We start from the raw sequence: 105208 nt of genomic DNA on the forward strand, positions 1-105208 counted from the left end.
TGATCTGTCCCTTGGCCAGCAGCAGCAGCAGGACGGCGATCAGTACAGCGCCGCCGAACACCGCCAGCGTTGCCCAGAGCGGCCCGATCATCGCGGACAGCGCAATCACCAACCCGATCAACAGGGTCACGATCGCGGCGAACAGCAGCATCAGGGCCACGATCCCCAGGATCGCGGCATTGCGGATGCCGGCGCCAGCAATGCCGGCGCGCAGCTTCTGGCGCTCGACCTCCGCCTGCGCATAGGCGCGGCCATCGGTGTAGAGGCGGGCGAATGTCGCGCGGACAGACCCCTCATTCCCCTCGGTCTGCGGCGTTGCCACCGTATCCGCTGGTTCCTGCGTCAATTGCCCCTCCGCCCCGTCAGCCGGGGCCTGCGGTTAGCCGTCACGATAATCCTGTCTTGCGTTCGTCAGGCGTCGCTGTCGGACGATCCCTTGGCAAGGCGCATCAGCACGAAACCGACCACGGCCGCGGCGCTGATGGCAACGGCCGGGCTCTTGCGCACGAAATCACGCGCCTCGGTCATCAGTTGGTCGACATCCTTGCTGTCCAGCGTATCTGCAGCACTGGCCACCGATTCCGCTGCCTGGCGGGCATAGTCGCCATATTGCGGGCCGAGCTTCGCATCGACCGTGCCGGCGGTGTCCGCAATCAGCTTCGACAGGCTCTGCATCGCCGAACCGGTCTTGTCCTTGGCACTGCTCGCCGCAGACTTTGCGGTCTTGCCGGCCTGTTCCTTGATCGGGTCGATATGCGCCTTCCAGTCGACCGAATTGATCTTGTCGGTTGCGGCCTTGGCGGCCTTTTCGGCCTGCGCCTTGATCGGCGCAATCTGTGCGGACCAGCCATGGGCTGCCCCGTTTCCGGGTTTTGCGGGCGCCTTGCGGGTGGCGGCCTTCTTCACCGGCGCGGCCTTGACGGCCGGGGTGGAGGCCTTGGTCGACGCCGGCTTCGCCTTGGCGGCAACCGCCTTCTTCGCGCGCTTGACGGGCGGGGTTTCCGGGGTGTCGGCCATCGTCCAAAGTCTCCCTAAAGCTCAACCTCATGGTCCCGCGCGAGGCGGGCTGTCATGATCCTAATGCTTGGCGGCGGCCTACAGTTCCGGCGCCGTTACTATTTTGAGCATCGGCATTTTTTGTCCGATGGCAAGTCCCCCGGATTGCCAAGTTTGGGGCTGCTGGCTAAGCGGGGCCGCGAAAAGGCCGCCCGGCGCGTGTCCGGGCCCAGATCAGGGAGCGATCATGACCGCCATTCTCGATATCCACGCCCGCCAGATTCTCGACAGCCGCGGCAATCCGACCGTCGAAGTCGACGTGATGCTGGAAGATGGCAGCTTCGGCCGCGCCGCCGTGCCCTCGGGCGCGTCGACCGGTGCCTATGAGGCGGTCGAAAAGCGCGACGGCGACAAGAGCAAATATCTGGGCAAGGGCGTGCTGGCCGCTGTCGCCGCCGTCAATGACGAAATTGCCGAGCAGCTCATCGGCCTCGATGCCGAGGACCAGGGCGAAGTTGATGCCGCGATGATCGCGCTCGACGGCACCGAGAACAAGTCGCGTCTGGGCGCCAACGCGATCCTGGGCGTGTCGCTGGCCACTGCCAAGGCGGCCGCCGACGCGCGCGGCCTGCCGCTCTATCGCTATGTCGGCGGCGTGTCCTCGCATGTTCTGCCGGTGCCGATGATGAACATCATCAACGGCGGCGAGCATGCCGACAACCCGATCGATTTCCAGGAATTCATGATCATGCCGGTCGGTGCGGAGAGCATCGCCGACGCCGTGCGCATCGGTTCGGAAATCTTCCACACGCTCAAGAAGGGCCTGCACGACAAGGGTTTGGCCACCTCGGTCGGTGACGAGGGCGGCTTTGCCCCCAACATCGCCTCGACCCGCGATGCGCTCGACTTCATCATGCTGTCGGTCGAAAAGGCCGGCTACAAGCCTGGTGACGATGTTGTGCTGGCGCTGGACTGTGCCGCGACCGAATTTTTCAAGAACGGCAAATACGAGATTTCGGGCGAAGGCCTGTCGCTTTCGCCGGTCGAAATGGCCGACTATCTCGCTGCGCTAGCCGCCGACTACCCGATCAAGTCGATCGAGGACGGCATGAGCGAGGATGATTTCGAGGGCTGGAAGGCGCTGACCGACAAGATCGGTGACAAGGTCCAACTGGTCGGCGACGATCTGTTCGTCACCAACCCGGCCCGCCTGTCGATGGGCATTGGCAAGGGGCTGGCCAATTCGCTGCTGGTGAAGGTCAACCAGATCGGCACGCTGTCGGAAACGCTCGCCGCCGTCGATATGGCACACCGTGCCCGCTACACGGCGGTCATGTCGCACCGTTCGGGCGAGACCGAGGATTCGACCATCGCCGACCTCGCCGTCGCCACCAATTGCGGTCAGATCAAGACCGGCTCGCTCGCCCGTTCGGACCGGCTTGCCAAGTATAATCAGCTGATCCGCATCGAAGAGGAACTGGGCGACATGGCGGTCTATGCCGGTCGTTCGATCTTCCGCTGATCTACTGCTGATTTCAGGTTAGGGATTCGGCTGGTCGCATCGGGCATATTTTTGCTTGCGACCGGTCGAATCCTGTGATTCAAGCAGTTCATGGCGCATATCGCGAAGCTCCGCATGCTATTGATGTCGGCCCTCGGGCCGGCAATCGCGGTGCTGTTGCTGCTGTTTTTTGCTGGCTATGTGGTGCTCGGCTCCAATGGCGTGCTCGCCTGGGGCGATTATTCGCGCCAGCTGCGCGATGCGAAGGCTGAACTCAAGATCGTCCAGCTGCATCGCCAGGAGCTGCGCAACCGGGTCGATCTGCTCAATCCGCGCCGCGTCGATCCCGATCTGTCTGACGAACTGATCCGTCGCCAGCTCGGCGTGATTCACCATGACGAAGTGATCGTTCCGCTGAACTGATCCGCACCCCCGACGGCGTGCGCTTTCCATTTATTTGGTAAAATCCTGTCGCGGCAACATTTTGTTGCCAGCCGTTCGCGGCCCGTTTTCGACAGCGTTGTCATGGATTGTCGTTTTTGCACTCGGGACATTCATTATGCCGGGATTCCGTGGGGTCCGCCGTTGCAATCTATGCAACTCTGACGCATATCGGGCTTCCTTCCATCCTACCCACGCAAAAGGATAATAGCCTTGGCGAAACCAACCACGCCGCGCGCCGACAGCGCAAAGGCAAAGGCCGCAGTGCCGGCCGGTGCGGACCATAATCGTCCGCGCCCCGAAACGCCCACCGACTACAAGGCCAGCAAGGAAGAACTGCTGGAATTCTATCGGCAGATGGTTCTGATCCGCCGCTTCGAGGAAAAGGCCGGCCAGCTCTATGGTCTGGGTTTCATCGGCGGCTTCTGTCACCTCTATATCGGCCAGGAAGCGGTTGCGGTCGGCATCCAGTCGGCGCTCAAGCCCGGCAAGGACAGCGTGATCACCGGCTATCGCGACCATGGTCACATGCTCGCCTATGGCATCGATCCCAAGGTCATCATGGCCGAACTGACCGGCCGCGAAGCCGGCATTTCGCGCGGCAAGGGCGGTTCGATGCACATGTTCAGCGTCGAGCATAAATTCTATGGCGGCCACGGCATCGTCGGCGCCCAGGTGTCGCTTGGCGCGGGGCTGGCCTTCGCCCACAAATATAATGACGATGGCGGCGTGTGCGTTGCCTATTTCGGCGACGGCGCGGCCAACCAGGGCCAGGTCTACGAATCGTTCAACATGGCCGAACTGTGGAAGCTCCCGATCATCTTCGTGATCGAGAACAACCAATATGCCATGGGCACCAGCGTCAACCGCGCCTCATCGGAAGACCAGCTTTATCGCCGCGGCGAGAGCTTCCGTATCCCCGGCATCCAGGTCGACGGCATGGACGTTCTGGCGGTGCGCGGCGCGACCGAGGAAGCGCTCAAGTGGGTCCAGGGCGGCAATGGTCCTATCCTGCTCGAAATGAAGACCTACCGCTATCGCGGCCACTCCATGTCCGACCCGGCCAAATATCGTTCGCGTGACGAGGTTCAGGCCGTGCGCGACAACAGCGACCCGATCGAGGGCGTGAAGAAATATCTGATCGATGCCGGCGTCAGCGAGGACGAGATCAAGGTTATCGACCAGGATATCCGCAAGATCGTCGCCGAAGCGGCCGATTTCGCCGAAACCTCGCCCGAACCTGAGATGCATGAACTCTATACCGACGTGCTGGTGGAGCAATATTAATGGGTATCGAAATCAAGATGCCGGCGCTCTCGCCGACGATGGAAGAGGGCACGCTGGCCAAGTGGCTGGTGAAGGAAGGCGATGAAGTGAAGTCCGGCGACATCCTCGCCGAGATCGAGACCGACAAGGCGACGATGGAATTCGAAGCCGTCGACGAAGGCAAGATCGGCCAGATCGTGATTGCCGAAGGCACCGAAGGCGTGAAGGTCGGCACCGTCATCGCGACGATGGCGGGCGAGGGCGGCGAGGCTGCTCCGGCACCTGCGCCCAAGGCCGAAGCCCCCAAGGCCGAGGACGCTCCCAAGAAGGCGGAAAGCGGTACCTCCAAGCTGGCGTCGGAAGCTAAGGCGACCGTGCAGGATCCGGACCTTCCGGCCGGCACCGAGTTCGTCAAGACCACCGTGCGCGAAGCGCTGCGTGACGCCATGGCCGAGGAAATGCGGTCGGACCCGCGCGTCTTCGTGATGGGCGAGGAAGTCGCCGAATATCAGGGCGCCTACAAGGTGACCCAGGGCCTGCTCGACGAATTCGGTCCCAAGCGCGTCATCGACACGCCGATCACCGAATATGGCTTTGCCGGCATCGGTTCGGGCGCGGCCATGGGTGGCCTGCGTCCGGTGATCGAGTTCATGACGTTCAACTTCGCCATGCAGGCGATCGACCACATCATCAACTCGGCGGCCAAGACCAACTATATGTCCGGTGGCCAGATGCGCTGCCCGATCGTGTTCCGTGGTCCCAACGGCGCGGCGAGCCGCGTCGGCGCGCAGCACTCGCAGAACTACGGCCCATGGTACGCCGCGGTTCCCGGCCTGATCGTGATCGCGCCCTATGATGCGGCCGATGCCAAGGGCCTGCTGAAGGCCGCGATCCGCTCGACCGACCCGGTCGTGTTCCTGGAGAATGAACTTCTCTACGGCCGCAGCTTCGACGTGCCCAAGGTTGATGACTATGTCCTGCCGATCGGCAAGGCCCGCATCATGCGTCCGGGCAAGGACGTGACCCTGGTCAGCTACTCGATCGGCGTGGGCCTGGCGCTCGACGCGGCCGAGCAGCTTGCTGCCGAAGGCATCGATGCCGAGGTGATCGACCTGCGCACGCTGCGCCCGCTCGACACCGCGACGGTTCTGGAGAGCCTCAAGAAGACCAACCGCCTGGTGGTGGTGGAAGAAGGCTGGCCGACCTGCTCGATCGCGTCGGAAATCGCCGCCGTCGTGATGGAAAAGGGCTTCGACGATCTCGATGCCCCGGTCCTGCGCGTCACCAACGAGGATGTGCCGCTGCCTTATGCCGCCAACCTCGAAAAGCTGGCACTGATCGACGCGGCCCGCGTGGTCGAAGCGGCCAAGAAGGTCTGCTACAAGTAAGAATGAAAAAGGGGCGGTCCGATCGGATCGCCCCTTTTTCTACTCGCCATCAGGTGGGACAGGCGGCTGTCTGAGCGGTCGTCAGCTTGCCCGCATTCTTCATCGCCTGATCGGTCCGCTCGCGCACGTTGAAGGCGCTGGTGTAGCGGATGACTTTCGTGCCGAAGATGCTGTTGGAGACCAGCGGCTGATAGGTATAGGCCACTTCCACGAACATCACGGCCGTGCCGCTGCCCGATTTGATCTTGGTGCCGGTGGGGCCAAGCCCATCCGCCAATGTGGCGTCGCTGGTACCGTCGCCGGCCTTGCCGTAAGTGGAGGTAAAGGTACCGCCACCCCAGCAGCGCTGCCAGCGAATATATTGCCCTGCCTTGGTGCCGGTCTGGGTATTGGGCTCTAGGTCGGACAGGAAGATGCGGGTATTCGCCTTGAAATCCTTGAGGTTGGCGCCGGCCAGTTCTGCGCCGGTGAAAATCTCGTTGATGTCGGCCTCATCGATCGAGGTTCGCTCGCGCGAGGCATTGTCGGCGACCAGCATCGCAATCTGGCTGACGCGCATATGAGCGGTCGCGAGATTGGCGATTTCCAGCCCGCCCATCGACAGCACCATCAGCACCGGCAACGAATAGGCAAATTCGATCAGGGCCAGGCCCGACTGATCGTCGCACAAACGGCGCGCCCAGCGCACAAGGGGGGGATGGATCGAAGTCATGTGCAGACAATCGGCAGAGTGGCCTGGTTGGACCAGGGCTGGTTGCGGATGGTGGCGTTGGCCGTGGCGGTCTGGGTTGCGCTCCAGCCCAGCAGCTTGGCCATCGGGAACAAGCGGGGCATGGATACAGTCACCTGATAAAAGACGATGTCGTCTGCGCCGCCCAGGCCCGTGGAGCCCGATTCGCTGTCGTAGCTGCCATTGCCGTTGGAATCCTCGAAACAGTCACCGGTATTATATGTACCGAGCGGTGCGGTATCGCTAGTAATCTTCTCCGGCTTGCCGATGCGCGAGAAATTATAATAGCTTTTCTTGGTGACCGACGTTGTGCCGTTCTTGCTGTTGATTGCCTGCATCTGGCTATCGATATAGGCATCGACCTGTGTGCTGTTGAGCGTGCCGACCGATGCTGCGCGGGCTGCACGGTCCAGCACCCCTTGCGCCACTGACCTCAGATAGGATTGATAGCCCAGATCGCCCACGCCCATTATGAACAGGCAGAGTGGCGTCACGATCAGGCCGAATTCCATCAGCGTAGCACCGCGTTGATCGCGCTGCAGATTACGGGAGATGCAAAAAGAACGGGGCATCAGTTCGACAACCTCAAACCGCCGATATTCTTGGCGATATCTTTGAACTTCTGCGTCAGCGTTGCGGCGTCGTAGGCCATCATCCAATGGTTGGAACTGGTAGCGCAGTTTTGTAGCGGCGTCTGGATATTGCCTTCGGACGCATTGCGGAACCCGACTACCCAGATGGTTATGCCGCGCGACTTGATGGCGTTGCACATCATCTCCAGGCGATTATTGTGGATATCGGTCAGACCCTTATTGTCGGTGCCTGACGGTCCATCTCGTCGATCCAAGGACTGATAGCCCCAAGCGCCATAGACATCGGTATAGGCGCTCATGTCGCCATCCGTCATGAACACGATGTGGCGGGAAATGTTGAAGCCGTTGGGAGCGGATGCGTTGTTGGCCGAGAAAATGCCTGTGGGCGACAAGAAACGGGCGCCCCACATCATGCCGATGGTGTGATAGGTGCCACCGATTGCCACCAGATTATCGACATAATTGTCAAAGCTGCTGGGCTGGCCGCTCGGGGTGGCGGTGCGGTTGGCATAGGAGGTTAGCAGCCGGGCTTGGCTGGGGCATGCGCTATAGCCGTTGCTCACCATGTCAGGGCTGTTATACCATGTACCGTTGCGCTGAAACTCCACGTCAGGCCAATGCGGGCGCCATCGTGTAGCCTCGCTGTCCGGAAGCGTGTCGATCTGCAAGTCGAAGGCGTTGGCCGGAACGCTGGCGGTAGACGTGTCCTTGGTGATCGTGCTGTCGGTCGATCGTTCCTCTATGCAACCATTCCAGGTGGTGGTCGCAGGCACGGGATTGCCGGCATCATCGTTGGGCGAGTCGGCGGTATAAGCGGGGTTGGCGACGGAGCCACCATTGATAAGGGCGTTTACCGGCAAGGCGTAAGTGCCATATTCATATTGAAAAAATGCCCATCCGGTCGGCTTGGTATAGCCGGATTGGTGGGTCGTCGTCGTTTCCTTGCGAATGCACGCCGCCGTCGATGTTCCCGAAGATGGGATAGTGGTGGAATTGTTCCAGCTATAGGGTGCGTAGGTCACTCGCGTGACGGTGTACGGTACGGTTCCACTGTTCGCTACGGCCGTATTGCCCCAGGTTGAGCAGGCGCCAGGCCTGATATTCGTGCCAGAGTCGGTTCCCGCGTTTGAAGCGGATGTGCGACAGTTATTGCTCCCATATTTTCGATAGCAAATGCTCGATGAAATTATCGTGCCGTTATAATAGGTCGCTCGACGCGAATTATAGTTCCAAGTGTCGCCGTTGTTCGTGCCCACCAGAAACTGCGTGGGCAGCAGGCGTCCGACATTGACGGTGCTGCTGTAGGGCATGAAGCCATAGCGGACGCGGCCGGTCGTGTCGGAACCGGGGCCGAGCGTATCGTAAAAGTCCTTCACGGCTTGCTGTAGAGCGGCCAGACGGGTCGTCGTGCCGCCCTTGCCGTCAGAAATGGAATAAGCCATCGACCCGGTCGTATCGAGCACCATCATCACGTCGGTATTGCCGATGTCGAAGCGGGAGTCGCAATTGACCGATAGCGACAGTGTCTGGATGCCGAAGATGCGCATGATAGTGGTTGGAATGGTTGTGTCGGCTGAGACCTGTACCGTCGTCGTCTCGCCGGGTTTGCTCTGGATTACCGGGGTGAAGCTGGCGGCACCGAACGTTTGCTGCGGGAAGTTGAAGTCGAAGAATTTCTTCGCTTCCTTGATGTCATTTGCAGACATCGACGCAGTCGTCATTGCACGCCGTCCCGCTAGTGCGGCGGCGTCGCAGGCTTGCTGCATGCGCGCGCGGACCATATAGGCGCGGCTCATGTCGACGCCGCCCCCGATCAGACCGGCAAGGGGAATGACCGCCGCGGCCACCATGGCGAGCGTGTTGCCCGCCTGGTTGCGCCGAAGCCGGCCGAGGAATGTCATCGCGCGCTTGATCTGCTTGCCCATGTTCCGCATTCACCCATGTCGCCCGTTTCCCCCCCAGAAATCTGGACAGGGCCATCGTCGGCCATGCAACGGGACTGGTTAGGGTCTCTATGCGAAGTCTGGTTAAAGGATTGATAAGCCATTTTTAGATCGGGATCGAAATGATGGATCGCACGGACGATCTGGCGCCGCTGGCGCGCCTGCTTTCCGGGCATGCGGGGCGCTTTGCCGAGCGGCATCGGGCGCTCTGGGCGCTGGACCAGCGCTTTGCGCAAATTGCGCGAACCACCAGCGATGCGGCGATCGGGCAGATGCGCCTCGCCTGGTGGCTGGGTGTCGTCACCGATGAGGCGGGCGTCAAGGGACAGGGCGAACCGGTGGTCGACTGGCTGCGCGCGATCGGCGCGCTGGACGCGCCCGGTATCCCGGCGATGCTCGACGGTTGGGAAGTGCTGGTGGTGGAGCCGGAGATCGACCTCACCGGCCTGCGCGACTATGCCGCCGGGCGCGGCGGCGGGCTGTTCCAGGCGCTGGCCGATGTGGCCGATGCACCCGACTGGCTGATCGCAGCGGGCAAGGTCTGGGCCTTGTGGGATCTGTCCGCCCATAGCGGCGACGAGGCACTGGCCGATGCCGCCATCGGCCTGGCCCGCGACCTGTTGCCGCAGGTTGGTGATCCGGCGTGGCCCAGGGCGTGGAAGCCGCTGCGCATCGCCTATCTGCTGGCACGGTATGATGTCGAGCGGGGACAGCGGGCGCCGGTTGGGCTGACGCGGAGCATGGCCTGGCGGTTGATGCGGATCGCGCTTGTCGGGCGCTAGGTGATCGCGATAGGTTCGCTGCCGTCACGAAGGGGGGAGCGGGCGATGGGACGGTTGCTGGCAGGTGGCATGGGGGCGTTGCTGCTGGTCGCGGCCGGCCTGTTCTGGTGGCAGGGGCGGGCGACCAACGAGCCGCCGCCCAAGGCTTTGCTCGCGCCGCCGCCGCCGCCAGCCAATGAGGCTCTGCCCGAAGGCGACCCCGATGCCGTTGGCGAGGCGCCGCCGATGCCCGGCGAGGCCAGTCCGCAGAGCCGCGAGGAAAAGCGCTTCGCCCGTTATGACCGCAATCGCGACGGCATCATCAGCCGGATCGAGATGCTGGGCAGCCGCACTGCCGCGTTCAAACAACTCGACGCGAACAAGGATAATCTCCTGTCGTTCGAGGAATGGGCGGTGGCGACGGCCGATCGCTTTGGCGGGGCCGATGCCGACAAGGACGGCAAGCTGACCCCGGCCGAATTCGCCACCACCGCGCCGAAGCGGGCGGCGAAACCGCGCTGCAAATGCTGAGCCTGTCCCGGAAGGGTCAGGCCGGTTCCACCACCTCACCCAGCCAGCGACCGAAAGAGGCGCGAGCGCGGGCGGTATAGGCTTCCTTGCGCTGCTTCTTCTTGACGTCGTCGAGCGTCGGGAACAGGCCGAAATTGACGTTCATCGGCTGATAGTCTGCGGTCTCGACATTGCCGGTGACATGGCCGAGCAGCGCGCCCAGTGCCGTGTCGGCGGGCGGCGGCGCCAATTCCTGGCCCAATATCTCGGCCGCAGCGAAACGCCCGGCGATGAGGCCGATGGCAGCGCTCTCGACATAGCCCTCGCACCCGGTCATCTGCCCGGCGAAACGGATATGCGGCGCGCTTTTCAGGCGCAGCGTCGGATCGAGCAGCTTGGGGCTCTGGATGAAGGTGTTGCGGTGCAGCCCGCCCAGCCGCGCGAACTCCGCCTTTTCCAGGCCCGGAATGGTGCGGAACAGTTCGACCTGCGCGCCATGCTTCAGCTTGGTCTGGAAACCGACCATGTTCCACAGCGTACCCGACGCATTGTCCTGGCGCAGCTGGACCACGGCATAGGGCCAGCGGCCGGTCTTGGGATTGTCGAGCCCCATCGGCTTCATCGGGCCGTGGCGCAGCGTTTCCGGCCCGCGCGAGGCCATCACCTCGATCGGCATGCAGCCCTCGAAATAGGGGGTGCTCGACTCCCATTCCTTGAACTCGGTCTTCTCGCCGTCGAGCAGCCCCTGGACGAAGGCCTGATACTGCTCCTTGTTCATCGGGCAGTTGATATAGTCCTTGCCCTCGCCACCGCCGGGGCCGATCTTGTCCCAGCGATTGGCCATCCAGCATTCTTCCATGTCGATGCTGTCGAAATGGATGACCGGCGCGATCGCGTCGAAAAAGGCGAGATGCTCCATGCCGGCGGCTTCGCCGATGCTGCTGGCCAGCGCGGCGGCGGTCAGCGGCCCGGTGGCGACGATGGTCATGCCCTCCGTCGGCAGCGTGTCGATCCGCTCGCGCACGATCTCGACATTGGGATGTTCGGCGAGCGCGCGGGTAACGCCCTCGGAAAAGACATGACGATCGACCGCCAGGGCAGAGCCGGCCGGCACCTTGGCCGGTTCGGCGCGGTCCATGATCAGCGAGCCGAGGCGGCGCATTTCCTGATGCAGCAGGCCGACGGCATTCTTGTCCGCATCATCGGAGCGAAAACTGTTGGAGCAGACCAGTTCTGCCAGCCCGTCGGTCTGGTGCGCCGGGGTCATCTCTCCGGTGCCGCGCATTTCCGACAGGCGGACCTTGATACCGGCCTGGGCGAGCTGCCAGGCGGCTTCCGAACCGGCGAGACCGCCGCCGATGACATGGATCTGGTGATTGGACATATTTCGCTTAACTTCGCACTTTTCCCGCACATTCGGCAATTTCCGAACGCCAGTGGGACATATTGTTATGAGATGCAATCAGTATAGCGGGGCATGGTTCAATAGGACAGGGGCGTGGAAATACTATTCCGGCGTGTAGGCCAGCCAGCCGCTGAGGCCGCTGGTGGCGATCAGGGCAAAGCTCAAATCGGGGACTTCCCCCAGTAGGTCGCAGCCATAAGCCACGCCGAAGCCGATGGCGGCACCGGCGAGCAACCAGAAGGCGCGGGGGGCAAAAAGGGGACAATGATATGCCAGGACGCGCATCGACGTCGTCCCGATGATGATCGGGATGGCGGCAACCAAGGGGCCGAAGATCAACGCGAAGAGCAATATGAGGGGCAGGATGACGAAAATGCGCCAATCCACCGTGATCGCATCGGGTATGCGGCGATAGAGATCGGCGGCCAGATAGAGTGTCATGAACAACGGGCCGGCGGTCAGGATCGCGCGGGCGGCGCCGCGAAGATGGGCAGGATCGGCATGGGACATCGGAACCTCCCGGAAAGGGGGAAGGGTGGGGCGCACCCTTCCGGCTGGCGATCAGGCGGCCTGGGGATGGCCGTCGTGCAGCCAGCCATTCACCTTGCGACCGAAATGGGCGATCGCGCCCATGTTGAAGAAATGCATGCCGCCCAGCACCAGCACGGCGAGGCCGATCTTGGCGCTGAGGAAGCGGATCGTTTCGGCATAGCTGGTCGGTTCCTTCCCCAGGCTGAGGGTCAGGGTGATGAAACCGATGTTGACGAGATAGAAGCCGACGACGAGCAGATGGTTGGTCGAGCGGGCCAGTTGCGCATCATGGCCGAAACATTGGGTCAGGAAGACCTCGCCATTTTTAGACAGGGTCCGCGCGACCCAGATGGTGATGGCGAGCGTGATGACCAGATAGAGGGCATAGGCGGTTTCAACCATGGTTCATCTCCTTTTGGCAGTCAGAGGATGGCGGGCGTGATCGGCCTTTCGGCGCGCTGCTTGACGAGGGCGAGCAGGTTCTTTTCGATGTCGCCCAGGAAGATTTCGCCCCACAGCCGGGAATAGCCATTGACCGGGGTCTGCATCCAATAATGGGTGTCGATGATGACGCGGGTGTGGCCGGGGCCGGCCGGTTCCATGCGATAGCCGCCGGTCGTCACCTTGAAATAGGCGCTGTCGGGCATCAGGTGCCGGTCGGTGAACTGCCAGGCGTCGAGTCCGCGAAAATCGAAGCGCCAGCCGATGCTGCGGCCCGGTTGCCAGTCGATGATATGTTCGCGAAACCGCACCTGCCGGCCCCAGTCGGCCATGCGGACTGCGCCGATCCCTTCGCCCAGCATATGGGCGCCGAGCGGACGGGGTATGCCCAGCACATCCTGGGTGAAGGTCCATGTGCCGTCGCCCGGCCGGACATCGGGAATGCCGCGGAGCAGCGGCCAGATCCGGTCCGGACTGGCCTCGACGATGATCGAGCGACTGACCGTGGCGGTGGCGTCGGGCAGTGGGATCATCGGTTCGACCTGCATCGCGATCAGCGGCATGGCGAGCACCGCCATGCAATAGCTGGTGCCGCGATCGCCCGCGCGGCCGCGCAACCGGTAGGTGGCATAGGCGCCGGCCAGGCCGCTGGCGATCCAGAGCGGGGCGAGCATGACGATGCAGATCACCCCTTCCTTCAGCACCGGGACGGACAGGAGGATGGTCGCGCCCAGCAGCCAGAGCGGCATCGTCATATAATAGCGGCGCGACCGCTCTGCCCATGGATCGCCGACATAGGCAACGAAAGCGGTGAGCGCAGCCGGCAGGAGCAGCAGGAAGGTGAAGCTGACAAGGCCGTTCACGCGGGTAGCGTCGAGCAGCAGATAGACGGTGATCGCAAAGGCCATGGCCAGCGCGACGGCCGAGGCGATGCGCAGCGGCGCCGACCCGGTGCGGACGGGCGGGTCAATGGGATCGGGCTTTTCGTCGTTTGTGTCAGACATTTCTGTAAACTCCGAAATAGCTGGGCGCGATCGGGTGTCAGGGCGCATCAATCAGCAGCGACTAGTCCTTGCTCTTGCCGGTGGGAATGAAGCGGGCAATTTTGTTGCCGAGCTTCATGAGGGCGATCAGGGTCGACTTGGGCAGCTTGTTGACCTGCTCATACCAGTTGCCGAGCGTCGACATGAATTCATGCATGCGGGTGATGCGCTCGCGTACATGGGGCGGGCAGCTTTCATCCCTGGCGAGCCGCTGGGCGAGGTCGTTCAGCAGGGCGATGGTTGGGTCGATCTCGCGCCGCTTGCGCTCGGCAGCGATGCGGGTGAGCATTTCCCACAGATCGGTTTCCGCGACGAAATGGTCGCGCCGGTCGCCCTCTACATGGACCCGGCGGACGATCGCATAGGATTGCAGTTCCTTGAGCGCGGTCGAGACATTGGAGCGGGCAAGGCCGAGCTGGTCGACAATCTCGTCAGCGGGCAGGGGATGGTCCGACAGATAGAGGAGTGCATGGACCTGGCTGACCGACCGGTTGACGCCCCATTGCGTGCCCATCTCACCCCAGTGGAGCAGGAACGCCTTGGCATCGGGATGGTCGAGAAGTGGCATGACATTCCTTTCTGTAAAAACAGAAATAACGGAATGAAAAGAGTCGGGCAAGGGGGCGGTGACGGCGGAGGAAAAATCGCTGAAATCCGTCGAGCCCGTTGAAAAGCCGCGGTATCTCGGCAATCTGCGGATCAGCAACGGAGCCCCTTATGTCAGCCCTTTCCAACGATCCCTCTTCTCTCGATAGTTTGCCGACACCCTGCCTGGTGCTGGATGCGGACCGGATGGATCGCAACATTACGCGGCTGCGCGCGCATCTGGACGGGCTGGGCGTGGGGATGCGGCCGCATCTCAAGACCGCCAAGTCGGTGGAGGTCGCGCAGCGGCTGATGCCGACGGCGCAGGGGCCGGCGACGGTATCGACCCTGCAGGAGGCGCGCCGCTTTGCGGCGGCCGGGGTGCGCGACATTCTCTATGCGGTCGGCATCAGCCCGGCCAAATTGCCCGAGATACTGGCGCTGCGGGCGCAGGGCGTGGACCTGGCGATCGTGCTGGATTCGGTCGAGCAGGCTGAGGCGGTCGCGGCCGCATCGCGCGCGGCCGGTACCGCCATTCCGGCGCTGATCGAGATTGATTGCGACGGCCATCGGTCGGGCGTGCAGCCCGGCGATGCGGCGCGGTTGCGCGCGATCGGCTCGGCGCTGGCGCAGGGCGGCGCATTGCGCGGCGTGATGACCCATGCCGGCGGCAGCTATGGCGCGCGCGGCGCGGCGGAACTGCGCCCCTGCGCCGATGCCGAGCGGGATGCCGTGCTGGCGGCGGCGCGGACCTTGAAAGAGGCGGGACATGACTGCCCGGTGATCAGCGTCGGATCGACCCCGACCGCGCATCATGCCACGGACCTGAGCGGCGTGACCGAGGTGCGCGCCGGCGTCTTCGTCTTCTTCGATCTGGTGATGGCCGGGATCGGCATCTGTTCGGTGGACGACATCGCCCTGTCGGTGCTGGCGACGGTGATCGGGCATCAGCGGGACAAGGGCTGGATCTTGGTCGATGCCGGCTGGATGGCGATGTCGCGCGATCGCGGCACGGCGAAACAGGACGTCGATCAGGGCTATGGCCTAGTCTGCGACCGGGACGGGCGGCCCTATGGCGATCTGGTCCTGGTCGATGCCAATCAGGAACATGGCATCATCGCGCTGCGGCCGGGGGCATCCGGCGCTCTGCCGGACCTGGCGGTGGGTGATCGGGTGCGGATATTGCCCAATCATGCCTGTGCCACCGGGGCGCAGCATGATCGCTATCATGTGGTGCGGACCGGCAGCGATGCGGTGGAAGCGGTCTGGCCGCGATTTGGAGGATGGTGATGGACGTGCAGCGGATCGAGACCGACAAGGCGCCGGCGCCCGCCGGCCATTATGCGCAGGCGACGATTGCCAATGGCTTCGTCCTCGTATCGGGGCAATTGCCGGTGGTGGCAGGGCAGGGGCCACGCAGCGACCTGTCGTTCGAGGATCAGGCGCGGCTGGCGATCGGCAACATGCTGGCGATCCTGGCAGAGGCAGGATGCGGGCCGGAACGGATCGCGCGCGTCACCGCCTATATCGTGGGCGTCGAGAATTGGCCGCGTTTCAACGGCATCTATGCCGAGATGATGGGGGATGCCCGGCCGGCGCGCACGGTAGTGCCGGCGCCCGAACTTCATCATGACTGCCTGGTCGAAGTGGACGCGATCGGCCTGCTGCCGGGCTGACTACGACCATGGGAGCGCTATCTTTCCGTCGCCGCCTGTCCTAGCGATAGGCGAACGAAGGAGACAGGCGGATGAGAAACAAGGCCGGGGCGCTCATCGCCCTGCTGGCGCTGTCGGTGCCCGCAGCGGTGCAGGCGGAGGACCAGTATAAGCTGCTCGTCCTCGCCATCCCGAACAAATATCATTATGAATATATACCGATCGCGCGCGACAGCCTGGAGCATCTGGGCAAACTGCATGATTTCAGCTTCACCTGGGCCAACAATACGTCGGTCTTCGACGGCGATCTCAGCCAATATGCGGCGGTGATGTTCCTCAACACGCCGGGCGAGGAACTGACCCCAGCCCAGCGCGCGAGGTTCGAGGAATATATGCGCGCGGGTGGCAATGCCATCGTCGTGCATCGCGCGCTCATCACGCCGCCGGGCGAATGGGCCTGGTACGAGAAGATGGTCGGGCGCAGTTTCGTCATCCATCCGATGGTGCAGACTGCGGTGGTGACGCCGACCGACAAGGGATTTCCCGCCACCTATGGCCTGCCCGATCGCTGGGTCTGGACCGACGAATATTATGTCGCCGCCAACCCCTATAAGGTGACGATCCATCCGGTGCTGAATGTCGAGGAAAGCAGCTACGACCCGACCAAGATCTGGCCGGGACAGGTGGCGAAACCGATGGGGCGGGAGCATCCCGTCGCCTGGTATCATGCTTATGAGAAGGGGCGGGTGTTCGTCACCACGCTCGGCCATAATGGCGAGATGTATCGCGATCCGCGCTATCTCGACCATCTGATGGGCGGCATCTACTGGACGGCGACCGGGCGCGGCCAACTGCCCTGACGGCGGCGCGGAACGCCCGCGCCGCCCGGTTTTCGATCAGGCGGCGACCAGTTCGCCTTCGCCATAATAGGCGCTCTCGTCGAGAATGCCCTCGCGCTTGGCGACGATCACGCCGACCAGCACCTGGCCCGCGACATTGACGGCGGTGCGGCCCATGTCGAGGATCGGGTCGATCGCCAGCAGCAGGCCGGCGCCTTCGAGCGGCAGGCCGAGCGTCGAGAGGGTGAGGGTCAGCATCACGATCGCGCCGGTCAGGCCGGCGGTCGCGGCCGAGCCGATGACCGAGACGAAGACGATCAGCACATAGTCGATGAAATGCAGCGGGATGCCATAGAAGCCCGCAACGAAGATCGCTGCCAGTGCCGGATAGATGGAGGCGCAGCCATCCATCTTGGTGGTCGAGGCGAGCGGGATCGCGAAGGCGGCATAGCCCTTGTCGACACCCAGCCGCTCGGTCACGGTCTCGGTCACTGGCAGGGTGCCGACCGACGAGCGCGAGACGAAGGCGAGCTGGATCGCCGGCCAGGCCTTGGCGAAGAAGGGGCCGGGCTTCAGGCCATTGGCGATCAGCAGCAGCGGATAGACCGCCAGCAGGACGAGGCCGAGGCCGAGATAGATGGCGGCGGTGAAGGTGCCGAGCTGCGCCAGCGCGCTCCAGCCATAGGTGGCGATCGCGGTGCCGATCAGCGCGGCCGAGCCGATCGGCGTCAGGCGGATGACCCAGCCCAGGATCGCACGGACGACGGCGAGCAGCGAGCGGACGAAGGAGAGGAAGGGCTCCGCCTTGTCGCCGACCTTGAGCGTGGCGAGGCCGACTGCGATCGAGATGACCAGCAATTGCAGGATGTTGAACGAGATGCTGGTGCTGGCGCTGCCGTCGCTGATCTTGGTGCTGCCCGACAGGGCCAGGCTGTTGCCGGGGACCAGGCCTTTCAGGAAATCGAGCCAGCCGCCGACCGAATCCGCCTTGCCCATGGCGAGCGCGGTGCCGTGCAGGCCCGCGCCCGGCTGCACGATCAGGCCGATGGCGAGACCGATGCTGACCGCGATCAGCGCGGTGATCGCGAACCAGAGCAGGGTCTGGCCGGCGAGACGGGCGGCATTGTCGAGCGCGCGCAGATTGGCGATCGACGCGACGATCGCGGCGAAGACCAGAGGCGGCACGATCGCCTTCAGGAGCGAGACGAAGATCGACCCGACCGTCTTGAGCGTGGTCGCGAGCCAGTTGAGGTCGCCATCGGGGCCTGCGCCGATCTGGCGCGCGACGAGACCGAGGGCAAGGCCCACGACCATGCCGAGCAGAACCTGGAAGCCGAAGCTGCGATAATTGAGGGCCATGATGGCATTTTTCCTTTGGACGACCGGCGCGCTATATCGGATGGCATCTATCCGATTGCGCGCAAGCAATTCTTTCAAGGGGTTCAGTGCGGATAAGGTGGCCCTCTTTCCGCGCGCCGTTCGATCAAACGCATGGAACGGCGCGATCCGCTATGCCACAATCGCCGCTCGGGTCCATCAGGGAGTATAAATATATGCAATTGCGGGGGATATTGCTGGCAGGGGCGATGCTGGCAATGCCAGTCGGGGCGCAGGCGGCAGCAGATGCCGGCGTGGCCAAGGAGATATTGAAGCGATCGGTCGCCTTCAAAACGGTCGAGGGCGCGGGGCAGGTGCCGGCGCTCGCGGCCTATTATGCGTCGGTGCTCAAGCAGGCGGGCTTTGCCGATGCCGATATCGTCATCACCCCGATGGGCGAGACCGCGACCCTGGCGGCAACGATCAAGGGGCGCGATCCCAGCCTGAAGCCGATGCTGATGATCGGCCATATGGACGTGGTGGCGGCCAACCGCGCCGACTGGACGCGCGATCCCTTCGTCCCGGTCGAGGAGGATGGCTATATTTTCGGGCGCGGATCGGAAGATAATAAATATGACGTGGCGATGATGGTCGCGACGCTGGCGCAGCTCAAGAAGGAGGGCTGGACCCCGCGCCGCACCGTCATCCTACTCTTGTCGGGCGACGAGGAGACCAACATGGTCACCACCAAGGCGCTGGCGGCCAAGTACAAGGATGCCGAGCTGCTGCTGAACGGCGATGGCGGCGGCGGCCTGCTCGACGAGAGTGGCAAGCCCGTCCTCTACCAATTGCAGGCGGGCGAGAAGACCTATGCCGATTTCGAGATCGGCTTCACCGATCCGGGCGGCCATTCTAGCGCGCCCACGCCGGGCAATCCGATCTATCGGCTGGCCAAGGCGATCGACCGGATCGCGGCCTATCAGTTTCCGCCGATGATCAACGAGTTGACCAAGGCGTCGCTCAGCCTATCGGCGCAGCGGATCGGCGGCGATGTGGGGGAAGCGATGCGCCTCTATGCCGCGACCCAGGATCCGGCCTCCGCGGAACTATTGTCGAGCCGACCGGAATTTGTGGGGCAGGTGCGCACCACCTGCGTCGCGACCATGCTGTCGGGCGGCCATGCGCTCAACGCTCTGCCGCAAAGTGCCAAGGTCAGCGTCAATTGTCGCATCTTCCCCGGCGTGAAGATCGACGATGTGAAGGCGCAACTGGTCAAGGTGGTGGATGATCAAAGCGCGACCTTCACCACGCTGAACGACCCGACCGGCAGCGATGCGTCGCCGTTGCGCGACGATGTGGTGAAGGCCGTGGCCGCCGCGATCAAGGCGCGATCGCCGGCGATCACGGTGATGCCGGGCATGTCGGCCGGCGCGACCGACAGCCTTTATTTCCGCGCGCTGGGGGTGCCCAGCTATGGCGTCTCCAGCCTGTTCATGAAGGCCGAGGACGGCTTTGCCCATGGCCTCAATGAACGGGTGCCGGTGGCGGGCATCGCCGCATCACTGGCCCAGTGGGACAGTGTGGTCCGGGCGCTGGCCAAGTAACGGCTATCTTTAATCCGTTCGGGCTGAGCGAAGTCGAAGCCCGACACTGAGCGAAGCGAAGTGGCCTCCCGATGGTCGGCCGTGCCCTTCGACTTCGCTCAGGGCGAACGGATGGATATCAGCCCCGCACGGCCACCGCATTGGCGGCCGAGAGGACGGCCTTGACCGATGCGGTCGCCACGTCGCTGTCGGTGCCGATGCCGAAGACGGTGCGGCCATCGGCGGTACGGCATTCGACATAGGCGGCGGCGTTCACGTCGGTGCCGGCGCCGATGGCGTGTTCATTATAGTCGGCGACCTCCAGCACCACGCCCAGTTCGTCGCGCAGCGCGGCCAGCACCGACGAGATGAGGCCGTTGCCACGCCCCGAGATCGAGCGCTCGCCGCCTTCATGGACGATCTTGCCGGTGAATATGCGGTCGCCAGCGCTGCCGCTCTCATGATAGTCGATCAGGCTATAGGCCTGGTCGCCGGTCTGATGATAATAGTCGTCGAACGCGGCCGAGATGTCGGCGGCATTGAGTTCGCGGCTCGACTGGTCGGCCAGCGCCTGCACCACCTTCGAGAAGTCGGCCTGCATCCGCTTGGGCAGCTTATAGCCCTTGTCCTGCTGCAGCACCCAGGCGACGCCGCCCTTGCCCGACTGCGAATTGACGCGGATCACGGCTTCATAGTCGCGGCCCAGATCCTTGGGGTCGATTGGCAGATAGGGGACGTTCCAGAACAGGTCGTTGCGCGCTTCCTGCGCGGCAAAGCCCTTCTTGATCGCGTCCTGATGCGACCCCGAGAAGGCGGTGAACACCAGTTCGCCGGCATAGGGATGGCGCGGGTGGACGGGCAGCTGGTTGCAATATTCAACGGTCTGGATGACTTCGTCGATGTCGCTGAAATCCAGTTCGGGGTCGATGCCCTGCGTGTACATGTTGAGCGCGACGGTCACCAGGTCGCAATTGCCGGTGCGTTCGCCATTGCCGAACAGGCAGCCTTCGACGCGGTCGGCGCCCGCCATGATGCCCAGTTCCGCGGCGGCGACGCCGGTGCCCCGGTCATTATGGGTGTGCAGCGAGATCACCACGCTGTCGCGGCGCGAGATGTTGCGGCAGATCCATTCGATCTGGTCGGCATAGATGTTGGGGGTCGCGCACTCAACGGTGGCAGGCAGGTTCAGGATCAGCGGCCGTTCCGGCGTCGGCTGCAGGATGTCCATCACCGCCTCGCAGCATTCCAGGCTGAAATCCAGCTCGGCGGTCGAGAAGGTTTCGGGGCTATATTCGAAATGCCAGTCGGTGTCGGGCATCCGCGCCGCATTGTCGCGCAGCAGCTTGGCGGCGTTGATCGCGATCTGCTTGATTTCCGGGCGTTCCATCTGGAACACGATGTTGCGCCAGGCCGGCGAGATCGCGTTATAGACATGGACGATCGCCTGCTTCGCGCCACGCAGGCTTTCGAAGGTGGTGGCGATCAGATCCTCGCGCGCCTGGGTCAGCACCTGGGGCATGACATCGTCGGGGATGGCGCCTTCCTTGACCAGGCCCGAGATGAAGTCGAACTCGGTCGCGCCGGCGGCGGGGAAGCCGACCTCGATCTCCTTGACGCCGACCTTGACCAGCAGGTCGAAGAAGCGGCGCTTCTTTTCCGCATTCATCGGGTCGATCAGCGACTGGTTGCCGTCGCGCATGTCGGTCGACAGCCAGCGGGGCGCCTTGGTGATGACCTTGGACGGCCATTGGCGATTGGGCAGGTCCACCTGGGGGAAGGGGCGGTATTTCTGCGAAGGATCTGTCAGCATCATGGGATCAAACTACTTCCTGGCTCGGGACGCTATGGCGCGCTCCGGGGTACGACTTGACTGTGATGAATGCCCTTAGGCGGATCGACGCTGCCCTTAGCCGGAAGGCAGCACAAAAGCCACGCCTAAGGGCGTGTAAGTCGTAGCAGGGTAAGAAGCGCGACGCTCTGCATGATGCTGTCCCCATAAACGCGGACGGGAGGAGCGTAAAGCCGTTTCTTGCGAAAGGGGCGTCAGGTGCGACGGAAAATTGCGTCGATGGTCAGGTCGACCTTGTCCGACACGAAGGGGCGGCCAAAGCCCATGCCATAATCGCTGCGCTCGACGGTCATGCTGCCGGTGAAGTGAAGGGTGGCGATGCCGGGCGCTTCGTCGGGCGTGACGCCGGTCAGCTGGACGGACAGGGCGACCGCGCGGGTCTGGCCATGCATGGTGAGTTCGCCGGGAATGATCGTCGCGCCGTCGCTGCCGGCCAGCGGCGCGTCCCTGGCGGTAAAGCGAACGGTCGGAAAATGGGCCATGTCGAAAAAGCTGTCGCCTTTCAGCATGGCGTCGGTCGAAGCATCGCCCGTGGTCATCTTCTCGACCGGGAAGCTGATATCGACGTTGGCCCGTTCAGGCCGGGTGGGGTCGATCATCACCATGCCCTCGGGCTGGGCGAAATCGCCTTCATAGCCGCCAACCAGGGCCTTTACATGGAAGTGGACCCTGGTCGCTGCGCCATCCACCAGATAGTGGCCCGGCGCATAGAGCGCAGGGCCGCCATCCGGACTTGCCGCCGCCGGCCCACACGCGATCACGCTCAGAAGCAGGATCGCGCGGGTCGGGCGGGGGATCATCGCATCACTTCTGGAAGGCGACGATGATCTTCAGTTCGACATTGTCGCCGACGACGGGGACGAAGCCGCCCATGCCGAAATCGCTGCGCTTGATCGTGCCGGTCGCGACGAAGCCGACATTTTCCTTCTTGTTCATCGGGTTTGCACCGGCGCCGTAGAATTCGGCATCCAGCGTCACCGGCTTGGTGATGCCCTTGATGGTCAGGTTGCCGGTGATGTCCGCGCCGGTCGCGCCGTCGGGCTTCACGCCGGTCGACACGAAGGTCGCGGTCGGGAACTTGGCTGCGTCGAAAAATTCGGGCTTGGCGAGATGCTCGTTCAGCGCCGGGATGCCGGTGGTGAGGTTGGCGATCGGCAGGGTGATCGACACCTTCGAAGCCGAGAGGTTGGCCTTGTCCAGCGTCAGCGTGCCGGTCGGCTGGGTGATGACGCCCATATTGTTGGTGAAGCCCATATGGTCATAGGCGAAGACGATCTGGGTGTGGCTGGGTTCGACGCTATAGGTGCCGCCGGTGACCTTGGCGACATCCTTGCTGCCGGGGACGGCCATCGGGGCCTGGGCGATGACAACAGTGCCGCCGGCGACCGCGATCAGGGCAGCGGCAGAGATCAGATATTTGCGCATGGGAAACGCTCTCCAAAAGCATTCAAGGGACGCAGCACAGAATATGCCACGTCCCTCGATTGTTCCAGAGGCGTAACCGGAAACGGATCGTTCCGGTTTGCCGCTATTTCTCCCCTCCCTTTTTAGGGAGGGGTTGCTATCCGCTTAGTTCTTGTCCTTGTTGACCAGCTTGTTGGCGCCGATCCAGGGCATCATGGCGCGCAGCTGCGAACCGGTCTTCTCGATCTGGTGGGCGGCAGCCTGCTTGCGGCTGGCCTTGAGTTCGGGCTGACCGGCGCGGTTGTCGAGGATGAAGTCCTTGACGAAGCGGCCCGACTGGATGTCGGCCAGAACGCGCTTCATTTCCTTCTTGGTTTCCTCGGTGATGATGCGCGGGCCGGTCTTGATGTCGCCATATTCGGCGGTGTTCGAGATCGAGTAGCGCATGTCGGCGATGCCGCCTTCATACATCAGGTCGACGATCAGCTTCAGCTCGTGCAGGCACTCGAAATAGGCCATTTCCGGGGCATAGCCGGCTTCGACCAGGGTTTCGAAACCGGCCTGGACCAGCGCGGTGGCGCCGCCGCACAGAACGGCCTGCTCGCCGAACAGGTCGGTTTCGCATTCCTCGCGGAAGTTGGTTTCGATGATGCCGCTGCGGCCGCCGCCGACGCCCGAAGCGTAGGACAGGGCGATGTCATGGGCGTTGCCGGTCGCGTCCTGATGGACGGCGATCAGGCAGGGGACGCCGCCGCCGCGCTGATATTCGCCGCGCACGGTGTGGCCGGGGCCCTTGGGCGCGATCATGATGACGTCGATGTCGGCGGGGACTTCGATCAGGCCGAAATGGATGTTCAGGCCATGGGCGAAGGCGAGCGCGGCGCCGGGGCGCAGATTGCCCTTGATGTCGGCTTCATAGATGGCGGCCTGATGCTCGTCGGGCGCCAGGATCATCAGCACGTCGGCCCACTGGGCGGCTTCCTTGTTCGGCAGCACCTTGAAGCCGGCGCCTTCGGCCTTCTTGGCGCTGGGCGAACCGGGGCGCAGCGCGATGGCGACTTCGGCAACGCCGGAGTCGCGCAGGTTCTGCGCATGGGCGTGGCCCTGCGAGCCATAGCCCAGAATGGCGACCTTCTTGCCCTTGATCAGGCCGATGTCTGCGTCGCGATCGTAATAAACCTTCATTGGAAAACCCCTTCTCGTCCCCCCATGCAGGGGGCGTTAGACAATAGTGGTGGAAAGAAACGCCGCCTGTGACGGCGCGGAATGGAATATCAGGCCGGCTCCTTGCCGCGGATCAGGCCGGCAACGCCGGTGCGACCGACCTCGACCAGGCCGATCTGGCGCATCAGGCCGACGAAATTGTCGATCTTCTCGGTCGTGCCGGTGATCTCGAAGATGAAGCTCTCGATCGTGGTGTCGACCACCTTGGCACGGAACACGTCGGCCAGGCGCAGCGCCTCGATCCGGTCCTCGCCGGTGCCGGCGACCTTGACCAGCGCCAGTTCGCGCTCGACGAACGGACCGGCGTCGGTCAGGTCGGTGACCTTGTGGACCGGCACCAGCCGGTCGAGCTGGGCGATGATCTGGTCGATCACCTTGGGCGGGCCGTTGGTGACGATGGTGATGCGGCTGATCGCATGATCGTCGGTAATGTCGGCCACGGTCAGGCTGTCGATATTATAGCCGCGCGCGGTGAACAGGCCGGCGATGCGGGCCAATATGCCCGCCTCGTTCGACACCGTCAGCGACAGGACGTGCCGCTCGCTCTGTTCTTCGTGGATATGCATCAGATGCTGTTCCCGTCTTCCATTTCTTCGCGCTCGGGGCGCGGCGAGATCATGCCGATAAAGGCATAGTGCCAATCATCGTCCTGCGGGTGGGCGAGGCGGACGGGGAAGGCCGTCACCGCGTCGAACATCCGCAGGAGATGTTCGCCCACATAGCGTGGGCCGGCCAGCAGCCGATCGACCTGCAGGCCATGATATTCGAACCCGCTATCCAGGTGCACTTCCCATTCCTCATTGTCGGGGTCAGCATGGTCGCTGGTCCAGCCGGTGAGTTCGGTCGTGCCTGTGATCCGTTCGAAATCCCAGGGTTCGGTCACGAAAATGCGGACCTTCGCGGGGGTGGTCACACCAGTGCCTTTGCCTCGTCCGACATGACGCCTTCGATCTGGTTGGGATCGAGCAGCATTTCGGTATGGGCTGCGCCCGATGGGATCATCGGGAAGCAGTTGGACAGCTTCGCCACGCGGCAGTCGACGATCACGGGACCGTCGGTTTCCAGCATCTGGCGGATGCCGGCCTCCAGTTCCTGCGGCCCTTCGATGCGGATGCCGGTCCAGCCATAGGCTTCGCCCAGCTTCACGAAGTCGGGCAGGCTGTCCGAATAGCTGTTGGAATAGCGGCTTTCATAGGTCAGTTCCTGCCACTGGCGGACCATGCCCATATATTCATTGTTCAGGATGAAGATCTTCACCGGTAGCCGATACTGGCTGGCCGTCCCCATTTCCTGGATGTTCATCTGGATCGAGGCGTCGCCGGCGATGCAGATGCTGATGCTGTCGGGATTGCCCATCTGCGCGCCGATGGCGGCGGGGAAGCCATAGCCCATCGTGCCCAGGCCGCCCGAGGTCAGCCACTTGTTCGGTTCTTCAAAACCGAAATGCTGGGCCGCCCACATCTGGTGCTGGCCGACTTCGGTGGTGATGATGATGTCCTTGCCGGTCGCGCGGGTCGCCTTGTAGAGGTCCGCGATCGCCTTTTGCGGCATGATCTCGCTGCCGCTTTCCGGGTAGGACAGGCTCTTCTTGGCACGCCATTCGGCGATCCGTGCCCACCAGGCCGACAGGTCCGCCTTTTCATGGCCGCGCTGCTTCCACAGGGCGATCATGTCCTCCAGCGCGCTGCCGACATCGGCAACGACCGCGACATCGACGTCGACGATCTTGTTGATCGAACTGCGGTCGATATCGATATGCACCTTGCGGCTGTTGGGCGCGAAGGCGTCCAGCCGGCCAGTGACGCGATCGTCGAAACGCGCGCCGATGCACAAGATCAGGTCCGCCTGGTTCATCGCCCAATTGGCTTCATAGGTGCCGTGCATGCCCAGCATGCCGACCCACTGGTCGGACGAAGCGGGGAAGGCACCCAGACCCATCAGGGTCGAGGTGACGGGCGCGCCGGTCATCGCCGCCAGTTCGCGCAGCAGCGCGCTGGCCTGCGGACCCGAATTGATGACGCCGCCGCCGGTGTAGAAGATCGGCCGTTCCGCCGCGGCCAGCATCTCGACCGCCGTATCGATCGCGGCGGCATCCGCCTTGGTCTGCGGATGATAGCTGGCATGGACCTTCAGTTCCGGCCGGGCATAGGGCGCGGTCGCGATCTGGACATTCTTGGGAATGTCGACGACGACCGGGCCGGGGCGGCCGGTGGTGGCGATATGGAAGGCCTCATGGACGACGCCGGCCAGCTTGGCCGGATCCTTCACCAGATAATTATGCTTGGTACAGTGGCGCGTGATGCCGACCGTGTCCGCTTCCTGGAAGGCGTCGGTGCCGATCAGTTGCGTGGGCACCTGACCCGTGATGACGATCATCGGGATCGAATCCAGCAGCGCGTCGGTGATACCGGTGACGGCATTGGTCGCGCCCGGACCGGAGGTGACCAGGACGACGCCCGGCTTGCCGGTCGAGCGGGCATAGCCCTCTGCCATGTGGGTCGCGCCCTGCTCGTGGCGCACTAGGACATGCTTGATCGTGGGGTGATTATAGAGCGCGTCATAGATGGGCAGCACGGCGCCGCCCGGATAGCCGAACACAACTTCGACGCCCAGATCAACCAGGCACTCGACCAAAATGTCCGCGCCGCTCTTTTCGGCCACGATGAAACTCCTCTTTTTTAAGATGCTGGCTCGCGGGTCTGCGCCGTCGCGCCCGCATTGGCAAGGCGCCAGCGTCTAGAGGACATAAAATGCGTGGTCAACCCCTATTGTTGTAATTTAATTGCTAATTCATTGGCAATTTCAGCATCAATCGATCTCTTTTCGCGGTGCCAGTCCTGCGGTGGCTGGTTGGAGAACCAGGTATATTGGCGTTTGGCATATTGGCGCGTGGCGAGCTGGCCACGGGCCATCATCGTGTCACGATCGATGTCAGCTTTGAGCCAGGCGGCGATTTCCGGCACACCGATCGCCCGCATCACCGGCAGGTCGGGGTTGAGGTTGCGGGGCAGCAGCGCCTCCACTTCGGCAACGGCGCCCTGATCGATCATCAACTCGAACCGCCGGTCGCACCGTTCGATCAACCAGTCGCGCGGCGGAAGCAGGATCATCGGGGACAGGCTGATGCTGTCGGCGATGCCGCCCTGCTTGTGCTGCTGCCATTGCTTGAGCGGCTTGCCGGTCGATCGCACTACCTCCAGCGCGCGGGCAACGCGGGTGGTGTCGGCTGGGGCGAGGCGGGCGGCGGCCTCCGGGTCTTCGCTGCGCAGCGCTTCATGCGCCTGCGCCACCGGCATGGCTCGCACGGCGGCACGGATATCGGCGTCTATCTCCGGCACCGGCGCGATGCCGTCGAGCAAGGTCCGTATATAAAGGCCGGTGCCGCCGACCAGCACGGGCAGCTTGCCGGCCGCATGGGCGGCGTCGATCTCCGCCCTGGCCTCGGCGGCCCAGCGCGCGGCGGAGCAGGCTTCCGCTCCGTCGATATGGCCGAACAGGCGATGGGGCACGCCGCCCATTTCCTCTTGCGACGGGCGGGCGGACAGGATCGCCAAGTCGGCATAGACCTGGCTAGCATCGGCGTTGATGACGACGCCGTCGGCGATCTGGGCTAGGCGGACGGCGAGCGCGCTCTTGCCGCTGGCGGTCGGCCCGGCAATAAGCGCGACCGGTGGGCGGGATTCGCCCGGCATATGTGCGGGAGTGTTCATGTTCGTCGCGACCTTAGTGGCAGTTGAGACCCTGAAACAGGCGGATATTGCCGAAGCGGCCGGACGGCTGGCCTCTGCCGGCTGCGCTCCGGTCGATAGCGTCTGGCTGGACGAGGGCAAGGCGGCCGATATTTTCTTCGGGAGCGATCCCGTCACCGCCCGCGCAGCGCTGATTGACATTGGCGACCGGGTCGACGTGATCGTGCAGATGGCGGCGGGCCGCGAGAAGATGCTGCTGATCGCCGACATGGATTCGACCATGATCACGGTCGAGTGCATCGACGAACTGGCCGACTATGCCGGGATCAAGCCGCAGATCGCCGAGATCACCGAACGGGCGATGCGCGGCGAGCTGGATTTCGAAGGCGCGCTGCATGGTCGCGTCGCCCTGCTGAAAGGGCTGCCCGACAGCGCGATCGACCAGTGCCGCGAGGAGCGGGTGGTGATCATGGGCGGTGCGCGCGAACTGGTGCGCACGATGAAGGCGCGCGGTGCGCGCACCCTGCTGGTTTCTGGTGGCTTCACCCGCTTCACCGGGCCGGTGGCGGCGGAAATCGGCTTCGACGTCCATGTCGCCAATGTGCTGGAAATCGCCGACGGCGCGCTGCTTGGCACCGTCACCGTGCCGATCGTCGATGCCGCGCGCAAGCGCACCGAGCTGGAGGCTGCGATCGACGGCGGGGTCGACCGTGCGCTGACGCTGGCGGTGGGTGACGGCGCCAATGACATTCCGATGATCGAGGGGGCGGGGCTGGGCGTTGCCTATCATGCCAAGCCCAAGACCCGCGCGGCGGCAGCGGCCGAGATCGTCCATGGCGACCTGTCGGTGCTGCTCTATGCGCAGGGTATTGCTTCGGCCGACTGGGTCCGCGACTGATCCCATATGCTCAACGGCTGGGCGCGCTTGAGGCACGTCCTGCCGTCATTGCACAAGGGTAATGGATTCCATTTCGCCCCTGAACCGTTGTCGTCGCACTGCATCCCGGCAGTGGGTCCAATTGGCGTCGCGACAGGATCGTGGCGCACAGGGAGATGGTATGAAAATCCAGACAATGGCGCTGGTCGCCGGTAGTTTGCTGGCGCTGAGCGCCTGCTCGAAAAATGATGCGCCGGTGACCAGCGCGCCGCCGCTCGGGCCGGGCGCGATTGCCGGCACGGTGGCCGCAGACCGCAACGGCGATGGCTATGTCGACGGCTATTATACGTCGGATGGCATCTATCACCCGGTCCAGGGACCGCCCTGTCCGCCGCCCCCGCCGCCGCCGGCGCCGCCCCGTTCCGGAGAACGCGGCTGAGCAATCTTCCTTTCCGGGCGCGGCATTTCCGCCGCGCCCCCCGACATCCTGTTTCCCTGATCCTCGCCATGTTGATCGCCGGTTCCGTGCCGGGGATGGCGGCTGCGCAGCCACCTGCCAGCGACACCGCGGCGCGGTCGAGCGTGGCCGCTGAAATCCGGTCGGCAGCCAGCGGCAAACTGCGCGATTTCTATGGCACCCGTGGCTATTGGCCGCTGTGGAGCGACAAGGGCAAGGTCCGCGCCGAACCGGCGCAAGCGCTGCTGGCGCTGCTCGACAGTGCCGATCAGGATGGGCTGCGATCGCGCGACTATGATGCCAGGGGGTTGTTGCGGGCGATCAAGGAGGCCGATGCCTCGGGGGATGCCAAGGCGCTGGCACGGGTCGATGTTGCCCTGTCGAAGGCGCTGGCCACTTATGTTGCCGATGTCCGCCGCCCGTCCAAGGCGGTGAAGATGCGCTATCTCGACCCCGAGGTGGAGCCGCAGGCGCCCGATGCCGCCGAAGTGCTGCGCGCGGCGGCGGTGGCGCCGTCGCTGGCCACCTATGTCGAGAAGGCGGGCTGGATGAGCCCGCTCTATATGAAGCTGCGCGCTGCGAGCGGCGCTTATGCAACGCGCTGGGGCGGCCTGCCGGCGGTGAACGTGCCGACCGACGTCAAGCTGCGGCCGGGCGGATCGAGCGGTGAGATCGCGATCCTGCGCCATCGGCTGGGGCTGCCCGACGGGGTCGATTATGACAGGGCGCTGGCGGCCAAGGTCAAGCTGTTCCAGGCCGATCATGGGTTGGATGCGGACGGCATTGCCGGCGCGCAGACGATCGAGGCGCTCAATCGTGGTCCGGGCTATTTTGCCCGGATATTGACCCTCAATCTGGAGCGTGCGCGGCTGCTGCCCGGCCCATGGGTGCGGCATGTCGAGGTCGATGCGGCATCAGCGCGGCTCTATTATTATAGCGGCGGCGAATTGGACGGATCGATGAAGGTCGTGGCCGGCGCCAAGGAAAGCCAGACGCCGATGATGGCGGGCATGATCCGCTATGCGACGCTCAATCCCTATTGGAATGTCCCGCCCGACCTGGTCGAGCGCAAGATCGCACCCAAGATACTGGACGGGGCGACGCTCAGGAAGATGCGCTATGAGGCGCTGAGCGACTGGACCTCCGACGCGCAGACGCTGAACCAGAGCGAGATCGACTGGCAGGCGGTGGCAGCGGGGCAGCGCGAATTGCGCGTGCGCCAGTTGCCCGGCGGCAATAATGCCATGGGGAAGATCAAGTTCATGTTCCCCAATGACCTGGGCATCTATCTGCACGACACGCCCGACCGGGCGCTGTTCGCCAAGCCGGTGCGCCATTTCAGCAATGGCTGCGTCCGGCTGGAGGATGCGCAGCGTCTGGGGCGCTGGTTCTTCGGCAAGACGCCGACGGCGGAGAGCGACGCGCCCGAACAATATGTGCCTCTGCCCCGGCCGGTGCCGGTCTATCTCACCTATCTGACGGTGGTGCCGACGGCGGACGGGGTGCAGTTCCTGCCGGACGATTATGGACGGGACGGGGAGTAATCTCCCCGTCCTGCCAGCTCAATGGATGCCGGCAACCATCCAAAGCGCCATGGCGACCATCATGACATTCTCGGTCAGCGAGACGAAGCCGAGCGGCACGTTGCTGCTGCCGCCGACGCAGGCGCATTTGAGCTCGCGCTTCTCGATATAGACCGCCTTGAACACCGATATTGCGCCGATGCCGCCGATGAACAGGGCGACCGGGATCGACAGCCAGGGGGCGAGGCCGGTCAGCATCAGCGCGCCCGCGCCCAGTTCCAGGAAGGGATAGATGCGGCCATAGGGAATGACGCGGCGGGCGAGCAGGTCATAGTTGAGGAACATGGTCGCGAACCGCTCCACATCCTGCAGCTTCAGCATGGCAAGCAGCATCATGGCGATGGCGATGAACCGTTCGAGCGTCAGCAGGCCGACCAGCGGCGCCAAGGTCAGCCAGTTGATCGCCAGCGCCAGCAGTGCGGCGACGGCGAAGACGGCCAGCACCGGCACATAGCTGGTCGCGCCGGGCACCGGCACCTTGAGGCCCAGGAAGCGGCGCAGATCGTCATGGCCGCCGATCCGGCGGCCGTCGATGAAGATTTGCGGCGTCGTCTTCACGTCATGCTGCGCCTTGAAGGCATCGGTATCGGCCCGGCTGGTAAGGGCATGATCCTCGACCCGATAGCCATGGCGGCGCAGCAGCCAGCGCGCCTTGAGGCCATAGGGACAGACATGGCCGGGCATCACCATACGGTAGAGCTGGGCCGTCTTTTCCGGGGCCGGATTTCCCGAGGCTGGGGACATTGCATCATCCTTGTTTACGCTGCGATGCCCCTCATATAGGGTCTGTACCATGGTACGGAGTCAAGGCGTGAGCATGACAATTTCCGCGCTGGCCCGCGCGGGCGATGTCGGGGTGGAGACGGTGCGCTTCTACCAGCGGCGCGGCCTGCTGGATGCGCCCGATCGGCCGGAGGGCAGCGTGCGGCGCTATGGCGAGGGCGATGTGCGCCGGCTGCGCTTCATCCGGTCGGCGCAGGCGGCGGGCTTCACGCTGGAGCAGATCGGCGAGCTGCTGCAACTCGATGCCGGGCAGGATCGCAAGCGGGCGCGCGAGCTGGCGGCCGATCGGATCGCGGCGCTGGATGTGAAGATCGCGGAACTGGAGGCGGCGCGGGCGGCGCTGACGCGACTGGCCCGGCAATGCCATGCCTCCGATGAAGGGCCGTGCCCGATCATCGCGGCGTTCGAGGACGGTGTTCAGACGTCCTGCGTCTGATCGTCCTGCTTCTGCGCCATCTGCCGGCGCGACATTTCCCGACGCACCGAGTAGCTGGTGGGATCACGGCGAAAATGGTCGCGCATCATGCGCCGCTGTTCGCTGATGATGTGCCAGATATCTTCCGGACTCTTGCCTTCGGTCATTGATCCGTCCGCCCTTTTCCGTTCGACTGCAGGGCAGGGAATATCGCTTTCGCACCGATCAATCCGTGAGCGCGATCACGTAAACGGCGCTTTAACGCTGTTACTTCAGATATATGCAACTTGGGCGGCGCGTGCGTGACAGCGTAAATGTTGGAAATCGCGCGCTTAACTTCGCATATTTCCCGCACATTCTGACATAATGTTACGTTCCGCTGATCCTATCGGAAAGCGGCGTGAGATAAGGATGGGAAAGAGCCGCCGGGAATATAGCCGGGCGGGACGCTGTAGGACAGGCGTGCCTATTCCAGCCCGGCGACGAGGCCGTCGATCGCGCCCTGGAGGATGTAGCTGGCGGCGAGTTTGTCGACCAGTTCGTCGCGGCGGGCGCGGCTGGCGTCGGCTTCCAGTAGGGTGCGGGTGACGGCCTGGGTCGACCAGCGCTCGTCCCAAAGCAGCACCGGCAGGCCGATGTCCGCGACATTATGGGCGAAGGCGCGGCTCGCCTGGCTGCGCGGGCTGTTGGTGCCGTCGAGATTGAGCGGCAGGCCGATGACGATGCCCTTGACCTGCTGCTGCGCCATGAAGGCTTCGAGCGCCGGCTTGTCCTTGCTGAACTTGCCGCGATTGACGGTATAGGCGGGGCTGGCGATCGACCATTGCGCGTCGCACAGGGCCAGGCCGATCGTCTTCGTGCCCACATCCATGCCGATCAGGCGGCCACCCTCGGGCAGGGCTGCGCGAAATTGTGCGCGGTCAGTCGTGACAAGTTTCATTACGTCTCAGTGTGTCTTGGTGAAAGCGGCCAGTCGCTGGCGGGCGTCGTCGCGCACATTGCCCCAGAACAGGCTATAATCATAGACGTGATAATTATTGCCGGGCAGCGTGTAGGGGCCCATGTCGACCGGCTCGCCGATCATCAGCACGCCGCTGGTGTCACAGCGAGCAGGGACGATGCCGGCCACCAGATGAGCCGGCTTGTCGGCGGCGCGGGCGTCGAGCGTGCCGATATTGGCGCTGGCGGGCGCATTGCCGTTGAAGGTGCCGGTGATCGGATTGGTGCAGAGCATGTGCGTGCCCTTGCGCGGCTGGCCATTGAGGCCCTGCTTGCGCTCGAAGCTTTCGACCACGGCGGACGGATCGGCCGGTTCGGCATAGCTTTGCCAGCTGACGATGCAGTGCGATTGATCCCGCTTGGCGCAGGCAGGGAAGCCCAATGCAGGCAGGTCCGCCTCGACCGAGATCGGCCAGCCCACGGCATAGATGGCGGCGATCCGGTCGGCGACCGGCTTGCCTGCCACCTGTTCGCGCACCAGTTGCAGCAGGTGGCGTGACCCCTGGCTGTGGCCGGCGAGGATCAGCGGGCCGGTGGGATTGGCCTTGAGGAAGGCGGCGAAGGCCTGGGTCACGTCGCGATAGGCGGCGGCGAGTGCCTGGTCGCCCTCCGCTCCGGTGGTGAGGAAGGCGCCATAATTGGCCTGGCGATAGCGGGGTGCCCAGACATTGCCGGCGGCGCTGAAGGCGCTGGCCTGACTCAGCACGAAGCGGCGCGCGGTCGCATTGCTTTCCGCGTCGTCCAGCGGCGCGTTCCAATGGGCATTGCCAAGAGGCGTCACATAGCTGGTCGGGTGGATGAAGAAGACGGCGGCCTTCTGCGCGGGCGGCGCAAGCTTGGCCGCGCCTTGGGGCGTCCAGAGGGCGGGGTTGTCCTTGGTCTGGTCGGGGCGGGCGATCCACATTTTCGGATCGCCATAGGCGTTGGCGGGCAGGGGCTGGAGCGGCTGGAACACTTCGCGCGGGACCATCGCCGCCCGCATGATCTGCATCCCCCAGATGCGATAGGCGAGCAGCATCGCAAGCACCAGCACGACCAGGCCGGCGACGATATAGAGGAATTTGCGGGCCACTTGCTCTCGTCTCCATCCCTGTGCGGGGATCGCCCCGCCTTCGTGCGGCCTGTCTGGCCCATGCGCGGCAGTCATGCAAGATGGGGGCATGCAAGATGGCAGATGGTGCAGCAGGACACTTGAAGCGGACTGGTGCGGGTGCTAGCGGCTTGGCCCATGTCGATAGACCTTCAGACCGTGAAAAAGATCGCCAGCCTTTCGCGCATTTCGGTGACGGATGCGGAAGCGGAAGCCATGGTGCCCGAACTCAACAATATCCTTGGCTGGGTGGAGCAGCTGGGCGAGGTGGACGTGACCGGCGTGCAGCCGATGACGGCCGTCATCCCCAACCATCAACGCCTGCGCGACGATGTCGTCACGGACGGCAATGTGCGTGACAAGGTGCTGGCCAATGCGCCGCAGGCCGAACATGGCTTCTTCGCGGTGCCCAAGGTGATCGAATAATGACCAATCTGACTGATCTGACGGTCGCGGAAATCCGCGACGGCTTCCGCGCGGGCGATTTTTCGGCGCGTGAAGTGGCCGAGGGCTTCAACGCCAATGTCGCCGCTGCCAAGGCGCTGAACGCCTTCATCGTCGAGACGCCCGAAAAGGCGCTGGCAGCGGCCGACGCCGCCGACAAGGCCAAGGCCGCCGGCGAGACGCTGGGCGCGCTTGCCGGCGTGCCGATCGGCATGAAGGACCTGTTCTGCACCGAAGGCACCCAGACCACCGCCGCGTCGCACATGCTGGAAGGCTTCGTGCCGACCTATGAATCGACCGTGTCGGGCAAGCTGTGGGCGGCTGGCGCGGGCATGCTGGGCAAGCTCAACCTCGACCAGTTCGCCATGGGTTCGTCCAACGAGACCAGTTACTATGGCAATGTGATCTCGCCCTGGCGGCGCGGCGGCGGCGATAATGCCGCACTGGCGCCCGGTGGCTCGTCGGGTGGTTCCTCCTCGGCCATTTCCGCGCGGCTCTGCCCGGCGGCGACCGGCACCGACACTGGTGGCTCGATCCGCCAGCCCGCGGCCTTCACCGGCATCAGCGGCATCAAGCCGACCTATGGCCGCTGCTCGCGCTTCGGCATCGTCGCTTTCGCTTCGTCGCTCGACCAGGCCGGGCCGATGGCGCGTACCGTGCGCGACAATGCGATCCTGCTGGAAGTCATGTCGGGCTTCGACCCTAAGGATTCGACCAGCCTCGATCTGGCGGTTCCGCAGTGGGAAGCCAATTTGTCGAGCGATCTTAAGGGTAAGAAGGTCGGTATTCCCAAGGAATATCGCCCCGATGGCCTGAATGCCGAAATCTCCGCCATGTGGGATCGCGGCATCGAATGGCTCAAGGACGCCGGCGCCGAAGTGGTCGAAGTGTCGCTGCCGCATACCCAATATGCGCTGCCGACCTATTATATCATCGCGCCGGCCGAAGCCTCATCGAACCTCGCCCGTTATGACGGCGTGCGTTATGGCCAGCGCGACCTGCCCGATGGCGCAGGTTTGCAGGACATGTATGCCGCGACCCGCGCTGCCGGCTTCGGCCCGGAAGTGAAGCGCCGCATCATGATCGGCACTTACGTGCTGTCGGCCGGCTTCTATGACGCCTATTATACCCAGGCGCAGAAGGTGCGGGCGCTGATCGCGCGTGATTTCGAGCTGGCGTTCGAAAAGTGCGACCTGCTGCTGACGCCGACCGCGCCGAGCGCGTCCTTCGCGCTGGGCGAGAAGCAGGCCGATCCGCTGGCCATGTATCTGAACGACGTCTTCACCGTGCCGGCCTCGCTGGCCGGGTTGCCGGCGATGGCGATTCCGGGCGGGCTGGATTCGGCCGGTCTTCCGATCGGCCTGCAGGTCATCGGCAAGGCGCTGGACGAACAGACCGTGCTGAACGCCAGCCTCGCAATTGAAGAACGCGCTGGCTTCAGCGCACGCCCTGACAAGTGGTGGTAATATGACTGAATCAACCTATCGCATCCAGGGCGCAACCGGCGAGTGGGAGGTCGTGATCGGCCTGGAAGTCCATGCGCAGGTGACGTCGAACGCGAAGCTCTTTTCCGGCGCCGCGACGGCGTTTGGCGCGGAGCCCAATACGCAGGTCAGCCTGATCGATGCGGCCATGCCCGGCATGCTGCCCGTGCCCAATCGCGAGTGCATCCGCCAGGCGGTGCGCACCGGCATGGCGATCGACGCGCAGATCAACAAATGGTCGCGCTTCGACCGCAAGAATTATTTCTATGCGGATCTGCCGCAGGGCTATCAGATCAGCCAGCTCTATCACCCGATCGTGGGCGAGGGGCAGATCGAGATCGTCCTGGACGAGAAGAACCCCGAAGCCAGCACCAAGGTGATCGGCGTCGAGCGCATCCATGTCGAGCAGGACGCCGGCAAGCTGATGCACGACCAGCATCCCACCAACTCCTATGTCGACCTCAACCGGTCGGGCGTGGCGCTGATGGAAATCGTGTCGAAGCCGGACATGCGTTCGCCTGCCGAAGCAGGGGCTTATCTCTCGAAGCTGCGAACCATTCTTCGCTATGTCGGGTCGTGCGACGGCAATATGGACCAGGGGTCGATGCGCGCCGACGTCAACGTCTCCGTGCGTCGTCCCGGTGAAGAGTTCGGCACCCGCACAGAGACCAAGAATGTGAACTCGGTCCGCTTCGTCATGGCCGTGGTCGAGCATGAGGCGAACCGCCAGGTCGACGTGCTGGAGGCCGGCGGCAAGATCGTGCAGGAAACGCGCCTCTATGACCCGGATCGCAACGAGACCCGTTCGATGCGGTCGAAGGAAGATGCGCACGACTATCGCTACTTCCCCGATCCCGACCTGCTGCCGCTGGAACTGGACGATGAATTCCTGGAGGAATGCCGCCAGTCGCTGCCGGAACTGCCGGACGCGAAGCTGCGCCGCTATGCACAGGATCTGGGCCTGTCCGCCTATAATGCCGCGACCCTGACCGCTGACGCGGACACGGCGCGCTGGTTCGAGGCGCTGCTGGCCGAAGGCGCGCGGATCCAGAAGAAGAGCGAGGGCGAGGTCGCCAAGGCATCGGCCAACTGGCTGCTGTCGGAGCTGTATGGTGCGCTCAACCGCATTGGCAAGAGCCTTGAAGAAAGCCCGGTAAGCCCCGAGGAAGGCGCCGAATTGCTGGCGCTGGTAGCCGATGGCACGATCAGCGGCACGATCGCCAAGCAGGTGTTCGAGATCATGCTGGAGACGGGCGACAAGCCCGGCAAGATCGTCGAGGAAAAGGGCCTGAAGCAGACCAGCGACACTGGCGCGATCGAGGCGGCGGTGGCCGATGTCCTCGCCAAGAATGGCGACAAGGTCGAGCAGTATCGCGGCGGCAAGGAAGCCTTGTTCGGCTTCTTCGTCGGCCAGACGATGAAGGCGATGCAGGGCAAGGCCAATCCCCAGGTCGTCAACGAACTGGTCAAGAAGGCGCTCGCCGGCTGACGGCAGGACGTCAATCGATAGGCAAGGAAGAGGTGATGGCAATGCCATCGCCCCTTCCTTGCATTTTTCCGGGCAACAAGTTTCACCGCCTTCTTGGCGGTCCCTTAGTTGCGGATCGTTATATTTTGGCGTGTGGCGTCACTTGATGATGGCTAGGGCGATTGTAATTGCTCGGGCTTGTATTGTGGTCGATTTTCTTAAAATCCCGGAAGAGTGGATTGAGGGGGTAAGGGGGCGGGAAAGTCCTTCTTAAGTATCCTGTAAACCAGTCGAGAGAAAAGTGCTGTGTCGAGGAAGTAATTCGGATAGGCTCGCTTTAGGGCGTTGATATCTGCAACTGACACAAGGACGACTTGTTGCCGAGAATGGTCCGGTATCTGGCTTTCTAGCTCAGTGTAAACTCTATTTGCTTCTGATGATTCTTTTGCTTTGTATCGTCGTAGGTTTGCTTTTACTTCGTCTGGATCTAGGTGGATTATAAAATACTTGGCATCTTTGGCTGCGCCTAAAGTATTTAAAGTAATGTTGTAGGCCGAAAGCATGTCTCTCGCTCTCAGCTTCTGAGATAATTTGGATAACTCGCTAACCAATTCATCTTTGTTGTGAGGTGTTTCGGGGACGCATGGCGTTTTCTCAATGGCTGCAAGTGCAGAACTCATCAGTGCAAAAAAACGAAGCCAGTCCTCATCGCCTTGATTTGATTTGAGGGCTTGTCGAGTGAAAATTCCAACGGCTTCTACAGCAGTGGCCCAAGCATGCTGATACTGAGTGCGGATTTGTATTTCTACACGAAGGCCGTTGTAGGATTTTGTTTTTTCTGTTCCAACATACTCGTAAACCAGATGAAAAGATCTGTATCCATCGGGTTTTGGATGCTGAATGTAGTCTTTCTCATTACGGAATTTGTGCTCAAATTGTCCGGTTTTTTATAATTGAGCAAGTTTTTAGACTTGTGGTATTCGACTGAATACCGCTCGGCATCCGGCAATGTCTTGCATCTGCGTCATGCGCATAGTCGTTTTCGAAACTAGTTTTCGATGGATTGAATCAAGTCGTTTAGCTCGCTGTGCGATAATGACTTTGCGTTCGATTTTGCGCGCTCGGTGCCTCAGTGTGATTTGAAATGTGTTGAGCGGGTAGGCATGTGCCGCGCGCCAATTGTTGATGACCGAGAGCGCTTCCAATCCATCAACAGTGTTAACCGGGAATACCATCGAACTGAGAGCTTTACCCGCCTTATTGACGTCTTCTGCCTTATATTCCGGGTTTGCCCATTCCATGATTTGCTCCTGTTAACGGAAAGCCTAGCAAAAAAGGGTGGCTTGGCAAATATTCCAATAGCCCATGAAAAAAGGGGCGCCGCTCGGGTGAAACCCATGCGACGCCCCTCTTTTTTGCCTTGGCGTCCCTTGGGGAGGAACATCATGCCGTGGCGCAACTGGCGGACCGGGAGGGTCTGTGGGGTGTGGCCCGCCAATTCCTTATTCAGACGTCACAGGACGAAGTTAACCGTCGCCCGGAATGAGATTGCGACGTGATTTTGTTGTTCTTCCGCACCGAACTCACCGCCGACGCGGAACGTGTCGGTGCCGCCATAGAGGCGAGCCCGGCCGGTCCAGCCGCTGGTGCGCTTGTCGGCGACCAGGACGAAGTCATCGCCATCCTTGAAATGGGCGACCGTGTCGCCGAGCGACCCGCCGATCAGCTGGCGGCGACCGCCTTCCAGTTCGAACCGCGCCCAGCCATCCTCGCGATTGAGGCTGCCGAAATCATAGCCGGCGGCGATCGTGCCGTTGGCGGTCATTTCGTCGCTGGTACGACCATCGACGGTCAGGTTGAACGCGTCGCCACCGCCGCTTTCGCTATAGCCGCCTTCCTTCAGGCGATAATAGTCGATGCCCACGCCCGGACGCAGGCTGAAGCGGTTGAACTGGAGCTGGTAAGAGGCCCCGGCCGTGGCCGAATAGAGCTTGCCCGACCAGTCGCCGGTCGCCTTGCGCACGACATCGTCCAGGGTGAAGTTGCGGGTGCCGTCAAAGTCGATATGCGCCGCCGACACGCGCGCGAAGGCCTGGAGCGGACCCCAGCTGCCGCGCCAGTGCGCCGCCAGTTCGAACTGGTCGGAATCCGCCGAGCTGTTGGAGCTGTCGCTGGTGTCCCGGCCATGAATATAGGCGAAGGAACCACCGAAGGCGCCAAGATCGGTCAGATATTCGACGCCGCCGCCCGCGCCCCAGCCATTAATGTCGTAGGAAGCGGTGTCGCCGATGCTCTTGGAACTGCCGAACGCCACCTGCTGCAGCCAGAAGCCGAGCTTGCCGTCCTTGGTGCGGTAGATGCCGTTGGGATCCGACAGGATGCGCGCGGTCGCCCGCGAGCCGGCGGTGACGGCTTCTAAGGTGCTGCCGGAATGTTCGGGCAGCATCTGGCGCAGCGCACCGTTCAGCGTCTGGCCGTCCGTCACGTCCAGATAGGCGTTGGCCAACGTGCTGTCATTATCGAGCGCATTGAAGATCGCCGAATAGGCCCTTGAAAGCGAGCCGGTCAGGCCCAGTTCCGACGTGGTCTTGGCGGCGATCGACAGGGTCACGTCACCGGTCGTCGTGTCGCTGCTGACACTGCCCTTGAACATATAGGGCAGCAGGGTCGCGCTATCGAGCGCCGGGGTGCCCGACAGCGATGCGGCGCGGACGATGACATAGTCGCCTTCCGATCCGCCGACCTGGGTCAGCGCTACCTTCACCTTGGAACCGCTGGCGAAGCTGGCGGCGCCGGCGACGTCATAGACGGTGTTGGTGCCATCGGCGCCGTTGATGGTGACGCCCAGCGCCGAGCCCGAGGAAGCGCTGAGCGAGGCGAGCGCGATTGAACCGGTGTTGCTGGCAGCCAGCGTGCCGCCGTTCAGCACCAGCGCCATATTGCCGCTGTTGCTGATCGCGCCGGTATAGCTGGAGGTGCCGTTCAGCGTCATCGTGCCGCTGGCGCCGCCAAAGTCGAGCGCGCCGGTGACGCTGGCGGTATCGGCCAGGGTCAGGGTGGCGCCGGTGCCGGCATAGCTGAGATCGCCGGTCAGGGTCGAACTGCCCGAGAGCGACAGGCTGTTATTGCCGGCGCCCAGGGCGACATCACCGACGATCCGGCCAGCCGAGACCGTCATGACGTCATCGCCCGAGCCGAGCTTGACGTCGCCGATGATGCTGGGCGCGGTCGCGGTCGAGGAGGCGAGCGCCTGGGTCAGCGTCACGCCGCTGCTGTTGGCGCTGAGGTCGATGGCGGTGTTGGTGAGGCCGCCGGTCGCCGAGATGGTGCCGGTGTTGCTGAGGCTGGAGACGGTGCCCGAGGAATCGAGGATCGCGATCGCGCGACCCTTTTCATCATCGGCGGCGACGGCCGCGACGGTACCGCTGACCTTGACCGAATTCACCTGTGCCCCGGCGTCGATCACCAGGCCGCGCGCGCTGGTATTTTCCAGCGCCGCGCCCGATGCGGCGACGGTGCCCGAAATCTCGATCGCGTCGCTGGTCGCGCCCGAACCCAGGCGCAGGGCGGTGGCGTTGCTGTCATAGGAGATGGCGGTGATCGATCCGGCGACCAGGACGCCCTTGGCAATGTCGACATCGCCGCCCAGGCCGCCGATCACCATCGCGTTGGCATCGACGCCGTCATAGATGCCATAGCCCGCGATCGCGCCGCGCACGACCACGCCATAGCCCGAACTGTCGCCCTGGACCACGCCGATGCTGGTATCGGCCGTGGCCGAGCCGATCTGCACCGCAGCCGCCGAACCATAGTTGATGACCGTGGCGGTGGTTTCGGTGCTGTCGGTCAGGCCGTCATCATCGATGTCGGTGTCATCTTCGTCGTCATCGTCGCTGGCGGTCGGCGCGACGTCGAACACGATGCCGCCGCTGACATTGCCGGCGATGACGAGGGCGGGGCCGCCCTGCAGCAGGTCGTCGGCGTCCAGATCGTCGACATCGGTCGGGCGGGTGGTGGAGCGATAGCCGGTGCTGATCAGCGTGCCCTGGATTTTCACTGCGCCATCGACATCGCCCAGCAGGGCGACGGCGGTGCTGTTCGCGCCCTTGGTGCTGATCGAGCCGCGGATCGTGGCGTTGCCGTCGATGTCGTTGGCGACCACGCCATAGCTGTTGTCGCCGGTAACGCTGATCGAGCCATAGGTCGACAGATTGCCGATCAGCGTCGAGTTGACGCGGATGCCGGCGCTGTTGTTGCCTTCGATCGTGATCGTGCCGGTGGTGTCGATATTGCCGGTGTGGGCCGCGCCGGATTCGACCAGGATGCCGTTGCGGTTCGTCCCTTTGGCGAACGTCCCGTCGACATCACCGTCGCTGTCGCTATCGGTGCCGGTATAATCTTCCGTCAGGGTGATCGTGCCGCTGTTGGTGATGTTGCCGCTGGTGCCGGCCTTGACCAGGATGCCGGTCGCATTGTCGGCATCGTTGATGGTCAGTGAACCGGCGTTGCTGACATTGTTGTTGCTGTCCATCGTGATCGCGGTGCCGCTGGTCAGCGTGATGCTGCCCGCGGAGCTGACCGTGATCGCATCGGCCGCGCCAGAGGCGGCGGTGGAGGTCTTGACGGCGGTAGTGGTGGATGAACCGATCGTGGTTTCCGCCGCGGCGTTGGTTGCGGTCAGCGCAACCAGAACCGGGGCGATGGCCGTGCAGGCCAGCAAATGTCGCATGATATCTCCTCTGAATGCCGCGCCGTTTGATGGGCACGTACATGCGGGAGGGACGCCGCCGCCGGGCCGGTTCCGTCAGGAAAAATGCCGGCCGGCGTGATTTTAGAAGGCGAAATCCAGGCCGATGCGTACGGTGCGGGGGCGCAGCGGCGTATAATAGTCGGTGCTCAGGTCGAACGGCGTGCCGAGCGAGAAACGATTGCCGTCGCTGTCAAACAGATTGCTGAGCGAAAGCGAGAGTTCGACCGGGCCGCGGGTGATGGCGGCCGAAACGGCCGTATCGACATAATCGCCCTGTTCGCGGCCCAATATCGGTCCGACGCCCAGGCGCGACTTGCCGACATAGCGGGCCGATGCCGAGAGGTGCAGGCGCATGTCGTCGCCCAGTGGCGCGCGATAATCGGCAGCGACGCGGCCACCCAGATTGGCGACATTGGGCAGGGTCAGCGAGCGCCCTTCATAGGAAAGAGCGCGCACGAACTGGGCCGGTTGGGTCAGGCGGCTGTCATTGTAGATGATCGAGCCATCCAGTGTCAGCGGCGGGATCGGGCGGACGACGATCCGGCCTTCGACCGTATAGATGCGTCCATCGCCGATATTGGCGGTGGTGGGCAGGCCGATGCGGTCGGTGACGTCGGCCTGGATGTCGCGCCAATCGGTATAGGCGACATTGCCGCTGAGCGCGACCGTGTCGCGGCCCGGCACGCCCTTGCGGAAGCCCAGTTCCATGGTCGAGATGCGATCATTACGGAAGCTGCGCGCGCGCTGATCGTCGACCGCCAGGCCACCGGGACGGAAGCCCTGTTCGAACCGGGCATAGAGGGTAAGCCCCTTCACCGCATCGCTGAGCAGCGAGAAGGAGGGGAGGAAGATGGTTTCGGAGCGATCGGCCTGCGCTTCGACGCGGGCCAGGTCGGCGACCGCCGAGAGCATCGCCACCGGATCGATAGCCTCGCCGCTGAGGCGGCTGTTGGTGAGGCGTCCGCCTACGGTGGCGACCAGCCCCTGGAGCGGCTCGAACGAGGCTTCGCCGAACAGCGTCGCTTCCTTGATCCGGTTGCGCACGCCGGTGGCCGTGGCAGGACGACCGCGACCATAGACCGGGACGCCCGGCAAAATCTCGATCGCCGGTGCGCTCAGCGGGCCATAGCCGGTCAGCGACCGCTGGATGGTCGACGTGCTTTCCAGATAGGAAACGCCCAGCAACCAGCCCAGGCCATTGTCGAGGTCGCGCACCAGCCGGTTCTCGGTCGAGAAAAGTTCGACCTTGTTGCGCTGGCGGAACAGGGCGGGCGCGCCGCCCGGCTGGGTCGCGTCATAGCTTTCAGCCAGGACATTGCGGACATAGCCGGTCGAGGAGACGAGGCGCAGATCGTCCCACTGATGCTCGATCCGCGCATTGGCCAGGATATAGTCGGAATGATAGGGCTGGGCGACGCTGGAGGCGCGTTCCAGCCGGCCGACGTCATGGCTGGCATATTGCGCGTCGTCACCCTCGATATGCTGGTAGGCGGTGCTGAGATCGATCGTCCAGTCGTCCGCCGGTGCGATCCGCAGCGTGGCGCGGCCGCCATAGGTACGGGTGCGGTTGACGTCGTCCTTGTCGCGCAGGACATCGTCGATATAGCCGCCTTCCTGCACGCCATAGCCGACGACCCGCAGCGCGACCTTTTCGGCCACGATCGGCAGGTTGAGGATCGCCGACAGGTCGCCGCCCGGATCGCCATGCTGGGTTGCCGACACGCCGGTCGAGATCTGGCCGCCGAACTGCGCGAGATTGGGGGCGTTGGGGATGATGCGGATGATGCCGCCGAGAGAGCCGGCGCCATAGAGCGTGCCCTGTGGCCCTTCCAGCACCTCGACCCCGCCGACGTCATACAGGCGCAGGTCGGGGTCGGGCGCGGCATAGTTGAGGCGCATGTCGCCCAGATATTGGCCGGTCGTCGCCTGGGTCGGCCCGGCGACGCCGGAATCGGCGATGGCGCGGATGAACAGCTTGTTGCGGCCGGCGCCGGCATGGGTGGAACTCAGACTTGCGACGCGCGAGAGCAGCGCGGCCGTGCCCTGTGCCGCGTCGGCGGTCTCGAACAGGCCGCCGGTCACGGTTTCGACCATGCCGGCGTAGCGGGGCAGGGGAATGTCGCGCTTGGACGCAGTGACGATGATGTCGGCCGGCGGTTCCTGCGCAACCGGCGCGAGTTGCACCGCTGCGGCTGGCGTCGGCGATGGCGGCGGAGTGCTTTTGCGGGCACGCACGATGCGCCAGGTGCTGGCGTCGATCTGTTTGGCCTTGGCGCCGCTGCCGCGCAGCAGCTGGGAAAGGGCGCCTGCGGTCGACATCCGGCCCCGGATCGCAGGGGTGGCGATGCCGGCCAGCGACTGGTCCGACATGCCGATGCTGGCGCCGGTTTGACGGCCGAGCGCCACCACCGCCTCGCCCAGGCGTCCCGGAGCGAGGTCGATCGACTGTCTGTCCGCCGCTCGCGCAGGCGATGCGGCCGCTATGGCGAAGGCGGTGACGAAAAGGACGTCAGTTTTGCGACCCATCCCCTTCCTTCAGCAGCCATCCATTCCCCTGTCGGATGGCGGACAGCCCCATCAGGGGCGCGGCAGCGGCGAAGAAGCGGGACGGATCCCGTTCCAGCCGGATCGTGCCGGTAAAGCGCATGGCCTGCGCGCCGGGTGTCGCGGCCAGCGTCACGCCCAGCGAACGGGCGATATCCTGGGTCACGTCGCCGACCGGTGCATTGGCATAGATGAGCTGGCCCTGGCGCCAGCTGGCGACGGCCTGGGGCGCGACGTCCATCACGCGCAGTCCTTCCGCGCCGTCGCTGAGCGCGCGGCCGGCGGGTAGCGAAATGGCTTCGGCCTGCGGATTGTAGATCACCTTGCCCTCGGACACGCCGATGCGGGTGGCGTTGCCGCTATGGACGATGTTGAAGACGGTGCCGGCATCCTCGAACACGGCGTCGCCGACGGTCACGCGGAACGGATCGGCGGCATCATGGCGCACGGTGAAGGCGGCTTCGCCGGCGTCGAGCGCGGCAAAGCGCGCATTCTTGCGGTCGAGGCGCAGGGTGGTGCCGCCGTTCAGTTCGATCCGGGTGCCGTCGTCGAGCGCAATGCTGCGGGTTTCGCCGGGGCGGGTGGTGATGCTGTAGATGTCGCTGCGATTGAGCAGGCCGACCGAGACGGCAGCGACCAGCGCGGCGGCGATCGCGCCGCCGCCGATCCAGCGCAGCGGGCGGCGGTGACGTTCGCCGGCATCATTGGCGGCAACAGGCATAACGATGGGTTCTGCCGGAACCATGTCCGCCAGATCCGCGTCGGCCGCCATCAGCGCATCATAGGCGGTCGCGCGGGCGGGATCGCCCTCCAGCCAGATGGTGAAGGCGTCCCAGTCGTCAAATTCGGGATCGCGCGTGCGGATCACCCACCCGAGCGCCTCCTCGTTCATCATGGCCTGTGCCCTGTTCATTTCTTGCCCCTTGAAGAGCCAGACGCCGCCGATCCGCTCATTCCGTATCCAGACTTTGCTTGAGCGCAAGCATTGCCCGATAGGCCTTTTGCAGATCCTTCTCGACCGTGGTCAGGCTGACCCCCAATTCCTCCGCGATCAGCCGCTGGCCGACCCCCTCTATGCGGAAACGGCGGAACACCAGTTCGACGCGGGGGCCAAGATCGGCCAATATGCCGCGCGCCTGTTCCAGCCGCTGATTGAGGATCATGCGTTCGTCGACCGCCAGATCGTCATTCGGATCGGCCATCACGCCGCCGGCGCCTTCGGCCCAGTCCTGCTCGCGCCGCTCGCGCCGCGTGGCGGAGCGATAGCGATCGAGCATCAGGTTGTTGGCCATGCGATAGAGATAGGGCAGGGGATCGGCGACCGGCCCCAGATCCTTGGCCTCCAGCTTCATCCACATGTCCTGCAGCAGATCTTCCGCATCCTCGCCCGCACCGCGCGCGCGCAGGAAGCGCAGCAGGGCAGCGCGATTCTGGAAGAAGATAGCAGAAAGGCCCGTGGCCATGCCTGTGGTGCGTCCGGTATTGGCGATCAGGCGGGTTGCCATAGAGGCAGGGGTGGGGTCTTGGCAATGGCAAGGCGTTGATGGACCAGTCATGGCCTGAAATCATTTACCTAGTGCGCGGCTTGCTCTAGCCCGTTTCGGATATGGCAGGAGCGGACATGGCGACAGCGAAGGTGACGGATGCAGCAGCGGCGCGGGCGGCGGGGATGGACCCCGACCGGCTGGACGCGCTGGTGGATCATCTGGACCGGACCTATGTGCAGAGCGGCAAATTGCCGCATATGCAGATGCTGGTGTCGCGCGACGAGGTGCCGTTGCTGTCGGTCAGCCGGGGGCAGGCGCGCGCGACCGGCGAGCCGTTGCAGGCCGATGCGCTGTTCCGCATCGCGTCCATGACCAAGCCGGTCACCAGCGTTGCCTTCATGCGGCTGGTCGAACAGGGCAAGGTGGCGCTGGACGATCCGGTGACCGACGTGCTGCCCGAATTTGCCGACCTGCGCGTCGGCGCGGACGGGCGCGGGCGGATGACGCGGCCAATGCGGATGATCGACCTGCTGCGCCACACATCGGGCCTGACCTATGGGTTGCAGCGGCAGACGCCGATCGATGCGCGCTATCGGGAACTGGGGCTGGACGAGTTCCAGCAAAAGCGATCATCGGACGAATTCATCGCCGCGCTGGCCAGCCTGCCGCTGGAATTTTCGCCGGGCGAGCGCTGGAATTACGGCGTTTCGACCGATGTTCTGGGCGTGATCGTCGAGCGACTGTCGGGGCAGGATCTGGAGACGCATTTTCGTCAGAATATCTTCGATCCGCTGGGCATGAAGGACAGTTTCTTCACCTTGCCTGAGGACCGGACCGACCGGCTGACCGATGCCTGGGGGCTGGGCGAGGACGGTTTGCGGCTTCGTGACCGGGGCGCGGCCAGCAGTTGGCGGCGCAAGCTGCGTTTCCGTTCGGGCGGGGGCGGGCTGATTTCGTCGACCGCCGACTATCATCGCTTTGCCCGGATGCTGCTGCGCGGCGGCGAGCTTGATGGGGCGCGGCTGTTGCAGCCCGAAACGGTGGCGCAGATGCGGACCAATCACCTGCCCGGCGGCGGCGACCTCGCCAGCATGTCGCAGGCGATGTTCAGCGAGGCGGATTATGCTGGTGTCGGTTTCGGCCTGGGCTTCGCGATGACGCTGGCGAACCAGCAATTTTACTGGGGCGGGGTGTTTTCGACCTATTTCTTCATCGATCCGGTCGAGCGGCTGATCGGCCTGTTCATGACCCAGCATCTGCCGTCCAGCACCTATCCGGTGCGGGCGGAATTGCGGGCCGGGATCGGGGGCGCCATCGTCACGCGACGCGGTCAGGGCTGAGGCAGGCCAAGCCCGCAGAAAGAAGCGGAAAAAGCCCATGCTGCGCTGCAAAAAATGAATTGGCATGGCGAAGCGCGCTGTGCCATCATCCCGGTGACTCATAGAGGGAGATCCCGGCCATGAATCTCAAGGGCGAGACGCAGCTTCCCAAGCCGGCACCCCGGCAGGTTGATCCGCAGATTCTGGCCCATGAGATTGTCGAGCGATTGACCTATCGCATCGGCAAGGATGCCAAGGCAGCCAAGCCGCATGACTGGCTGCATGCGGTCATCCTCTCGATCCGCGACCGGGTGATCGACGCCTGGATCGAGTCCACCCACAAGACCTATGAGGAACAGGGGCGACGGGTCTATTATCTGAGCCTGGAATTCCTGATCGGCCGGCTGATGCGCGATGCCGCATCCAATATGGAGATGCTGGACGATTTGCAGGCCGCGCTCGACTCGCTGGGCGTCGACCTGGACCTGATCGCCGCGCTGGAGCCGGATGCGGCGCTGGGCAATGGCGGCCTGGGGCGCCTCGCCGCCTGCTTCATGGAGAGCATGGCGACGGTCGACATCCCCGCTTATGGCTATGGCATCCGTTATGTGAACGGCATGTTCCGGCAGGAGATCAGCGACGGCTGGCAGGTGGAACTGCCGGAAAACTGGCTGGCGCACGGCAACCCCTGGGAGTTCGAGCGGCGCGAGGCGAGTTACGAGGTCGGGTTCGGTGGGCGCGTCGATCCGGCCGAGTGCGAGAATTGCGGCCCCTATCAGATGAGCTGGCGTCCGGCCGAACGGGTGATCGCCACCCCCTATGACACGCCGATCGCCGGCTGGCGCGGCAAGCGGGTCAATACGCTGCGCCTGTGGGAGGCGCAGCCGATCGACCCGATCCTGCTCGACAAGTTCAATGCCGGCGACCATCTGGGCGCGCTGTCCGAAAGCAACCGGGCCGAGGCGCTGACCCGCGTCCTCTATCCAGCCGACTCTTCACCGGCGGGGCAGGAATTGCGGCTGCGGCAGGAATATTTCTTCTCCTCCGCCTCGCTGCAGGACATTGTCCGGCGGCATATCCAATATTTCGGCGATGTCCGCACCCTGCCGGACAAGGCGGCGATCCAGCTCAACGATACCCATCCGGCGGTATCGGTGGCGGAGCTGATGCGCATCCTGGTCGACGAGCATGGGCTGGATTTCGACGAGGGTTGGGACATTGTTCGCCGCACCTTCGGCTATACCAACCACACATTGTTGCCCGAGGCGCTGGAAAGCTGGCCGGTGCCCTTGTTCGAGCGGCTGCTGCCCCGGCACATGCAGATCGTCTATGCCATCAATAGCCGCTTGCTGGGCGAGGCGCGCAAGTCCGGCCAGTTCGACGATCATGCGATCGGCACCATTTCGCTGATCGACGAGGGCGGTGAGCGGCGGGTGCGGATGGGCAATCTGGCCTTTGCCGGATCGCACAGCGTCAACGGCGTGTCGGCGCTGCATACCGACCTGATGAAGGTCACGGTCTTCGCCGACCTGCACAAGCTCTATCCCGCGCGGATCAACAACAAGACCAACGGCGTCACCTTCCGCCGCTGGCTGATGCAGTGCAACCATGGCCTGTTCGAACTGATCCGCGAGGCGATCGGCGACCGCTTCATGGACGATGCCGAGGCGCTGCGCGAGCTTGACAATTTCGCCGACGACACGGCTTTCCAGGAGCGGTTCCTGGCGGTGAAGCGCTTCAACAAGGTCGCGCTGGCCGACCTGCTGCGCAAGCGGATCAATGCGCGGATCGACGCCGACGCGCTGTTCGACATCCAGATCAAGCGCATCCACGAATATAAGCGGCAATTGCTCAACATTATCGAGGCGGTGGCGCTCTATGACCAGATCCGCTCGCACCCCGAAAAGGACTGGGTGCCGCGGGTCAAGCTGTTCGGCGGCAAGGCGGCGCCCAGCTATCATAATGCCAAGCTGATCATAAAGCTGGCGGGCGACGTGGCCCGCGCGATCAATCATGATCCGTCGGTGCAGGGGCTGCTGAAGGTGCAGTTCGTGCCCAATTACAATGTCTCCATGGCCGAGATGATGATCCCGGCGGCGGACCTGAGCGAACAGATTTCGACCGCCGGCATGGAGGCGTCGGGCACCGGCAACATGAAGTTCGCGGTCAATGGCGCGCTGACCATCGGCACGCTGGACGGCGCCAATGTCGAGATGCGCGACCATGTTGGCGAGGATAATATCGTGATCTTCGGCCTGACCGCGGCCGAGGTGAACCAGCGCCGGGCGGAGGGCTATAATCCGCGCGCGGTGATCGAACAGAGCCGGGAACTGGGACAGGCGCTCAATGCCATTGCCAGCGGCGTCTTCTCGCCCGACGATCCCAATCGCTACAAGGATCTGATCCAGGGCATATACGACCATGACTGGTTTATGGTGGCGGCCGATTTCGACAGCTATGCCGCCGCCCAGCGGCGGGTCGACGGCATCTGGCAGGATCAGGCATTGTGGGCGAAGAAGGCGATCCACAATGTCGCGCGCATGGGCTGGTTCTCGTCCGACCGGACGATCCGCGAATATGCAGCCGACATCTGGAACATGGGATGATAAGAATGGCCGCGATCGGCGGAGACGGGAGATAGGAGCGTGCTGACGCCGGAGCAGATCGACCGGCTGGTCGAAGGGCGGGATGCCGATCCCTTCGCGACGCTTGGCGTGCATCCGGCCGATCCTGACAGCGGCAAGACCGGCTTTACCGCCTGCGTGCTGCTGCCCGACGCCATCAGCGTCAGCGCGCAGACGCTGGATGGCAAGCCGGTCGGTGAACTGGCGCTGATCCACCCGGCCGGACTGTTCGAGGGCAAGGTCAAGATCCGCAAGCGCCAGCCGCTGCGCTATGAAGCGCATTATGGCGACGGCGGCACCTATGCGACGATCGACCCCTATGGCTTTGGCCCGGTGCTGGGGCCGATGGACGATTATTATTTCGCCGAAGGATCGCACAAGCGGCTGTTCGAGAAGCTGGGCGCGCATCCGATGGAGCATGAAGGGATCGCCGGCACCCATTTCGCGGTCTGGGCGCCCAACGCCCGGCGCGTGTCGGTGGTCGGCGACTTCAACCGCTGGGACGGGCGGCGCGCGGCGATGCGGCACCGACAGGATGCGGGCGTGTGGGAAATCTTCCTGCCCGAGGTCGGCATCGGCCAGCCCTACAAGTTCGAGATTGTCGGGCCGGACGGCATGGTGCTGCCGCTCAAGGCTGATCCCTTCGCCTTCCGCTCGGAACTGCGCCCATCGACCGCGTCGATCGTCAACGGTCCGCCCGCGCATATATGGGGCGATGCGGATCACCGCGACCATTGGCAGAAGGCGGATGCGCGGCGCCAGCCCATCTCCATCTACGAGGTGCATGCCGGATCATGGCAGCGCGACGAAAATGGCGATTTTCTGCACTGGGACGCGCTGGCCGAGCGGCTGATCCCTTATGTCGTGGGTATGGGTTTCACCCATATCGAGTTCCTGCCGATCAGCGAATTTCCCTATGATCCGAGCTGGGGCTATCAGACGCTGGGCCTCTATGCGCCGACCGCGCGCTTTGGCGATCCGGCGGGCTTTGCGCGCTTCGTCGATGGCGCGCACCGGGCGGGGATCGGCGTCCTCCTCGATTGGGTGCCGGCGCATTTCCCGACCGACGAACATGGACTGGCCCGGTTCGACGGCACCGCGCTCTATGAACATGCCGATCCGCGCAAGGGGTTCCAGCCGGACTGGAACACGGCGATCTACAATTTCGGCCGGCGCGAGGTGGCGGAATATCTGACCAACAATGCGCTCTTTTGGGCCGAGCGCTATCATGTCGACGGGCTGCGGGTCGATGCGGTCGCGTCGATGCTCTACCTCGATTATTCGCGAAAGCCCGGCGAATGGATCCCCAACGACCATGGCGGGCGGGAGAATGTGGAGGCGGTGGCCTTCCTCCAGGGGATGAACAAGGCGCTCTATGCGGACTCGCCCGGCGTGATGACGATCGCCGAGGAATCGACCAGCTGGCCGCAGGTGTCGGCGCCGGTGCATCAGGGTGGCCTTGGCTTCGGCTTCAAATGGAATATGGGCTTCATGCACGACACGCTGCGCTATCTGGCGCGCGAGCCGGTGCATCGGCAGCATCATCATGACGACATCACCTTCGGCCTGCTCTACGCCTTCAGCGAGAATTTCGTGCTGGCGCTGAGCCATGACGAGGTGGTGCATGGCAAATCGTCGTTGCTGCACAAGATGGCGGGCGACGACTGGCAGAAATTCGCGACGCTGCGGGCTTATTATGCCTTCATGTGGGGCTATCCCGGCAAGAAGCTGCTGTTCATGGGGCAGGAATTCGCCCAGCGCGCCGAGTGGAGCGAGCAGCGGGCGCTCGACTGGAACCTGGTCGATCATGCGCCCCATCAGGGCGTGCAAATGCTGGTCGGCGACCTCAACCGCCTCTATCGCTCGCGGCCGGCATTGCATGCGCGCGATTGCGAGGCGGAAGGGTTTGAATGGGTGCTGGTCGACGGCGCGGCGGACAGCGTCTTTGCCTGGCAACGGCGGGCTCCAGGCCACAAGCCGATCGTCGTCATCAGCCATTTCACGCCGGTGCTGCGCCATGGCTATCGCATGCGGCTGCCCGTGGGTGGTCGCTGGCGCGAGATACTCAATAGCGATGCGTGTGAATATGGCGGCAGCGGAGCCGGCAATATGGGCCTGGTCGAGGCCGATGAGAGCGGATGGGCGAACATAACCATCCCGCCCTTCGGAACCTTGATGCTGGAACTGGACTATTGATACCGAGGAACGCGAGCAGGCGGTCGCGGGCATGAGAGAGGAGCCCTAATGCAACAACGCAATCAGCCGATCGCGCGCGATGCCATGGCCTATGTGCTGGCCGGCGGTCGCGGCAGTCGCCTTGCCGAGCTGACTGATCGCCGGGCCAAGCCGGCCGTGCATTTCGGTGGCAAGGCGCGGATCATCGACTTTGCCCTGTCCAACGCGCTCAACAGCGGTATCCGCCGCATCGGCGTGGCGACCCAGTATAAGGCCCACTCGCTGATCCGCCATTTGCAGCGCGGCTGGAACTTCCTGCGGCCCGAGCGCAACGAGAGCTTCGATATATTGCCCGCCAGCCAGCGTATCTCCGAAAGCCAATGGTATGAGGGCACGGCCGACGCCGTGTTCCAGAATATCGACATCATCGAAAGCTATGCGCCGGAATATATGGTCATCCTGGCCGGCGATCATGTCTACAAGATGGACTATGAGCTGATGCTGCAGCAGCATGTCGACAGTGGCGCGGATGTCACTGTTGGCTGTCTGGAGGTGCGGCGTCAGGAGGCGGTAGGCTTTGGTGTGATGCATGTCGACGAGGCGGACGTGATCACCGCCTTTGTCGAAAAGCCCAAGGATCCGCCCGCCATTCCCGGCCAGCCCGACATGGCGCTGGCATCGATGGGCATCTATGTCTTCCGCACCCGCTTCCTGATCGAGCAATTGTTGCGCGACGCCGACGACAAGGACAGCAAGCGCGATTTCGGCGGTGACATCATCCCCTATATCGTCAAGCACGGGAAAGCGGTGGCGCATCGCTTTTCCAGCAGCTGTGTGCGGGCGGAAAGCGAACTGGTGCCCTATTGGCGCGATGTCGGCACGATCGACGCTTATTGGCAGGCCAATATCGACCTGACCGACGTGGTGCCCAGCCTGGACCTTTACGACCGCAGTTGGCCGCTCTGGACCTATTCGGAGGTCACGCCGCCGGCCAAGTTCGTCCATAATGAGGATGGCCGGCGCGGATCGGCGACCAGTTCGCTGGTGGCGGGCGGCTGCATCGTGTCGGGCTCCTCGCTGCATCGCAGCCTGCTCTTTTCCGAGGTGCGCACCCACAGCTTCTCGTCCATCACAGAGAGCGTCATCATGCCCAATTGCGTGATCGGGCGGGGCGCGCGGCTGCACAAATGCGTGGTCGATTCCGGGATCAGCATCCCGCCGGGCCTGATCATCGGCGAAGACCCGGCCTTTGACGCGCAGCATTTCCGTCGCACCGACAGCGGCATATGCCTGGTGACGCAGCCGATGATCGATCGGCTGGTGGCCTGAAACGAAGGATGATGATGAAGCTTCTGTCGGTTGCGTCCGAAATCTATCCGCTGATCAAGACCGGGGGGCTGGCCGATGTCGTCGGCGCGCTGCCCGGCGCGCTGGCCGGCCATGATGTCGAGACCCGGACCCTGGTGCCGGGCTATCCGTCGGTGCTGTCAAAGCTGGGCAAGGCCAAGGCGGTGCGTCGCTATGACAAGCTGTTCGGTGCCCCGGCGACGGTGCTGGCGGGCAAGGTCGGCGACCTCGACCTGCTGGTGCTGGATGCGCCCGATTTCTTCGCGCGCGAAGGTGGCCCCTATGGCGATCATGGCGGCAATGACTGGGGCGACAATTGGCGGCGCTTTGCCGCGCTGGCGCGGGTCGGGGCGGACATTGCGGCGGAGGGCGTGAAGGGCTGGGTGCCCGACATCGTCCATGTCCATGACTGGCAGGCGGCGATGACGGCAGCCTATATGCGCTTTGGCCCGGCCCATGCCGTGCCGCGCGTCGTGACCATCCATAACCTGGCCTTTCAGGGGCGGTTCGGCCCGGAGATATTTGCCCAGCTGGGCCTGCCGGCCGAAGCCTGGGGCATGGATGGCGTCGAATATTATGGCGGCACCGGCTTCCTGAAGGCGGGGCTGGTGTCGGCCGATGCGATCACCACGGTCAGCCCGACCTATGCCGAGGAAATCCGCTCGCCGGTCCATGGCATGGGGCTGGACGGGCTGATCAACGGGCGCAGTGACAAGCTGCACGGCATATTGAACGGCGTCGATACCGACATCTGGAACCCGGCGGAGGACGAACTGATCGCGCGCCGCTACAGCGCGCGCGCCCTGAGTGGGCGCAGCGCCAACCGGCGGGCGCTGGAAAAACGCTTCGGCCTGCAGCGTGACGATGCGCCGATCTTCGTCATCATCAGCCGCCTGACCTGGCAGAAGGGCATGGACCTGATGATGGGGGCGATCGACCATCTGGTCGGGCTGGGCGCGAAACTGGCGGTGCTGGGGTCGGGCGATCACGCGCTGGAGGGCGGTTTCCTGGCGGCGGCGGACCGGCATCGCGGCCGGGTGGGCGTACAGATCGGCTATGACGAGCCGCTGTCGCATCTGTTGCAGGCGGGCGGCGACGCGATCCTGATCCCGTCGCGGTTCGAGCCGTGCGGCCTGACTCAGCTTTATGGCCTGCGCTATGGCTGCGTGCCGGTGGTGGCGCGGGTCGGTGGCCTGGCCGATACGGTGATCGACGCCAATGAAGCGGCGGTGAGTGCGGGCGTGGCGACCGGCATCCTGTTCGCCGGCGACGATCCGCTGGCGCTGCATGGTGCGATCGCGCGGACGGTGCGGCTGCATGGCGAGGCGGAGGCCTGGCAGGCGATGCAGCGCGCGGGGATGCGCGCTGATTTCAGCTGGACTCATAGCGCGGCGCGCTATGCGGCCCTCTATCGCAGCCTGCTGGGGCGCGAAGCGGCATGAGCGCGGACGGGTTCGGGCCGGTGATCGATGCCGGCGGAACCCGCTTTGCCGTCTGGGCGCCGGAGGCAACGCAGCTCTGGCTCTGCCTGTTCGATGCCGACGACCGGGAAACCCGCCTGCCGATGGCGCGTGGGGAGGAGGGCATCTGGCAGGTCCATGCGCCGGGCGTCGGCGTCGGTGTCCGCTATGGCCTGCGCGCCGATGGCCCTTATGATCCTGATAGCGGCCTATGGTTCGACCCTGACAAGCTTCTGCTCGATCCCTATGCGCCGGCGATCGACCGGGCCTTCGTCCATGATCCGATGCTGGCCGTACCGCGCGGAGAGGGGGAGGATACGGCGCCGCTTAGCCCCAAAGGGGTGGTGGCGCCGCCGTTGCCGGCCGTCGCTCCGGCGCCGCCGCGGTTCCAGCCGGGCGGGCTGATCTACGAATTGCAGGTGCGCAGCTTCTCGCTGCTGCATCCTGACGTGCCCGAGGCGCAGCGCGGTACGATCGCCGCGCTCGCCCATCCGGTGGTGATCGATCATCTGCAGAAGCTGGGCGTCGGCGCGGTCGAGTTGATGCCGATCAACGCCTGGATCGATGAGCGGCATTTGCCGCCGCTCGGCCTGCGCAATGCTTGGGGTTATAATCCGGTTAGCTATTTCGCGCTCGATCCGCGACTGGCGCCCGGCGGCCTGACCGAACTGCGCGATACGGTGGCGGCGCTGCACGATGCCGGGATCGGCGTGATCATGGACATGGTCTATAATCATGACGGCGAAAGCGACAGGTTGGGGCCGACCTTGTCGCTGCGCGGCCTCAATGCCCGTGATTATTTCCGGCATGAGGCGGACGGACGGCTGATCAACGATACCGGCACCGGTAACAGCGTGGATTGCAACCAGGTGATGGTGCGCCGGCTGATCCTGGAATCGCTGCGTCATTTCGTGGTGCAGGCGGGGATCGACGGCTTCCGTTTCGATCTGGCGCCGGCGCTGGGACGGTTGCCGGACGGGTTCGATTCTGATGCGCCGCTGCTGGCGGAGATGCGCGCCGATCCGGTGCTGGGCGACCGCATCCTGATTGCCGAGCCATGGGATATCGGGCCGGGGGGCTATCAACTGGGCCGGTTCGGGCCGCCCTGGCTGGAATGGAATGACCGCTATCGCGACGATATGCGGCGTTTCTGGCGGGGCGACGCTGGCACGATCGGTGCCTTCGCCACGCGACTGGCGGGATCGTCGGATATTTTCGAGGGGACGACCCGCAGCGTCAATTTCCTCGCCGCCCATGACGGCTTCACTTTGGCCGACTGCACCGCCTATGCGGACAAGCATAACCTCGCCAATGGCGAGGACAATCGCGATGGCCATGGCGAGAATTTCAGCTGGAACAACGGCGTGGAGGGGGTGAGCGACGATCCGGCAGTGGTCGCGGCGCGGCGGCGCGACATCAAGGCGCTGCTCTCTACCCTCTTCTGCTCGCGCGGGACGCTCATGCTGACGGCGGGCGACGAGTTCGGGCGCAGCCAGATGGGCAATAATAATGCCTATGCGCAGGATAATGGCATCAGCTGGATCGAGTGGGACGCGCGCGACCGGGAGATCGAGGCCCATGCCTTTGCGCTGGGGCAATGGCGGCGGCGTTGTGCCGATCTGACCGATGTGGCGCTGCTGGGCGAGGACGATGTCGTCTGGCTGGACGAGGGCGGTCAGCCGCTGAGCGTCGCCCAATGGGAAGATCCCGCGCGGCGGCGGCTGGTGCTGCATTTCCGGGCATCGGGCCTCAGCCTGTGCATCAACGGTGCGGAGGGCGATTTTCTTTTTGATCTGTCCGGCGGTCCCCTGATGGTGCCGGGACGCAGCGTCATGCCGCAACGCCGTAGCGTTATCCCGGAAGGTGCGGCCGCGCGCGATTGATGCGCGGCGATCCAGCCGTCATCCTGCCCGCCGATCGGGGGCTTCCTTCGCCCGCCAAAGCATGGCTAAGCAGGGGCAAAGGGAGCAGGATGACAGATGACGGAAGCAGGATCGGCGGCAGGACCGGGAGCGGACGAGGAACGGGATCTGCTGGGCGGGCGCTGGCTGACGGGTGATATGCCCTATGGCGCGATGATCGACCGGTTGCGCGATTTCCTGGATCATGTCGCCGCCGCCAAGCTGGACGACGTTACGGCGCAGGCGCTGGACGCGGACCTGGCCGCCTGGACGCAGCGGCTGACGCCGATGGTGGCGGACGAGGCGCATCGCATGTTCGGCCGGGTGCGCGACGCGCCGGGCCATGGCCAGGTGTTCGCGCCGGCCTTCATCCCCGATCAGATGGGCGATGATTCGCTCCATGCGCGGGTAACCTTTGGCGCCTTCCATCTGGGCGCCAATTATGCCGCTCATGGCGGGGCGGTGGCTTTGCTGTTCGACGAGATATTGGGGCTGCCGGCGAATATGAGCGCGCAGCGGATGGCGCGCACCGCCTATCTACACGTCAATTATCGCGCCATCACGCCGATCGACAAGGAATTGCAGGTCAGCGCCTGGGTCACGAAGGTCGAGGGACGCAAGCGGTTCGTGCGCGGCGAACTGCGTGACGGCGATCTGCTGTGTGCCGACGCCGAGGGGCTGTTCATCGAATTGCTGCCGCATCAGCAATAAGTCGGGAACCATCGCCGCACTGGCCCGTTCTGTTACATGAGGCCGCCGCACTTCCCCCCGCTCGGGCGGTCTCGCAGATCGGGCCCGTCGACATCCCCCCGTCGACGGGCCTTCTCTCTTTTCAGGACAATGTGACGAGCGCGCCGTCCTGCGCGGCGGACTGGCGGATCGCGTCGAGTAGTGCCATCGCCGCGACGCCATCATGGAAGGTCGGGACCGGGACGCCATCGGGCATGGGTCGCCCTTCGACGCCGGCGCGCAGCGCTTCGCACAGGCGGATGAAGGGGGCGAGTTCGAACAGCATCGCCGCCTTGCGTGGGTCGTCGGTTTCGATCGGCGGCAGGCCAAGGTCGGCATCGACCGGCAGGTCGCGCACGCCATCCCGGTCGGCGATCTTGACCACGCCCTTGTCCACCGAGAGCGTGCCATGGGTGCCGGCGACGCGGCTCACATTCTCGGACGGACCCCAGACCCCGGCGCTGTGCTGGAGCACGCCCTGCGCGCCATTCTTCATGCAGAAGCGGACGATATAGCTGTCCTCCGCCGCGTTGGCCGGGCGATCCGACACGGTGGGCAGGGTAGCGCTGAGGCTGTCGACCTCGCCCAACCAGACGCGCAGTTGGTCGACCAGATGCGAGCCATGGGTGCCGAGCCAGCCGCCGCCCGCACCGGCATCGAACCACCAGCGCGGCATGCGGGCGGCAGGATCGGCGACGATCGGCAGGACGCTGGACAGGGTGACATAGCGTGGATCGCCGATCAGCCCGTTGGCGATGGCGCGGCCGATCATCGCGCGATCGGGCGCCCAGCGGAACTCATTGCCGATCAGGTGCGTGACGCCCGCCTGTTCCGCCGCCGCCAGCATCGCGCGGGCCTCGGCCAGGTCGGCGGCCATCGGCTTTTCGCAAAGTATATGACAGCCGCGCTCGATCGCGGTCAGGGCGAGCGCGGCATGGGTGGCGGGCGGCGTGGCGATCGTTACCACAACCGCGCCGGTGCGCTCGATCGCTTCGCCCAGATCGGTGAAGATGTCAGCGATGTTGACACTGTCGGCGCGGCGGCGGGTGCGGTCGGGATCCGTGCCGACGAGGCCCGCCACCTCGAACCCGGCAGCGCGCAGTGCGGGGACATGGATGCGGCAGCCAAAGCCGGTGCCGACGACGATCGCGCGGGGGGCAGGGGGCATGGTTGGTCCTTTCGGGCGGGTCAGGTGGCAGGAACGGCGGCGAAAAAGTCGATCCCGGCCTGGGTCGGGAAAATATATTCGAGATAATGGCCAAGCTCCGGCGCATCGACGAAGCAACTGTCCATGAAACCCGGATTATGGCTGACATGGGGGACGGGCAGGCCGTCGGCCTGCGCGCGGGCGAGCAGGGCCTGCCACTGCGCGGCGTCGTGGATCAGATAGCCCAGATGATGATGGCGCAACTGGAAAGCATCGCCGGGGGCGAGCCGGCCCATGTAGATGGCCGATCCCGGCCCGGAGGCGGTCAGCAATTCATACATGACCGGGCCGACCCAGGCCAGTTCGACGCGAATCTGGCCGCCGGCCGCCAGCGGTCCTTCGAGCCGGCGGAAAGCGCCTATGCCATAGCGATCGGCCAGGATCGCCTGTGCCCGGTCGATATCGTTAGTCGCATAAGCGATCTGGAAATGGTCGGCGCGCAGCACGCCCGATGCCGGGTCGACAAGCGGCGATGGTCGGCGCAACAACATGGGCGCTATCCTCTCGGCATGATCCCGTTCGCGGGATTCGGCAGGAAGATAGTATATGCTATCTTTATGGGGCAAGGCGCGTGCGCCCTGATCCGCCCCGGCGATATGGGACGATGATGATGCAGGAAATCGGCGTGGGCCTGATCGGCTATGGGCTTGGCGGGCGGGCGTTCCACGCGCCCTATGTGCTGGCGACGCCGGGCATGGCGCTGCGCGCGGTGGTCTCGCGCGATCCGGCCAAGGTCCATGCCGGCCTGCCGGGCATGCAGGTGGTGGCCGATGTCGATGCGCTGCTGGCGCTGCCGGGGATCGACCTGGTCATCGTGTGCAGCCCGGACGAGCTGCATGCCGACCATGCGATCGCGGCGCTGCGAGCGGGCAAGCATGTGCTGGTGGACAAGCCCTTTGCCACCACGCTGGCCGATGCGCGCCGGGTCGCGGCCGAGGCGGACGCTGCGGGCCGGTTGCTGGCGATCTTCCAGAACCGGCGCTGGGACGCCGATTTTCGCACCTTGCGCCAGCTGATCGCCGAAGGGCGGCTGGGCGAGATCATCCAGTTCGAAAGCCATTTCGACCGCTGGCGGCCGACCCCGGCCACGAGCTGGAAGGATGCGCGGGCGGCGGGTATCTGGCAGGATTTGGGGCCGCATCTGATCGACCAGGCGCTGTGCCTGTTCGGCAAGCCCGACGGCGTAAGCGCGGACATTGCCGCGCTGCGCGAGGGGGCAGCGTCGCCCGACTATTTCCATGTGACGCTGCGCTATCCGCGCCATCGCGTGCTGCTGCATGCGACCAAGCAGGCGGCGGCGCATGGATTGCGCTTCGTCGTCCATGGCACGGGCGGCAGCTGGATCAAGCAGGGGACCGACGGGCAGGAAGCGGCGACGGTCGCCGGGCAGCGGCCCGAGGGCGCGGACTGGGGCGTCGATCCGCAGCCGGGCCATCTGACCGATGCGGCGGGCGACACGCATCCGGTCGTGAATGAGCGCGGCGATTATCGGCTGTTCTGGCAGGCGCTGGCCGATGCGATCCGGGGCGAGGGCGCCAATCCGGTGCCGGCGGACGAGGCGATCGCGGTGATGGAAATATTGGAAGCAGGCCTGCGCAGCAGCGCGGAAAGGCGCGAAATCCGACCCTGACCTCCGATCGGGGAAAGCCCCGATACATGGTCTGGAAATAATTTGGTAGCAAAGGGGATTAAAGCCGCCACTGAGGCGTAAGTGACGTATGAAACCCACGTCGCCCAAGGTCGTCGACCTGCTGCCCGCGCTGATGCGCTACGCCCGTCGACTGACCGGCAATGAAAGCGATGCCGAAGACCTGGTCCAGGATGCGCTGGTGCGCGCCTATGCCAATGCCGACAGCTATCAGCGCGGCCGGCCACTGCGCGTCTGGCTGTTTTCCATTTTGCACAATGTCTTCGTCAGCGGCACGCGACGGGCGGCCGTGCGCGAACGGTTCCGCGCCGATGCCGTGGCGCAGGCCGAGCCGGTGGCGGCGCCGGCGCAGGAGCAGATGGTGCGGCTGCATCAGATCGAGGCGGCGCTGAGCGCCTTGCCGGAGGAGCAGCAGACGGTGCTGCATCTCGTCGCGGTCGAGGGCCTGTCCTATCAGGATGCGGCCGACGCGATCGGCATTCCCATCGGCACGCTGATTTCGCGTCTGTCCCGCGCCCGCGCGAAGCTGCGCGCGCTGGAGGAGGGGGCGCCCGCCGTGCGCCCCGGCCATCTGCGCATCGTGAGGGATTGAGCCATGGCGGAACTCACCATCACCGAATGCGAACTGCATGCCTATGTCGACGACCAGCTCGACGCCATGGGGCGGCTGGAAGTGGCCGATTATCTGGTGCGCAACCCTGATGTCGCCGCGCGCGTGTTGGCCGACCTGTCGGTGCGCGATGCGATGCGGGCGCTGGCGGAGCGCGATGATCAGCCCGTGCCGCAACGCTTGCACGACAGCGCCCGCAAGGTGGAAAGCGCGCTGCACCGCAGCCGCCTGTTTCGCCGGTTGAGCGGAGGGCTGGCGATGGCGGCGGGCATCGTCGCCGCGGTGGCGCTGGGCGTGGGCAAGCTGAACATGGGCGTCGCGCCGACGGTGCAGGCGATGCCGGTGTTCATCGAGGAGGCCTTGATGTCGCACAAGACCGCGCTGGTGCGGTCGCACATGAAGTCGCAGCCCGAAATCCCGCATTTCGACCCGGCCGATGTCCGGTCGGCCACCCATATCAACGTGCCGGTGCTGCCGGCTGGCTGGCGGGTGCTGGATGTGCAGCTCTTCCCGTCGGACTATGGGCCGAGCCTGCAACTGGTAATCGACGCGGGCGAAAGGGCGCCGGTGTCGTTGTTCGCGGCGCGGGCTGTCACCGGCTTGCCGGAAACGCCGCGCACCCAGGTCGTCGACGGCGAGACCATCGCCTACTGGGCCCGCAAGGGCACCGTTTATGTGCTGACCGGCGTGGAATCCCAGGATTTCCTGCAGAAGCACGCGGCCGATCTGGCCAATAATCAGGACGCATGAATGAGCATTGATCTCTCGCAACAGACCGGCGCGCTGCGCCGGCGGGCAGATGTCTGCGTCATCGGCGCGGGCGCGGCCGGCATCACCACCGCGCGCCGGCTGCTGGCGGCCGGGCATCAGGTGCTGCTGCTGGAAAGCGGCGGGCTGGACTATGAGCGGGAAACCGCCAACCTCAACGCCGGCAAGAATGTCGGCCAGGCCTATTATGATCTGGACGATGCGCGGCTGCGCTTCTTTGGCGGCACGACGGCGATCTGGGGCGGGCGCTGCGCCACGCTGGACCCGATCGACCTGCAGCGCCGCGACTGGGTGGCGGGGTCGGGCTGGCCGCTGTCCTGGGACGAACTGCAGGATTATTATGGTCAGGCGCGCGGCATATTCGAGATTGGCGACGAGCCGGCGAGCGCCGACGCGCTGAGCGCCCATGGCGTGCCGCTGCCGGGGTTCGACCGGTCGGAACTGCACATGCCGGTGTGGAATTTCGATCCGCGTTTCAACCGCTTCACCTTCGACGCCTGCCAGGATCTGCGCGATCATCCGCGTTGCGAGATCATCACCCATGCCAGCGTCACGCGGATCGTGACGAAAGACGGCGCGATCAGCCGGATCGAGGCGAAGGCGTTGGCCGGCGCGCATCTGCATGTCGAGGCCCGCGCCTTCGTGCTGGCGGCGGGCGGGATCGAGAATGCCCGGCTGCTGCTGGCGTCGAACATCGGCAATGAGCGCGACCAGGTCGGCCGCAACTTCATGGAGCATCCCCATGCCCGCGGCGGGCGGATCGTCGATGCGAAAGCCTGGCCGCTGCTCAAGGCGTTCGGCCGACGCCACCGGATCGGCGGCCATGACATGGCGGCGCTCATCACGCCGTCTGCCGATCTGCAGCAGCGCGAGGGGCTGCTCAACAGCTCGCTCACCATCGTCGGGCGGCAACCGGCGCGGGCGTCGCAATTCTGGGGCATGCGGGCCTATGGCTCGCTCAAGCATGACATGTCGCCGACGCGCAGTGGCCGGCGGATGTGGATGATGACCAAGAAGGCGGCGACCTGGGCCCAGCGCCATGTCGATCCGCTGCGTCCCTGGCTGCTGCACCAGGCGGGCAAGCTGGAGATCGCGCTGCTGGTGCGGGCGGAACAGGCGCCCAATCCCGATAGCCGGGTGCTGCTGACGAAGGAGCGCGACGCGCTGAGCGTGCCGCGCGTGGCGCTGGACTGGCGCTTGTCGGCGATCGACAAGCATAGCGTGACGGGACTGGTCGATGGTCTGGGCCGTGAACTCAAGCGGCTGGGCATGGGCCGGGTCGAGCGGGCCGATTGGCTGGACGAGCCGGGCGAGCTGTGGCGCAACGATCCGCTCATCTCCTCCCACGCGATCGGCGGCTATCATCATATGGGCACGACCCGCATGGCGACCGATCCGCGCCAGGGCGTGGTCGACGCCGACGGGCGGGTGCATGGCCAGGCCAATCTCTATGTCGTGGGCTCTTCGACCTTCCCGACGTCGAGCTGGGCCAATCCGACGCTGACCATCGCCGCGCTGGCGCTGCGCACGGCGGATCTGCTGTCGGTGGCGCTCAACCGCCCGGTGGCGCAGCCGGTGCGGGTGCCGGGACTGGCAAAGGCGTCGTAGCGCGCGCTTTGAGGTTCGCCGAACGGCGGCGATGGTGGTTTCCTGCCATTCCCCTCCCGCAAGCGGGAGGGGGAACAGTCTCGAAATGTTCGAAACCTGCCAATCGTCACGGGCGTCATCCTGACGGAGGTCAGGATCCATTTTGCACTACGCCAGATAGGGAGTGCTGAATGGATCCCGGATCAAGTCCGGGATGACGGATATGCCAAGGTCAGCTTTTGGGAGAAGCCGTGGAGTAAGTGGAGGGCGCTCTTTCTGGGGGGGTAGCCATCAAGGCTTCATGGCGGGAGACGGTGGGCGTCCCGCTGCAAAAGGCCAGAGGCGGGGGCTGGAGATCACGAAGGTCAGGCTGATCGACATGCGCTCGCGGATCGGTGCTGGATGCGGCTCGGCATGGTTCCGGTCCTGGCCGGCAGGCGGATCGTGCGGGCAAAGAAAAAGGGGCTGCGCGGCGGCAGCCCCTCCATGATCCCGATCGGGCCGGTCCTCAGCGGATCGGCGAGTCCGGCGACAGGCGCATGTCGAGATAATTGTCGACCGACTTCATCAGCTGGTCCAGCTCATGCTCGAAGAAGTGGTTGGCCCCCTTGATCTCGTCATGATGGATGGTGATGCCCTTCTGGGTGCGCAGCTTGTCGACCAGCTTCTGCACCGCGCTGGCGGTCACCACTTCGTCCGCCGTGCCCTGGACGATGATGCCCGACGAGGGGCAGGGTGCCAGGAAGGAGAAGTCATACATGTTGGCCGGCGGCGCGACCGAGATGAAGCCACGGATTTCCGGGCGGCGCATCAGCAGCTGCATGCCGATCCAGGCGCCGAAGGAGAAGCCGGCGATCCAGGTGGTCTGCGCTTCGGGGTGGAAGCTCTGCACCCAGTCGAGCGCCGCTGCGGCATCGCTGAGTTCACCGATGCCATTGTCGAACGTGCCCTGGCTGCGGCCGACGCCACGGAAGTTGAAGCGCAACACGGCAAAGCCACGCTTCACGAAGGTCTTGTAGAGTGCCTGGGTGATGCGGTCGTTCATCGTGCCGCCGCCCTGCGGATGCGGGTGCAGGATCATGGCGACCGGCGCGCGCGGGCGGGGCGGGGGGCTGAAGCGGCCTTCGAGGCGACCTTCGGGTCCGGGGAAAATGACGTCGGGCATGGCACCTGTTATGGTCTGGGCTGCCACGAGGCAGCGAGGAAAGGGTCCGTGCGCGCGCCGGGGCTTGGCCATATGGCCTTCACGCTGGCGCAGCGCGGCAATCCGCCTATATAGATGCCGCCGCCATTTCCGCAATCAATGAGTAGTTCCGCTTGGCCGCCGACCGCCTTTATCTCGATCATGCCGCGACCACCCCGATGCTGCCGCAGGCGCAGGCCGCGATGGTCGCCGCGATGGCCGGCTGGGCCAACCCGTCCAGCCCGCACAGCGACGGGCGCGCGGCGCGGGCCATGCTGGAGGATGCGCGGCGGCGGATCGCAGCGGCGCTGGGATGGGATGGCCATGTCCTCTTCACCTCCGGCGCGAGCGAGGCGATCGCCATCGCGCTGACCCGCGCCAAGGCGGGGCGAATCGTGACCTCGCCGGTCGAGCATGATGCGGTGCTGCGCGTGACCAAGGATGCCGAGCGGCTGGCGGTGGATGGCGATGGCCGGGTGCTGTTGCCGGAGCTGGCGCCGGGCAGTCTGGTCGCGATCCAGCATGTGAACAACGAGACGGGCGTGATCCAGCCACTGGCGGATTTCCGGCGCGCGGGGCTGCTGCTGTTTGCCGATTGCGCCCAGAGCGCGGGCAAGCTGGCCCTGCCCGACGCCGACATGATCGCGATCAGCGCGCACAAGTTCGGCGGGCCGCCGGGGATCGGCGCGCTGCTGATCCGCGACCTGGCGCTGGTCGAGCCCAGCGGCGGGCAGGAACAGGGCTATCGCGCCGGCACCGAAAATCTGCCGGCGATCATGGCGATGGCAGCGGCGCTGGAGGCACGGGGCGATTGGATGCCGGTGGCCGCCGCGCTGCGGGCAAGGCTGGACGCCGGGATCGAGGCGGCGGGCGGGCAGATCGTCGCGCGCGATGCGCCGCGCCTGCCGGCGATCGCTAGCTATCGCATGCCCGGCCTGTCGGCGCGGGCGCAATTGATCCAGTTCGACCTGGCCGGCATTTCCGTGTCGGCGGGCAGCGCCTGTTCGTCCGGTTCGCTCAAGACCAGCCATGTGCTGGGCGCGATGGGTTGGGACGCGGCGGAGGCGGGCGAAGTGGTCCGGGTGAGTTTCGGCCCGCAGACGAGCGCGGCGGATGTCGATCGCTTCCTGGCCACATGGACCGCCATGGCGGAGCGGGCGAGCCGGTGATCTATCTCGACTATCAGGCGACGACGCCGCTGGCGCCCGAAGCCTTCGAGACGATGGTGCCGCTGCTGCGCGACCAGTTCGCCAATCCGCACAGCGCGCATCGCGCCGGCCGCATGGTCGCGGCGCAGGTGGAACTGGCGCGCGACGCGATCGGCCAGTTGCTGCCGCCGGGCGGCAGGCTGCTCTTCACCTCCGGCGCGACCGAGGCGCTGAACATCGCGATCCAGGGCGCGCCGGCGGGCGGCATCGTCACCATCGCGACCGAACATGCCGCCGTGCTGGATACGGTGGCGGCGATGCGGCGGATGGGGCGGGCGGTGACGGTCCTGCCGGTGGATGGCGACGGGCTGGTCGATCTGGAAGCGGCGGCGCGGGCGATCGTGCCGGGGGTCGCTCTCGTCGTCGCGATGCTGGTCAATAACGAGATTGGCGTGATCCAGCCGGTCGGCGCGCTGGCGGAACTGGCCCATGGCGTGGGCGCCTTGTTCCTGTGCGACGCGGTGCAGGGCTATGGCCGGGTGCCGATCCCCGACCCGTGCGATATGGTGGCGATCAGTGCGCACAAGATCCATGGACCCAAGGGGATTGGCGCGCTGTGGCTGCGCGACGGGGTGAAGATCGACCCGCTGATCCATGGCGGCGGGCAGGAAGGCGGGCTGCGGTCGGGCACCTTGTCGCCCGCCCTGTGCGCGGGCTTTGGCGTGGCGGCGCGCCTGATGCGAGAACAGGCCGAAGCCGATCGCGCGCACATCGCGGCGCTGTCTGCGCAGGCGCGCGCGCTGTTCGCCGACTGGACGCTGAACGGCAGCGCCGACGCGCGTTATCCCGGCAATCTCAACATTCGTCGCGCCGGGATCGACGGCGCGCGATTGTTGTCCGATTGCCGCAATATGTCTTTTTCGCTCGGCAGCGCTTGCGCGAGCGGGTCCGGGCGGCCTAGCCATGTGCTGCGCGCCCTGGGTCTTTCCGACAGTCAGGCGCGCGGATCGGTGCGGATCGGCTTTGGCCGATACACGACATCGGCCGAACTGGAGGAGGCTGCGAAGGTGATTAACGGGGCGGCGACCGCACAAGCGGCGCCGTGAGCAGGGAGCATCGCATAGCATGACCATGGTCACCTTCATCAGCGCCGACGGCGAAAATCGACTGGAGGTCGATGCGCCTGCCGGGGCCGTCCTGCTGGAGGTTGCACAGGCGGCGGGTCAGCCGCTGGAAGGAACATGCGAAGGGCAGATGGCCTGTTCGACCTGTCATGTCATCGTCGACGCCGCCGATTTCGACCGTCTGCCGCGCGCGAGCGAGGATGAGGAGGATATGCTGGACCTGGCGGCTGCGGCGACCCGCACCAGTCGCCTGGCCTGCCAGATCATCCTGTCCGAGCAACTGGACGCGCTGACTGTCCGTATCCCCGGCGAATTCAACAATATGCAAGGTATGTAAGCCATGGCGCTGCGCAAATCCCTGTCGCTGGCGGCGCTGACCGCCTGTCTGGTCGTGGCCCTGCCGCTGTCGGCCGCGCCCAAGAAGAAGGCGCCGGCCAAGAAGGCCGAAGAGGTGCCGACCCTGCCGACCTTGATGCCGCCCGCACCACGCTATCTGGTGCCGCAATCCGCGCTCACCTCCGTCCGCAATCCCAAGGAGATCGAGGAGGAGACCGGCGGGCGCATGGGCATCGCGCTGGTCGATCGCGACGGTGCGCTGATCCTGGGCTTCAACCGCGATGATCGCTTCGCCATGTGCTCGACCTTCAAGGCGCCGCTGGCCGCCGCCGTGCTGATCGGCGCGCAGGGGGGCAAGTTCGGGCTGGAGGGGGAGATACCCTTCACCAAGGACGATATTCTCGATTACGCGCCGGTGGTGAAGAAGAACAAGAAGCGCGGCCGCATGTCGATGGCCGAACTGGCCGAGGCGGCGGTCGAGGTGAGCGACAATAGTGCCGCCAACCTGTTGCTGCCGATGCTGGGCGGGCCGGAGGGGCTGACCTCCTTCATCCGTGCCCATGGCGACAAGATCACGCGGCTCGACCGTATCGAACCCGAGTTGAACGAGAATGTCGCCGGCGATCCCCGCGACACGACCAGTCCGGCGGCGATGGCGGGGCTGATGGGACGGTTGTTGTTCCGCGACATGGCTGCGGCCGATGCCGACAGGCTGCGCGGCTGGCTCAATGCCAGCACCACCGGCGAAAAAAGGATCAAGGCGGGCCTGCCCGAAGGCTGGACGTCGGGCAGCAAGACCGGCAGTTGCGGCACCGCCTATAATGACGTCGCGCTGGTGAAGTCGCCCGCGGGCGAGGAATATATATTGGCCATCTATCTCGACCGGCCGACCGTGGACGACAAGAAGGCCGAGGCGGCGATCGCCGAGGCCGCCCATTCGGCGCTGGAATTCGTCAGCAAGGCGCAGAAGAGCGGGCTGGACTAGCTTTCAGGAAGGCAAGGGCATGGAAGCCCTTGCCTTCCTGTCATGAGTTCGCCATATGCCCGGCCGGGAGTCGGGCGGACGTAGTCGTCGCCAACCTGGTCAGGTCCTGACGGAAGCAGCCACAACGATTTTTCTGCGGGTCGTTCCGGCTCCCACCTTTAGCACTCAGGGACATATGCTCTATTCTGAGGCATTCCAGAAATTAGGCTATCGTTTAGTGCGTCCACGGCTCGATTGGACGGCATCGAAGGACGATGGAATTTGTGTCTCTTTGTGGAAAAAAGAGATCGATTGGAAAGCGCGGCCGCTTTCTATGTCATCCCAAGTACGCAGCGGACCGCTAGAGGATTGGGTCGGACGACATGGCAACAAGTTGCGTAAAAAGCATCTGGCCGTCGCGCTGAAGGAATATGGCGGCTGGGTCGATGCCGTGATCGTGGAAGGTGAACCGGGGGCGGGCGTTGATCGCGCAGAGCCTTGGAGGCCTGAAGCGCGGCAAGGATTAAAGTGGCGTGTCGTGGCGTTCGATGTTGAGACTGGGCACTTCACAGTAGAAACTCATCAGATGCGTGACGTCGGCGTAGCTAATCTCTAGGTTGGTTTGATGTCCGATTCCCCTCAGCCCTATCGCGTGCTTGCGCGCAAATATCGTCCGCGCAACTTTCGCGAACTGATCGGGCAGGACGCCATGGTCCAGACGCTGGGCAATGCGATCCGGCGCGGCCGCCTCGCCCATGCCTTTCTGATGACCGGCGTGCGCGGGGTCGGCAAGACGTCGACCGCGCGGCTGATCGCCAAGGCGCTGAACTGCATCGGCCCGGATGGGCAGGGCGGGCCGACGATCGACCCGTGCGGCGTGTGCGAGCCGTGCATGGCGATTGCCGAGGGCCGGCATATCGACGTGGTCGAGATGGACGCCGCCAGCCATACCGGCGTCGACGACGTGCGCGAGATCATCGAGGCGGTGCGCTATGCCGCCGTGTCGGCGCGCTACAAGATCTACATCATCGACGAAGTCCATATGCTTTCGAAGAACGCGTTCAACGCGCTTCTGAAGACTTTGGAGGAGCCGCCGGCCCATGTGAAATTCCTGTTCGCCACGACCGAGGTGAACAAGGTGCCGGTGACGGTGCTGTCGCGCTGCCAGCGGTTCGACCTGCGCCGCATCCCGGCCGAGATGCTGGCCGGCCATTTCGCCCATGTGGTCGAGGCCGAACAGGTCGCGGCCGAGCCGGATGCGCTATCGCTGATCGCGCAGGCGGCCGAAGGCTCCGCGCGTGACGGCCTGTCGATCCTGGACCAGGCGATCGCCCATGCCGAAATGGGCGAGGGCGAGCCGATGGTCACGGCCGCGCAGGTGCGCGAGATGCTGGGCCTGTCGGATCGCGGCTCGACGCGCCGGCTGCTCGGCCTGCTGCTGGAGGGCGATACCGCTGCGCTGCTGGGCGGGGTGCGCGATCAATATGCGCTGGGGGTCGAGCCGCTGTCGCTGATGCGCGGCCTGCTGGAACTGGTGCATGCGGTCACGCTGGTGAAGGCTGGGCGCGACATTGCGACGCCGGGCCAGTCCGACGAGGAACGCGGCGCGCTGGCCGACTGGGCGTCGCAGATCGGCTTTGGCCCGCTGCATCGGCTGTGGCAGCTGATGCTCAAGGGGCATGACGAGGTGGCGACCGCCGCCTTGCCGATCGAGGCGTGCGAGATGGCGCTGCTGCGCGTGATGCATGCCGCGACCATGCCCGATCCCAGCGACCTTGCCCGGATGCTGCAGGGCGGGGTGCCGATGGCCGCGCCGGCGCTGCCGGGCCAGGCGCCCGCCGCCGCGCCCGCGCCGGAACCCGCGTCCAGCCTGCCTGCCACATTCGAGGATCTGATCGAAGCCTTCTGGCAGAAGAGCAAGGGGCATCTGGCGCAGGAAATGCATGATTGCGTGGGGATCATCCGCTATGATCCGCCAATGCTGGAATATCGCGGCACGGCCAGCCTGTCGCCCGACTTCGCCACCCGGATCATCCCGGCGCTGCGCGAGGTGACCGGTGTCGCCTGGACGGTGACGCAGGGCGAGGGGGAGGCCAAGCCGACCCTGCTGGCCAATGAACAGCGCCAACTGGCCGACAGCCGCGCCGCAATTTTGGAAACCCCGGTGGTCAAGGCGGCAATGGACGCCTTCCCCGATGCCGAGCTGGTCCATTCGGACGAGCCGGAACAATGGAGTGCCGAAGCATGAAGGATCTGAACGAAATATTGGGGATGGCCAGCCGCGTGCAGGAAGAGCTGCAGCGCGCGCAGGACAATCTGGACAAGCTGGAAGTCGAGGGCGCGGCCGGTGGCGGCCTGGTCAAGGTGAAGGCATCGGCCAAGGGCCGCATCCTGGGCGTGTCGATCGACGACAGCCTGCTGGCGCCGTCGGAAAAGCAGATGCTGGAAGACCTTATCACCGCCGCGTTCAACGATGCGCGCAAGAAGGCGGACGAGGTCAGCAACACCGAAATGGGCAAGATGACCGCCGGCCTGCCGCTGCCGCCGGGCTTCAAGCTGCCCTTCTGAGCCGGCGCGCATTGCCGTTCCGGGGCTGCCGCTGGCGGATAAGCCCTTGTTCATCGTTGCAGCAATATGGTGATCGCTGATTGATTGACGCGACGGGCATCCCCATAAAGGCGATGAACCGCATGACGGGCCGCAAGTCCGGCCCTGGAGAGTGAATGACTACGCAATATCCCCTTCTGCCGCTGCGCGACATCGTCGTCTTCCCGCAGATGATCGTCCCGCTTTTCGTCGGTCGCGACAAGAGCGTCGCCGCGCTGGAAGCGGCGATGGAGGGCAATAAGGAAATCTTCCTGGTGTCCCAGCTCGACCCGGCCGAGGATGATCCGGGCAAGGACGCGCTGTATGACACCGGGGTGGTGTCGGTGGTGCTGCAACTGCTCAAGCTGCCCGACGGCACGGTGCGCGTGCTGGTCGAGGGTAAGCATCGTGCCCAGCTGGCCGATCTGGCGCCGGCCGAGGCGGGCTATCTGGTCGCTGAGGTCGCGCCGGTCGAGGAGATCGTCGCCGAAGGTCCGGAAGCTGCTGCGCTGATGCGCTCGGTGGCCGAGCAGTTCGAGAATTACGCCAAGCTCAACAAGAAGCTGCCGGCCGAAACGCCGGTGCAACTGCGCGAGATCGACGATGCCGGGCGCCTGGCCGATTCCGTCGCCGCCAACATCAACGTCAAGGTCGCCGACAAGCAATCGCTGCTGGTCGAGCCCGATCCGGTCAAGCGGCTGGAGATGGTGTTCGCCTTCATGGAAGGCGAGCTGGGCGTGCTGCAGGTCGAGAAGAAGATCCGTGGCCGCGTGAAGCGCCAGATGGAAAAGACCCAGCGCGAATATTATCTGAACGAGCAACTCAAGGCGATCCAGCGCGAGCTGGGCAATGGCGAGGGCGAGGAAGGCGATGAACTCGCCGAACTGGCCGACAAGATCGCCAAGGCGAAGCTGAGCAAGGAAGCACGCGCCAAGGCGACGGCTGAGCTGAAGAAGCTCAAGGGCATGCAGCCCATGTCGGCCGAAGCGACGGTGGTGCGCAACTATCTCGACGTGCTGTTGGGCCTGCCCTGGGGCAAGAAGGGCCGGGTCAAGACCGACCTCAAGAAGGCGCAGGCGATCCTGGACGAGGATCATTTCGCGCTGGAGAAGGTCAAGGACCGGATCATCGAATATCTGGCGGTGCAGGCGCGCACCAACAAGCTGAAGGGGCCGATCCTGTGCCTCGTCGGCCCGCCGGGCGTCGGCAAGACCTCGCTGGGCCGTTCGATCGCCAAGGCGACCGGCCGCGAGTTCGTGCGCCAGTCGCTGGGCGGCGTGCGCGACGAAGCCGAGATCCGCGGCCATCGCCGCACCTATATCGGGTCGCTGCCGGGCAAGGTCGTGTCGAACCTGAAGAAGGCGGGCACCATGAACCCGCTGTTCCTGCTCGACGAGATCGACAAGCTGGGCCAGGATTTCCGCGGCGATCCGGCATCGGCGCTGCTGGAAGTGCTGGACCCTGAACAGAACAGTAAATTCCAGGACCATTATCTGGAGATCGACGTCGACCTGTCCGACGTGATGTTCGTGACGACGGCCAACTCGCTGAACCTGCCGCAGCCGCTGCTCGACCGCATGGAGATCATCCGGCTCGAAGGCTATACCGAGGACGAGAAGGTCGAGATCGCCCAGCGCCATCTGGTGCCCAAGCAGATCGACGCCCATGGCCTGAAGAATGGCGAGTTCGAGGTGACCGAGGCCGCGGTGCGCGACCTGATCCGTTACTATACCCGTGAAGCCGGCGTCCGCACGCTGGAGCGGGAAGTGGCGCGTCTGGCCCGCAAGGCGCTGCGCAAGATCCTGGAAGGCGCGTTCGACAAGGTCGAGATCACGCCCGAAAACCTGGCCGACTATGCCGGCGTGCGGAAATTCCGTCACGGCGTGGGCGAGGAAGAGAACCAGATCGGCGCCGTCACCGGCCTGGCCTGGACCGAGGTGGGCGGCGAACTGCTGACGATCGAGGCGGTCACCGTGCCCGGCAAGGGTCTCATCAAAACGACCGGCAAGCTGGGCGAGGTGATGAACGAATCGGTGCAGGCCGCCTTCTCCTATGTGAAGGCGCGCTCGCCCGGCTATGGCATCAAGCCGAGCCTGTTCAACCGCAAGGACATCCATATCCACCTGCCCGAGGGCGCGGTGCCCAAGGATGGTCCGTCGGCCGGTATCGGCATGGTCACGACCATCGTGTCGACCTTGACCGGCATTCCCGTCCACAAGGATGTGGCGATGACCGGCGAGGTGACGCTGCGCGGCCGGGTGCTGCCGATCGGCGGCCTCAAGGAGAAGCTTCTCGCGGCGCTGCGTGGTGGCATCAAGACGGTGCTGATCCCGCAGGAAAACGAGAAAGACCTAGCGGAAATTCCGGCCAACATTCGTGAGGGGCTGGAGATTGTTCCGGTGTCCCATGTCGACGAGGTGCTGGCGCGCGCGCTGGTGTCCAAGCCCGAGGCGATCACCTGGACCGAGGAAGATGATCTGGCGGCGCAGCCCAGCGCCGGCCAGGGTCGCGACGGCGATCCCGCTATCCGTCACTAAAAGCCCGGTTTTCGGCGCGTTTATGCCCATGGGGGCAAAAACGCGCCGGAGCCGGCTTTTTTGACGCTTTCCCTTTGACACCGCTTGAAAGCTGGGCCTTATTGCCCCGCCTACGCCGCGATTCCTTGACTATCCAACATCTATAAAGGGGGTTCCCAAGGCATGAACAAGCAGGATCTTATCAGCGCCGTCGCTGAAAGCAGCGGTCTCAGCAAGAGCGACGCCAGCAAGGCGGTCGAGGGCGTGTTCGACGCCATCACCGGCGCGCTGAAGAAGGGCGACGAAGTGCGCCTGGTTGGTTTTGGCACTTTCTCCGTGTCGCAGCGCAAGGCTTCGACCGGTCGCAACCCGCGCACCGGCGAGACGATGACGATCAAGGCGTCGTCGCAGCCGAAGTTCAAGGCCGGCAAGGGCCTGAAGGATTCGGTCAACTAAGGATGCAGGCGCGCCCGATCGGGCGCGTTTACGTCTGATGATCTGCCGGCGTCGCGGTCGGAAGTAGGTTTGCGGGAGAGTGGCGCTGCGGCAGGGGAAACCCGCCCGGCGCATGCATGTCGAAAGGAAGGGGTAGGGGCCGGGGGCCTCTGCCCCTTTTTTCATGGCCTTGTGCGCCGGATCGCGGCGATGATCGGCCCGCTGCCCTCGACCTGCTCCGCCTGCGGGGGTAGGAGGGGGCATGAGAGCGATCAGACGGGGTATCGGGACTTCGGGTGCGGCCTTGGCGCTGCTGGGGGCATTGTCGGCCTGTGGCGGGGGAAATTTCCGTCCGGTGAGCGACATGCCGGTGCGCATCGGCAAGCCCTATACGGTGCGCGGCACCACCTATGTGCCGGCCGACCAGCCGGGCTATGACCTGGTCGGCTATGCCAGCTGGTATGGATCGGAATCGGGCAATCGCACTGCCAATGGCGAACGCTTCCGGCCGGGCTGGATCACGGCGGCACATACCAGCCTGCCCTTGCCCGCCTATGTCGAGGTGACGGCGCTGGATACCGGGCGCACGATCCTGGTGCGGATCAACGACCGTGGTCCCTTTTCGCGCGGCCGGATCATCGACCTGTCGCGCGGCGCGGCGGAGGAACTGGGGATTCGCGGTCAGGGCCATGCGGCGGTCCGGGTTCGTGCGGTCGATCCGTCGGAAAAGGATCGCAAGAAACTGCGCAAGGGCAAGCCGGCGGAGGGGCGGCCGCGCGTCGGGGCGGACGAACTGGCCGTGCTGCGCGCCCGTCTGGCGGCGTCCGGCAACGATGCCGGGCGATAATTTTCATCCTTTGACATAAGCTGCTTGACGGGGGAGGGGCGGCCGCATATGTGGCCCTTCTCGCGGGGCAACAGCCCCTGTGGCGATCGTAGCTCAGTTGGTTAGAGCGCCGGTTTGTGGTACCGGAGGTCGCGGGTTCGGATCCCGTCGATCGCCCCATTTCCTTCGGGAATGCGCGAAATGAAACCCCGTCCTGCCTCGGCAGGATGGGGTTTTCGCGTTTATGGCTTCGGTGATTTTCCTGGCGCGTGGCGGCGGCTTTCCGCTGCCCTGGGCGCAACAAGAAAGGGCGCCCCCTGCGGGACGCCCTTCCTCTGCCGACTAGCGCCTATGGGAGCGCTTAGACTGGGGTTTAGAAGCTGGCCTTGATCATGCCGCCGATGATGCGCGGTTCGTTGATCATGCCGGTCAGGTTGTTGAAGTCGATCGCGCTGACGGCGCGGATCTGGTTGGTGATGTTGCGGGCGAAGGCCGCGATCTCATAACCATGGTTCGACTTGTAACCGACCTTGAGGCCGCCCTCCAGTGACGAACGGCCGCGGAATTCGGCCGCCGAGTAGAGGAAGTAGTTGATTTTGCTACGATAGGCCCAGTCGGTATAGGCGAAGACTTCGCCCGCGTCGCCGACCGGAATGCCATAGCGCAGGGTCGCATTGGCGATGTAGCGCGGCGCCTGGGGCAGGTCATTGCCATCCAGATAGCTGTAGGTGGTGCCGCCATCGACGAAGGTGTTGCCGGTGGGGGTACACATGCCCGAGCCGCAGACCGCCACGAAGGCGTTCTTGTCGCGGATTTCGGTGAAGTTGTAGCTGCCGCCCACGGTCAGGTTCAGGTGATCGAGCGGCTGCGCCTCCAGATTGCCTTCCAGGCCATAGCCGACCGCCTTGTTCACGTTGATCAGGCGGGCCGAGTTGCCGACGCCGCCGACAGCCGTCAGCTGCAGATCGTCGGTGTTCCAGTAATAGGCCGACAGGTCGAAGCGGACCATGTTGGCGATCGCGCCCTTGATGCCGCCCTCATAGGAGATGGTGGTCTGCTTCTTGGCGACCGAGGGGACGCTGAAGAAGGTCACGCGGTCCTGGATCGCCGGGCCCTGATAGCCGGTGGCGACGCGGCCATAGAGGTTGACGTCGGGGCTGAGCGCATAGGTGGCGCTGACGTCCCAGGACAGGTTGCTGCCCTGCGCGGTGTTGCTGAGCGGCAGGTCGACGCCGATCAGCTGCGACGAGATGCTGCTGGCGGCGAGCGCCGGATCGAGCGTGATCGTGTCGCGCTTGTCGTCGTGCGAATAACGCACGCCGGCGCGCAGCGTCAGGGCCGACGTCACCTTGGCTTCGCCCGAGGCGAACAGGCCGATATTCTCGTTGGTGTTGTTGTGCAGGATCGCACTCACCCGGTTGCCCGCGAGATCATAGGCATATTCGTTATATTTCAGGCGCTGGTGGAAGAAATAGGTGCCCGCCTGCAGGCGGATGCCGTTCATGTCGTCCGTCGCGAAGCGGAATTCCTGGCTGAATTCCTCCGGCTTGGTCACGCCGCCGGTGTTGGAGTCGAACGAGCCGACGCCGAGCTGGCCGGCGGTGCAGCCGGTATAGGGGTAGCAGCCGCCGCATCGATGTCGCCGGTGCTTTCGACGCTGGCCTTCTCATAGCCGGTGGTCGAGAAGAAGGTGCCCAGGCCGTCGACATGGAGATGCATGCGCAGATTGCCGCCGCCCTGCTTCATCGACTGGCTGGTATAGCCGTCCAGGTTGACATGATCCTTGTCGAAGCCGTCGACGAAATGGTTGCTGCCCTGCTTGAAGATGTTGGCGCGGAATACGCGCGGGCTGCCGTCCAGGTCACGATAATGACCGCTCAGCACCGCCTTGAAGTCGCCGGCTTCATAGGCCAGCTGCACGCGGCCGGCCATGTCGCGATAGCCTTCCAGCTCGCTGGCGGCGTTGCCGCCTTCATTATCGTTCTTGACCCAGTCGTCGCGACGCTGGAGCAGGCCCGACACGCGGAAGCTGAGGCCGTCGGCGATCGGGCCGCCGATCGCGGCTTCGGCATTGACGGTGTTGTAGGTGGCCCAGGAGGCGCTGGCATAGCCGGTGAAATGATCGGTCGGCGCGGCCGAGGTCATCTTGACGACGCCCGCCGGGGTGTTGCGGCCGAACAGCGTGCCCTGTGGGCCGCGCAGCACTTCAACGCTGGCAAGGTCGAACACCGGGAAGCTCTTGAGCATCGGATTTTCGAGCGCGACATCGTCGAGCACGACCGAGACCGGCTGGGCGGCGTTGGGATCGAAATCGGTGTTGCCAAGGCCGCGGATGTAGAAGCGCGGGAAGGTGCGGCCGAACGAGCTTTCGACCTGAAGGCTGGGCGTGCGCGCGGCGAGGAAGCGGACGTCGAGGCCGCTGCTGTTGAGCGCGTCGAGCTTTTCGCCGCCGATGGCGGTCACGGCGACCGGCACGTCCTTGGCATTTTCAGCCCGGCGCGACGCGGTGACGACGATTTCACCCAGGCCTTCGCCCGATGCGGCGGGCGCTTCGGTCTGGGCGTGGGCGGCACCGATCGGCGCCAGAGCGGTGAGAGCGACGGCGAGCGCGCCGCGCGAAATGCTGGTGAAGATATGCGAAGATGTCATATTTGGCCCCCTTGATTGGCCTGGCATCCGTTTCCCTGCTGGTGTCCGCTGTTGCGGATCGCGCGCGACGCTATGCGCGCGCGAGCCTTGGGGCAAGCAGGACTGTCGCCATTCTGTAGTATCCGTGCAACAGATTTGCCAAAATGCGACAGTCCGACCCCATGGCGCTGTCAGGCAGTGCCCCAATGCAAAGCGCCGAAGGGACTTCGCACGGTCCGCATTGCCGATTATAGCGCGCGGATGGATGACGCACGCGACCGGGGACTGACCCTAAACCCCAAATATGACGACCATGGCCTTATCACCGCGGTGGTGACCCATGTCACCTCGGGGGAAGTGCTGATGGTGGCGCATATGAATGCGCAGGCGCTGGCGCTGACGGTCGAGACGGGCCTGGCCCATTTCTGGTCGCGCAGCCGCCAATCACTGTGGAAGAAGGGCGAAAGCTCCGGCCATATGCTTGGCGTGCGCGACATCCGGATCGACTGTGACCAGGATGCCGTCTGGGTGCTGGCAGAGCCGGCGGGGCCGACCTGTCACACCGGTGCGCGGTCCTGCTTCTTCCGCCGGATCGGCCCCGATGGGCTGAGCGCGGTCGATGAACCGGGTGTCGATGCGGCGCACTAGCCTTTTCCTGGCATGTCTTCTGGCCGGGTGTCAGCAGGCGGCGTCGCCGGGCGCCGCCGCGCCCGATCGCGGCGGGGCTGCGGCTTCGGGGCTGGAGCGCGCGGCGATCGCGACCGGCGCCATTGCCGACGCGTCGCGGATCGCGCCGGTCGGGCTGTTCCAGCGGCGGCATGAAGCGGGGCGGGATTCGCTCTGCGTCCTTCCCGCCAAGTCGGGCGACTATCGTTTCGGGCTGGAGGCGATCTTCGGCACCGAACAGAGCTGCCATGGCGCGGGCACGGCGCGGCGGGCCGGCGACAAGCTGATCCTGAGCTTTTCCGGGGGCAGGAAGTGCATCATCGTCGCCCAATATGATGGCGACCAGGTGGCGCTGCCCGGCGTGGTCGACATGGCCTGTGACCGGCTGTGCGACGGGCGCGGCAATCTGGAAGGGGTGACCTTCCCGCGCATCGCCAATGATGCGGGCGCGGCCCTGCGTGCGCGCGATCGCGAGGAGGAACCGCTGTGCGAGGCGGACTGAACGGGACGGACCGAACGGGGCTGGCATGCCTGCCAGCCCCGCCATGCTGATCAGCGATAGCCGGCTGCGGCGAGCAGGGCTACCAGGTCCATCCGCTTGACCTTCAGCGATTCCGGCGCCGACACGTCGATCCATTCGTCGGGCGAATGGCCCCGGCCGCCGGTCGCCGCGCGCGGGATGGTGATGGCCGGGATGCCCAGGCTCATCGGCACATTGGCGTCGGTCGAGCTGAAGCTCATCCGCGCGGTGACGCCTTCGGCAGCATAGGCGGCGGCGGTCTGGCGGACCAGCGCCGTGTCGGCGGCGGTGCTGCCGGCCGGACGATCGCCCACCACCTTCTTGTCGACGCGGATCGGGCCTTCCTTGATCGAGCGGGCGCCATTTTCGGTCTCGACCGCCTTGTCCACCGTGGCCAGGAACGCCTGTTCCAGCTTGGCCAGTTCAGCCGCGCTTTCCGATCGCATGTCGACCTGCAGCCAGACTTCCTGCGGGATGGCGTTGACCGACGAGCCGCCGCCCACGACGCTGGCGCTGTAGGTCGTCTTGGGCGACTGGGGCACCGGAATCTTGTAGAGATCGACGATCGCCTGGCTCATCGCCGTCATCGGATTGACCAGGCCAAAGGCGCCGAAGCTGTGGCCGCCGGGGCCGGTGAAGGTCAGGCGATAGCGCTTTGATCCGACGCCGCCATTGATCAGGCCATCGACCGAGCCATCGTCGATCGAGAAGAAGCTGGCGATGCGGTCCTTATATTTGCCCTTGTGGAACAGTTGCTTCATGCCGCGCAGGTCGCCCAGGCCTTCCTCGCCGACATCGCCGACGAACAATATGTCCATCGGCGCGCTGATATTGGCGCCGACGATCGCCTTGATGAGGCTCAACTGGGTGGCGAGGCCGGCGACATCGTCCCCGACGCCGGGTGCGTGGAGCTTGTTGCCTTCACGCCGGACCGTGACCGGCGTGCCTTCGGGAAAAACGGTGTCGAGATGGGCGGACACGACGATCAGCTTGCCGCCGGGCTTGCCGCTGCCACGGCGCAGGCCCAGCACATTGCCGCCCTCGTCAATCTCCACATCGGTAAGGCCGGCGGCGCGGAACATGTCGGCATAGGCCTTGGCCCGCGCCTCTTCCTTGAAGGGGGGCGCCGGAATCTGGGTCAGGGTCACGATATTGTCGACCCACTGGTCATGTTCGGCCTCCAGCGCGGCGAAGGCGGCCTTGACCGCCGGGCGCGCGCGGATCGCGGCAATGGCGCGGGCATCGGCCGGTGCGGTTGCGCTGGTGGGCGAGGCGGCAATGGCCGGAACCGACAGGGCCGTGCTGGCCAATATTATACAGAGCGCGAACCGCTTCATTCTGGACCCCTTTTATGATGGGCGCACCGGCGTGGGCGCCGGGGTCCGTCTAGCCGGGGAGGCAGGCGCGCATCAATGGCCGATATAGCGGCCAGGGCGGTGGTTGACGAACAGCACGGCGTTGATCGCGGCGGCCGACAGGACGGACAGGCCAAAACGCTCGGCATTGAGGATCGGCAGCGAGGCGAGCAGGATCAGCACGTCGCAGGCCATCTGGGTGCGGCCGGCATTCCAGCCGCGCGATTTCTGCAGGATCAGCGCGACCACGCCGACGCCGCCCACGCCCGCGCCATGGCGGGCGATGGCCAGGATGCCGAAGCCGATGATCGAGCCGCCGAAAAGCGCGGCGAAGAAGGGGCTGATCCGGGCGATCTCCATCGCATAGGGCATGGCAAGGCCGACGCCCATGATCGCGATATTGGCGAACAGGGTCTTGAGGCCGAAGGCCATGCCCATCGCCCGCCCGGCGAACAGGAAGAAGGGGATGTTGATCAGCAGGAACAGCGTCGCGGGCGATAGATGGATCAGATAGGACAGCAGCAGCGCGATGCCGGCCATGCCGCCGGTCACCAGCTTTGCCTGTTTCAGCAGCATCAGCCCCATGGCGATGAAGGCGCAGCCGATGGCGATCGCATAGAAATCCTCGGCAGGACTATGCGGCCGCGCGACATGGGCGGGCGGAACGGGCAGGGCAGGAGACGGCGCCGGGGGCGTCGGGTCGATCGAGGTCATGGCATGTCCGAAAAGCGTGAGCGCCCCGTGCCATCCTCTCTTGTCGTCTTTGTCCGCGCCCATAGTCGCAGACGGGCAGTCTGAAAAGGGGCGTTAACCGGCGTCGACCTGTTTCGGGCCGAACTGGTCGATCGCTTCGAACAGGCGTGTGAGCGCGATCCGTTCCTCCGCGTGGATTTCCGGGCGCCAGACTTCGAACAGCAGGATGACGCGGGTGTCATTGCCCCGGTTCCAGGCCTCATGTTCGATGCTGTCGTCAAAGATCAGCATTTCGCCCGGCACCCAGGCGCGGGTCTGCGCACCGACCCGCAGCGCGCAATTGTCGGCCACGATCAGCGGCAGATGACAGATCAGGCGGGTGTTGAGCAGGCCATGATGCGGCTGGATATGGGTGCCGGGCTTGAGCAGCGACCAGAGCGCCATGGGCGAACGGCCGGTGATCATCGGGCGATCGGCATGGTCGAGCGCGGCCATGACGGCGGGGCAGCGGGCGGCATGGTCCGCCACGATCTCGCCCTGTTGCCAGAAATAATAGGCGCCCCAGGAGGGATCGTCGCGCAGCGGGTTGTTGGGCGCCGGGCGATCGGTCGGCGTCTGGACATAGGGCGCGAAATCGGGGGCGCCGGCACGGACGTCGTTGAGTTCGGCGATGATGGCGTCGGTTGCCGCCTCTATTGCTGGCACCCAGGCAAATTCGTTGCGCTCGTAAAAAGCGCGCTGCGGCAGGCCGGGGAAATAGAACATGCTGGGTTGTTGCAGATAGAGTTCGCTTTTCCCCAGCAGCAGATCGGTCGCCTGCGCAATCCGGGGCAGGGCGGGCAGATCGGCGATGGCGGCGCTCAGATGATCCTCGAACTTGCGGCCGGACTGGGCGATGCTGGCCTGCGCCTGTTGCAGCAGCGGTTGCAGCGCGGGGGGCGCGCCGGTGGCCGCCGCCTGCGCCAGAGCACCGCGGAACCAGATCGATGCACCGCGCTCGTCGCCGCGCCGGATCAGATTCTGGCCCATTGCCAGCATGGCGGGCAGGTTGCGCATATCCTGTTGCAGGATGCGGTTGAGCGCCGCCTGTTCGCCGTCCAGATCACCCAGCCGATTGCAGGCCTGGGCCAGCAGCATGGCCGGGGGATCGGCCATTTCGTAGAGGGTGGCGCGCGCCACTGCCGCGTCGCCGCGGCGCAATGCGGCGATCGCCGCGTCCTGTAAGGTCTGTTCGCGTGCCCGATCCGTCATCCGCCCGCCTTAGCCAGCGGAACGGATGGAAGGAAGCGGCTTATTCGCAGGGCACCAGCGCGGGCTGGGCGCTGCGCCGTGCGGTGGCGATGGCGACCAGATAGATGGCCAGGCCGCCCAGCGACAAGGCGCAGCCGATCCAGCCGGTCGACACCAGGCCATAGCCCGCCGCGATCGACAGGCCGCCGAGCCAGGGGCCGAGCGCATTGGCGATGTTGAAGGCGCTGTGGTGCAGTGCGGCGGCCAGCGTCTGGGCGTCGCCCGCAACGTCCATCAGTCGCGCCTGCAACGGCGTGCCCATGCCGCCGCCAATACCGATCAGGAAGACGATGAGGCTGAGGCTCCAGATATTGCCGGCCATGAAGGGGAAGAGAGCCAGCGCAACCGCGCTCCACACGAGGATGCCGATGACGGTGCGGTTGAGCGCACGGTCGGCCAGCCAGGCAACGACGAGATTGCCGACCGTCATGCCCAGGCCAAAGACGATCAGGATCAGCGGCACCAGGGTTTCGGACACATGGGTCACTTCGATCATGGTCGAGGCGACATAGGTGTAGACCGCGAACAGGCCGCCAAAGCCGATCGCGCCGGTCAGCAGCGTCAGCCAGACCTGCGACTTGCCGAGCGCGCTCAGTTCGCGCATCGGGCTGGCCTTCGGGTCGCCGGCATCGCGCGGGGCGTAGAGGGCGACCAGGCTCATGGTCAGCACGGCGAGCGCGCAGACCACGAAGAAGCCCGAGCGCCATCCCAGTATCTGGCCCATCCAGTTGGCGACGGGCACGCCCAGCACCGTGGCGATGGTGAGGCCCGACATCACCTTGGCGATCGCCAGGGTGCGCTTCTCGATCGGCACCAGGCTGGCCGCGACCAGGGCGGCGACGCCGAAATAGGCGCCATGGGGCAGGCCCGAAAGGAAGCGGAACAGCAGCATCCAGTGATAGCTGGGCGACAGCGCCGACAGGCCGTTGCCGACCGCGAACATCGCCATCAGCGCGATCAGCAGCGTGCGACGCGGCAGGCGCGCGGCGAAGGCGGCGATCAGCGGCGCGCCGACCACCACGCCCAGCGCATAGGCGCTGATCGCATGGCCGGCGGTCGGCAGGTCGATGTGGAGGTCGCGCGCGAAGAAGGGCAGCAGGCTCATGGAGGCGAATTCGGTCGTGCCGATCGCAAAGGCGCCCACGGACAGCGCGAAAAGGACGAGCGCGGGGTGCGCCTTGTGGGACTGGCTGCCCATGACAAGCTCCATGCTGCAATGCAAAATGACGGAAGTCCGCCAGATGGGCCGAGTGACAGCGATGGTCAAGGCTGCATACGTATGAGATTCTTGCAACTGGCAACGCATCTGGTGCAACGCGGCATCGAATGACATTTTTTCAATTAATCGTATATGGTATTCATTGCACATGAGCAGGAATGAGATGAACGGGCAGGGTGCCGTGCTGGCGGGGGCGGGGGCCGTGCTGGCCTCGCTGCTGTCGATGAACATGGGCGCGGCCTTTGCCAAGACGCTGTTCCCGATCGTCGGTGCCTATGGCATTGCGGCGCTGCGCATCTTCCTGGCGGCGATCCTGCTGATGCTGTTCCGGCGGCCATGGCGCCGACCGATTCCGGCCGATGTGCGCTGGCCGCTGCTGATCTATGGCGCGACCCTCGCGCTGATGAACCTGCTCATCTATCAGGCGTTCGCCCGCATTCCGCTGGGCATTGCCATGGCCATCGAGGTGACGGGGCCGCTGGCGATCGTGCTGTTCGGGTCGCGCCGGCCGCGCGATTTCCTGTGGCTGGGGGCGGCGGTGATCGGCCTGCTGCTGCTCTTGCCACTGCGCAGCGACGCCGTGCTTGATCCTTTGGGTGTCATCTTCGCTGTCGGGGCGGCGGCCTGCTGGGCGCTTTATATCCTGACCGGCAAGCGGGTGTCGGGCGCGCTGCGCGGCGATGCGGTCGCCTGGGGCATGCTGGCGGCGGCGGTCCTGGTGCTGCCGGTCGGGCTGACCCATGCCGGCGCGTCGCTCTTTTCGCCCTGGGTGCTGATGGTCGGGCTGGCGATCGCCCTGCTGTCGAGCGCCTTGCCCTATTCGCTGGAGATGGAGGCGATGCGGCGCCTGCCCGCGCCGGTGTTCGGCCTGTTGCTGAGCGCGGCGCCGGCGATCGGCGCGCTGGCCGGCTTCGTCGTGCTGGGCGAGCGGCTGACGGCGCTGCAGGGCGTGGCGATATTCTGCATCATCGCGGCATCAGGCGGCAGCGCGCTGACGGTACGTCATGCGCCGGCGATCGAGGATGCGCCGCAATAGGGCCGGTCAGCCGCTGACGACAGCCTTGCTGGTGTCGAGCATCTTGCCGTTGGTGATGATGACCATGTCGCCGACCTTGGTGACGCCGAACAGCTTCTGCGCAAATTCCTTGGGCACGCCGATGCAGCCATGGGTGGCATAGCCCCATTTGACGTCGCTGCCGTGGATGGCGACGCCGTCGCTGGTCAGCCGCTGCATATAGGGCATGGGCGCGTTATTGTAGGTGCTGGAATAATGGTCGGCGTCCTTCTGCATGATCGGGAAGGCGCCCAAGGGGCTCTGCTTGTCGGTCGCGCCATAGAGGATGACGGCGGCGCCGATTTCATAGCCGTCGCGGAAGACGGAGAGGGTCTGGGCTTTCAGGTCGACGGTGATGATGACCGGCCCCTTGGCCGGCGCGCCTTCCTCGTCCCAGGCATAGTCGCCATGCTCGAAAGGCCCCTCGATCTTGAGCACGCGCTTGACCGCCAGGGCGTGGGGATCGACCTTCATGCCCTGATCGCTGCGCCGCTCGACCAGCGGCAGCGGCTTGGGCGCGGCGGCGGCCTCGGCCGGTTTGGCCTGGGTCGCGGTGCCGGCGTTGCGATCGATCTTGTCGGTCAGCAGCAGCGCGCCGCCGCCCAGGACGGCGCCGATCAGCAGTTTCGGGCCAAGGCTGCGAGCCAATGTGCCGATGACGCCTGCCATGATCTTCCTCGCTTCATCCTTTGCCGGTCAAGCTAACAGCCTAACCGGCAAAGGTTAAGGTCAGCCTTCGCGCGCCACTTCGGCGGCGGCGATGGCGGTCAGGTTGAGGATGCCGCGCGCGGTGACGCCGGGCGTCAGCACATGGATCGGCTGGGCGGTGCCGATCAGCATCGGCCCGACCGTGGGCGAGCTGGACGAAGCGCCGAGCGCCGTCAGCGTGATATTGGCGGCGTCGAGGTTCGGCATCACCAGCAGGTTGGCCGGCCCCTCGAACCGGGAGTCGGGGATCAGCCGTTCGCGCAGCGCCTGGCTGAGCGCGGCGTCGGCGTGCATTTCGCCATCGACCGCCAGCTCCGGTGCGGCCTGGCGCACCAGATCGAGCGCGGCGCGCATCTTGCGGGCGCTGGGGCTGTTGGACGCACCGAAGTTGGAGTGCGACAGCAGCGCCACGCGCGGCTTCAGGCCGAAATGCTGCAACTCGGTCGAGGCCAGCAGCGTCATTTCCGCAATCTGGTCGGGCGTCGGGTCCGGCACCATATGGGTGTCGGTGATGAACAGCGCGCCGGCGTCGAGGATCAGGCCCGACAGCGCATAGATGCGGCTGTGGTTGGGCGCGCGATCGATGATGCGCAGCACATGTTCGACCTGGCCCCAATATTCGGAGCGGCCGCCGACCAGCGCGGCGTCGACCCGGCCGGTGCGCAGCAGCATGGCGGCGGTGACGGTCGGGCGGCGATAGACATGGCGCAGGATTTCGTCTGGCGGCACGCCCTTGCGCGCGGCGATGGCGCGATAGGCCTCGACCAGTTCGCGCATGATGTCATGATCCGTCTCGGGATCGATCACCTCGACATCGCGGTCGAGCTGGAAGCTGAGGCCCATGTCGGACAGCTTCTGTTCCAGCAGGCGGCGGCGCGCGACGATGGTCGGCTTGACGATGCCTTCGTCCAGACCGTCCTGGATCGCGCGCAGCACGCGCTCATCCTCGCCCTCGCCATAGACGATGCGGCACTGGCTGCCGCGTGCGGCATGGAAGACCGGCAGCATCAGCTGACCCGAGCGGGTGTTCTGGTGCGACAGGGCGCGCTTATATTCTTCCAGGTCCAGCGTCTTGGTGGCGACGCCGCTGTCCATCGCCGCCTTGGCCACGGCACCGGCAATCTCGCCGATCAGGCGCGGATCGAACGGGGTCGGGATGATGTAATCGGCGCCGAACACCAGCTTGCGACCGCCATAGGCCTGCGCCACGCTGTCATGCGCGGGCATGCGGGCGAGGGCGGCGATCGCGTCGGCGGCGGCGACCTTCATCGCTTCGTTGATCTGGGTCGCGCCGCAATCCAGCGCGCCGCGGAAGATATAGGGGAAGCACAGGACGTTGTTGACCTGGTTCGGATAGTCCGACCGGCCGGTGGCGATGATCGCGTCCGGGCGCACTTCGCGTGCGGCTTCCGGGCGGATTTCCGGTTCCGGATTGGCGAGCGCGAAGATCAGCGGATTGGGCGCCATCAGCGGCAGCCATTCCGGCTTCAGCACGCCCGGCGCCGACAGGCCCAGGAACAGGTTGGCGCCTGGCAGCACGTCGGGCAGGGTGCGCGCGTTGGTGTCGCGGGCATAGCGCGCCATGTTGGGCAGCATGCCTTCGCGGCCCGAATGGATGACGCCGTCCTTGTCGGTCATCGTCACATTGTCGATCGGCAGGCCCATCGAGACGAGCAGGTCGACGCAGGCGAGCGCGGCGGCGCCGGCGCCCGAGGTGACCAGCTTTGCATCGGCCAGGGTCTTGCCCTGCAGCACCAGCGCGTTGCGCACGGCCGCGGCGACGACGATGGCGGTGCCATGCTGATCGTCATGGAAGACCGGAATGTTCATCCGCTCCTTCAGGCGCCGTTCGATCTCGAAACATTCGGGCGCCTTGATGTCTTCCAGATTGATGCCACCAAAGGTCGGCTCCAGCAGGGCGACGGCTTCGACGAACTTGTCCGTGTCGGTGGTGTCGACTTCGATGTCGAACACGTCGATGTCGGCGAACTTCTTGAAGAGGACGGCCTTGCCCTCCATCACCGGCTTCGACGCCAGCGCGCCGATCGCGCCGAGGCCGAGGACGGCGGTGCCGTTGGAGATGACCGCGACCAGATTGCCGCGCGCGGTATAGTCCAGCGCCTTGGCGGGATCGGCAGCGATCTCCTCGCAAGGAGCGGCCACCCCCGGCGAATAGGCCAGCGCCAGATCGCGCTGGTTCACCATGCGCTTGGTCGGCTCGATCGCGAGCTTACCGGGCTGGGGAAGGCGGTGATAGTCTAGGGCGGCGCGGCGGGTGTTATCGTCCATGCGATGCGCCTTAGAGACTGTGTTCCGCTAGGGCAAGCCAGTGCGGTCCGTCCGCGACTCCCACGGCGGCGCAAGGGCATATTGCGCAGCAAGAAAGTCGACGAAGGCGGTGATGGCCAGCGGCGGATTGGCCTGTGGCAGTTGCACGGCATAGAGGGCGACGTCGCTCGACCCTTCATGATCGGGCAGGATCTGGCGCACATCACCCTGCGCCAGCGCGTCGCTGATGTCCCACAGCGAACGCAGCGCGATGCCGCTGCCCGACAACGCCAGTTCGCGCACGACTTCGCTGCTGTTGGTGCGGATATGGCTGTGACCGTCGATCGCGACCGGCCCCTTGGGACCGATCAGGCGCCAGGGCAACTGGCCATCGGCGGCGAGCAGGCGGTGCTGCTTGAGGTCGGCGATGCGGCGCGGCGTGCCGAAGCGGTCGAGATAGGCGGGTGCGGCGCACAGGATGCGCCGATTGGGCGCCAGCCGCCGGGCGGTGAGGCCGGCGCCCGGATCGGCGGCGATGCGGATGGCCAGGTCCGCCCGGCTTTCGATCAGGTCGACATAGTCGTCGGACAGGTCGAGCCGCAGGTCGATGCGCGGATGATCGTCCAGGAAAGGCTGGAGATAGGGGGCAAGATGCATGCGGCCAAAGGAGGTCGGGGCGGTGATTCGCAGCGGGCCGGACGCAATCGCCGACACGCCCGACACGCGACGTTCGGCTTCGTCGAGAGAGGCGAGGATCGCGCGCAGGTCGCCATGGAGCCGCTCGCCCGCCGGGGTCAGCGCCAGCCGGCGGGTGGTACGGTGGATCAGCCGGGCGCCCAGCCTGTCCTCCAGCCGGGCAAGCCGCTTGGACATCATCGCTGGCGATATGTGGAGCCGCCGTCCGGCGGCGGCCAGCCCGCCTTCATCGACGATGCTCACGAACAATTCATGGTCCGGGTCCATCATATTCGTTCACCACAGGAAAGTCTCTATTCGAATAATAGCGTCTACACGGCATAATTGGAAAGGCGTAAAAGGACGGCATAGCAAGGAGTGGATTGCATGACCGACCGTATGACGGACCGCGCCGGCCTGAAGGTCGCCGCAACGCTGGCCGACTTCATCGAGCAGCGCGCGCTGCCGGGCACGGGCATTAATGCCGACGCCTTTTGGGCGGGCACTGCCGACATATTGGCGCGCTTCACCCCCGACAATGCGGCGCTGCTGCGCACGCGCGATGACCTGCAGACGCAGATCGATGCCTGGCATCAGGTGCGCCGGGGACAGGCGCATAATGCCGCCGCCTATCAGGCCTTCCTGCGCGAGATCGGCTATCTGGTCGAGGAACCGGCGCCGTTCGGGATCGGCAGCGAGAATGTCGATGCCGAAGTCGCCCGCATGGCCGGGCCGCAGCTGGTCGTCCCGATCCTCAACGCCCGTTTCCTGCTCAACGCCGCCAATGCGCGCTGGGGCAGCCTGTATGACGCGCTCTATGGCACGGACGCCATAGCGGGCGCGGCTTCGGGCAAGGGCTATGATGCGGCGCGCGGAGCGCAGGTCATCGCCTGGGCCAAGGCGTTCCTGGACGATGCCGTTCCGCTGGCGACGGGACGCTGGGCCGATCTGGCGGGCGAGGAAATCATCCTGGCCGATCCGGCGCAGTTCGTCGGCACGAGCGCGAAGGGCAGGCTGTTCCGCCATAATGGCCTGCATATCGAGGTCGTCTTCGACCCGGCCCACCCGATCGGCGCGACCGATCCGGCGGGCATATCCGACGTCATCCTGGAATCCGCGCTGACCACCATCTGCGACCTGGAGGATTCGGTCGCGGCGGTCGATGCGGCGGACAAGGTTACCGCCTATGCCAACTGGCTGGGGCTGATGCAGGGCGACCTGACCGAGACATTCGAGAAGGGCGGTCGGCAGATGACCCGCGCGCTCAATCCCGATCGCGCTTATGCTGCGCCCGATGGCAACAGCTTCACGCTGCCGGGCCGCAGCCTGTTGTTCGTCCGCAATGTCGGTCATCTGATGACCACGCCGGCGATCGCGCTGCCCGATGGGCAGGACGCGCCCGAGGGGATCATCGACGGCATCGTCACCAGCCTGATCGCGCTGCATGATCTGGCCAAGGCGGATGGCAACAGCCGCGCGGGCAGCGTCTATATCGTCAAGCCCAAGATGCACGGGCCACAGGAAGCGGCCTTTACCAACCGCCTGTTCGATGCGATCGAGGATATGCTGGGCATGGCGCGCCACACGATCAAGGTCGGCGTCATGGATGAAGAACGGCGCACATCGGCCAATCTGGCGGCCTGCATCCATGCCGTCCGCGATCGGATCGTCTTCATCAATACCGGCTTCCTGGACCGCACCGGCGACGAGATGCACACGTCGATGCAGGCCGGGCCGATGATCCGCAAGGGCGAGATGAAGGCGAGCGACTGGATCACGGCCTATGAGGATCGCAATGTCCAGATCGGCCTGGCCTGCGGCCTGTCGGGCCGGGCGCAGATCGGCAAAGGCATGTGGGCGGCGCCCGATCGCATGGCCGACATGCTGGAGCAGAAGATCGGCCATCCCAAGAGCGGCGCCAACACCGCCTGGGTTCCGTCGCCGACGGCAGCGACGCTGCACGCGACCCATTATCACCGCATCGACGTCTTCGCCCGTCAGGAAGAACGCAAGGGCGAGGGCATCGCGTCGCTCGACAAGTTGTTGACCATTCCCGTCGCGGTCGGCCGCAATTTCTCCGAAGAAGAGATTGCGCAGGAACTGGATAATAATGCGCAGGGCATATTGGGCTATGTCGTCCGCTGGATCGACCAGGGCGTCGGCTGTTCCAAGGTGCCCGATATCCATGATGTCGGCCTGATGGAGGATCGCGCGACCTTGCGCATTTCCTCGCAGCATATGGCCAACTGGCTGCTGCACGGCGTCTGCACCGCGGAACAGGTTGATGCTGCGCTGACCCGCATGGCGGCCAAGGTCGATGCGCAGAATGAAGCCGATCCGCTCTATCAGCCGATGAGCGGGCGCGAGGGCGAGAGCCTGGCCTTCCAGGCGGCGCGCGCCCTGGTGTTCGAGGGTGTCGCGCAGCCCAATGGCTATACCGAGCCGTTGCTGCACGCCTATCGCGCCCGTGCCAAGGCGGAGGAAGTCCTCGAGATAGCGTAAACTTCGCTGTCACTCTTTCCCATGCTGCGTTAGCCCTGATCGGGTCGCAGCATGGGAGAGGCGCCATGACCATCATCGTCCATCATCTGAACAACAGCCGTTCGCAGCGCATCCTGTGGCTGCTGGAGGAACTGGGCGAGGCTTATGACGTGCGCCGCTATGAGCGGGATCGCAAGACGATGCGCGCGCCCGCTGCCCTGCGCGCCGTCCATCCGCTCGGCCGGTCGCCGGTGGTGGAGGTGGATGGCCATCGGCTGATCGAGACCGGGGCGATCATGGAATATCTGGTCGCGCGGGCCGGTGGTCGCTTCGGCGCGCCGACCGATGCGGAGGGCGCGATCCGCTGGCGCCAGTTTCTCCATTATGCCGAAGGATCGATGATGCCGCCGCTGCTGGCCCTGCTGGCGGTCGGCAAGCTGGGCCTGCTTGGCCGACCGGCACGGCCGACGGTGCAGGGGATGCTGGACGATCATCTCGACTGGCTGGAAAGCGAACTGGCAAGCCGCCCCTATTTTGCCGGGCCTGACTTCACCGCCGCCGACATGATGATGAGCTTCCCGATCGAGGCGTCGCGGGCGCGCGGCGGGCTTGACGAATCGCGTCCGCATCTGATCGGGTGGCTGGAGAGAATACAGGCGCGGCCCGCCTATCAGGCCGCGCTGCGCACCGGGGGACATTATGCTTACGCCTGATCGCCGCACCTTGTTTCGCTATGCCGCTGCCGGGGTCACCACCGCGCTGGTTAGCCCGCGCCTGTTCGCGCAGGAAAAAGCGGTCGAGGCGCTCCAGTCGATCACCCGCGACGTCACCCCGATCGGCAAGGCCGAGCGCGCCAACCGGCTGGCGCGCGCGCAGAAGATGATGCAGGCGCAGGGCATCGACGCGCTGCTGGTCGAGCCGGGCGCAAGCCTCATCTATTATAGCGGCATCCGCTGGTGGCGTTCCGAGCGGCTGACCGCGCTGGTCATTCCGGCCAGCGGTACGCCTCTGGTCGTCTGCCCCTTTTTCGAGAAGCCCTCGATTGACGAATCGCTCGCCATCCCGGCCGAGGTCCGCGTCTGGCAGGAGCATGAAAGCCCCTATGCGCCGATCGCCGATTATCTGAAGGCGCAGGGCCTGGACAAGGGGCGGATCGGCATCGAGGAGACGGTCCGCTATTTCGCGGTCGATGGGCTGAAGGCCGCGCTGCCCGCCGCGACTTTGGTGAAAGACCCCGTCACCCGCGCGATCCGCATGCGCAAGACGGCGGCCGAGATTGCACTGATGCAGAAGGCGGCGGATGTCACCATGGGCGCCTATCGCTGGACCCATCCGCAGGTGAAGGCGGGCATGACCCCGGCCGATATCGGCGCGCTGATGACGGCCGCGACCAGTGCGCTGGGCGGCAAGGGTGAGTTCAACCTGATCCTGCTGGGCGAAGCGGCCGCCTATCCGCATGGCTCGGGCAAGCCGCAATCGGTGCGCGCGGGCGAGGTGGTGCTGATGGATTGCGGCTGCACGGTCGAGGATTATCAGTCCGACATCAGCCGCACCTTCGTCTATGGCGCTGCGCCCACCGCGCAGCAGCGCAAGGTGTGGGACGAGGTGGCGCAGGGGCAGCAGGTCGCGATCCGGGCGGCGAAGCTGGGCGTGGCGGCTGGTACGGTCGACGATGCGGTCCGCGCTTATTATGAGAAACTGGGCTACGGCCCCGGTTACAAGCTGCCCGGCCTGTCCCACCGCACCGGTCACGGCATCGGCATGGAGGGGCATGAACCGGTCAATCTCGTCCATGGCGAGACGACGAAGCTGGACGTCGGCATGTGCTTCTCCAACGAACCGGGCCTCTATCTGCCCGGCGCGATGGGCGTGCGCATGGAGGATTGCTTCCACATGACCGGGCAGGGGCCGCAATGGTTCTCCAGGCCGCCGGTGTCGATCGAGGAGCCGATGGGGTAAGCGACGGGCCATGCAGTTGATTGAACTTGATGCTTCCGGCTGGACAAAGCCATTGGACTTTTATCTCGCGCTGTTGCCGCGACTGGGCGCGCCTGAATGGCATGGTCTTAATCTGGATGCCCTATATGACAGTTTGTTGGGCGACATTAACGCCGTTGAGCCGCCCTTCACTGTGACGATAGCAAATATCGACAACCTGTCGGCCGAGATGGCAGACTTCATGGCGCGGGTAACAACTGTGTTCGCCGATGCCCGGCGTGACTATGGCGTGGAGGTCACGCTGCAATTGATCTGAACAGGGTTGTGACATCGCGACCAAATCCCCCGCTTGTGCGGCGGGCCGCTTCCCACTAAATCGCGCGCATGACCTCGACCAACGACATTCGCCGCAGCTTCCTCGATTATTTCGGGGCCAATGGCCACACCATCGTTCCGTCCGCGCCGCTGGTGCCGCACAACGACCCGACGTTGATGTTCGTGAACGCCGGCATGGTGCCGTTCAAGAATGTCTTTACCGGTCTGGAAACGCGCCCCTACAAGACCGCGACGTCGAGCCAGAAGTCGGTCCGCGCCGGCGGCAAGCATAATGATCTGGACAATGTCGGCTATACCGCGCGCCACCACACCTTCTTTGAAATGCTGGGCAATTTCAGCTTCGGCGACTATTTCAAGGAACAGGCGATCCATCATGCCTGGACCCTGCTGACCAAGGAATGGGGCCTGCCCGCGGAAAAGCTGACCACGACCGTCTATCACACGGACGACGAGGCGTTCGACCTGTGGAAGAAGATCGCGGGGCTGCCCGATCACAAGATCATCCGCATCCCGACCAAGGATAATTTCTGGGCGATGGGCGACAGCGGCCCGTGCGGTCCCTGCTCGGAAATCTTCTACGACCATGGCGACCATATCTGGGGTGGCCCTCCCGGATCGCCGGAAGAGGATGGCGACCGCTTTGTCGAGATCTGGAACCTCGTCTTCATGCAATATGAGCAGGAAGCCAACGAGATCGTTTCGGAACTGCCCAAGCCCTCGATCGACACCGGCATGGGGCTGGAGCGCATCGCCGCGGTGATGCAGGGCGTCCATAACAATTATGATATCGACACATTCAAGGCGCTGATCGCCGAGAGCGGGGCGCTGACCCGCACCGCGACCGACGGCGAGTTTCAGGCCAGCCACCGCGTCATCGCCGACCATCTGCGCTCGACCAGCTTCCTGATCGCCGACGGCGTGCTGCCGGCGAACGAAGGTCGTGGCTATGTGCTGCGCCGGATCATGCGCCGCGCCATGCGCCATGCGCACATCATCGGTGCCAAGGATCCGCTGATGTATCGCCTGGTGTCGAGCCTGGTGTCGGAAATGGGCGGCGCCTATCCCGAACTGGTCCGCGCCCAGCCGCTGATCGAGGAAACCCTGCTGCGCGAGGAGACCCGGTTCCGCAAGACGCTGGAAAACGGCCTCAAGCTGCTGGACGAGGCGACCGCCGATCTGGCGGAGGGCGCGACCCTGCCGGGCGAGACCGCGTTCAAGCTCTATGACACCTATGGCTTCCCCTATGACCTGACCGAGGATGCGCTGCGGACCCAGGGCCTGTCTGTCGACCGGGCCGGCTTCGACGCCGCCATGGCCGAGCAGAAGGCCGCGGCGCGCGCCGCCTGGAAGGGATCGGGCGAAAAGGCGTCGGACGAGATCTGGTACGACATCGCCGAAACCCTCGGCAGCACCGAGTTCATCGGCTATGCCTCGACCAAGGGCGAGGGCGAAGTGCTGGCCATCATCAAGGATGGCGCGCGCGTCGATGCGGCGTCGGCCGGCGACAAGGTGACGATCATCACCAACCAGACGCCCTTCTATGGCGAGAGCGGCGGCCAGAATGGAGACGCCGGCACGATCACCACGCTGGGCGGTCTGGTGGCCGAGGTTGCCGACACGTCCAAGCCGCTCGGCCGCCTGCATGCGCATCAGGCGACGATCAGCGCGGGCAGCGTCAAGGTCGGCGACACCGTCAACCTGACGGTGGATGTCGAACGCCGCGATCGCATCCGCGCCAATCACAGCGCCACCCACCTGCTCCATGCCGCGCTGCGCAAGGAACTGGGCGGCCATGTCACCCAGAAGGGCAGCATGGTCGCGGCCGACCGCCTGCGCTTCGACTTCTCGCATCCCGAGGCGCTTACCCAGGCGCAGATCGCCAGGGTCGAGGCCGATGTGAACGCGCAGATCCGTCATAATGACGAGGTCATGACTCGGCTGATGACCCCGGACGACGCGATTGCCGCCGGCGCGATGGCGCTGTTCGGCGAGAAATATGGCGATGAAGTCCGCGTCCTCTCGATGGGTAAGGGCGACGACCATAGCTATTCGGTCGAACTGTGCGGCGGCACCCATGTCCGCGCGCTCGGCGACATCGCCCTGTTCAAGATCGTGTCGGAAAGCGCCGTATCCTCGGGCGTGCGCCGGATCGAGGCGCTGACCGGTGAGGCTGCGCGCCTGTGGCTGGTCGAGCGCGACGAGAAGCTGCGCCAGACGGCAGCGGCGCTCAAGACCACGCCGGAAGAGGTGCCCGCGCGCATCGCCGCGCTGGTCGAGCAGAGCCGCAAGCTGGAGCGGGAACTGGCCGAGGCCAGGAAGGCGCTCGCGCTGGGCGGTGGCGGTTCGGCCAAGCCGGCCGGTCCCGAGAAGGTCGGCAGCGTCGACTTTCTGGGCCAGGTGATCGACGGCCTCGACCCCAAGGAACTGCGTGGCATTGTCGACGGCAACAAGAAGACGCTCGGCAGCGGCGTGTCCGCCGTGCTGGCCGTGGTCGATGGCCGCGCGACCATTGCGGTGGGCGTGACCGACGACCTGACCGGCAGCTTCAGCGCGGTCGATCTGGTCCGTGCGGGCGTCGAGGCGCTGGGCGGCAAGGGCGGCGGCGGCCGTGCCGACATGGCCCAGGGCGGCGGTCCCGATGGCGACAAGGCGCAGGCAGCGATCGACGCGGTCAAGGCCGCGCTCGCCAGCGTTCCGGCCTGACGCGATGGGGAGGCGCGCCGCCGGTGCGCCTTTCGTCCCTATGCTGCGCCTGATCCTTGCATCCTGTCTGCTCGCCCTCCCGATGACGGCGCGGGCGGGCGAGGCGGTGACCATCACCTCGCCCGAGCCGTTGCCGGCCGCGCATGATCGCGCGCGCCTGTTCCTGGGCGGCAGCATCGACATGGGCAAGGCGACCGACTGGCAGCGCGACATGATCGCGGCGCTGGCCGACGAAAAGGTGACGATCCTGAACCCGCGCCGGGCCGACTGGAACCCGGCCTGGAAGCCCGAAGCCAGCGATCCCCATTTTCGCCAGCAGGTGGAATGGGAACTGGCCGCACTGGACAGCGCCGACATCATCATTCTCTATCTGGCGCCGGGCACGCAGAGCCCGGTCAGCCTGCTGGAAATGGGGCTGCATGCGCGCGGCGGAAAGCTGATCGTGCTCTGTCCCGACGGCTTCTGGCGCAAGGGCAATGTCGACATCACTGCCGCCCGCTATGGCGTGGAGCAAGTGTCGACGATCGAGGAACTGACGGCCGTGGTCCGTCGGCGCATCGGCGCGGTCAACAGGGCGCTGTCCGCAGCCGATTGACCCGCCCCTGCGCGCCTGACAGGGTGCGGTTCAGGGGGGATATATGGCCAGCATTGCAAGCACATCGTCGCAGCCCAAGGGGATTGCGCCCGACCGTTATGAACGCGTCCTGGCGGTGGCGTCCGTCATCCTGCTCGCCGTGGTGCTGACCGCGATCGGGCGGGGGCATGGGCAGTGGGGGCAGGTGCCGGGCCTCGTCTGGTTCCATCTGCTGACGATCCTGGTCGCGTTGGCGCTGACGCCGGTGATGCTGTTGCGGCAGCGCGGCGATGGGTGGCATCGCTGGCTGGGCTGGGTGTGGAGCGGCGCGCTGTTCCTGACCGCGCTCGACAGTTTCCTGCTGCACGGGCCGGGCAGCCGGTTCAGCATCATCCATATCCTGTCGATCTTCACCCTGATCCAGGTGCCGATCATCCTGCTGTCTGCGCGGCGCCATGACCTCAAGCGCCACCGTCGGTCGGTGCGCGGCATGGTGACGGGCGCGCTGCTGATCGCCGGCTTTTTCACCTTCCCGTTCGACCGCATGCTGGGCCACTGGTTGTTTGGCTGAATCTCCGTTTGAGAAAGCCGGTACCAGCCCGCGCCCCCGCCCAACCACCCGACAGGATGACACTGGATCGGGCGGTTGGGCGGGGGCGCGGGCTGGTACCGTACCCAAAAATCGCCCTTTCGCGATTTTTGAAACAGGCTCTAAGAGGCTGCCATGGATCTGACAGCGTTGATCGACGATATCGTGGCCGCCATGGCCAAAGAGACGGAGCGGGGCACGGTCGCCAGCTATATCCCCGAACTGGCGAAGGTGGATGCCGGCCAGTTCGGGATCGCCATCGCCACCGCCGACGGGCGGCTGCTGACCGGCGGCGACGCTGACACCGGCTTTTCGATCCAGTCCATTTCCAAGGTGTTCGCGCTGACGCTGGCGCTGGGCAAGGTCGGCGACCAGCTCTGGGATCGGGTCGGACGCGAGCCGTCGGGCAATGCCTTCAACTCCATCGTCCAGCTGGAGCAGGAACATGGCATCCCGCGCAATCCCTTCATCAATGCCGGGGCGATCGTGGTGGCCGACGTCAATCTGGGCGGGCATCAGCCGCGCGTGGCGATCGGCGAGATGCTGCGCTTCGTGCGCTATCTGGCCGGCGACGACGCGATCCGCATCAATGAGGAGGTCGCCGCGTCGGAAACGGCGACCGGCTATCGCAACATGGCGCTCGCCAATTACATGCGCGCCTTCAACAATGTCCGTCATCCGGTCGATCTGGTGCTGGGCAGCTATTTCCACCAATGCGCGATCGAGATGAGTTGCCGGCAACTGGCGCTGGCGGGCCGTTACCTGATGCTCGATGGGCGCCATCCCGAGGGCGGACGGGTCGTGTCGCCCAGCCGGGCGCGGCGCATCAATGCGCTGATGCTGACCTGCGGCCATTATGATGCATCGGGCGATTTTGCGTTCCGGGTCGGCATTCCCGGCAAGTCGGGCGTGGGCGGCGGCATATTGGCGATCGTGCCGGGTCGCGCGGCGATCGCAGTCTGGTCGCCCGGCCTCAACGCCAGCGGCAACAGTGCGCTTGGCACCAAAGCGCTGGAGATGCTGGCGCGGCGGACCGGCTGGTCGGTGTTCAGCCCGCCCGAAGTGCATCAGGGCTGACGCGGCGACGCGACAGTCGAAGTTCACAGTGTCGTCAGCATGGATTTGGGCCATTTGCACCGGAAACGCGCCTGCCACGCGCCACCGACGCCACAGTGGCGTAACAATCGGGGCACGGCCACGCGCCTTCGACGCGACAGTGAAGCGACAGCCAGGCGACAGCGACGCGACAGTTGCGGTCGATATGGGGCGATGTCGTGCAGGCGTTTCATCGCGGAGGATAGAACAGAGATCAGCGCAATAGGAAAGGCTGATGCCCTCAGGGCACTTCGTCCTGGCGCAGGCGGCGCAGGCGGGGGGCGGACTGGAGCTGGGCGGCTTCCTTGATGCCGACGCGCAGATCCTCGCGCGCCTGATGGATCGAGGCGATTACCGGCCCCATGGCGACGCCCAGGTCGACCAGCGCGGTTTCGGCCAGTTGCAGCGAGCTTTCGAGCGTTTCGGGCACGGCGTCGCTGGCGCCGGCCTTGTAGAGCTGGGCGGCATGATCGGCGTCGCGGGCGCGGGCGATGATCGGCAGGTCCGGCACCCAGCCGCGCACTCGCTTGGTGACGCGCACCGACAGGACCGGATCGTCCATGGTCAGGATGAGCGCGCGGGCATGGCCGAGGCGCAGACGATCGAGCATTTCCGCACGCGCGACGTCACCGAAAAGGATCGGATAGCCCAGGCGCCGGGCCTCGGCGACGACATCGGGATCGGATTCGACGACGATGAAGCGCTGGCCATGGGTCTTGAGCAGGTCGCAGACCATCTGGCCGACGCGGCCGAAACCGATGACGACGGCGGCCGCCTCGGTCTGGTCCGGTTCGGTCTCGACCCGTTCCTCGCCAATGGCATTTTCCAGCCGCTGGGCGATGTCATGGCCAAAGCGCGCGAGCAGCGGCGTGATGGTGAGGCCGATGGCGGTGACGATCTGCCAGAAGGCGGCGGTGGAGGGCAGGATCAGCTTCGCCGCCGCCGCCGCCGACAGCACGATCAGCGTGGTTTCGGAAGGGCTGGACATCAGCACGCCGACTTCCAGCGCGACGCCCTTGCGCACGCCCGAGAAATAGAGAAGCAGGCCGGTCACCAGCGTCTTGGCAACGACGACACCCAGCACGGCCAGCAGTAGGCTGGGCCAGTTGGCGAGGATGACGCGCAGGTCCAGGCTCATGCCCACGGTGATGAGGAAGACGCCGAGCGCCAGCCCCTTGAACGGCGCGGTCATCACCTCGACCTCGCCATGATAGTCGGTCTCTGCGATCAGCAGGCCCGCGAGCAGGGCGCCGACGATCGGCGACAAGCCGGCGATCGAGGTGGCGAGGCTGGAGAGGATGACGACCAGCAGGCTGGCGGCGAGGAAGACTTCCGGGCTCTTGGTACGCGCCGCCTGACGGAAGATATGGGGCAGGAAGATGCGGCCGAAGACCAGCATCACCGCGATGGTGAGGCCGCCCTTGAGCAGGGTGGTCGCCAGTTCGTTCCAGGCGGCGTCGGGGCTGGTCGCGACCGATGGCGCCAGCGCGCCGAGCATGAAGATGATCGGCACCAGCGCCAGATCCTCGAACAACAGCATCGAGAAGGCGGAGCGGCCGACCGCGCTCTGGGTGCCGACCATCGGCAGCACCACAGCGGTGGAGGACAGGGCAAGGGCAAGGCCGAGGCCGATCGCGCCGGCGGTCGGCTGCCCCAGCAGATAGAGGCCCATGGCGATGAGCGCGGCGCTGCCCAGCAATTCGGTCGCGCCGACGCCGAACACCTGCGCGCGCATGCTCCACAATCGCCGGAAGCTCAGTTCCAGACCTATGGAGAAGAGCAATAATATGACGCCCAGTTCGGCAAATGGCTCAATCGCCGCCCGGTTGGAAATGGTGACATGATAGAGCCAGGGATATTGGCCGACCAGCGAGCCAAGTCCTGCCGGACCGACGGCAAGTCCCACCAGGATGAAACCGATGACGGGACTGATGCGGAAGCGGGCGAAACCGGGAATGACCAGGCCCGCTGCGCCCAGGATGACGAGGGAGTCGCTGAAGCTCTGGGGATTGATTGCATCGGTCATGAGGCATCATTGCGGGTGACGCACGGAAATGCCAGCCTTTTGCCAAAAGAATTCCGGGCAAATTGCCGGGGACAGACGGGCTCGGACGGGCGCGGGGTGATGTGACATTTGCGTTACCGGGCTGTAATTTTCCGGACATCCCGACGCAAAATCGGCGGCGCTAGAAGGGCGGTCGGATTTGCTATGGACGAATGGTGATGGGAATGATGGCTGCGCCGCTGCAAGATGCGCCGATCAGTGCCGGGGATATCCTGATCTGGGCAAGGGTCGAGCAGGCCTTGGCCGGCAAGAATGCCGCCCTTGCGGCGCAGATCAATGCCCGCACATGCGGCCGCAGCATGAGCCCCACCGCCGATGTCGAGATTGCGTCCGAACTGGCGCGGATGGAGGAGGGGCAACTGGTCAGGCTGTGGCTGGGCGCCGACGATCCCGAACATCCGACCCGCCGGGAAATGCTGGCGCTCGATCGCCTGGCGCTGATCAGCGCCGATTTCTGATTGTCGAGAAAAGCCGCCTGGTGCGGACGATGGGACTTGAACCCATATTCCCAGGGGGAGGCGGATTTTAAGTCCGCTGCGTCTACCGATTTCGCCACGTCCGCACTGCGCCTTCCCCTGAAGGCTCAGGCGCGGCAGGTCAAGGGGCTGATCAGTCGGCGGCCTTGCCGTTCAGCCGTTCGCGCATTTCCTTGCCCGGCTTGAAATAGGGCACGCGCTTGGCCGAGACCGGCACCTGTTCGCCGGTGCGGGGATTGCGGCCGGTGCGGGCATCGCGTGCGCGGGTTGTGAAGGCGCCGAAGCCGCGCAGTTCGACCCGGCCGCCACTCGACAGGCGATCGACAATCTCGCGGAAGAAAAGATCGACGATCCTTTCCACTTCCTGCAGGCTGAGGCCCGGATTTTCTTCGCCGAGTTTCTGGATCAGTTCAGAACGGATCATAGTTCCTCCAGCACCCCTGATTTCCCCTGCCGACATTTATAAACAATTGGAAAGCTGTTGACAATCGGGGAGCAACGAAATCGTTTCGATAGGGCAAGGAAGTGGCGGACGGGCATGAAAAAGCCCGCCGGAACATGGGTTCCGGCGGGCTTTTCTTTGCCTGTTGGCAGGAAGGAAGGGATTAGCCTTCGTTCTTGGCCTTGAGCGCTTCGCCCAGGATGTCGCCCAGCGACGCGCCGCTGTCCGACGAGCCATACTGTGCAACAGCCTGCTTTTCTTCGGCAATCTGCATCGCCTTGACCGAGAAGGTCGGCTTCTTGGCGCGGTCGAAACCGGTCACCATGGCGTCGAACTTCTGACCGATCTGGAAGCGTTCCGAACGCTGTTCGTCGCGGTCGCGGCCCAGGTCGCTGCGCTTGATGAAGCCGGTGGCGCCATCTTCGCCAGCCTGGACTTCCAGGCCGCCGTCGCGAACTTCCAGAACGGTCACGGTGACGATCGCGTTCTTGTTCAGGCCGGCAGCAGCGGCGGTGGTGCCGCCAGCGGCCGGACCGCCACGCTCAAGCTGCTTCATGCCGAGGCTGATGCGCTCCTTCTCGACGTCGATGTCGAGAACGACGGCCTGAACCGTCTCGCCCTTGCGGTGCAGCGCCAGCGCGTCTTCGCCCGAGATGCCCCAGGCGATGTCCGACATGTGGACCATGCCGTCGACGTCGCCGTCCAGGCCGATGAACAGGCCGAATTCGGTCGCGTTCTTGACTTCGCCTTCGACGGTCGAGCCGATCGGGTGACGTTCTGCGAACGAATCCCACGGGTTCGACTGGGCCTGCTTGAGGCCGAGCGAGATGCGGCGCTTCTCGGGATCGACTTCGAGAACGATGACTTCCACTTCCTGGCTCGTCGAAACGATCTTGCCGGGGTGGACGTTCTTCTTGGTCCAGGACATTTCCGAAACATGGACCAGGCCTTCGATGCCCGGCTCCAGTTCGACGAACGCACCATATTCGGTGATGTTCGTGACGCGGCCCGACAGCTTCGCACCGACCGGGTACTTGGCGGCGGCGCCTTCCCACGGATCATTTTCCAGCTGCTTCATGCCGAGGCTGATGCGCTGGGTTTCGCGGTTGATGCGGATGATCTGGACACGGACGGTGTCGCCGATGTTGATCATCTCGTTCGGGTGGTTGATGCGCTTGTACGACAGGTCGGTGACGTGCAGCAGGCCATCGATGCCGCCCAGGTCAACGAACGCACCATAGTCGGTGATGTTCTTGACGACGCCTTCGATGATCTGGCCTTCGGCCAGGGTCTGGATCAGGCCCGAGCGCTGTTCGGCGCGGGTTTCTTCCAGGATGGCGCGACGCGACACGACGATGTTGCCACGACGGCGATCCATCTTGAGGATCTGGAAGGGCTGCGGGATGTCCATGAGCGGGGTGACGTCGCGAACCGGGCGGATGTCGACCTGCGAGCCGGGCAGGAAGGCGACGGCGCCGTCGAGGTCGACGGTGAAGCCACCCTTGACGCGGCCGAAGATGACCCCTTCGACGCGGGCGCTTTCGGTGAACTCGGCTTCGAGCTTGTCCCAGGCGGCTTCGCGGCGAGCGCGGTCGCGCGACAGCATGGCTTCGCCATGGGCGTTTTCGACGCGGTCGACATAGACTTCGACTTCGTCGCCGACCTTGAGGTCAGCCTTCTGGCCGGGGGCGGCGAATTCGCGCAGCGGTACGCGGCCTTCCGACTTCAGGCCGACGTCGATCAGCGCCATGTCGTTTTCGATGCCGGTGACGGTGCCCTTTACGACGCGGCCTTCAAAGCCGCCGTCTTCGCCGCCGAGAGAATCATTGAGAAGCGCGGCGAAATCGTCGCGCGAGGGGAATGCCGTAGAGGCCATGGTTGGTCCTTCACTCATCATTGCTGGCCAATCGGTTGTGTCCGATGGTCTTTGGCCAAACCACGCATGCGGCCGAATACCGCCTGCGTATCCAAGGGGTTGGGCGTTGGAACGCCAAGCCTGGAAAAGCGAAAAGGGCGCCCGGAATTTCCGCGCGCCTTATCGGGTCACACGCTTACGGGCGACCTTCAAGCTGGGCGTCCACAAGCGCGATGGCCCGCTGGACGGCGGCGTCTATAGTCAAATTGCTGGTATCTAGCAAGTCGGCGCCGTCGGCCACCTTGAGCGGGGCATGGTCGCGGCTCATGTCGCGGGTGTCGCGAGCCTGGATATCGGCGATCAGGCTGTCCATGTCGGGCTCGCCGCCATGGGCCTGCGCATCCTTGAAACGGCGTTCGGCGCGGACATGGACGCTGGCGGTGACGAAGATCTTGGCATCGGCGTCCGGCGCGATCACGGTGCCGATGTCGCGCCCGTCGAGGATGGCGCCGCCCGGCTGGGTGGCGAAGTCGCGCTGGCGCTGGACCAGCGCGTCGCGCACGCTCTGATGCACCGACACGCGCGAGGCGAGGCTGCCGACCGCTTCGCTGCGCAGCGCCGGATCTGCCAGGATGGCGTCGTCGAAGCCGCAGGCGGCCAGCGCGTCGGCCTGATGATCCGGGTCGCCGCCATTCTTCAGCACGGACAGGCCGACCGCGCGGTAGAGCAGGCCGGTGTCGAGCACCGGCAGGCTATAATGGCGCCCCAGCGCCTTGGCGATCGTGCCCTTGCCCGACGCGGCGGGGCCATCGACGGCGATGATCATGCGATGGCTCCCAGCGTCTGGAGCAGGGTGGTGAAGGTCGGGAAGCTGGTCGCGACCGGGCGCATGTCGTCGATGGTGACGCCATCGCGCGAGACCAGGCCGGCGACCGCGAAGCTCATGGCGATGCGGTGGTCGAGCCTGGTGGCGATCGGGCCGCCGCCGGGCAAAGGCTGGCCGCGGCTGCCTTCGATGATGAGGCCGTCCTCCAGTTCCTCGACCGTGACGCCGATCGCGCGCAGGCCAGTGGCCATGGTGGCGATGCGGTCCGATTCCTTGACGCGCAGTTCGTCGAGGCCGCGGAAGATGCTGCGGCCGTGCGCGAAGGCTGCCGCTACGAAGGCGACGGGATATTCGTCGATCATGCTGGGCGCGCGGGCAGGGTCGGGCTCGACGCCGTTCAGGGCGGAGGCGGTGACGACCAGGTCGCCGACCGGCTCGCCGCCGACTTCGCGGGCGTTGATGATCTCGATCGACCCGCCCATTTCGCGCAGCAGGTCGATGAGGCCCGCGCGGGTGGCGTTGAGGCCGACATTGGCGATCGTCACCCGCGATCCCGGCACCAGCAGCGCCGCGACCATCGGGAAGGCGGCCGACGAGGGGTCGCCGGGCACGACGATATTCTGCGGCTTGAGCTCGGCCTCGCCCTTGAGCGTGATGATGCGGGTGCCGTCGGCCTGGACCTCGACCTCAAGGTCCGCGCCGAAGCCCTTGAGCATGCGTTCGCTATGGTCGCGGGTCGGGATCGGTTCGACCACGCGGGTGATGCCGGGCGTGTTGAGGCCGGCGAGCAGGATTGCCGACTTCACCTGGGCCGAGGCGACCGGCAGGACATAGTCGAGCGGCACGGCCGGGCAGGCGCCGGTCATGGTCAGCGGCAGGCGATCGCCGGGGCTGGCGGTGAAGCTGGCGCCGACGCGGGAGAGCGGTTCGGTGACGCGCGCCATCGGGCGCTTGCTGAGGGACGCGTCGCCCACGAAGGTGGCGGTGATGCCATGGCTGGCGACCAGGCCCATCAGCAGGCGGGTCGAGGTGCCGCTATTGCCCATGTCGAGCGCTTCCTGCGGCTGGAGCAGGCCGCCGACGCCGACGCCATGAATATGCCAGATGCCGTCATCGTCACGGCGGATGTCGGCGCCCATGGCGCGCATCGCGGCCGCGGTGGCCAGCACATCCTCGCCCTCCAGCAGGCCTTCGACCCGGCTTTCGCCCACGGCCAGGGCGGAAAGCATCAGCGAACGGTGGGAAATGCTCTTGTCGCCCGGAACCGCGACGCTGCCGGACAGGGCAGGGGCGGCGGTGAAGGTCATCGGGCTGGGTTGGTCATTATGGCTGGTCACGGGGTATCCATCATCTTGGAACCGAAAAAATGCGCCCGGCTTTTGACAGCGCGGTTTCGCTATGGCAAGGCGCCCGACGTTTCGTGGCCGACTTCCGTCGTGCCGCGTGATTTCTGTTTGAGCATCGAAGAAGGAACAGGCCGGACATGGTGAAGGCTGAATGGGGCACGAAGCGGACCTGCCCGAAATGTGCGACTCGCTTCTATGACCTGGGCAAGGACGACCCGGTGACCTGCATCAACTGCGGCGCCGCCTGGGAGCCCGAACCGGTGCTGAAGTCGAAGCAGCCGCTGCCCTATGAAGAGGCCGCGCCCAAGAAGGTCGTGGAAACGGCCGATGGCGAGTTGGAGACGGCGGACGATGATCTGGACATCGATCTGGACGTCGATGATGACGGCGATTCGCCGGATAATGACGTCGATCTGGGCGGCGATGACGACCTGGGCGTCGATGCCGGCAATGATGACGGCGACGACGACAATTAAGTGAAAATTCTGCTTGCCAACGGGATCACCTGATCCTAGAGGCAGCGACCTCCGAGGCGCCGGACCCAACGGCGCCTCAAGATGGTACGGGGCCTTAGCTCAGCTGGGAGAGCGCCTGCATGGCATGCAGGAGGTCAGCGGTTCGATCCCGCTAGGCTCCACCAATTTTCGGAATACGAAAATGTCCGAGTGACATTTTCCCGAAAAATTCCCGAGCGCAAGCGCGGGAGGACATGCGACCGACGGCCCGTGCCGGACATGGTCTGATCCATCGGGACGCGGTTTGCGCCGTATCAGGATGGGGCCTTAGCTCAGCTGGGAGAGCGCCTGCATGGCATGCAGGAGGTCAGCGGTTCGATCCC

Annotated in this window: 94 protein-coding genes, 3 tRNA genes, 1 other RNA gene and 2 pseudogenes (1 of these 100 running past the window's edge); 54 read left to right on the top strand and 46 right to left on the bottom strand. The window is 64.9% G+C overall.

The window, feature by feature from the left end:
* Positions 1-346, bottom strand: the 5' portion of a protein-coding gene (locus AC0KVN_RS19295; protein ID WP_097382636.1) for a phage holin family protein. The gene continues 29 nt to the left of window position 1, outside the view; the window shows 346 of its 375 coding nt (coding positions 1-346); it begins with the start codon at positions 344-346; its stop codon lies off the left edge, out of view.
* A gap of 65 nt (positions 347-411) precedes the next feature.
* Positions 412-1017 carry a hypothetical protein gene (locus AC0KVN_RS19300; RefSeq protein ID WP_483656333.1) on the bottom strand — a complete coding sequence of 202 codons (606 nt, stop codon included), beginning with the start codon at positions 1015-1017 and terminating at the stop codon, positions 412-414.
* Positions 1018-1243: 226 nt separating this feature from the next.
* Here AC0KVN_RS19300 and eno point away from each other — a divergent pair, with 226 nt between their 5' ends.
* The 4 genes from eno to AC0KVN_RS19320 all read left to right on the top strand — a co-directional run bounded on the left by eno (position 1244) and on the right by AC0KVN_RS19320 (position 5592).
* A complete protein-coding gene (gene eno / locus AC0KVN_RS19305) occupies positions 1244-2518 on the top strand; it encodes a phosphopyruvate hydratase (RefSeq protein ID WP_004211794.1) in 1275 nt (424 codons plus the stop codon).
* Between the two features lie 90 nt (positions 2519-2608).
* A complete protein-coding gene (locus tag AC0KVN_RS19310) occupies positions 2609-2920 on the top strand; it encodes an FtsB family cell division protein (protein ID WP_004211795.1) in 312 nt (103 codons plus the stop codon).
* Positions 2921-3151: 231 nt separating this feature from the next.
* On the top strand, positions 3152-4225 hold the full coding sequence (gene pdhA, locus AC0KVN_RS19315; RefSeq protein ID WP_004211796.1) for a pyruvate dehydrogenase (acetyl-transferring) E1 component subunit alpha: 1074 nt from the start codon (positions 3152-3154) through the stop codon (positions 4223-4225).
* Complete coding sequence (locus AC0KVN_RS19320) at positions 4225-5592, top strand: pyruvate dehydrogenase complex E1 component subunit beta (protein WP_161730340.1); 1368 nt, start codon at positions 4225-4227, stop codon at positions 5590-5592. Before pdhA ends, AC0KVN_RS19320 begins: the two co-directional genes overlap by 1 nt.
* Before the next feature lie 49 nt (positions 5593-5641).
* On the opposite strand, the gene AC0KVN_RS19325 is transcribed toward AC0KVN_RS19320, so the two are convergent.
* Genes AC0KVN_RS19325 through AC0KVN_RS19335 form a run of 3 tightly spaced genes read right to left on the bottom strand, consistent with a single transcriptional unit; the run spans position 5642 to position 8840 of the window.
* The gene (locus tag AC0KVN_RS19325) at positions 5642-6304 is read right to left on the bottom strand and encodes a TadE/TadG family type IV pilus assembly protein (RefSeq protein WP_270092644.1); all 663 of its coding nucleotides are present in this window, start codon (positions 6302-6304) and stop codon (positions 5642-5644) included.
* The gene (locus AC0KVN_RS19330; protein ID WP_435567708.1) at positions 6301-6894 is read right to left on the bottom strand and encodes a TadE/TadG family type IV pilus assembly protein; all 594 of its coding nucleotides are present in this window, start codon (positions 6892-6894) and stop codon (positions 6301-6303) included. The genes AC0KVN_RS19325 and AC0KVN_RS19330 overlap by 4 nt, the downstream gene beginning before the upstream one ends.
* Positions 6894-8840, bottom strand: a complete 1947-nt coding sequence (locus tag AC0KVN_RS19335; RefSeq protein ID WP_435567707.1) for a TadE/TadG family type IV pilus assembly protein — start codon at positions 8838-8840, stop codon at positions 6894-6896. The genes AC0KVN_RS19330 and AC0KVN_RS19335 overlap by 1 nt, the downstream gene beginning before the upstream one ends.
* A gap of 140 nt (positions 8841-8980) precedes the next feature.
* On the opposite strand from AC0KVN_RS19335, the gene AC0KVN_RS19340 reads away from it, so the two are divergent.
* Both AC0KVN_RS19340 and AC0KVN_RS19345 read left to right on the top strand, forming a co-directional pair.
* On the top strand, positions 8981-9640 hold the full coding sequence (locus AC0KVN_RS19340; protein ID WP_435567706.1) for a hypothetical protein: 660 nt from the start codon (positions 8981-8983) through the stop codon (positions 9638-9640).
* 45 nt (positions 9641-9685) lie between these two features.
* On the top strand, positions 9686-10150 hold the full coding sequence (locus AC0KVN_RS19345) for an EF-hand domain-containing protein (protein WP_125998624.1): 465 nt from the start codon (positions 9686-9688) through the stop codon (positions 10148-10150).
* 16 nt (positions 10151-10166) lie between these two features.
* Here AC0KVN_RS19345 and trmFO read toward each other — a convergent pair whose 3' ends face one another.
* The 5 genes from trmFO to AC0KVN_RS19370 all read right to left on the bottom strand — a co-directional run bounded on the left by trmFO (position 10167) and on the right by AC0KVN_RS19370 (position 14117).
* Positions 10167-11513, bottom strand: coding sequence for a methylenetetrahydrofolate--tRNA-(uracil(54)-C(5))-methyltransferase (FADH(2)-oxidizing) TrmFO (gene trmFO, locus AC0KVN_RS19350; RefSeq protein ID WP_435567705.1), 1347 nt, complete (start codon positions 11511-11513; stop codon positions 10167-10169).
* A 123-nt stretch (positions 11514-11636) separates the two neighbouring features.
* Positions 11637-12044: a hypothetical protein gene (locus AC0KVN_RS19355; RefSeq protein WP_435567704.1), complete on the bottom strand. Its 408-nt coding sequence runs from the start codon at positions 12042-12044 to the stop codon at positions 11637-11639.
* Between the two features lie 51 nt (positions 12045-12095).
* Positions 12096-12467, bottom strand: coding sequence for a hypothetical protein (locus AC0KVN_RS19360; RefSeq protein WP_097382644.1), 372 nt, complete (start codon positions 12465-12467; stop codon positions 12096-12098).
* A gap of 20 nt (positions 12468-12487) precedes the next feature.
* Positions 12488-13510 carry an SRPBCC family protein gene (locus AC0KVN_RS19365; protein ID WP_435567703.1) on the bottom strand — a complete coding sequence of 341 codons (1023 nt, stop codon included), beginning with the start codon at positions 13508-13510 and terminating at the stop codon, positions 12488-12490.
* Between the two features lie 61 nt (positions 13511-13571).
* On the bottom strand, positions 13572-14117 hold the full coding sequence (locus AC0KVN_RS19370; protein ID WP_010337179.1) for a GbsR/MarR family transcriptional regulator: 546 nt from the start codon (positions 14115-14117) through the stop codon (positions 13572-13574).
* Between the two features lie 149 nt (positions 14118-14266).
* On the opposite strand from AC0KVN_RS19370, the gene AC0KVN_RS19375 reads away from it, so the two are divergent.
* From AC0KVN_RS19375 to AC0KVN_RS19385, 3 genes are all read left to right on the top strand, one after another.
* Positions 14267-15424 (top strand): alanine racemase, encoded by a 1158-nt coding sequence (locus AC0KVN_RS19375; RefSeq protein ID WP_435567702.1) that lies wholly within the window; start codon positions 14267-14269, stop codon positions 15422-15424.
* Positions 15424-15810, top strand: coding sequence for a RidA family protein (locus AC0KVN_RS19380; protein WP_435567701.1), 387 nt, complete (start codon positions 15424-15426; stop codon positions 15808-15810). The genes AC0KVN_RS19375 and AC0KVN_RS19380 overlap by 1 nt, the downstream gene beginning before the upstream one ends.
* A 71-nt stretch (positions 15811-15881) precedes the next feature.
* On the top strand, positions 15882-16649 hold the full coding sequence (locus AC0KVN_RS19385; RefSeq protein WP_435567700.1) for a ThuA domain-containing protein: 768 nt from the start codon (positions 15882-15884) through the stop codon (positions 16647-16649).
* 36 nt (positions 16650-16685) lie between these two features.
* Here AC0KVN_RS19385 and AC0KVN_RS19390 read toward each other — a convergent pair whose 3' ends face one another.
* On the bottom strand, positions 16686-17987 hold the full coding sequence (locus AC0KVN_RS19390) for a dicarboxylate/amino acid:cation symporter (RefSeq protein ID WP_161730354.1): 1302 nt from the start codon (positions 17985-17987) through the stop codon (positions 16686-16688).
* 194 nt (positions 17988-18181) lie between these two features.
* Here AC0KVN_RS19390 and AC0KVN_RS19395 point away from each other — a divergent pair, with 194 nt between their 5' ends.
* The gene (locus tag AC0KVN_RS19395) at positions 18182-19549 is read left to right on the top strand and encodes a M20/M25/M40 family metallo-hydrolase (protein WP_333883735.1); all 1368 of its coding nucleotides are present in this window, start codon (positions 18182-18184) and stop codon (positions 19547-19549) included.
* Between the two features lie 118 nt (positions 19550-19667).
* Here AC0KVN_RS19395 and leuA read toward each other — a convergent pair whose 3' ends face one another.
* From leuA to miaA, 8 genes are all read right to left on the bottom strand, one after another.
* Positions 19668-21341 carry a 2-isopropylmalate synthase gene (gene leuA / locus AC0KVN_RS19400; protein ID WP_097382649.1) on the bottom strand — a complete coding sequence of 558 codons (1674 nt, stop codon included), beginning with the start codon at positions 21339-21341 and terminating at the stop codon, positions 19668-19670.
* Between the two features lie 230 nt (positions 21342-21571).
* On the bottom strand, positions 21572-22177 hold the full coding sequence (locus AC0KVN_RS19405) for a YceI family protein (protein ID WP_435567699.1): 606 nt from the start codon (positions 22175-22177) through the stop codon (positions 21572-21574).
* Positions 22178-22181: 4 nt separating this feature from the next.
* Positions 22182-22802, bottom strand: a complete 621-nt coding sequence (locus AC0KVN_RS19410) for a YceI family protein (protein WP_037507477.1) — start codon at positions 22800-22802, stop codon at positions 22182-22184.
* Positions 22803-22946: 144 nt separating this feature from the next.
* Positions 22947-23966, bottom strand: coding sequence for a ketol-acid reductoisomerase (ilvC, locus tag AC0KVN_RS19415; RefSeq protein WP_004211826.1), 1020 nt, complete (start codon positions 23964-23966; stop codon positions 22947-22949).
* Between the two features lie 89 nt (positions 23967-24055).
* Positions 24056-24571, bottom strand: coding sequence for an acetolactate synthase small subunit (gene ilvN / locus AC0KVN_RS19420; RefSeq protein ID WP_004211828.1), 516 nt, complete (start codon positions 24569-24571; stop codon positions 24056-24058).
* Positions 24571-24918 carry a hypothetical protein gene (locus tag AC0KVN_RS19425; RefSeq protein ID WP_010337168.1) on the bottom strand — a complete coding sequence of 116 codons (348 nt, stop codon included), beginning with the start codon at positions 24916-24918 and terminating at the stop codon, positions 24571-24573. Before AC0KVN_RS19425 ends, ilvN begins: the two co-directional genes overlap by 1 nt.
* Entirely contained in the window at positions 24915-26666 is a 1752-nt protein-coding gene (locus AC0KVN_RS19430) for an acetolactate synthase 3 large subunit (protein ID WP_017501691.1), read from the bottom strand. The genes AC0KVN_RS19425 and AC0KVN_RS19430 overlap by 4 nt, the downstream gene beginning before the upstream one ends.
* Positions 26667-26770: 104 nt before the next feature.
* On the bottom strand, positions 26771-27715 hold the full coding sequence (miaA, locus tag AC0KVN_RS19435) for a tRNA (adenosine(37)-N6)-dimethylallyltransferase MiaA (RefSeq protein WP_435567698.1): 945 nt from the start codon (positions 27713-27715) through the stop codon (positions 26771-26773).
* Between miaA and serB the strand changes: the two genes are divergently transcribed.
* The 3 genes from serB to AC0KVN_RS19450 all read left to right on the top strand — a co-directional run bounded on the left by serB (position 27714) and on the right by AC0KVN_RS19450 (position 30572).
* Positions 27714-28592 carry a phosphoserine phosphatase SerB gene (gene serB, locus AC0KVN_RS19440; RefSeq protein ID WP_435567697.1) on the top strand — a complete coding sequence of 293 codons (879 nt, stop codon included), beginning with the start codon at positions 27714-27716 and terminating at the stop codon, positions 28590-28592. The genes miaA and serB overlap by 2 nt on opposite strands.
* 160 nt (positions 28593-28752) lie before the next feature.
* Positions 28753-29010, top strand: a complete 258-nt coding sequence (locus AC0KVN_RS19445; RefSeq protein WP_010337163.1) for a hypothetical protein — start codon at positions 28753-28755, stop codon at positions 29008-29010.
* A gap of 68 nt (positions 29011-29078) precedes the next feature.
* Positions 29079-30572 carry a L,D-transpeptidase family protein gene (locus tag AC0KVN_RS19450; protein ID WP_435567695.1) on the top strand — a complete coding sequence of 498 codons (1494 nt, stop codon included), beginning with the start codon at positions 29079-29081 and terminating at the stop codon, positions 30570-30572.
* 18 nt (positions 30573-30590) lie between these two features.
* Here the strand turns inward: AC0KVN_RS19450 and AC0KVN_RS19455 are convergent, their stop codons facing one another.
* Positions 30591-31355: a MauE/DoxX family redox-associated membrane protein gene (locus AC0KVN_RS19455; RefSeq protein WP_435567694.1), complete on the bottom strand. Its 765-nt coding sequence runs from the start codon at positions 31353-31355 to the stop codon at positions 30591-30593.
* A 67-nt stretch (positions 31356-31422) separates the two neighbouring features.
* Here AC0KVN_RS19455 and AC0KVN_RS19460 point away from each other — a divergent pair, with 67 nt between their 5' ends.
* Positions 31423-31830, top strand: coding sequence for a MerR family transcriptional regulator (locus AC0KVN_RS19460; protein ID WP_010337160.1), 408 nt, complete (start codon positions 31423-31425; stop codon positions 31828-31830).
* On the opposite strand, the gene AC0KVN_RS19465 is transcribed toward AC0KVN_RS19460, so the two are convergent.
* The 3 genes from AC0KVN_RS19465 to AC0KVN_RS19475 form a co-directional block, all read right to left on the bottom strand.
* Entirely contained in the window at positions 31812-31976 is a 165-nt protein-coding gene (locus AC0KVN_RS19465) for a hypothetical protein (RefSeq protein ID WP_004211842.1), read from the bottom strand. The two genes, AC0KVN_RS19460 and AC0KVN_RS19465, sit on opposite strands and share 19 nt — an antisense overlap.
* Positions 31977-32275: 299 nt before the next feature.
* Positions 32276-32749, bottom strand: coding sequence for a Holliday junction resolvase RuvX (gene ruvX / locus AC0KVN_RS19470; RefSeq protein ID WP_161730360.1), 474 nt, complete (start codon positions 32747-32749; stop codon positions 32276-32278).
* Positions 32750-32755: 6 nt separating this feature from the next.
* Positions 32756-33880: a DUF3089 domain-containing protein gene (locus AC0KVN_RS19475; protein ID WP_435567691.1), complete on the bottom strand. Its 1125-nt coding sequence runs from the start codon at positions 33878-33880 to the stop codon at positions 32756-32758.
* Between the two features lie 156 nt (positions 33881-34036).
* Here AC0KVN_RS19475 and gatC point away from each other — a divergent pair, with 156 nt between their 5' ends.
* From gatC to gatB, 3 genes are read left to right on the top strand one after another with little or no spacing between them, the layout of a single operon-like run.
* Positions 34037-34324: an Asp-tRNA(Asn)/Glu-tRNA(Gln) amidotransferase subunit GatC gene (gene gatC, locus AC0KVN_RS19480; RefSeq protein ID WP_004211845.1), complete on the top strand. Its 288-nt coding sequence runs from the start codon at positions 34037-34039 to the stop codon at positions 34322-34324.
* Positions 34324-35808 (top strand): Asp-tRNA(Asn)/Glu-tRNA(Gln) amidotransferase subunit GatA, encoded by a 1485-nt coding sequence (gene gatA / locus AC0KVN_RS19485; protein WP_435567689.1) that lies wholly within the window; start codon positions 34324-34326, stop codon positions 35806-35808. The genes gatC and gatA overlap by 1 nt, the downstream gene beginning before the upstream one ends.
* A 1-nt stretch (position 35809) precedes the next feature.
* Complete coding sequence (gatB, locus tag AC0KVN_RS19490) at positions 35810-37315, top strand: Asp-tRNA(Asn)/Glu-tRNA(Gln) amidotransferase subunit GatB (protein WP_435567688.1); 1506 nt, start codon at positions 35810-35812, stop codon at positions 37313-37315.
* A gap of 197 nt (positions 37316-37512) precedes the next feature.
* Here the strand turns inward: gatB and AC0KVN_RS19495 are convergent.
* The 6 genes and pseudogenes from AC0KVN_RS19495 to AC0KVN_RS19520 form a co-directional block, all read right to left on the bottom strand.
* Positions 37513-38220 (bottom strand): annotated as a pseudogene (locus AC0KVN_RS19495) (RelA/SpoT domain-containing protein); the annotation flags it as partial.
* A 39-nt stretch (positions 38221-38259) separates the two neighbouring features.
* Positions 38260-38595 carry a nucleotidyltransferase family protein gene (locus AC0KVN_RS19500; RefSeq protein ID WP_435567687.1) on the bottom strand — a complete coding sequence of 112 codons (336 nt, stop codon included), beginning with the start codon at positions 38593-38595 and terminating at the stop codon, positions 38260-38262.
* A gap of 212 nt (positions 38596-38807) precedes the next feature.
* Complete coding sequence (locus AC0KVN_RS19505) at positions 38808-42023, bottom strand: autotransporter domain-containing protein (protein ID WP_483656334.1); 3216 nt, start codon at positions 42021-42023, stop codon at positions 38808-38810.
* Positions 42024-42125: 102 nt separating this feature from the next.
* A complete protein-coding gene (locus AC0KVN_RS19510; RefSeq protein WP_435568388.1) occupies positions 42126-44570 on the bottom strand; it encodes a TonB-dependent receptor in 2445 nt (814 codons plus the stop codon).
* Positions 44554-45483 (bottom strand): FecR family protein, encoded by a 930-nt coding sequence (locus AC0KVN_RS19515; protein ID WP_313229697.1) that lies wholly within the window; start codon positions 45481-45483, stop codon positions 44554-44556. Before AC0KVN_RS19515 ends, AC0KVN_RS19510 begins: the two co-directional genes overlap by 17 nt.
* 55 nt (positions 45484-45538) lie before the next feature.
* Positions 45539-46051: an RNA polymerase sigma factor gene (locus tag AC0KVN_RS19520; protein ID WP_029547652.1), complete on the bottom strand. Its 513-nt coding sequence runs from the start codon at positions 46049-46051 to the stop codon at positions 45539-45541.
* Between the two features lie 158 nt (positions 46052-46209).
* On the opposite strand from AC0KVN_RS19520, the gene AC0KVN_RS19525 reads away from it, so the two are divergent.
* The 7 genes from AC0KVN_RS19525 to AC0KVN_RS19555 all read left to right on the top strand — a co-directional run bounded on the left by AC0KVN_RS19525 (position 46210) and on the right by AC0KVN_RS19555 (position 57612).
* A complete protein-coding gene (locus tag AC0KVN_RS19525) occupies positions 46210-47415 on the top strand; it encodes a serine hydrolase domain-containing protein (RefSeq protein WP_435568389.1) in 1206 nt (401 codons plus the stop codon).
* Between the two features lie 119 nt (positions 47416-47534).
* The gene (locus AC0KVN_RS19530) at positions 47535-50000 is read left to right on the top strand and encodes a glycogen/starch/alpha-glucan phosphorylase (RefSeq protein ID WP_004211863.1); all 2466 of its coding nucleotides are present in this window, start codon (positions 47535-47537) and stop codon (positions 49998-50000) included.
* Positions 50001-50039: 39 nt separating this feature from the next.
* Positions 50040-52214 (top strand): 1,4-alpha-glucan branching protein GlgB, encoded by a 2175-nt coding sequence (glgB, locus tag AC0KVN_RS19535; protein WP_435568390.1) that lies wholly within the window; start codon positions 50040-50042, stop codon positions 52212-52214.
* A 48-nt stretch (positions 52215-52262) separates the two neighbouring features.
* Entirely contained in the window at positions 52263-53522 is a 1260-nt protein-coding gene (gene glgC, locus AC0KVN_RS19540) for a glucose-1-phosphate adenylyltransferase (RefSeq protein ID WP_483656335.1), read from the top strand.
* Positions 53523-53530: 8 nt separating this feature from the next.
* The gene (gene glgA, locus AC0KVN_RS19545) at positions 53531-54982 is read left to right on the top strand and encodes a glycogen synthase GlgA (RefSeq protein WP_435568392.1); all 1452 of its coding nucleotides are present in this window, start codon (positions 53531-53533) and stop codon (positions 54980-54982) included.
* Positions 54979-56883 carry a glycogen debranching protein GlgX gene (gene glgX, locus AC0KVN_RS19550; RefSeq protein ID WP_435568393.1) on the top strand — a complete coding sequence of 635 codons (1905 nt, stop codon included), beginning with the start codon at positions 54979-54981 and terminating at the stop codon, positions 56881-56883. Before glgA ends, glgX begins: the two co-directional genes overlap by 4 nt.
* A gap of 96 nt (positions 56884-56979) precedes the next feature.
* On the top strand, positions 56980-57612 hold the full coding sequence (locus AC0KVN_RS19555) for a PaaI family thioesterase (RefSeq protein WP_435568394.1): 633 nt from the start codon (positions 56980-56982) through the stop codon (positions 57610-57612).
* A 121-nt stretch (positions 57613-57733) separates the two neighbouring features.
* Here AC0KVN_RS19555 and AC0KVN_RS19560 read toward each other — a convergent pair whose 3' ends face one another.
* Both AC0KVN_RS19560 and AC0KVN_RS19565 read right to left on the bottom strand, forming a co-directional pair.
* Entirely contained in the window at positions 57734-58798 is a 1065-nt protein-coding gene (locus AC0KVN_RS19560) for a Gfo/Idh/MocA family protein (RefSeq protein ID WP_435568395.1), read from the bottom strand.
* 20 nt (positions 58799-58818) lie between these two features.
* Positions 58819-59328 carry a hypothetical protein gene (locus AC0KVN_RS19565; protein WP_435568396.1) on the bottom strand — a complete coding sequence of 170 codons (510 nt, stop codon included), beginning with the start codon at positions 59326-59328 and terminating at the stop codon, positions 58819-58821.
* A 113-nt stretch (positions 59329-59441) separates the two neighbouring features.
* Here AC0KVN_RS19565 and AC0KVN_RS19570 point away from each other — a divergent pair, with 113 nt between their 5' ends.
* The 4 genes from AC0KVN_RS19570 to AC0KVN_RS19585 all read left to right on the top strand — a co-directional run bounded on the left by AC0KVN_RS19570 (position 59442) and on the right by AC0KVN_RS19585 (position 63471).
* Complete coding sequence (locus tag AC0KVN_RS19570) at positions 59442-60467, top strand: oxidoreductase (protein ID WP_435568397.1); 1026 nt, start codon at positions 59442-59444, stop codon at positions 60465-60467.
* An 88-nt stretch (positions 60468-60555) separates the two neighbouring features.
* A complete protein-coding gene (locus AC0KVN_RS19575) occupies positions 60556-61077 on the top strand; it encodes a sigma-70 family RNA polymerase sigma factor (RefSeq protein ID WP_037507440.1) in 522 nt (173 codons plus the stop codon).
* Between the two features lie 3 nt (positions 61078-61080).
* A complete protein-coding gene (locus AC0KVN_RS19580; RefSeq protein WP_435568398.1) occupies positions 61081-61845 on the top strand; it encodes an anti-sigma factor family protein in 765 nt (254 codons plus the stop codon).
* Positions 61846-63471: an FAD-dependent oxidoreductase gene (locus tag AC0KVN_RS19585; RefSeq protein ID WP_483656336.1), complete on the top strand. Its 1626-nt coding sequence runs from the start codon at positions 61846-61848 to the stop codon at positions 63469-63471.
* Positions 63472-63958: 487 nt separating this feature from the next.
* On the opposite strand, the gene AC0KVN_RS19590 is transcribed toward AC0KVN_RS19585, so the two are convergent.
* Positions 63959-64615 carry an alpha/beta hydrolase gene (locus AC0KVN_RS19590; protein ID WP_004207708.1) on the bottom strand — a complete coding sequence of 219 codons (657 nt, stop codon included), beginning with the start codon at positions 64613-64615 and terminating at the stop codon, positions 63959-63961.
* Between the two features lie 152 nt (positions 64616-64767).
* On the opposite strand from AC0KVN_RS19590, the gene AC0KVN_RS19595 reads away from it, so the two are divergent.
* From AC0KVN_RS19595 to AC0KVN_RS19650, 12 genes are all read left to right on the top strand, one after another.
* A complete protein-coding gene (locus AC0KVN_RS19595; RefSeq protein WP_435568400.1) occupies positions 64768-65802 on the top strand; it encodes a cysteine desulfurase family protein in 1035 nt (344 codons plus the stop codon).
* The gene (locus tag AC0KVN_RS19600) at positions 65769-66887 is read left to right on the top strand and encodes a cysteine desulfurase family protein (protein ID WP_435568401.1); all 1119 of its coding nucleotides are present in this window, start codon (positions 65769-65771) and stop codon (positions 66885-66887) included. Before AC0KVN_RS19595 ends, AC0KVN_RS19600 begins: the two co-directional genes overlap by 34 nt.
* 19 nt (positions 66888-66906) lie before the next feature.
* On the top strand, positions 66907-67242 hold the full coding sequence (locus AC0KVN_RS19605; protein WP_004207705.1) for a 2Fe-2S iron-sulfur cluster-binding protein: 336 nt from the start codon (positions 66907-66909) through the stop codon (positions 67240-67242).
* A 3-nt stretch (positions 67243-67245) separates the two neighbouring features.
* Positions 67246-68226 carry an SGM family class A beta-lactamase gene (gene blaSGM / locus AC0KVN_RS19610; protein WP_435568402.1) on the top strand — a complete coding sequence of 327 codons (981 nt, stop codon included), beginning with the start codon at positions 67246-67248 and terminating at the stop codon, positions 68224-68226.
* Between the two features lie 62 nt (positions 68227-68288).
* Positions 68289-68386, top strand: an RNA gene (ffs, locus tag AC0KVN_RS19615) — signal recognition particle sRNA small type.
* A gap of 15 nt (positions 68387-68401) precedes the next feature.
* Positions 68402-68821 (top strand): hypothetical protein, encoded by a 420-nt coding sequence (locus AC0KVN_RS19620; RefSeq protein WP_435568403.1) that lies wholly within the window; start codon positions 68402-68404, stop codon positions 68819-68821.
* Positions 68822-68830: 9 nt separating this feature from the next.
* Entirely contained in the window at positions 68831-70453 is a 1623-nt protein-coding gene (locus tag AC0KVN_RS19625; RefSeq protein ID WP_435568404.1) for a DNA polymerase III subunit gamma/tau, read from the top strand.
* A complete protein-coding gene (locus AC0KVN_RS19630; RefSeq protein ID WP_004207701.1) occupies positions 70450-70773 on the top strand; it encodes a YbaB/EbfC family nucleoid-associated protein in 324 nt (107 codons plus the stop codon). Before AC0KVN_RS19625 ends, AC0KVN_RS19630 begins: the two co-directional genes overlap by 4 nt.
* 155 nt (positions 70774-70928) lie before the next feature.
* Positions 70929-73328, top strand: a complete 2400-nt coding sequence (gene lon / locus AC0KVN_RS19635) for an endopeptidase La (protein WP_004207700.1) — start codon at positions 70929-70931, stop codon at positions 73326-73328.
* A 162-nt stretch (positions 73329-73490) separates the two neighbouring features.
* Positions 73491-73763 carry an HU family DNA-binding protein gene (locus AC0KVN_RS19640; protein WP_004207699.1) on the top strand — a complete coding sequence of 91 codons (273 nt, stop codon included), beginning with the start codon at positions 73491-73493 and terminating at the stop codon, positions 73761-73763.
* Between the two features lie 241 nt (positions 73764-74004).
* Entirely contained in the window at positions 74005-74589 is a 585-nt protein-coding gene (locus AC0KVN_RS19645) for a septal ring lytic transglycosylase RlpA family protein (RefSeq protein WP_069338106.1), read from the top strand.
* Between the two features lie 82 nt (positions 74590-74671).
* Positions 74672-74748: transfer RNA gene (locus tag AC0KVN_RS19650), tRNA-His, on the top strand.
* Between the two features lie 193 nt (positions 74749-74941).
* Here AC0KVN_RS19650 and AC0KVN_RS19655 read toward each other — a convergent pair.
* Positions 74942-77217, bottom strand: a pseudogene (locus tag AC0KVN_RS19655) (TonB-dependent receptor).
* Between the two features lie 240 nt (positions 77218-77457).
* Between AC0KVN_RS19655 and hisI the strand changes: the two are divergent.
* Positions 77458-77844 carry a phosphoribosyl-AMP cyclohydrolase gene (gene hisI / locus AC0KVN_RS19660; RefSeq protein ID WP_004207696.1) on the top strand — a complete coding sequence of 129 codons (387 nt, stop codon included), beginning with the start codon at positions 77458-77460 and terminating at the stop codon, positions 77842-77844.
* Positions 77831-78364: a hypothetical protein gene (locus AC0KVN_RS19665; protein ID WP_435568430.1), complete on the top strand. Its 534-nt coding sequence runs from the start codon at positions 77831-77833 to the stop codon at positions 78362-78364. Before hisI ends, AC0KVN_RS19665 begins: the two co-directional genes overlap by 14 nt.
* A gap of 50 nt (positions 78365-78414) precedes the next feature.
* Here the strand turns inward: AC0KVN_RS19665 and AC0KVN_RS19670 are convergent, their stop codons facing one another.
* From AC0KVN_RS19670 to AC0KVN_RS19685, 4 genes are all read right to left on the bottom strand, one after another.
* Entirely contained in the window at positions 78415-79719 is a 1305-nt protein-coding gene (locus AC0KVN_RS19670; protein ID WP_435568406.1) for a M20/M25/M40 family metallo-hydrolase, read from the bottom strand.
* A gap of 72 nt (positions 79720-79791) precedes the next feature.
* The gene (locus AC0KVN_RS19675) at positions 79792-80451 is read right to left on the bottom strand and encodes a YitT family protein (RefSeq protein ID WP_004207693.1); all 660 of its coding nucleotides are present in this window, start codon (positions 80449-80451) and stop codon (positions 79792-79794) included.
* Positions 80452-80544: 93 nt separating this feature from the next.
* Positions 80545-81681 carry an aspartyl/asparaginyl beta-hydroxylase domain-containing protein gene (locus AC0KVN_RS19680; RefSeq protein WP_435568407.1) on the bottom strand — a complete coding sequence of 379 codons (1137 nt, stop codon included), beginning with the start codon at positions 81679-81681 and terminating at the stop codon, positions 80545-80547.
* Positions 81682-81721: 40 nt separating this feature from the next.
* Positions 81722-82918, bottom strand: coding sequence for an MFS transporter (locus tag AC0KVN_RS19685; protein WP_097385689.1), 1197 nt, complete (start codon positions 82916-82918; stop codon positions 81722-81724).
* A gap of 184 nt (positions 82919-83102) precedes the next feature.
* On the opposite strand from AC0KVN_RS19685, the gene AC0KVN_RS19690 reads away from it, so the two are divergent.
* Positions 83103-83975, top strand: a complete 873-nt coding sequence (locus AC0KVN_RS19690; protein ID WP_169860339.1) for an EamA family transporter — start codon at positions 83103-83105, stop codon at positions 83973-83975.
* Positions 83976-83981: 6 nt separating this feature from the next.
* Here the strand turns inward: AC0KVN_RS19690 and AC0KVN_RS19695 are convergent, their stop codons facing one another.
* Genes AC0KVN_RS19695 through AC0KVN_RS19705 form a run of 3 tightly spaced genes read right to left on the bottom strand, consistent with a single transcriptional unit; the run spans position 83982 to position 87935 of the window.
* A complete protein-coding gene (locus AC0KVN_RS19695; protein ID WP_004207689.1) occupies positions 83982-84662 on the bottom strand; it encodes a L,D-transpeptidase family protein in 681 nt (226 codons plus the stop codon).
* 60 nt (positions 84663-84722) lie between these two features.
* Positions 84723-86990 carry an NADP-dependent malic enzyme gene (locus AC0KVN_RS19700; RefSeq protein WP_037507423.1) on the bottom strand — a complete coding sequence of 756 codons (2268 nt, stop codon included), beginning with the start codon at positions 86988-86990 and terminating at the stop codon, positions 84723-84725.
* A 27-nt stretch (positions 86991-87017) separates the two neighbouring features.
* A complete protein-coding gene (locus AC0KVN_RS19705) occupies positions 87018-87935 on the bottom strand; it encodes a LysR family transcriptional regulator (protein WP_161730387.1) in 918 nt (305 codons plus the stop codon).
* 96 nt (positions 87936-88031) lie between these two features.
* On the opposite strand from AC0KVN_RS19705, the gene AC0KVN_RS19710 reads away from it, so the two are divergent.
* The 8 genes from AC0KVN_RS19710 to AC0KVN_RS19745 all read left to right on the top strand — a co-directional run bounded on the left by AC0KVN_RS19710 (position 88032) and on the right by AC0KVN_RS19745 (position 97342).
* Positions 88032-90146 (top strand): malate synthase G, encoded by a 2115-nt coding sequence (locus AC0KVN_RS19710; RefSeq protein WP_435568409.1) that lies wholly within the window; start codon positions 88032-88034, stop codon positions 90144-90146.
* 65 nt (positions 90147-90211) lie between these two features.
* The gene (locus AC0KVN_RS19715; RefSeq protein WP_435568410.1) at positions 90212-90838 is read left to right on the top strand and encodes a glutathione S-transferase family protein; all 627 of its coding nucleotides are present in this window, start codon (positions 90212-90214) and stop codon (positions 90836-90838) included.
* Positions 90825-92084 carry a M24 family metallopeptidase gene (locus AC0KVN_RS19720; RefSeq protein ID WP_435568411.1) on the top strand — a complete coding sequence of 420 codons (1260 nt, stop codon included), beginning with the start codon at positions 90825-90827 and terminating at the stop codon, positions 92082-92084. The genes AC0KVN_RS19715 and AC0KVN_RS19720 overlap by 14 nt, the downstream gene beginning before the upstream one ends.
* Positions 92085-92094: 10 nt before the next feature.
* Positions 92095-92379: a barstar family protein gene (locus AC0KVN_RS19725; RefSeq protein WP_270090901.1), complete on the top strand. Its 285-nt coding sequence runs from the start codon at positions 92095-92097 to the stop codon at positions 92377-92379.
* Positions 92380-92447: 68 nt separating this feature from the next.
* Positions 92448-95102, top strand: a complete 2655-nt coding sequence (alaS, locus tag AC0KVN_RS19730; protein ID WP_435568412.1) for an alanine--tRNA ligase — start codon at positions 92448-92450, stop codon at positions 95100-95102.
* Positions 95103-95106: 4 nt separating this feature from the next.
* Positions 95107-95697 (top strand): nucleoside 2-deoxyribosyltransferase domain-containing protein, encoded by a 591-nt coding sequence (locus AC0KVN_RS19735; RefSeq protein WP_435568413.1) that lies wholly within the window; start codon positions 95107-95109, stop codon positions 95695-95697.
* A 43-nt stretch (positions 95698-95740) separates the two neighbouring features.
* Positions 95741-96247: a DUF2306 domain-containing protein gene (locus AC0KVN_RS19740; protein ID WP_435568414.1), complete on the top strand. Its 507-nt coding sequence runs from the start codon at positions 95741-95743 to the stop codon at positions 96245-96247.
* A gap of 153 nt (positions 96248-96400) precedes the next feature.
* Positions 96401-97342, top strand: coding sequence for a glutaminase (locus AC0KVN_RS19745; RefSeq protein WP_483656337.1), 942 nt, complete (start codon positions 96401-96403; stop codon positions 97340-97342).
* A 259-nt stretch (positions 97343-97601) separates the two neighbouring features.
* On the opposite strand, the gene AC0KVN_RS19750 is transcribed toward AC0KVN_RS19745, so the two are convergent.
* The gene (locus AC0KVN_RS19750) at positions 97602-99386 is read right to left on the bottom strand and encodes a cation:proton antiporter domain-containing protein (protein WP_004207677.1); all 1785 of its coding nucleotides are present in this window, start codon (positions 99384-99386) and stop codon (positions 97602-97604) included.
* Positions 99387-99583: 197 nt separating this feature from the next.
* On the opposite strand from AC0KVN_RS19750, the gene AC0KVN_RS19755 reads away from it, so the two are divergent.
* Positions 99584-99883 (top strand): hypothetical protein, encoded by a 300-nt coding sequence (locus AC0KVN_RS19755; RefSeq protein ID WP_237235054.1) that lies wholly within the window; start codon positions 99584-99586, stop codon positions 99881-99883.
* An 18-nt stretch (positions 99884-99901) separates the two neighbouring features.
* On the opposite strand, the gene AC0KVN_RS19760 is transcribed toward AC0KVN_RS19755, so the two are convergent.
* The 5 genes from AC0KVN_RS19760 to aroA all read right to left on the bottom strand — a co-directional run bounded on the left by AC0KVN_RS19760 (position 99902) and on the right by aroA (position 104331).
* Positions 99902-99987: transfer RNA gene (locus tag AC0KVN_RS19760), tRNA-Leu, on the bottom strand.
* A gap of 47 nt (positions 99988-100034) precedes the next feature.
* A complete protein-coding gene (locus tag AC0KVN_RS19765) occupies positions 100035-100325 on the bottom strand; it encodes an integration host factor subunit beta (RefSeq protein ID WP_004207675.1) in 291 nt (96 codons plus the stop codon).
* 181 nt (positions 100326-100506) lie between these two features.
* On the bottom strand, positions 100507-102219 hold the full coding sequence (gene rpsA, locus AC0KVN_RS19770) for a 30S ribosomal protein S1 (RefSeq protein WP_004207674.1): 1713 nt from the start codon (positions 102217-102219) through the stop codon (positions 100507-100509).
* 175 nt (positions 102220-102394) lie between these two features.
* The gene (locus AC0KVN_RS19775; RefSeq protein WP_435568291.1) at positions 102395-103024 is read right to left on the bottom strand and encodes a (d)CMP kinase; all 630 of its coding nucleotides are present in this window, start codon (positions 103022-103024) and stop codon (positions 102395-102397) included.
* Complete coding sequence (gene aroA, locus AC0KVN_RS19780; protein WP_435568317.1) at positions 103021-104331, bottom strand: 3-phosphoshikimate 1-carboxyvinyltransferase; 1311 nt, start codon at positions 104329-104331, stop codon at positions 103021-103023. Before aroA ends, AC0KVN_RS19775 begins: the two co-directional genes overlap by 4 nt.
* A 176-nt stretch (positions 104332-104507) precedes the next feature.
* Here aroA and AC0KVN_RS19785 point away from each other — a divergent pair, with 176 nt between their 5' ends.
* Complete coding sequence (locus AC0KVN_RS19785; RefSeq protein ID WP_004207671.1) at positions 104508-104846, top strand: TIGR02300 family protein; 339 nt, start codon at positions 104508-104510, stop codon at positions 104844-104846.
* Between the two features lie 88 nt (positions 104847-104934).
* Positions 104935-105010: transfer RNA gene (locus AC0KVN_RS19790), tRNA-Ala, on the top strand.
* Positions 105011-105208 lie beyond the last annotated feature (198 nt).

This window comes from Sphingobium sp. SG1 (assembly GCF_057063145.1).

Bases quoted from the DNA above. Each gene is read 5' to 3' on its own strand.
- AC0KVN_RS19600 (WP_435568401.1), top strand. From the start codon at position 65,769: ATGGACCGCCATGGCGGAGCGGGCGAGCCGGTGATCTATCTCGACTAT.
- AC0KVN_RS19750 (WP_004207677.1), bottom strand. From the start codon at position 99,386: ATGACCGATGCAATCAATCCCCAGAGCTTCAGCGACTCCCTCGTCATC.
- AC0KVN_RS19755 (WP_237235054.1), top strand. From the start codon at position 99,584: ATGGGAATGATGGCTGCGCCGCTGCAAGATGCGCCGATCAGTGCCGGG.
- eno (WP_004211794.1), top strand. From the start codon at position 1,244: ATGACCGCCATTCTCGATATCCACGCCCGCCAGATTCTCGACAGCCGC.
- AC0KVN_RS19310 (WP_004211795.1), top strand. From the start codon at position 2,609: ATGGCGCATATCGCGAAGCTCCGCATGCTATTGATGTCGGCCCTCGGG.
- AC0KVN_RS19625 (WP_435568404.1), top strand. From the start codon at position 68,831: ATGTCCGATTCCCCTCAGCCCTATCGCGTGCTTGCGCGCAAATATCGT.
- AC0KVN_RS19640 (WP_004207699.1), top strand. From the start codon at position 73,491: ATGAACAAGCAGGATCTTATCAGCGCCGTCGCTGAAAGCAGCGGTCTC.
- AC0KVN_RS19765 (WP_004207675.1), bottom strand. From the start codon at position 100,325: ATGATCCGTTCTGAACTGATCCAGAAACTCGGCGAAGAAAATCCGGGC.
- AC0KVN_RS19320 (WP_161730340.1), top strand. From the start codon at position 4,225: ATGGGTATCGAAATCAAGATGCCGGCGCTCTCGCCGACGATGGAAGAG.
- AC0KVN_RS19785 (WP_004207671.1), top strand. From the start codon at position 104,508: ATGGTGAAGGCTGAATGGGGCACGAAGCGGACCTGCCCGAAATGTGCG.
- aroA (WP_435568317.1), bottom strand. From the start codon at position 104,331: ATGACCTTCACCGCCGCCCCTGCCCTGTCCGGCAGCGTCGCGGTTCCG.
- AC0KVN_RS19720 (WP_435568411.1), top strand. From the start codon at position 90,825: ATGCTTACGCCTGATCGCCGCACCTTGTTTCGCTATGCCGCTGCCGGG.
- AC0KVN_RS19520 (WP_029547652.1), bottom strand. From the start codon at position 46,051: ATGGCCACGGGCCTTTCTGCTATCTTCTTCCAGAATCGCGCTGCCCTG.
- AC0KVN_RS19735 (WP_435568413.1), top strand. From the start codon at position 95,107: ATGGGGAGGCGCGCCGCCGGTGCGCCTTTCGTCCCTATGCTGCGCCTG.
- AC0KVN_RS19345 (WP_125998624.1), top strand. From the start codon at position 9,686: ATGGGACGGTTGCTGGCAGGTGGCATGGGGGCGTTGCTGCTGGTCGCG.
- AC0KVN_RS19505 (WP_483656334.1), bottom strand. From the start codon at position 42,023: ATGCGACATTTGCTGGCCTGCACGGCCATCGCCCCGGTTCTGGTTGCG.
- AC0KVN_RS19710 (WP_435568409.1), top strand. From the start codon at position 88,032: ATGACCGACCGTATGACGGACCGCGCCGGCCTGAAGGTCGCCGCAACG.
- AC0KVN_RS19695 (WP_004207689.1), bottom strand. From the start codon at position 84,662: ATGGCAGGCGTCATCGGCACATTGGCTCGCAGCCTTGGCCCGAAACTG.
- glgA (WP_435568392.1), top strand. From the start codon at position 53,531: ATGATGATGAAGCTTCTGTCGGTTGCGTCCGAAATCTATCCGCTGATC.
- gatB (WP_435567688.1), top strand. From the start codon at position 35,810: ATGACTGAATCAACCTATCGCATCCAGGGCGCAACCGGCGAGTGGGAG.
- trmFO (WP_435567705.1), bottom strand. From the start codon at position 11,513: ATGTCCAATCACCAGATCCATGTCATCGGCGGCGGTCTCGCCGGTTCG.
- AC0KVN_RS19525 (WP_435568389.1), top strand. From the start codon at position 46,210: ATGGCGACAGCGAAGGTGACGGATGCAGCAGCGGCGCGGGCGGCGGGG.
- AC0KVN_RS19675 (WP_004207693.1), bottom strand. From the start codon at position 80,451: ATGACCTCGATCGACCCGACGCCCCCGGCGCCGTCTCCTGCCCTGCCC.
- AC0KVN_RS19690 (WP_169860339.1), top strand. From the start codon at position 83,103: ATGAACGGGCAGGGTGCCGTGCTGGCGGGGGCGGGGGCCGTGCTGGCC.
- AC0KVN_RS19390 (WP_161730354.1), bottom strand. From the start codon at position 17,987: ATGGCCCTCAATTATCGCAGCTTCGGCTTCCAGGTTCTGCTCGGCATG.
- AC0KVN_RS19445 (WP_010337163.1), top strand. From the start codon at position 28,753: ATGAAAATCCAGACAATGGCGCTGGTCGCCGGTAGTTTGCTGGCGCTG.
- ruvX (WP_161730360.1), bottom strand. From the start codon at position 32,749: ATGAAACTTGTCACGACTGACCGCGCACAATTTCGCGCAGCCCTGCCC.
- AC0KVN_RS19680 (WP_435568407.1), bottom strand. From the start codon at position 81,681: ATGACGGATCGGGCACGCGAACAGACCTTACAGGACGCGGCGATCGCC.
- AC0KVN_RS19685 (WP_097385689.1), bottom strand. From the start codon at position 82,918: ATGGGCAGCCAGTCCCACAAGGCGCACCCCGCGCTCGTCCTTTTCGCG.
- ilvC (WP_004211826.1), bottom strand. From the start codon at position 23,966: ATGAAGGTTTATTACGATCGCGACGCAGACATCGGCCTGATCAAGGGC.
- rpsA (WP_004207674.1), bottom strand. From the start codon at position 102,219: ATGGCCTCTACGGCATTCCCCTCGCGCGACGATTTCGCCGCGCTTCTC.
- AC0KVN_RS19775 (WP_435568291.1), bottom strand. From the start codon at position 103,024: ATGATCATCGCCGTCGATGGCCCCGCCGCGTCGGGCAAGGGCACGATC.
- AC0KVN_RS19665 (WP_435568430.1), top strand. From the start codon at position 77,831: ATGCGGCGCACTAGCCTTTTCCTGGCATGTCTTCTGGCCGGGTGTCAG.
- AC0KVN_RS19740 (WP_435568414.1), top strand. From the start codon at position 95,741: ATGGCCAGCATTGCAAGCACATCGTCGCAGCCCAAGGGGATTGCGCCC.
- AC0KVN_RS19590 (WP_004207708.1), bottom strand. From the start codon at position 64,615: ATGCCCGACGTCATTTTCCCCGGACCCGAAGGTCGCCTCGAAGGCCGC.
- AC0KVN_RS19700 (WP_037507423.1), bottom strand. From the start codon at position 86,990: ATGGACGATAACACCCGCCGCGCCGCCCTAGACTATCACCGCCTTCCC.
- AC0KVN_RS19405 (WP_435567699.1), bottom strand. From the start codon at position 22,177: ATGATCCCCCGCCCGACCCGCGCGATCCTGCTTCTGAGCGTGATCGCG.
- glgC (WP_483656335.1), top strand. From the start codon at position 52,263: ATGCAACAACGCAATCAGCCGATCGCGCGCGATGCCATGGCCTATGTG.
- AC0KVN_RS19575 (WP_037507440.1), top strand. From the start codon at position 60,556: ATGAAACCCACGTCGCCCAAGGTCGTCGACCTGCTGCCCGCGCTGATG.
- AC0KVN_RS19715 (WP_435568410.1), top strand. From the start codon at position 90,212: ATGACCATCATCGTCCATCATCTGAACAACAGCCGTTCGCAGCGCATC.
- AC0KVN_RS19560 (WP_435568395.1), bottom strand. From the start codon at position 58,798: ATGCCCCCTGCCCCCCGCGCGATCGTCGTCGGCACCGGCTTTGGCTGC.
- AC0KVN_RS19450 (WP_435567695.1), top strand. From the start codon at position 29,079: ATGTTGATCGCCGGTTCCGTGCCGGGGATGGCGGCTGCGCAGCCACCT.
- AC0KVN_RS19580 (WP_435568398.1), top strand. From the start codon at position 61,081: ATGGCGGAACTCACCATCACCGAATGCGAACTGCATGCCTATGTCGAC.
- AC0KVN_RS19510 (WP_435568388.1), bottom strand. From the start codon at position 44,570: ATGGGTCGCAAAACTGACGTCCTTTTCGTCACCGCCTTCGCCATAGCG.
- glgX (WP_435568393.1), top strand. From the start codon at position 54,979: ATGAGCGCGGACGGGTTCGGGCCGGTGATCGATGCCGGCGGAACCCGC.
- AC0KVN_RS19335 (WP_435567707.1), bottom strand. From the start codon at position 8,840: ATGGGCAAGCAGATCAAGCGCGCGATGACATTCCTCGGCCGGCTTCGG.
- AC0KVN_RS19365 (WP_435567703.1), bottom strand. From the start codon at position 13,510: ATGTCTGACACAAACGACGAAAAGCCCGATCCCATTGACCCGCCCGTC.
- ilvN (WP_004211828.1), bottom strand. From the start codon at position 24,571: ATGCATATCCACGAAGAACAGAGCGAGCGGCACGTCCTGTCGCTGACG.
- AC0KVN_RS19385 (WP_435567700.1), top strand. From the start codon at position 15,882: ATGAGAAACAAGGCCGGGGCGCTCATCGCCCTGCTGGCGCTGTCGGTG.
- AC0KVN_RS19645 (WP_069338106.1), top strand. From the start codon at position 74,005: ATGAGAGCGATCAGACGGGGTATCGGGACTTCGGGTGCGGCCTTGGCG.
- lon (WP_004207700.1), top strand. From the start codon at position 70,929: ATGACTACGCAATATCCCCTTCTGCCGCTGCGCGACATCGTCGTCTTC.
- AC0KVN_RS19380 (WP_435567701.1), top strand. From the start codon at position 15,424: ATGGACGTGCAGCGGATCGAGACCGACAAGGCGCCGGCGCCCGCCGGC.
- AC0KVN_RS19410 (WP_037507477.1), bottom strand. From the start codon at position 22,802: ATGCGCAAATATCTGATCTCTGCCGCTGCCCTGATCGCGGTCGCCGGC.
- AC0KVN_RS19375 (WP_435567702.1), top strand. From the start codon at position 14,267: ATGTCAGCCCTTTCCAACGATCCCTCTTCTCTCGATAGTTTGCCGACA.
- AC0KVN_RS19330 (WP_435567708.1), bottom strand. From the start codon at position 6,894: ATGCCCCGTTCTTTTTGCATCTCCCGTAATCTGCAGCGCGATCAACGC.
- AC0KVN_RS19395 (WP_333883735.1), top strand. From the start codon at position 18,182: ATGCAATTGCGGGGGATATTGCTGGCAGGGGCGATGCTGGCAATGCCA.
- gatC (WP_004211845.1), top strand. From the start codon at position 34,037: ATGTCGATAGACCTTCAGACCGTGAAAAAGATCGCCAGCCTTTCGCGC.
- blaSGM (WP_435568402.1), top strand. From the start codon at position 67,246: ATGGCGCTGCGCAAATCCCTGTCGCTGGCGGCGCTGACCGCCTGTCTG.
- AC0KVN_RS19340 (WP_435567706.1), top strand. From the start codon at position 8,981: ATGATGGATCGCACGGACGATCTGGCGCCGCTGGCGCGCCTGCTTTCC.
- AC0KVN_RS19670 (WP_435568406.1), bottom strand. From the start codon at position 79,719: ATGAAGCGGTTCGCGCTCTGTATAATATTGGCCAGCACGGCCCTGTCG.
- AC0KVN_RS19355 (WP_435567704.1), bottom strand. From the start codon at position 12,044: ATGTCCCATGCCGATCCTGCCCATCTTCGCGGCGCCGCCCGCGCGATC.
- AC0KVN_RS19455 (WP_435567694.1), bottom strand. From the start codon at position 31,355: ATGTCCCCAGCCTCGGGAAATCCGGCCCCGGAAAAGACGGCCCAGCTC.
- AC0KVN_RS19620 (WP_435568403.1), top strand. From the start codon at position 68,402: ATGCTCTATTCTGAGGCATTCCAGAAATTAGGCTATCGTTTAGTGCGT.
- AC0KVN_RS19465 (WP_004211842.1), bottom strand. From the start codon at position 31,976: ATGACCGAAGGCAAGAGTCCGGAAGATATCTGGCACATCATCAGCGAA.
- serB (WP_435567697.1), top strand. From the start codon at position 27,714: ATGTTCGTCGCGACCTTAGTGGCAGTTGAGACCCTGAAACAGGCGGAT.
- AC0KVN_RS19300 (WP_483656333.1), bottom strand. From the start codon at position 1,017: ATGGCCGACACCCCGGAAACCCCGCCCGTCAAGCGCGCGAAGAAGGCG.
- AC0KVN_RS19585 (WP_483656336.1), top strand. From the start codon at position 61,846: ATGAGCATTGATCTCTCGCAACAGACCGGCGCGCTGCGCCGGCGGGCA.
- AC0KVN_RS19725 (WP_270090901.1), top strand. From the start codon at position 92,095: ATGCAGTTGATTGAACTTGATGCTTCCGGCTGGACAAAGCCATTGGAC.
- AC0KVN_RS19605 (WP_004207705.1), top strand. From the start codon at position 66,907: ATGACCATGGTCACCTTCATCAGCGCCGACGGCGAAAATCGACTGGAG.
- AC0KVN_RS19530 (WP_004211863.1), top strand. From the start codon at position 47,535: ATGAATCTCAAGGGCGAGACGCAGCTTCCCAAGCCGGCACCCCGGCAG.
- AC0KVN_RS19570 (WP_435568397.1), top strand. From the start codon at position 59,442: ATGATGATGCAGGAAATCGGCGTGGGCCTGATCGGCTATGGGCTTGGC.
- AC0KVN_RS19555 (WP_435568394.1), top strand. From the start codon at position 56,980: ATGACGGAAGCAGGATCGGCGGCAGGACCGGGAGCGGACGAGGAACGG.
- leuA (WP_097382649.1), bottom strand. From the start codon at position 21,341: ATGATGCTGACAGATCCTTCGCAGAAATACCGCCCCTTCCCCCAGGTG.
- AC0KVN_RS19630 (WP_004207701.1), top strand. From the start codon at position 70,450: ATGAAGGATCTGAACGAAATATTGGGGATGGCCAGCCGCGTGCAGGAA.
- AC0KVN_RS19565 (WP_435568396.1), bottom strand. From the start codon at position 59,328: ATGTTGTTGCGCCGACCATCGCCGCTTGTCGACCCGGCATCGGGCGTG.
- hisI (WP_004207696.1), top strand. From the start codon at position 77,458: ATGGATGACGCACGCGACCGGGGACTGACCCTAAACCCCAAATATGAC.
- AC0KVN_RS19500 (WP_435567687.1), bottom strand. From the start codon at position 38,595: ATGGAATGGGCAAACCCGGAATATAAGGCAGAAGACGTCAATAAGGCG.
- AC0KVN_RS19705 (WP_161730387.1), bottom strand. From the start codon at position 87,935: ATGATGGACCCGGACCATGAATTGTTCGTGAGCATCGTCGATGAAGGC.
- AC0KVN_RS19745 (WP_483656337.1), top strand. From the start codon at position 96,401: ATGGATCTGACAGCGTTGATCGACGATATCGTGGCCGCCATGGCCAAA.
- alaS (WP_435568412.1), top strand. From the start codon at position 92,448: ATGACCTCGACCAACGACATTCGCCGCAGCTTCCTCGATTATTTCGGG.
- AC0KVN_RS19360 (WP_097382644.1), bottom strand. From the start codon at position 12,467: ATGGTTGAAACCGCCTATGCCCTCTATCTGGTCATCACGCTCGCCATC.
- AC0KVN_RS19325 (WP_270092644.1), bottom strand. From the start codon at position 6,304: ATGACTTCGATCCATCCCCCCCTTGTGCGCTGGGCGCGCCGTTTGTGC.
- miaA (WP_435567698.1), bottom strand. From the start codon at position 27,715: ATGAACACTCCCGCACATATGCCGGGCGAATCCCGCCCACCGGTCGCG.
- gatA (WP_435567689.1), top strand. From the start codon at position 34,324: ATGACCAATCTGACTGATCTGACGGTCGCGGAAATCCGCGACGGCTTC.
- AC0KVN_RS19515 (WP_313229697.1), bottom strand. From the start codon at position 45,483: ATGATGAACGAGGAGGCGCTCGGGTGGGTGATCCGCACGCGCGATCCC.
- AC0KVN_RS19370 (WP_010337179.1), bottom strand. From the start codon at position 14,117: ATGCCACTTCTCGACCATCCCGATGCCAAGGCGTTCCTGCTCCACTGG.